The 115,343-nt window shown below is 69.6% G+C and carries 94 protein-coding genes, 2 pseudogenes and 1 riboswitch (2 of these 97 cut by a window edge); of the genes and pseudogenes, 41 read left to right on the top strand and 55 right to left on the bottom strand.

Translation table 11 applies throughout. The features are described 5' to 3' along the window. Positions 1-1,798: the beginning of a cobaltochelatase subunit CobN gene (cobN, locus tag ACTWQI_RS19675; RefSeq protein WP_443272154.1), read on the bottom strand. It extends 1,829 nt beyond the left edge of the window; only the first 1,798 of its 3,627 coding nucleotides appear in the window; it begins with the start codon at positions 1,796-1,798; the stop codon falls past the left edge of the window. Positions 1,799-1,909: 111 nt separating this feature from the next. Further along, positions 1,910-1,983, bottom strand: a riboswitch (cobalamin riboswitch). 125 nt (positions 1,984-2,108) lie between these two features. Between cobN and cobG the strand changes: the two genes are divergently transcribed. Genes cobG through ACTWQI_RS19660 form a run of 3 tightly spaced genes read left to right on the top strand, consistent with a single transcriptional unit; the run spans position 2,109 to position 5,658 of the window. Then, positions 2,109-3,485, top strand: a complete 1,377-nt coding sequence (gene cobG / locus ACTWQI_RS19670) for a precorrin-3B synthase (protein WP_443272152.1) — start codon at positions 2,109-2,111, stop codon at positions 3,483-3,485. A 5-nt stretch (positions 3,486-3,490) separates the two neighbouring features. Next, the gene (locus ACTWQI_RS19665; protein WP_443272202.1) at positions 3,491-4,132 is read left to right on the top strand and encodes a precorrin-8X methylmutase; all 642 of its coding nucleotides are present in this window, start codon (positions 3,491-3,493) and stop codon (positions 4,130-4,132) included. Beyond that, complete coding sequence (locus tag ACTWQI_RS19660) at positions 4,129-5,658, top strand: precorrin-2 C(20)-methyltransferase (protein ID WP_443272150.1); 1,530 nt, start codon at positions 4,129-4,131, stop codon at positions 5,656-5,658. Before ACTWQI_RS19665 ends, ACTWQI_RS19660 begins: the two co-directional genes overlap by 4 nt. A 7-nt stretch (positions 5,659-5,665) precedes the next feature. On the opposite strand, the gene ACTWQI_RS19655 is transcribed toward ACTWQI_RS19660, so the two are convergent. Next, the gene (locus ACTWQI_RS19655) at positions 5,666-6,427 is read right to left on the bottom strand and encodes a cobalt-precorrin-6A reductase (protein WP_443272149.1); all 762 of its coding nucleotides are present in this window, start codon (positions 6,425-6,427) and stop codon (positions 5,666-5,668) included. A 23-nt stretch (positions 6,428-6,450) separates the two neighbouring features. Here ACTWQI_RS19655 and ACTWQI_RS19650 point away from each other — a divergent pair, with 23 nt between their 5' ends. Further along, positions 6,451-7,587 carry a cobalt-precorrin-5B (C(1))-methyltransferase gene (locus ACTWQI_RS19650; protein WP_443272147.1) on the top strand — a complete coding sequence of 379 codons (1,137 nt, stop codon included), beginning with the start codon at positions 6,451-6,453 and terminating at the stop codon, positions 7,585-7,587. A gap of 296 nt (positions 7,588-7,883) precedes the next feature. Here the strand turns inward: ACTWQI_RS19650 and cobM are convergent, their stop codons facing one another. Together cobM and cbiE are read right to left on the bottom strand one after the other, a co-directional pair. Next, on the bottom strand, positions 7,884-8,660 hold the full coding sequence (gene cobM, locus ACTWQI_RS19645) for a precorrin-4 C(11)-methyltransferase (RefSeq protein ID WP_443272146.1): 777 nt from the start codon (positions 8,658-8,660) through the stop codon (positions 7,884-7,886). After that, complete coding sequence (cbiE, locus tag ACTWQI_RS19640) at positions 8,657-9,946, bottom strand: precorrin-6y C5,15-methyltransferase (decarboxylating) subunit CbiE (protein WP_443272200.1); 1,290 nt, start codon at positions 9,944-9,946, stop codon at positions 8,657-8,659. Before cbiE ends, cobM begins: the two co-directional genes overlap by 4 nt. 421 nt (positions 9,947-10,367) lie before the next feature. Between cbiE and ACTWQI_RS19635 the strand changes: the two genes are divergently transcribed. Continuing rightward, positions 10,368-11,279 (top strand): SAM-dependent methyltransferase, encoded by a 912-nt coding sequence (locus ACTWQI_RS19635; protein WP_443272144.1) that lies wholly within the window; start codon positions 10,368-10,370, stop codon positions 11,277-11,279. Positions 11,280-11,282: 3 nt separating this feature from the next. Next, positions 11,283-12,386: a terpene synthase family protein gene (locus ACTWQI_RS19630; RefSeq protein WP_443272142.1), complete on the top strand. Its 1,104-nt coding sequence runs from the start codon at positions 11,283-11,285 to the stop codon at positions 12,384-12,386. A gap of 102 nt (positions 12,387-12,488) precedes the next feature. Here ACTWQI_RS19630 and ACTWQI_RS19625 read toward each other — a convergent pair whose 3' ends face one another. The 13 genes from ACTWQI_RS19625 to amaB all read right to left on the bottom strand — a co-directional run bounded on the left by ACTWQI_RS19625 (position 12,489) and on the right by amaB (position 25,406). After that, positions 12,489-13,910 (bottom strand): cytochrome P450, encoded by a 1,422-nt coding sequence (locus ACTWQI_RS19625; RefSeq protein WP_443272140.1) that lies wholly within the window; start codon positions 13,908-13,910, stop codon positions 12,489-12,491. A 9-nt stretch (positions 13,911-13,919) separates the two neighbouring features. Continuing rightward, the gene (locus ACTWQI_RS19620; RefSeq protein ID WP_443272138.1) at positions 13,920-14,528 is read right to left on the bottom strand and encodes a GTP-binding protein; all 609 of its coding nucleotides are present in this window, start codon (positions 14,526-14,528) and stop codon (positions 13,920-13,922) included. Continuing rightward, a complete protein-coding gene (locus tag ACTWQI_RS19615) occupies positions 14,509-14,883 on the bottom strand; it encodes a DUF742 domain-containing protein (protein WP_443272136.1) in 375 nt (124 codons plus the stop codon). Before ACTWQI_RS19615 ends, ACTWQI_RS19620 begins: the two co-directional genes overlap by 20 nt. Continuing rightward, positions 14,880-15,287 (bottom strand): roadblock/LC7 domain-containing protein, encoded by a 408-nt coding sequence (locus tag ACTWQI_RS19610; protein WP_443272135.1) that lies wholly within the window; start codon positions 15,285-15,287, stop codon positions 14,880-14,882. The genes ACTWQI_RS19615 and ACTWQI_RS19610 overlap by 4 nt, the downstream gene beginning before the upstream one ends. Next, positions 15,284-16,891, bottom strand: a complete 1,608-nt coding sequence (locus ACTWQI_RS19605) for a sensor histidine kinase (protein WP_443272198.1) — start codon at positions 16,889-16,891, stop codon at positions 15,284-15,286. Before ACTWQI_RS19605 ends, ACTWQI_RS19610 begins: the two co-directional genes overlap by 4 nt. 415 nt (positions 16,892-17,306) lie before the next feature. Further along, on the bottom strand, positions 17,307-19,124 hold the full coding sequence (locus ACTWQI_RS19600; RefSeq protein ID WP_443272134.1) for a chitinase: 1,818 nt from the start codon (positions 19,122-19,124) through the stop codon (positions 17,307-17,309). A 228-nt stretch (positions 19,125-19,352) separates the two neighbouring features. After that, positions 19,353-20,030, bottom strand: coding sequence for a DUF429 domain-containing protein (locus ACTWQI_RS19595; RefSeq protein WP_443272132.1), 678 nt, complete (start codon positions 20,028-20,030; stop codon positions 19,353-19,355). Positions 20,031-20,093: 63 nt separating this feature from the next. Then, the gene (gene frdD / locus ACTWQI_RS19590; protein WP_443272131.1) at positions 20,094-20,444 is read right to left on the bottom strand and encodes a fumarate reductase subunit FrdD; all 351 of its coding nucleotides are present in this window, start codon (positions 20,442-20,444) and stop codon (positions 20,094-20,096) included. A 4-nt stretch (positions 20,445-20,448) separates the two neighbouring features. Continuing rightward, complete coding sequence (locus ACTWQI_RS19585) at positions 20,449-20,862, bottom strand: hypothetical protein (RefSeq protein ID WP_443272129.1); 414 nt, start codon at positions 20,860-20,862, stop codon at positions 20,449-20,451. After that, positions 20,859-21,602: a succinate dehydrogenase/fumarate reductase iron-sulfur subunit gene (locus ACTWQI_RS19580; RefSeq protein WP_443272127.1), complete on the bottom strand. Its 744-nt coding sequence runs from the start codon at positions 21,600-21,602 to the stop codon at positions 20,859-20,861. Before ACTWQI_RS19580 ends, ACTWQI_RS19585 begins: the two co-directional genes overlap by 4 nt. 5 nt (positions 21,603-21,607) lie before the next feature. After that, a complete protein-coding gene (gene frdA, locus ACTWQI_RS19575; RefSeq protein WP_443272125.1) occupies positions 21,608-23,413 on the bottom strand; it encodes a fumarate reductase (quinol) flavoprotein subunit in 1,806 nt (601 codons plus the stop codon). 29 nt (positions 23,414-23,442) lie between these two features. After that, a complete protein-coding gene (locus ACTWQI_RS19570; RefSeq protein ID WP_443272123.1) occupies positions 23,443-23,676 on the bottom strand; it encodes a hypothetical protein in 234 nt (77 codons plus the stop codon). A gap of 173 nt (positions 23,677-23,849) precedes the next feature. After that, positions 23,850-25,406 carry an L-piperidine-6-carboxylate dehydrogenase gene (amaB, locus tag ACTWQI_RS19565; RefSeq protein WP_443272122.1) on the bottom strand — a complete coding sequence of 519 codons (1,557 nt, stop codon included), beginning with the start codon at positions 25,404-25,406 and terminating at the stop codon, positions 23,850-23,852. Between the two features lie 213 nt (positions 25,407-25,619). On the opposite strand from amaB, the gene ACTWQI_RS19560 reads away from it, so the two are divergent. The 7 genes from ACTWQI_RS19560 (at position 25,620) to ACTWQI_RS19530 (ending at position 34,048) form a co-directional block, all read left to right on the top strand. After that, on the top strand, positions 25,620-27,878 hold the full coding sequence (locus ACTWQI_RS19560; RefSeq protein WP_443272121.1) for a thiamine pyrophosphate-dependent enzyme: 2,259 nt from the start codon (positions 25,620-25,622) through the stop codon (positions 27,876-27,878). A gap of 361 nt (positions 27,879-28,239) precedes the next feature. Further along, positions 28,240-30,495 carry a nitrate- and nitrite sensing domain-containing protein gene (locus ACTWQI_RS19555; RefSeq protein ID WP_443272119.1) on the top strand — a complete coding sequence of 752 codons (2,256 nt, stop codon included), beginning with the start codon at positions 28,240-28,242 and terminating at the stop codon, positions 30,493-30,495. Beyond that, positions 30,492-30,896, top strand: coding sequence for a roadblock/LC7 domain-containing protein (locus tag ACTWQI_RS19550; RefSeq protein WP_443272117.1), 405 nt, complete (start codon positions 30,492-30,494; stop codon positions 30,894-30,896). The genes ACTWQI_RS19555 and ACTWQI_RS19550 overlap by 4 nt, the downstream gene beginning before the upstream one ends. Next, complete coding sequence (locus ACTWQI_RS19545; protein ID WP_443272115.1) at positions 30,896-31,261, top strand: DUF742 domain-containing protein; 366 nt, start codon at positions 30,896-30,898, stop codon at positions 31,259-31,261. The genes ACTWQI_RS19550 and ACTWQI_RS19545 overlap by 1 nt, the downstream gene beginning before the upstream one ends. Next, positions 31,248-31,838, top strand: coding sequence for a GTP-binding protein (locus ACTWQI_RS19540; RefSeq protein WP_443272113.1), 591 nt, complete (start codon positions 31,248-31,250; stop codon positions 31,836-31,838). The genes ACTWQI_RS19545 and ACTWQI_RS19540 overlap by 14 nt, the downstream gene beginning before the upstream one ends. A 112-nt stretch (positions 31,839-31,950) precedes the next feature. Continuing rightward, positions 31,951-32,985, top strand: a complete 1,035-nt coding sequence (locus ACTWQI_RS19535; RefSeq protein WP_443272111.1) for an asparaginase domain-containing protein — start codon at positions 31,951-31,953, stop codon at positions 32,983-32,985. Between the two features lie 112 nt (positions 32,986-33,097). Further along, entirely contained in the window at positions 33,098-34,048 is a 951-nt protein-coding gene (locus ACTWQI_RS19530) for a LysR family transcriptional regulator (RefSeq protein ID WP_443272109.1), read from the top strand. Positions 34,049-34,069: 21 nt separating this feature from the next. On the opposite strand, the gene ACTWQI_RS19525 is transcribed toward ACTWQI_RS19530, so the two are convergent. The 11 genes from ACTWQI_RS19525 to ACTWQI_RS19475 all read right to left on the bottom strand — a co-directional run bounded on the left by ACTWQI_RS19525 (position 34,070) and on the right by ACTWQI_RS19475 (position 51,356). Continuing rightward, positions 34,070-37,198 (bottom strand): alpha-N-acetylglucosaminidase, encoded by a 3,129-nt coding sequence (locus ACTWQI_RS19525; protein ID WP_443272107.1) that lies wholly within the window; start codon positions 37,196-37,198, stop codon positions 34,070-34,072. A gap of 20 nt (positions 37,199-37,218) precedes the next feature. Further along, positions 37,219-38,124 carry a beta-glucosidase gene (locus tag ACTWQI_RS19520; RefSeq protein ID WP_443272105.1) on the bottom strand — a complete coding sequence of 302 codons (906 nt, stop codon included), beginning with the start codon at positions 38,122-38,124 and terminating at the stop codon, positions 37,219-37,221. After that, positions 38,124-39,560: an alpha-L-fucosidase gene (locus tag ACTWQI_RS19515; RefSeq protein ID WP_443272103.1), complete on the bottom strand. Its 1,437-nt coding sequence runs from the start codon at positions 39,558-39,560 to the stop codon at positions 38,124-38,126. The genes ACTWQI_RS19520 and ACTWQI_RS19515 overlap by 1 nt, the downstream gene beginning before the upstream one ends. Positions 39,561-39,615: 55 nt before the next feature. Then, positions 39,616-43,263: a beta-galactosidase gene (locus ACTWQI_RS19510; RefSeq protein ID WP_443272101.1), complete on the bottom strand. Its 3,648-nt coding sequence runs from the start codon at positions 43,261-43,263 to the stop codon at positions 39,616-39,618. A gap of 80 nt (positions 43,264-43,343) precedes the next feature. After that, complete coding sequence (locus tag ACTWQI_RS19505) at positions 43,344-45,443, bottom strand: TIM-barrel domain-containing protein (RefSeq protein ID WP_443272099.1); 2,100 nt, start codon at positions 45,441-45,443, stop codon at positions 43,344-43,346. A gap of 139 nt (positions 45,444-45,582) precedes the next feature. Further along, on the bottom strand, positions 45,583-46,371 hold the full coding sequence (locus ACTWQI_RS19500; protein WP_443272097.1) for a DeoR family transcriptional regulator: 789 nt from the start codon (positions 46,369-46,371) through the stop codon (positions 45,583-45,585). A gap of 230 nt (positions 46,372-46,601) precedes the next feature. After that, positions 46,602-47,528: a non-homologous end-joining DNA ligase gene (gene ligD, locus ACTWQI_RS19495; RefSeq protein WP_443272095.1), complete on the bottom strand. Its 927-nt coding sequence runs from the start codon at positions 47,526-47,528 to the stop codon at positions 46,602-46,604. Beyond that, a complete protein-coding gene (gene ligD, locus ACTWQI_RS19490; RefSeq protein WP_443272092.1) occupies positions 47,525-48,685 on the bottom strand; it encodes a non-homologous end-joining DNA ligase in 1,161 nt (386 codons plus the stop codon). The genes ligD (ACTWQI_RS19495) and ligD (ACTWQI_RS19490) overlap by 4 nt, the downstream gene beginning before the upstream one ends. A gap of 547 nt (positions 48,686-49,232) precedes the next feature. Then, positions 49,233-49,625 carry a DUF2267 domain-containing protein gene (locus ACTWQI_RS19485; protein ID WP_443272090.1) on the bottom strand — a complete coding sequence of 131 codons (393 nt, stop codon included), beginning with the start codon at positions 49,623-49,625 and terminating at the stop codon, positions 49,233-49,235. Positions 49,626-49,744: 119 nt separating this feature from the next. Then, on the bottom strand, positions 49,745-50,602 hold the full coding sequence (locus ACTWQI_RS19480) for a Rieske 2Fe-2S domain-containing protein (RefSeq protein WP_443272088.1): 858 nt from the start codon (positions 50,600-50,602) through the stop codon (positions 49,745-49,747). 91 nt (positions 50,603-50,693) lie between these two features. Next, positions 50,694-51,356: an MBL fold metallo-hydrolase gene (locus tag ACTWQI_RS19475; protein WP_443272196.1), complete on the bottom strand. Its 663-nt coding sequence runs from the start codon at positions 51,354-51,356 to the stop codon at positions 50,694-50,696. Between the two features lie 124 nt (positions 51,357-51,480). Here ACTWQI_RS19475 and ACTWQI_RS19470 point away from each other — a divergent pair, with 124 nt between their 5' ends. Both ACTWQI_RS19470 and ACTWQI_RS19465 read left to right on the top strand, forming a co-directional pair. Beyond that, positions 51,481-51,804 (top strand): plasmid stabilization protein, encoded by a 324-nt coding sequence (locus ACTWQI_RS19470; RefSeq protein WP_443272087.1) that lies wholly within the window; start codon positions 51,481-51,483, stop codon positions 51,802-51,804. A gap of 592 nt (positions 51,805-52,396) precedes the next feature. After that, positions 52,397-53,959 (top strand): cellulose binding domain-containing protein, encoded by a 1,563-nt coding sequence (locus tag ACTWQI_RS19465; RefSeq protein WP_443272085.1) that lies wholly within the window; start codon positions 52,397-52,399, stop codon positions 53,957-53,959. Between the two features lie 161 nt (positions 53,960-54,120). Here the strand turns inward: ACTWQI_RS19465 and ACTWQI_RS19460 are convergent, their stop codons facing one another. The 3 genes and pseudogenes from ACTWQI_RS19460 to ACTWQI_RS19450 all read right to left on the bottom strand — a co-directional run. After that, complete coding sequence (locus ACTWQI_RS19460; RefSeq protein WP_443272194.1) at positions 54,121-55,377, bottom strand: cellulase family glycosylhydrolase; 1,257 nt, start codon at positions 55,375-55,377, stop codon at positions 54,121-54,123. Positions 55,378-55,380: 3 nt separating this feature from the next. Further along, positions 55,381-55,635, bottom strand: a pseudogene (locus ACTWQI_RS19455) (carbohydrate-binding protein); the annotation flags it as partial. A 170-nt stretch (positions 55,636-55,805) separates the two neighbouring features. Continuing rightward, positions 55,806-56,684, bottom strand: a pseudogene (locus ACTWQI_RS19450) (chitinase); the annotation flags it as partial. A gap of 579 nt (positions 56,685-57,263) precedes the next feature. Here ACTWQI_RS19450 and ACTWQI_RS19445 point away from each other — a divergent pair. Next, positions 57,264-58,076, top strand: a complete 813-nt coding sequence (locus tag ACTWQI_RS19445) for a S1 family peptidase (RefSeq protein WP_443272083.1) — start codon at positions 57,264-57,266, stop codon at positions 58,074-58,076. Between the two features lie 155 nt (positions 58,077-58,231). Continuing rightward, complete coding sequence (locus ACTWQI_RS19440; RefSeq protein ID WP_443272080.1) at positions 58,232-60,655, top strand: endo-beta-N-acetylglucosaminidase; 2,424 nt, start codon at positions 58,232-58,234, stop codon at positions 60,653-60,655. Positions 60,656-60,713: 58 nt separating this feature from the next. On the opposite strand, the gene ACTWQI_RS19435 is transcribed toward ACTWQI_RS19440, so the two are convergent. The 9 genes from ACTWQI_RS19435 to ACTWQI_RS19395 are packed head-to-tail and all read right to left on the bottom strand — an operon-like array spanning position 60,714 to position 66,351. Then, positions 60,714-61,103 (bottom strand): holo-ACP synthase, encoded by a 390-nt coding sequence (locus ACTWQI_RS19435; protein ID WP_443272077.1) that lies wholly within the window; start codon positions 61,101-61,103, stop codon positions 60,714-60,716. Beyond that, positions 61,103-61,912, bottom strand: coding sequence for a hypothetical protein (locus ACTWQI_RS19430; protein WP_443272075.1), 810 nt, complete (start codon positions 61,910-61,912; stop codon positions 61,103-61,105). The genes ACTWQI_RS19435 and ACTWQI_RS19430 overlap by 1 nt, the downstream gene beginning before the upstream one ends. Beyond that, positions 61,909-62,178 (bottom strand): phosphopantetheine-binding protein, encoded by a 270-nt coding sequence (locus tag ACTWQI_RS19425; protein WP_443272073.1) that lies wholly within the window; start codon positions 62,176-62,178, stop codon positions 61,909-61,911. Before ACTWQI_RS19425 ends, ACTWQI_RS19430 begins: the two co-directional genes overlap by 4 nt. Then, complete coding sequence (locus ACTWQI_RS19420; protein ID WP_443272072.1) at positions 62,175-63,134, bottom strand: 3-oxoacyl-[acyl-carrier-protein] synthase III C-terminal domain-containing protein; 960 nt, start codon at positions 63,132-63,134, stop codon at positions 62,175-62,177. The genes ACTWQI_RS19425 and ACTWQI_RS19420 overlap by 4 nt, the downstream gene beginning before the upstream one ends. Next, positions 63,134-63,958 (bottom strand): class I SAM-dependent methyltransferase, encoded by an 825-nt coding sequence (locus tag ACTWQI_RS19415; protein WP_443272070.1) that lies wholly within the window; start codon positions 63,956-63,958, stop codon positions 63,134-63,136. The genes ACTWQI_RS19420 and ACTWQI_RS19415 overlap by 1 nt, the downstream gene beginning before the upstream one ends. A 19-nt stretch (positions 63,959-63,977) precedes the next feature. Next, on the bottom strand, positions 63,978-64,211 hold the full coding sequence (locus ACTWQI_RS19410) for an acyl carrier protein (RefSeq protein WP_443272068.1): 234 nt from the start codon (positions 64,209-64,211) through the stop codon (positions 63,978-63,980). A 10-nt stretch (positions 64,212-64,221) separates the two neighbouring features. Then, on the bottom strand, positions 64,222-64,647 hold the full coding sequence (locus ACTWQI_RS19405; protein ID WP_443272066.1) for a holo-ACP synthase: 426 nt from the start codon (positions 64,645-64,647) through the stop codon (positions 64,222-64,224). A 1-nt stretch (position 64,648) separates the two neighbouring features. Continuing rightward, a complete protein-coding gene (locus ACTWQI_RS19400; RefSeq protein WP_443272064.1) occupies positions 64,649-65,485 on the bottom strand; it encodes a hypothetical protein in 837 nt (278 codons plus the stop codon). Then, a complete protein-coding gene (locus ACTWQI_RS19395) occupies positions 65,482-66,351 on the bottom strand; it encodes a diiron oxygenase (protein WP_443272063.1) in 870 nt (289 codons plus the stop codon). The genes ACTWQI_RS19400 and ACTWQI_RS19395 overlap by 4 nt, the downstream gene beginning before the upstream one ends. Positions 66,352-67,530: 1,179 nt before the next feature. On the opposite strand from ACTWQI_RS19395, the gene ACTWQI_RS19390 reads away from it, so the two are divergent. From ACTWQI_RS19390 to ACTWQI_RS19365, 6 genes are all read left to right on the top strand, one after another. Next, on the top strand, positions 67,531-71,124 hold the full coding sequence (locus ACTWQI_RS19390) for a BTAD domain-containing putative transcriptional regulator (RefSeq protein WP_443272061.1): 3,594 nt from the start codon (positions 67,531-67,533) through the stop codon (positions 71,122-71,124). Positions 71,125-71,415: 291 nt separating this feature from the next. Continuing rightward, on the top strand, positions 71,416-72,147 hold the full coding sequence (locus tag ACTWQI_RS19385; protein ID WP_443272059.1) for a protein phosphatase 2C domain-containing protein: 732 nt from the start codon (positions 71,416-71,418) through the stop codon (positions 72,145-72,147). Between the two features lie 285 nt (positions 72,148-72,432). Next, the gene (locus ACTWQI_RS19380; protein ID WP_443272057.1) at positions 72,433-74,118 is read left to right on the top strand and encodes a condensation domain-containing protein; all 1,686 of its coding nucleotides are present in this window, start codon (positions 72,433-72,435) and stop codon (positions 74,116-74,118) included. Continuing rightward, on the top strand, positions 74,115-75,401 hold the full coding sequence (locus ACTWQI_RS19375) for an MFS transporter (protein WP_443272055.1): 1,287 nt from the start codon (positions 74,115-74,117) through the stop codon (positions 75,399-75,401). The genes ACTWQI_RS19380 and ACTWQI_RS19375 overlap by 4 nt, the downstream gene beginning before the upstream one ends. After that, positions 75,401-76,480, top strand: coding sequence for a LuxR family transcriptional regulator (locus ACTWQI_RS19370; protein WP_443272054.1), 1,080 nt, complete (start codon positions 75,401-75,403; stop codon positions 76,478-76,480). Before ACTWQI_RS19375 ends, ACTWQI_RS19370 begins: the two co-directional genes overlap by 1 nt. After that, the gene (locus ACTWQI_RS19365) at positions 76,477-77,109 is read left to right on the top strand and encodes a pyridoxamine 5'-phosphate oxidase family protein (RefSeq protein ID WP_443272052.1); all 633 of its coding nucleotides are present in this window, start codon (positions 76,477-76,479) and stop codon (positions 77,107-77,109) included. The genes ACTWQI_RS19370 and ACTWQI_RS19365 overlap by 4 nt, the downstream gene beginning before the upstream one ends. A 129-nt stretch (positions 77,110-77,238) precedes the next feature. Here the strand turns inward: ACTWQI_RS19365 and ACTWQI_RS19360 are convergent, their stop codons facing one another. Continuing rightward, complete coding sequence (locus ACTWQI_RS19360) at positions 77,239-77,901, bottom strand: dienelactone hydrolase family protein (protein WP_443272050.1); 663 nt, start codon at positions 77,899-77,901, stop codon at positions 77,239-77,241. 360 nt (positions 77,902-78,261) lie between these two features. Between ACTWQI_RS19360 and ACTWQI_RS19355 the strand changes: the two genes are divergently transcribed. The 4 genes from ACTWQI_RS19355 to ACTWQI_RS19340 all read left to right on the top strand — a co-directional run bounded on the left by ACTWQI_RS19355 (position 78,262) and on the right by ACTWQI_RS19340 (position 83,852). Next, on the top strand, positions 78,262-80,235 hold the full coding sequence (locus tag ACTWQI_RS19355) for a hypothetical protein (RefSeq protein ID WP_443272047.1): 1,974 nt from the start codon (positions 78,262-78,264) through the stop codon (positions 80,233-80,235). Between the two features lie 176 nt (positions 80,236-80,411). Next, positions 80,412-81,833: an N-acetylglucosamine/diacetylchitobiose ABC transporter substrate-binding protein gene (ngcE, locus tag ACTWQI_RS19350; protein ID WP_443272045.1), complete on the top strand. Its 1,422-nt coding sequence runs from the start codon at positions 80,412-80,414 to the stop codon at positions 81,831-81,833. 83 nt (positions 81,834-81,916) lie between these two features. Next, positions 81,917-82,894, top strand: coding sequence for a carbohydrate ABC transporter permease (locus ACTWQI_RS19345; protein WP_443272044.1), 978 nt, complete (start codon positions 81,917-81,919; stop codon positions 82,892-82,894). A gap of 34 nt (positions 82,895-82,928) precedes the next feature. Continuing rightward, complete coding sequence (locus tag ACTWQI_RS19340) at positions 82,929-83,852, top strand: carbohydrate ABC transporter permease (protein WP_443272192.1); 924 nt, start codon at positions 82,929-82,931, stop codon at positions 83,850-83,852. 22 nt (positions 83,853-83,874) lie between these two features. On the opposite strand, the gene ACTWQI_RS19335 is transcribed toward ACTWQI_RS19340, so the two are convergent. Genes ACTWQI_RS19335 through ACTWQI_RS19300 form a run of 8 tightly spaced genes read right to left on the bottom strand, consistent with a single transcriptional unit; the run spans position 83,875 to position 92,109 of the window. Further along, on the bottom strand, positions 83,875-85,008 hold the full coding sequence (locus tag ACTWQI_RS19335) for a lytic transglycosylase domain-containing protein (RefSeq protein ID WP_443272043.1): 1,134 nt from the start codon (positions 85,006-85,008) through the stop codon (positions 83,875-83,877). After that, complete coding sequence (locus tag ACTWQI_RS19330) at positions 85,005-86,414, bottom strand: ABC transporter substrate-binding protein (RefSeq protein ID WP_443272042.1); 1,410 nt, start codon at positions 86,412-86,414, stop codon at positions 85,005-85,007. Before ACTWQI_RS19330 ends, ACTWQI_RS19335 begins: the two co-directional genes overlap by 4 nt. A gap of 45 nt (positions 86,415-86,459) precedes the next feature. Then, positions 86,460-87,275: an ABC transporter ATP-binding protein gene (locus tag ACTWQI_RS19325; protein ID WP_443272040.1), complete on the bottom strand. Its 816-nt coding sequence runs from the start codon at positions 87,273-87,275 to the stop codon at positions 86,460-86,462. Next, entirely contained in the window at positions 87,272-88,084 is an 813-nt protein-coding gene (locus ACTWQI_RS19320; protein ID WP_443272038.1) for an ABC transporter ATP-binding protein, read from the bottom strand. Before ACTWQI_RS19320 ends, ACTWQI_RS19325 begins: the two co-directional genes overlap by 4 nt. Beyond that, positions 88,081-90,069, bottom strand: coding sequence for a branched-chain amino acid ABC transporter permease (locus tag ACTWQI_RS19315; RefSeq protein ID WP_443272037.1), 1,989 nt, complete (start codon positions 90,067-90,069; stop codon positions 88,081-88,083). Before ACTWQI_RS19315 ends, ACTWQI_RS19320 begins: the two co-directional genes overlap by 4 nt. Then, positions 90,066-90,515, bottom strand: a complete 450-nt coding sequence (locus tag ACTWQI_RS19310) for a hypothetical protein (RefSeq protein WP_443272036.1) — start codon at positions 90,513-90,515, stop codon at positions 90,066-90,068. Before ACTWQI_RS19310 ends, ACTWQI_RS19315 begins: the two co-directional genes overlap by 4 nt. After that, a complete protein-coding gene (locus tag ACTWQI_RS19305; protein ID WP_443272034.1) occupies positions 90,512-90,871 on the bottom strand; it encodes a hypothetical protein in 360 nt (119 codons plus the stop codon). Before ACTWQI_RS19305 ends, ACTWQI_RS19310 begins: the two co-directional genes overlap by 4 nt. Next, positions 90,859-92,109: a hypothetical protein gene (locus ACTWQI_RS19300; protein WP_443272033.1), complete on the bottom strand. Its 1,251-nt coding sequence runs from the start codon at positions 92,107-92,109 to the stop codon at positions 90,859-90,861. The genes ACTWQI_RS19305 and ACTWQI_RS19300 overlap by 13 nt, the downstream gene beginning before the upstream one ends. A 409-nt stretch (positions 92,110-92,518) precedes the next feature. Here ACTWQI_RS19300 and ACTWQI_RS19295 point away from each other — a divergent pair, with 409 nt between their 5' ends. From ACTWQI_RS19295 to ACTWQI_RS19285, 3 genes are all read left to right on the top strand, one after another. Then, positions 92,519-93,367 carry an IclR family transcriptional regulator gene (locus tag ACTWQI_RS19295; RefSeq protein ID WP_443272031.1) on the top strand — a complete coding sequence of 283 codons (849 nt, stop codon included), beginning with the start codon at positions 92,519-92,521 and terminating at the stop codon, positions 93,365-93,367. A 115-nt stretch (positions 93,368-93,482) separates the two neighbouring features. Continuing rightward, the gene (locus tag ACTWQI_RS19290; protein ID WP_443272029.1) at positions 93,483-93,791 is read left to right on the top strand and encodes a trypco2 family protein; all 309 of its coding nucleotides are present in this window, start codon (positions 93,483-93,485) and stop codon (positions 93,789-93,791) included. A 7-nt stretch (positions 93,792-93,798) separates the two neighbouring features. Next, positions 93,799-98,166, top strand: coding sequence for a trypsin-like peptidase domain-containing protein (locus ACTWQI_RS19285; protein WP_443272027.1), 4,368 nt, complete (start codon positions 93,799-93,801; stop codon positions 98,164-98,166). 69 nt (positions 98,167-98,235) lie between these two features. On the opposite strand, the gene ACTWQI_RS19280 is transcribed toward ACTWQI_RS19285, so the two are convergent. Then, positions 98,236-98,940 carry a hypothetical protein gene (locus tag ACTWQI_RS19280; protein ID WP_443272025.1) on the bottom strand — a complete coding sequence of 235 codons (705 nt, stop codon included), beginning with the start codon at positions 98,938-98,940 and terminating at the stop codon, positions 98,236-98,238. 603 nt (positions 98,941-99,543) lie between these two features. Between ACTWQI_RS19280 and ctaD the strand changes: the two genes are divergently transcribed. From ctaD to ACTWQI_RS19260, 4 genes are all read left to right on the top strand, one after another. Continuing rightward, positions 99,544-101,253 carry an aa3-type cytochrome oxidase subunit I gene (gene ctaD / locus ACTWQI_RS19275; RefSeq protein ID WP_443272022.1) on the top strand — a complete coding sequence of 570 codons (1,710 nt, stop codon included), beginning with the start codon at positions 99,544-99,546 and terminating at the stop codon, positions 101,251-101,253. Beyond that, complete coding sequence (ctaF, locus tag ACTWQI_RS19270; RefSeq protein WP_443272019.1) at positions 101,250-101,639, top strand: aa3-type cytochrome oxidase subunit IV; 390 nt, start codon at positions 101,250-101,252, stop codon at positions 101,637-101,639. Before ctaD ends, ctaF begins: the two co-directional genes overlap by 4 nt. 46 nt (positions 101,640-101,685) lie before the next feature. Further along, positions 101,686-103,371, top strand: a complete 1,686-nt coding sequence (gene qcrB, locus ACTWQI_RS19265) for a cytochrome bc1 complex cytochrome b subunit (RefSeq protein WP_443272017.1) — start codon at positions 101,686-101,688, stop codon at positions 103,369-103,371. 107 nt (positions 103,372-103,478) lie between these two features. Then, complete coding sequence (locus tag ACTWQI_RS19260; RefSeq protein WP_443272015.1) at positions 103,479-104,930, top strand: glycoside hydrolase family 76 protein; 1,452 nt, start codon at positions 103,479-103,481, stop codon at positions 104,928-104,930. A 12-nt stretch (positions 104,931-104,942) separates the two neighbouring features. Here the strand turns inward: ACTWQI_RS19260 and ACTWQI_RS19255 are convergent, their stop codons facing one another. Further along, positions 104,943-105,599 carry a hypothetical protein gene (locus tag ACTWQI_RS19255; RefSeq protein WP_443272013.1) on the bottom strand — a complete coding sequence of 219 codons (657 nt, stop codon included), beginning with the start codon at positions 105,597-105,599 and terminating at the stop codon, positions 104,943-104,945. 122 nt (positions 105,600-105,721) lie between these two features. Then, positions 105,722-106,402 carry a TetR/AcrR family transcriptional regulator gene (locus tag ACTWQI_RS19250; RefSeq protein WP_443272011.1) on the bottom strand — a complete coding sequence of 227 codons (681 nt, stop codon included), beginning with the start codon at positions 106,400-106,402 and terminating at the stop codon, positions 105,722-105,724. A gap of 260 nt (positions 106,403-106,662) precedes the next feature. Between ACTWQI_RS19250 and ACTWQI_RS19245 the strand changes: the two genes are divergently transcribed. The 6 genes from ACTWQI_RS19245 to ACTWQI_RS19220 all read left to right on the top strand — a co-directional run bounded on the left by ACTWQI_RS19245 (position 106,663) and on the right by ACTWQI_RS19220 (position 111,318). Next, positions 106,663-107,184, top strand: a complete 522-nt coding sequence (locus ACTWQI_RS19245; RefSeq protein ID WP_443272190.1) for a DUF6230 family protein — start codon at positions 106,663-106,665, stop codon at positions 107,182-107,184. Next, entirely contained in the window at positions 107,175-108,197 is a 1,023-nt protein-coding gene (locus ACTWQI_RS19240) for a DUF6114 domain-containing protein (RefSeq protein WP_443272009.1), read from the top strand. Before ACTWQI_RS19245 ends, ACTWQI_RS19240 begins: the two co-directional genes overlap by 10 nt. 167 nt (positions 108,198-108,364) lie before the next feature. Next, on the top strand, positions 108,365-109,228 hold the full coding sequence (locus ACTWQI_RS19235; protein ID WP_443272008.1) for a hypothetical protein: 864 nt from the start codon (positions 108,365-108,367) through the stop codon (positions 109,226-109,228). A gap of 280 nt (positions 109,229-109,508) precedes the next feature. Next, complete coding sequence (locus tag ACTWQI_RS19230) at positions 109,509-109,997, top strand: SPW repeat protein (RefSeq protein WP_443272006.1); 489 nt, start codon at positions 109,509-109,511, stop codon at positions 109,995-109,997. Between the two features lie 120 nt (positions 109,998-110,117). Next, entirely contained in the window at positions 110,118-110,345 is a 228-nt protein-coding gene (locus ACTWQI_RS19225; protein ID WP_443272004.1) for a hypothetical protein, read from the top strand. Continuing rightward, positions 110,335-111,318: an aldo/keto reductase gene (locus ACTWQI_RS19220; protein WP_443272002.1), complete on the top strand. Its 984-nt coding sequence runs from the start codon at positions 110,335-110,337 to the stop codon at positions 111,316-111,318. The genes ACTWQI_RS19225 and ACTWQI_RS19220 overlap by 11 nt, the downstream gene beginning before the upstream one ends. Positions 111,319-111,346: 28 nt before the next feature. On the opposite strand, the gene ACTWQI_RS19215 is transcribed toward ACTWQI_RS19220, so the two are convergent. The 3 genes from ACTWQI_RS19215 to ACTWQI_RS19205 form a co-directional block, all read right to left on the bottom strand. Continuing rightward, positions 111,347-112,492, bottom strand: a complete 1,146-nt coding sequence (locus ACTWQI_RS19215; RefSeq protein WP_443272000.1) for an FAD-dependent monooxygenase — start codon at positions 112,490-112,492, stop codon at positions 111,347-111,349. A 207-nt stretch (positions 112,493-112,699) separates the two neighbouring features. After that, positions 112,700-114,031, bottom strand: coding sequence for a PP2C family protein-serine/threonine phosphatase (locus ACTWQI_RS19210; protein ID WP_443271999.1), 1,332 nt, complete (start codon positions 114,029-114,031; stop codon positions 112,700-112,702). A gap of 102 nt (positions 114,032-114,133) precedes the next feature. Next, positions 114,134-114,892, bottom strand: a complete 759-nt coding sequence (locus ACTWQI_RS19205; RefSeq protein ID WP_443271998.1) for an IclR family transcriptional regulator — start codon at positions 114,890-114,892, stop codon at positions 114,134-114,136. Between the two features lie 266 nt (positions 114,893-115,158). Between ACTWQI_RS19205 and ACTWQI_RS19200 the strand changes: the two genes are divergently transcribed. Next, positions 115,159-115,343: the 5' end (the start) of a redoxin domain-containing protein gene (locus ACTWQI_RS19200; RefSeq protein WP_443271996.1), read on the top strand. 406 nt of this gene lie beyond the right edge of the window; only the first 185 of its 591 coding nucleotides appear in the window; it begins with the start codon at positions 115,159-115,161; the stop codon falls past the right edge of the window.

Genomic DNA, 115,343 nt, shown 5'->3' with positions numbered 1-115,343 from the left:
CCAGGCGCGCGATGTCGCCGTAGCTGTCGGCGCGGGCCATCGGCGGTACGAGGTGGTCGACGAGGGTGGCGTGGACCCGGCGCTTGGCCTGGGTGCCCTCGCCCGGGTCGTTGACGAGGAAGGGGTAGATCAGGGGCAGGTCGCCGAGGGCCGCGTCGGGTCCGCAGGCGGCGGACAGGCCGGCGTTCTTCCCCGGCAGCCACTCCAGGTTGCCGTGCTTGCCCAGGTGGATCATGGCGTCGGCGCCGAAGCCTCCGTCGTCCTGCGAGGCGGCGATCCAGCGGTACGCGGCCAGGTAGTGGTGCGAGGGCGGCAGGTCCGGGTCGTGATAGATGGCGATGGGGTTCTCGCCGAAGCCGCGCGGCGGCTGGATGAGGACGAGGAGGTTGCCGCGCCGCAGCGCGGCCAGCACGATCTCGCCGTCCGGGTCGCGGCTGGTGTCGACGAACATCCCGCCCGGCGGCGGCCCCCAGTGCTGCTCGACCGCGTCGCGCAGCTGCTGGGGCAACTGCTCGTACCAGCGCCGGTAGTCGGCGGCCGGGATGCGCACCGGGTTGCGGGTCAGCTGCTCCTCGGTGAGCCACTCCTGGTCGTGCCCGCCGGCCTCGATGAGGGCGTAGATCAGTTCGTCGCCGTCGCCGGAGGCGAGCCCGGGCAGCGCGTCGGCACCGTCCTCGGGGCCGAGGTCGAAGCCCTCGGAACGGAGCCGTCGCAGCAGGGCCACCGCACTGGCAGGGGTGTCGAGTCCGACCGCGTTGCCGATCCGCGCGTGCTTGGTGGGATAGGCGGAGAGCACCAAGGCCAACCGCTTCTCGGCTGCGGGGATGTGGCGCAGCCGGGCGTGGCGTACCGCGATTCCGGCGACACGGGCGGCGCGTTCGGGGTCGGCGACGTAGGTCGGCAGGCCGTCCTCGTCGACCTCCTTGAAGGAGAAGGGCACCGTGATCAGGCGGCCGTCGAACTCCGGGACGGCGACCTGGGTCGCGGCATCCAGGGGTGAGAGGCCTTCGTCGTTGTCCTCCCACGCGCTGCGCGGCCCGGTCAGGGAGAGCGCCTGCAGGATCGGCACATCGAGGGCGGCCAGCGCGCCGGCGTCCCAGGCCTCGTCGTCGCCCCCGGCGGAGGCCTCGGCGGGGCGGGTGCCACCGGCGGCGAGGACGGTGGTGACGACGGCGTCGGCCGCGCCGAGTGCCTCGACCAGTTCGGCCTCGGGTGCGCGGAGCGAGGCGACGAACAGCGGCATCGGCCGTCCGCCGGCGTCCTCGATCGCCGTGCAGAGGGCTTCCACGAAGGCGGTGTTGCCGCTCATGTGGTGAGCCCGGTAGTAGAGCACGGCGACGACTGGGCCATCGGCGCCCGTCCGCCCGGCGCGCTCCAGCGGCCCCCAGGTGGGCGCGGGCTCCGGCGGTTCGAAGCCGTGGCCGGTCAGCAGCACCGTGTCCGAGAGGAATCGGGCCAGCTGGTCGAGGTTGGCGGGGCCACCGTGCGCGAGGTAGGCGTGGGCCTCGGCGGCGATGCCCACCGGAACCGTGGATGCCGCCATCAGCTGGGCGTCGGGGGCCTGTTCACCGCTGAGGACGACCACGGGGCGGGGACCGGCGAGCAGCGCGTCGAGGCCGTCCTGCCAGGCCCGGATGCCGCCGAGGAGCCGTACCACGACGAGGTCCGTGCCCTCCAGCAGTCCGGGCAGGTCGTCGAGGGAGAGGCGGGCGGGGTTGGCAAGGCGGTACGGAACGGGGCCGTTGCTCGCCCGGGCGCTCAGCAGGTCGGTGTCGGAGGTCGACAGCAGCAGGATCACGCGGCGCTCCCCAGGGCATCGGTGGTGGCATCGGCGGTGCGGGGCGGGAATGCGCGCATGCGGCAACTGGCCTTCCTCGGGGTCCGCGCCCCGGGCGGTGGAGGACGGCGGGAGTTCCTGACTCACACGGCTGTGCTGCCGCGCTCACAGTGGCGGGACCGCGCCGGATTCGCACCGGCTTCCTCCCCAAGCGCCGTCGCTGGCGTCCGGCGGACCAGTCGGCCCGCCGGGAGCATAGTAAGGGCTGGCAGCCCTTACCCGAAGTTTGGCGGTACATACGCCCGGCCTGCCGGTCGGTATGCTCCCGGCCATGCCTCCCAGCCCCGCCACCAGCCCTGGAAGGGTGGATCCGCCCCGCCGCGAGGGCGGGGACGCCTGTCCCGGGGCGCTGCGTCTGCATGCGGCCGACGACGGTGCGCTGGCCCGTATCCGGCTGCCCGCAGGCTTGCTGACGGCCCATCAGGCCGAGTTGCTGGCCGGGATCGCCGAGGAGTTCGGTGACGGGCGTCTGGACATCACCTCCCGGGGGAACGTGCAAGTGCGCGGGCTGGACTCCGGCTGCGGCGGTGAGCTGGCACGACGCCTGCGCACGGCGGGACTTCTGCCCTCGGACCGACACGAACGGGCCCGGAACCTGATCGCCTCACCCCTGTCGGGACTCGACGGGAGTGGACATGCCGATGTCCAGGAGTGGGCCCGCCGCCTGGACGAAATCCTGTGCTCACACCCGGACATGGCCACCCTTTCCGGTCGTTTTCTGTTCGCGCTGGATGACGGGCGCGGGGACGTGGCCGCGCTGCGCGCCGATGTGACGTTGATCGCAGATGCGGACGGGACCGCGCTGCTGGAAGCCGGCGCGGCGGGTCCCGCACTGCGGGTACCCGCCGACGACGCCCCGCGCGCCGCGGTGCTGGCGGCGGAGGAGTTCCTGGCCGCCGCCGCGGCGAGCGGCACACCGGCCTGGCGCGTACGGGACCTCCCTCCCGGACACGGCCTGACGGCGGGCGCGTTGGGGCAACGGCTCCGGCGCGCGGGGATCCCCGTGGAGCACGCGGGCGACGCCGACCCTCCCCCAGCTACCTCCCCCAGCTACCGCTGGGGGTGCCCCCAAAGGTGCCCCCAGCCACGCGGCGCGCCGTCCGCGCCGGGCGTGGTCCAGGGAACGGACGGACGTTGCGCGCTGTCGGTGGTGGCTCCCCTCGGCCGGGTGACGGCCGGACAGTGGCGGTGGCTCGCCTCGACGGCCGCCCGGCACGGGTCCGGCGACCTGCGTGTGACACCCTGGCGCGGTGTCGTCCTCCCCGGGCTGACGCCGCGGGCCGCCGCCGAAGGACTCCAGGGCGCCGCCGACGCCGGTTTCGTCACGGATCCCGGCTCCCCCTGGCACGGGGTCGGCGCCTGCACGGGCCGTCCCGGATGCGCGAAGTCCCGCACCGATGTCCGCGCCGACGCCGTCGCGGCCATGGAGCGGAGCCCGTCGGGACAGCCGGATCTCCTGCCCGTGTACTGGTCGGGCTGTGAGCGCCGCTGCGGCCATCCGGGAGGCGGCAGCTGGGTCGATGTACTGGCCGCGGACGGCGGTTACCAGATCACGGTCCGGGGGGCAGGGAAGCCGGAGCGGACATCCGTGGCACGGACGGCACCCGAGACGGCCGACGCGGTGGCGGCGGCCCGCAGGACGACATGAACGAGATGAACGAGGCGACAGTGTTCGACTACGAGCGGGACGGGGCGGCCATCTACCGCCAGTCCTTTGCCACCATCCGTGCCGAGGCAGACCTCGCCGGACTCCCCCCGGACGTCAGCCAGGTCGCCGTGCGGATGATCCACGCCTGCGGCATGGTCGACCTCGTCCAGGACCTCGTGTTCACGCGAGGAGTGGTGTCCCGCGCCCGCGCGGCGCTGCGCGCCGGTGCGCCGATCCTCTGTGACGCCGCCATGGTGGCCAGCGGTGTCACCCGCAAGCGGCTCCCCGCCGGCAACGACGTCGTCTGCACCCTGTCCGACCCCGGTGTCCCCGAGCTCGCCGCCCGAATGGGCACCACGCGCAGCGCCGCCGCGCTCGAGCTGTGGCGCGAGCGGATGGCGGGCTCGGTGATAGCCGTCGGCAACGCCCCGACTGCGCTGTTCCGGCTGCTGGAGATGATCGAGGAGGGTGCCCCTCGCCCGGCGGCCGTCATCGGCGTACCGGTGGGCTTCGTGGGCGCCGCGGAGTCGAAGGACGCGCTGGCCGGACACCCGGCGGGGCTCGAGCACCTGGTCGTACGAGGGCGGCGGGGCGGCAGCGCCATGGCCGCGGCAGCGATCAACGCGATAGCGAGCGAGGCAGAGTGAGCGACCAGCAGATCGGGCGCACGGGCCGGCTCTACGGCGTGGGACTCGGCCCGGGGGATCCGTCCCTGATGACGGTACGGGCCGTGGAGGTCATCGCCGAGGCCGACGTCATCGCCTACCACTGCGCCCGGCACGGCCGGAGCATCGCGCGGTCCATCGCCGAACGGCAGCTGCGCGCCGACCACATCGAAGAGCGGCTGATGTACCCGCTCACCACGGAGACGACGGATCACCCCGGCGGCTACCAGGGCGCGATGGACGAGTTCTACGCCGAGGCCGCGGCCCGGCTGGCGGCCCATCTGGACGCGGGCCGGACGGTCGCGGTGCTCGCCGAGGGCGATCCGCTCTTCTACGGCTCGTACATGCACATGCACAAGCGGCTCGCCCACCGCTACCCGACCGAAGTCGTACCGGGGGTCACCTCGGTGAGCGCCGCGGCGGCCCGGCTGGGCACGCCGCTTGCGGAGGGCGAGGAGGTGTTGACCGTCCTCCCGGGCACCCTGCCCGAGGAGGAGCTAACCGCCCGGCTCGCGTCCACGGACGCGGCCGCCGTGATGAAGCTCGGCCGTACCTTCCCGACCGTTCGGCGCGCGCTGGAGCGGTCCGGCCGGCTGGCGCAGGCGCACTACGTGGAGCGGGCCACGATGAGCGCGGAGCGCACCGCGCCGTTCGCGGAGGTGGACCCGGAGTCCGTGCCGTACTTCTCGATGGCCGTGCTGCCGAGTCGGCGCGGCTCGACAGCTGGAGAGCCGGAACCGTCGTCCGAAGCGCGGCGGGGCGAGGTGGTCGTGGTGGGCCTCGGTCCGGCCGGGCCGATGTGGCTGACTCCTCAGGCCCGGGGCGAACTCGCCGCGGCCGAGGACCTGGTCGGCTACGCCACGTATCTGGACCGGGTACCGGTGCGGCCCGGCCAGCGGCGGCACGCCTCCGACAACAAGGTGGAGGCCGAGCGCGCGGAGTTCGCCCTCGATCTCGCCCGGCGGGGGCGGCGGGTCGCCGTCGTCTCCTCCGGCGACCCCGGGGTGTTCGCCATGGCGACCGCCGTACTGGAGGCGGCCTCCGAGGCCCCTTACGACCAGGTGCCCGTGCGGGTGCTTCCGGGCCTGACGGCGGCCCAGGCCGCAGCCGCGCGGGCGGGCGCACCGCTGGGCCACGACTACGCGGTCGTGTCGCTGTCCGACCGGCTCAAGCCGTGGGAGGTGATCGCCGAACGGCTGCGCGCGGCAGCCGCCGCCGATCTGGTCCTGGCCCTGTACAACCCGGGCTCCCGCAGCCGCCTCTGGCAGGTCGGCAAGGCCCGCGAACTGCTGCTGGAGCACCGCGCACCCGACACCCCCGTGGTGCTCGGCCGAGACGTCGGCGGTCCGCAGGAGCGGGTACGGATCGTACGGCTGGGGGATCTCGACCCGGATCAGGTCGACATGCGCACGATCCTGCTCGTCGGGTCCTCGCAGACGCGCGCGGTACGGCGCGGCGACGGCGAGGTGGTCGTGTGGACCCCGCGCCGCTATCCAGCGAATGATTGACGGGCCGTCAGCCGAGAGTGTTCAGGGTGTGCCGCAGCCATGCCACGGCCTCGGCCGGGTCGGCCGCGACCGGAACGCCCTCGGGCACGGCCGGCCGGCGCACTACCACGACCGGCAGTCCCGCCGCGCGTGCCGCGGTGAGCTTGGCAGCCGTGGCGGGCCCTCCGCTGTCCTTCGTCACGAGGACGTCGATGCGGTGGCGGTGGAGGAGCTCGGCCTCACCCTCGACGGTGAACGGCCCCCGGTCGAGCAGCACCTGCATCCGGGGCGGCTGTGGCGGCTCGGGCGGCTCCACGGAGCGGACCAGGAACCACAGGCCGGTCAGGTGGGCGAAGGTGGAGAGTCCCGTACGGCCCGTGGTCAGGAACACCCTCTCCCCCAGGGCGGGAAGGAGTTCCGCGGCCTCGTCCAGCGACGCGGCCGCGTGCCAGGTGTCGCCATCGCCGGCCACCCAGCCGGGACGCCGTAGGGCGAGCAGGGGAACATGGACGGCGGCGGCCGCCCGGGCCGCGTGGAAACTGATCGTGCCGGCGAAAGGATGGGTGGCGTCGATGAGCGCGTCCACCTGGTGCTCGCGCAGCCAGCGGGCCAGGCCTTCCGGGCCTCCGAACCCGCCGATCCGTACGTCCCCGGCGGGCAGCCGCGGCCGGGCGACCCGGCCCGCGAGGGAACTGGTGACCTTCAGCGCCGGGTCGTCGGTGAGTTCCGTGGCGAGGCGGCGGGCCTCGGTGGTGCCGCCCAGTACGAGCACATGCCGCGTCCCGCTCATCGGCCCCTCCTTCGGGGTGCGTGGTGGCTGAGACGAGGGCGACCGGCGGTCGCCGGGCACAGTTGGAGCGCACCGGGCTGCGGCACGGCTGGACCACCGGCGCGTGTGCGACGGCGGCGGCCACGGCCGCGTACACCGCGCTGCTCTCCGGCGAGTTCCCCGATCCGGTGACGATCACCCTGCCCAAGGGGCAGCGGCCCGACTTCGCCCTCGCCGCCGAGGAATTGGGGCCGGACCGCGCCATGGCGGGGGTGGTGAAGGACGCCGGGGACGACCCGGATGTGACACACGGCGCGCTGATCCGAGCCACGGTGCAGTCGCTTCCGCGCGGCGCCGGGGTGGTCTTCCGGGCCGGGCCCGGGGTGGGCACGGTCACCCGACCAGGGCTTCCCCTGCCCGTCGGAGAACCCGCCGTCAATCCGGTGCCCCGGCAGATGATGCGCGACCACATCGCCGAGGTCGCCTCCCGGTACGGCGGCTCCGGCGACGTGGAGATCGAGATATCCGTCGACGACGGCGAGGAGATCGCCCGAAGCACCTGGAATCCGCGGCTGGGCATTCTGGGCGGGCTGTCCATTCTGGGCACGACCGGCATCGTGGTGCCGTACTCGTGCTCCGCGTGGATCGACAGCATCCGGCGCGGCATCGACGTGGCCCATGCCGCCGGGCGCACCCATGTGGCGGGCTGCACCGGCGCCACGTCCGAGAAGGTGGCGGTCGCCGTGCACCGGCTGCCGGAGGACGCGTTGCTGGACATGGGCGACTTCGCGGGGGCCGTGCTCAGGTATCTGCGGCGACACCCCGTGCCCCGGCTGACCATCGCCGGCGGCTTCGCCAAGCTGTCCAAGCTCGCCGCGGGCCATCTCGACCTGCACTCCTCACGCTCTCAGGTGGACAAGGGGTTTCTGGCCGGGCTCGCCCGACGGGGCGGCGCCGACGAAGACCTGGCGGCGGCCGTGGCGGCGGCCAACACCGGTCTCGAGACCGTACAGCTGTGCGCGGCCCGGGGCGTCCCGCTGGGCGACCTCGTCGCCGAGGAGGCGCGTGCCACCGCGCTCGGCGAGCTGCGGGGCGAGCCGATCGCCGTCGATGTCATCTGCATCGACCGCTCCGGCACGATCGTCGGCCGGGCCACTCCCCTCGGCCCCCTGGGCCGGTAGCCCCCCGTCCCGCGGACCAACCGCGCGCCGCTCACCGCAGCCGCCGACCCGCCGAGCCCTCACGGCAGCAGCACCGAAATCCCGCCGCAGCGGCGCGAAACCACAACGACGAGAGTCCGGCGGGAGTACCCGTCGGCCGCAACCCGCGCCAGCACGCGCTGCCCGCGGACCAACCGCCCGACGTTCACGGCCGCCGATGCCGCCAAGCCCTCGCCGCGGCAAAAACATCCCGCCGCAACGGCGCGACCGCACAGTGGCGAGGGTCCGGCGGAATATTCGTCTGCCCGGGGCAAGGTCTAGTGCCCGGCTTCCCCGCCGGAGGCGGCATCGTGAGCGCGGTCCCGGTCCGCCGAGTAGAGGTGGCTGTCGCGGAACTGCTCCGCGCCGAGCGTCCGGCCCACCAGGATGACGGCGGTCCGCACCACGCCCGCCGCCTTCACCTGTCCGGCGATCTCGGCGAGCGTGCCGCGCAGCACCAGCTCGTCCGGGCGGCTGGCCATCGCCACCACGGCCGCCGGGCAGTCGGCGCCGTAGTGCGGCAGCAGCTCCGCCACGACCCGGTCCACGTAACGGGCGGCGAGATGCAGGACGATGAGGGCTCGGCTGCGCCCCAGGGTGGCCAGGTCCTCGCCTTCCGGCATCGGGGTCGCCCGGTTGGCCACCCGGGTGAGCACCACGGTCTGGCCCACCGTCGGCACGGTGAGCTCGCGCTTCAGTGCGGCAGCGGCGGCGGCGAAGGCCGGTACGCCCGGCACCACTTCGTACGGCACAGCGGCCGCGTCGAGCCGGCGCATCTGCTCGGCCACGGCCGAGAACACCGACGGGTCACCGGAGTGCAGCCGGGCCACGTCGTGCCCCTCCTCGTGCGCCCGCACCAGCTCGGCGGTGATCTGGTCGAGGTTCAGCTGCGCGGTGTCGATCAGCCGGGCGTCCGGCGGGCACTCGGCGAGGAGTTCGCGGGGCACCAGGCTGCCCGCGTACAGGCAGACCCGGCAGGCGGCCAGCGTGCGCTGACCGCGTACCGTGATCAGGTCGGCGGCGCCGGGCCCGGCGCCGATGAAGTACACCGTCATCGTTCTTCTCCTCCATCGGCCGCCCGTCCCTCCACAGCAGGTTTGACCGCGGCCCACTGTGTCACCGGCATCGCCTGCCGCCAGCCGGTGAAGCCGCCCACGGGCGCGGCGTGCGCCACCGCGATGCGCACGAGTTCGCCGCCGTGGCGCCGGTACCAGTCGGCCAGCAGTGCCTCGGACTCCAGGGTCACCGTGTTGACGACCAGTCGTCCCCCGGGCGGCAGCGCCGACCAGCACGTCTCCAGCAGTCCCGGCACGGTGGCGCCGCCGCCCACGAACACCGCGTCCGGCGCCGGGAGTCCGGCCAGGGCGGCGGGCGCGGCGCCCGGCACGACACGCAGCGCGGGGACCCCGAGCGCGGCGGCGTTGCGCTCGATGCGCCCGGCCCGTACGGGATCGCGTTCGACTGTCACGGCCCGGCAGGTGCGGTGGGCCCGCATCCACTCGATGGCGATACTTCCGGAGCCGCCGCCGACGTCCCACAGCAGCTCGCCCGGGGCGGGGGCGAGGGCGGCGAGCGTCACGGCCCGCACATGGCGCTTGGTGAGCTGGCCGTCGTGCTCGTACGCCTCGTCCGGAAGCCCGGGGACCACTGGAAGCCGCAGCGCCCCCGCGGCGCGGCGACACTCCACGGCGATCACATTGAGCGGATCTCCGGGCGGTCGCGACCAGGTGTCGGCGACGCCCTCGATACGGCGCTCGCCCGCCCCCCCGAGCTGTTCGAGCACCTGCAGGCGGCTCGGCCCGTACCCCCGGTCGCACAGCAGCGCGGCCACCTCGGCCGGGGTGTCCGCGCCGGCGCTGAGCACGAGCAGCCGCCGCCGCTCGTGCAGCGCAGCCGCCAGCGCGGCGGCGGGCCGGCCCACGAGGCTGACGACCTCCGTCTCCTCCAGCGGCCAGCCGAGCCGGGCACAGGCGTAGGAGATGGACGAGGGGTGCGGCAGGATGCGGAGCCGGTCTGCGCCGAGCAGCTCCACCAACGTGCGGCCGATGCCGAAGAACAGGGGATCGCCACTGGCGAGGACGGCGATGCGGCGGCCGGCGTGTGCGGCCAGCAGTCCGGGCACAGCCGGGCGCAGCGGGGACGGCCAGGGGATCCGCTCACCGGCGCAGTCCGAGGGCAGGAGTTCCAGCTGGCGGGGCCCACCGATCAGCACCTCGGCCGCGGTCAGGGCTTCCCGGGAGCCGGCGGCCAGCCCGTCCCAGCCGTCGGCCCCGATGCCCACGACGGTGACCGGCCGAGCCCCGCCGGGCGGTACGGAACGGACGGAGCTCACGGACGGGATACCTCTTGCCTCTTGCCTCGCAGGTCGGGGACGCGACCCGACTCTACTGACCCGACGGCGCCACGCCGCCGCCGGGGCGCCCCAGAAGAGGCACCCCACGGAGGCTATCCGGCCAAGGTATGCGTTCATGTCATACATGAGTAATGGCCACCTGTCCTCAAGGCAGGTTGGCAAGTGATCCAATACGGGAAGAGTCCGACCGTCGAAGGCTGGTCCAATCCAGGAGGGAATCAGTGCCACAGGTCTCGCTGCGCGCCGCTGCGTTGCCCCCACTTCACCGGGAGCACGCGTATCAGTCCGGTACCACCGTGTTCCGCTTAGGCGTCGTCGACACGTCCTCGTACTGACCGCCCACTCCCCCTACCCACGGCCGGCAGCCGCAGACCACGGCGAGTCGGCCGCCTTCACGACCGGAGATTCCATGAACAACCACGTCGTCATCGAGGCTGCCACCGGGGGCGGCACCACGTTCGACGAGAGCGAAGTGCCGCTGTACTACTCACGTAAGACGGCCGACATCCTCCACAAGTACGGGCCCGGGCCTCGCATCCACTTCCACATGGGGATGTTCGATCCGGGTGCCGCTCCGAACACCACGGTCGCCCAGCGCGTCATACAGCAGCGGATCCTCGACTCCCAGGAGGCCGTCCTCGAGCACGCGGCCGCGTCCTGGGGAGTGCCCACGAATCCGCCCGGCTCCCTCCTCGACATCGGTTGCGGCCTGGGGGGCGGGTCCATCTATTGGGCCCAGGAGTACGGCGCCGCCGTGACCGGACTGACGGTGACGGCCGAGCATATTCCGCTCATGGCCGGATTCGTCCGGCAAGCCGGGGTGGCGAACCTGGTGTCGCCCGTCCTGGGTGACGTACACGACCTGCGGGACGAGCGGACGTACGACGCCGCCGTTGCCATCGAGAGCACCGGATACATGGACCGCGAGCGGCTTTTCTCCGTCGTGGCCAGGGCTCTCAAGCCCGGTGGATGGTTCGGCGTCCAGGAGCACTTCGTGTGCCGCCCGGAGTGGACCGAGTTCATCGACGGCTACTACAAGACCCGGCTGGGAACGCTCACGGAATACATCTTCGCCGCACATGCGGCAGGCTTCGATCTCGAGCAGGACGAGGACATCACCGACCGCGTCGCCGAGTTCTGGATCCAGAGCATGGCCTGGACGACGGCGGAGCTGGACCAGGCGGAGCGCAGGGGCACGCCGTCACCGATCGCCCGCGACCGGCTGCTGGAATCGGCGCTTACCCACGGGAAGCTCTTCCGCGTCTGGCGCGATCACGCGATCGAGACCCGGCTGCTGCTGTTCCGGCTGAAGGGCCGCTGATCAATGATCGAAACCACTCACCGCCCTTCGGCCATCGGCTGGCGACTTCCGCCGTTCTACTGCCCGATCGCACGCGACGTGGACATCCATCCCGCGGCGGAGAGGATCGAGGAGCGAGCCGTCGCCTGGATCGATGCGTTCGGCATCTACCCTGACGCGACCGAACGCGCCTGGGGACTGGCCGGCAACGCCGCCGAGTACACCTGCCGCATGATCCCTCATGGCGACGAGGAACCGATCCTGCTGTTCGTCGAGTGGAACTACTGGGCGACCGCGCTCGACGACTGGCACGACTCCGGGGCCGACGGCATCACCACAGCGGACATCACCGATCACAGCGCCCGACTCGTCCGCTCCCTGGAGGCACCGGGCTCCGCCATGCTTCCCCCGAGCCCGCTCACCACGGCCCTCGACGATCTGGTGGTCCGCACCCGGGCCATGCTCACGCCCTTCCAGCTGCGGCGCTTCGCCGACGGGGCTCGAGACTGGCTGTTCGGTGCCGGCTGGCAGACCGCGAACAGCGAACGCCGCGTCATGCCCGCGCTCAACGACTTCGCCGCCATGCGGGGCTCGATGAACGGCACCAGATTCTCCGTCACCTTCATCGAGGTCGCGAACGACATCCGGTTGCCGCCCGACGTGCTGTACTCGCCGCCCGTACAGGCCCTGACCGAGACCGCGGGCTTCATCGTCGGCTGCGACAACGATCTGTTCTCGTATGCCAAAGAGGACCATCTCGATCCCCCCGATCAGAACCTCGTCAATGTGCTCGCCCACCGGGACGGCTGCTCGCCCGCGGTAGCCCTGCCCGCCGCCGTGGCCATCCGGGACCGGGCCATGACCCTCTTCCTGACCCTGCGGCAGCAGCTGGCTCGCGGCGCCGACGACGAACTGCGGCGCTATCTCGAGTCACTCGGCCACTACATCTCCGGCTTCATCCACGGGGAGAGCACCGCTGGACGCTACGCCAGCCCGCGCAACCGGAACGCCCTTCCGGTGCCGGGAGCGAGATACGGCATCCGCTGGAGCACGAAGCCCAGCGATCCCAGCACCGAGCCCCTTCCCATCCCGGCACTGGCCTGGTGGTGGGACCAGCTCGAGGACTGACGGCGTCGAGGCGGGTCGGCGCGCTACTGCATGAGAACGGCCTGCGTCCGGTGTGGACCGGACGCAGGCCATTCGGCCGTACGGGCCCGCGGCAGTTCGCGCTCAGCGGCTGAACAGACGGGACCACCAAGACGTCTTGCGCGCCCGAGGCTCCTCGGCTCGCGGTGTTGCCACAGGTGCCGGCACCACCTCCGGAAGGGGAACGGACTGGCGCCGTGCCGGCAAGACGCCGACCCCCGTACTGCCCTCGGTCGGCGCAGGCGTCCCCGAGGATGGCGCGAACGTCACCGGCAGAGCGGTCAGATGACGCGACATCAGTGACGAGACGTAGTGCAACTGCGCTTCTTTCACCGCAAGCTGAATGTCCGGAAGCCGCGTCAGCAGGGTGTCGATGCCGGTGTCGGCGATGGCCCTGCCGAGGTCCTGCCCCGGGCACTCGTGCGGACCGCCGCTGAAGGCCAGGTGCGAACGGTTGCCGTGGACCGGCTGGGACAGGTCCGGGCGGATCTCCGGGTCGACGTTGCCGGCCGCGAGGCCCAGCAGCAGCATGTCGCCCGCCTTGATCCACTGCCCGCCGAGCTCGGTGTCGCCGGTGGACCAACGGCCGAGAATCGTGGTGAACGGCGGTGCGTCCCACATGACCTGTTCCAGGGCGTCGGGCAGCGTCATATGGCCACCCGACAGGTGCGCCCGGAAACGGTGATCGGTCAGCACAACTTTCAGCGTGTTCGTGATGAGGTTGGCCGTGCTCTCGAACGCGGCGATCAGGACCAGCCGCAGATGCTCGACTGTCTCATCGGCGGTGAGCCGGGCGGGATGGTCGATCAACCAGGACGCGAAGTCATGGCCGGGGTTGCCGGTTCTGCGCTCCACGAGCTGCTGCAGCACCGTGGTGACGTAGTCGTTGCTGGCGACGGCCGTCTCCGTGCCCTTGATCATGTCACGCGCGGCGTCCACCAGCTTCGGCCCGTACGACTCGGGCATCCCGAGGACCTGCGTCATCACCAGCATCGGCAGATGCTCGGCGAACTCGGTCACGAGATCGGCCTGTCCGGCCGCGGCGAACCGGTCGATCAGCTGGTTCGCGAAGCGGGTGACATAGCGGCGGATGCCGCGCCGGTCGCACCGGGCGAGGGAGTCGGTCACCGCTCCGCGCAGCCGCCGGTGTTCCTCGCCGTCGACGAAGTGGCAGACCGGCTGCCACGCGGTCATCGGCGTGAGCGGATGGTCCGCGGGGACCTTCCCCTCCTGCATGTCACGCCAGCGGCGGGGGTCCCGGGAGAAGCGGGAGGGGGTACGCGCGACATCGAGGTTCTCCCGGTGGCCCAGGACCAGCCAGGCCGGGAGATCGCCGTGGACCAACACCGGGGCCACCGTGCCGTGTTCGGCGCGCAGCTTCTCGTACAGCCCCATCGGGTCGGCCTCGGCTTCGGGGCCGTAGAGCTGGCGCTGACCGCTGGGGCCGGAGGCGGAGCCGGTGCCGTGTGCCGGGCACTGCGGGGGCGGGGTGGGGGTGGTGCTCACGATGACTCCTTACGTCGCGGCGAGAGACTGCAGATGGCGCATCAGCGTCAGCAGGACGTCGCGGCTGGAGGAGCGCTGGCGGGCGTCACAGGTGACGATCGGGACGCTGTCGGGCAGATCCAGGGCGGCACGCAGCTCTTCGATGGGGTACGTCGGTGCCTCCGGGAAGGTGTTGATCGCCACCACGAAGGGCATGCCCTGCTCCTCCAGTCGGCCGATCACATCGAAACTCACCTCCAGCCGACGGGTGTCGACCAGCACCACCGCACCCAGCGCACCGTCGAAGAGTCCGTTCCACAGGAACCAGAAGCGCTGCTGGCCGGGGGTGCCGAAGAGGTACAGCACCAGCTCGTCGTTGAGGCTGATCCGACCGAAGTCCATCGCCACGGTGGTCGAGGTCTTGCGCTCCACGCCCACGGTGTCGTCCACGCCGACACCGGCCTGGGTCATGGTTTCCTCGGTCGTCAAGGGCCGGATCTCGCTCACCGAACCGACCAGAGTCGTCTTGCCGACCCCGAATCCGCCCACGATCACCACCTTGACCGCGGCGGTCGCCGTGGCCGGGAGCATGTCCTCGCTCCGCGGCCCCAGTGCCGTGTCAGAGCCGCTGTAGTCCATGGATCACCGCCTCGATCAGCGAACGTTCGGGGAGTTCGGCCTGGGCCACCGGCGGGCGCGCCAGCACGCGGTCCTCGGCCAGCAGGTCACTGAGCAGGACGGTGACCACGCTGACCGGCAGGGTGAGATACGCGGAGATCTCGGCCACGGAGAGCGGGGAGTGGCACAGCTGCACGATGGCGGCGTGCTCGGGCTGCATACCCGGCTTCGGCCCCGACTTGGACACGATCAGCGTGACCAGGTCGAGTGCCGCGCTCTCGCATGAGCCGCTGCGTCCGCCCGTGATCACATAGAGCCGCTCCGGGCTCCCCTCCTCCCATGTCACCGCTCGTGCTTCGCCCTCTCCTTCGCTCATGCGGACTGCCCGTCGTGGCGCGGCGGGCTGCTCAGATGCTCACCGATACGGGCCACCAGGTCCCGCATCCGCTGCCCCATCAGTCCGGCATCCACTCCCTCGTCGGCAAGCACCGCCAAGTACGCCCCTGCGCCCGCCGCCATCAGGTAGAAGAAGCCGACGTCCAGCTCGATCACGACCATGCGCATCCGCCCGTCGCTGTGCGGGAACTCCGCGGAGACCGCTGCCGCGAGGCTCTGCAGACCGGCGCAGGCCGCTGCCAGCCGGTCCGCGGAGTCCGTGTCGGCTCCGTACTGGGCCATGCGCAAACCGTCGGAGGACAGCACCACCACGTGACGGGTCTGCGGAACGCTCTCCGCCAGGTCCTTGAGCATCCAGTCCATATCGGCCCGGTGCTGAATCATGACCTCACACTCTCTTCCGACGACTCGTCACTCTTCGGTCGGTCAGCCCCGGCGGCCTCGCTCTCGCCGGACAGACCGCTCTGGAACGCGGCCAGCCACATACCGGGCTGCTGCGCGGCCTGGGCACCCTCCTGCTCCGGGGCGCGCGGCGCCGGAACGGAAGCGGTGGTGGACGCGGTGGTCGGGGCGCCCCGGGTCCTGCGGCGTCGCTGCGGCAGACCGCTGGCGGTCCGTTCGGTCACGACCGGGGCCTCTTCCTCCGATGCCGGCGCGGGTGCAGGTGCTGACGCGGACGCAGGTGCCGGTACGGACGCAGGTGCCGGTACGGACGCGGGTGCGGATACGGGTCCGGGTACGGGTACGGCTGGCGGGGCGGCGTCCGCCGACGGCACGGAGCCCGTGACGGGACGAGGCGCCGCGGCCGACGCAGGGCCCGGGGACGCGCCGATGCCGTGCGCCTTGGCCGTCGTGGGGACCGTAGTGATCAGTTCCTGTGGCACGGCCAGCACGGCGCGGACGCCGCCGTACGCCGAAGGCCGCAACGAGACCTGGAAGTTGTACGCCTGCGCCAGCCGACCGACCACGGCCAGCCCCAGTCGTGGCGTCTCGCCCAGGTCGTTCAGGTCGATTCCCTCCTGGGCCTGCCGCAGCATCCGCTCAGCCCGCTTCCGGGCCTCCTCGCTCATGCCGACGCCACCGTCCTCGATCTCGATGGCGATGCCCGACTGCACCTCGACCGCGGTCAAGTGCACCCGGGTCTGCGGCGGCGAGTAGCGGGTGGCGTTGTCCAGCAGCTCGGCCAGTGCATGGATCAGCGGCTCCACCGCAGGGCCGACGACGGCGACCTCCGAGACGGAGTGCGGCTCCACCCGCTGGTAGTCGATGATCCGCGACATGGCGCCGCGCAACACGCTGAACAGAGGGACCGCCTTGCTCCACTGGCGGCCGGGCCGGGCGCCGCCGAGCACCGCGATGCTGTCGGCGAGCCGGCCGATCAGTGCCGCGCCGTGGTCCAGGCGCAGCAGGTCGCCGAAGACCTCCGGCGACTGTCCGTGCCGGTCTTCCATCTGCCGTAGTTCCTGGGCCTGGCGGTGCACGATGGCCTGGACGCGCCTGGAGATGTTCACGAAGGCGCGCTGCGCGGACTCGCGCATGTTCTCCTCGGCGACCACGGCCTCCAGCACCGAACGCAGCACTGCCTGGTGGGCAGCCCGGAACTCGGGGGTGAGCCGCGATTCGTACGTGGACACCGACGCGAGCACGTCCTCGGGGAAGTGACCTTGCCGGAGCCGGTACACGACCTCGGGGAGCAGCACGTCGGCGAGCCGTACGGTCTCGGCCTCCTGCTGAGCCAGAGCGGCCTCCCGCGCCGCGCAGCGCTCGCGCAGCACGGCGAGGGCGCGGCCCCGACGTGCCGTCTCGGCCGCGAGGACGGCCACCGCCAGGGTCGCCGCGGCGCCGATCCAGGCGACCGGCACCCGGGCCTGGGAGGGGACCAGTGCCGCGGTGACGATCGCAGCCGCCGCCGTCACAGCAGAAGGCAGTATCCATACAGCAACCGAGGCAGAACGCGATCCCCCGGCTGACGACCGCTCTCGAACCATCAGCACCCTCAAACCGTCGAAACATCATTGGGATGACAAACGGGACACAACGCCGGACGACAGGCCGTCACAGAGGTCACCTGCGGTAACTGCCGTAATACGTTGAACCCGAAGCAGCATAACCAGATGTGATCGAGTGTCGGCGTGGGGGTTCGCCCACCTCCACGGTGGGCTCCCCGAAGCTTCAGGACCTCGTAACCCGGACGACGCACGCGGTCGGCGGACCTTGGCGCCTGCGGCGGGCTCTCCCCTGACCCGCCCTGCGGCGGCCGGGGGTGGCGGCACGCGCGGCGCTCCCGCCGCGTCGGCCCACGGCGGGAGCGCCGTACAACGCGTTCGGGGCCGGGTGCCCCGCGAGCGGCGCACCCGGCCCCGAACGACGAACTACGCGGCTGTCACGGCCGCTTACTGCTCCTCAGCCACCGAAGTAGCTGTCGAAGTTCTTCGAGAACTCCCAGTTGCTGTAGCGGTCCCAGTTGATGGACCAGGTCATCAGCCCACGCATCGCGGGCCAGGTCCCGTGTGTCTGGTAGGAGCCGCAGTTGGTGCCCTTGGTCAGACAGTCCAGCGCCTTGTTGACCTCGGCGGGCCCGATGTGGCCGTTGCCCGCGTTCTGCGAGGCGGGCAGGCCGATCGCGACCTGGTCGGGGCGCAGCGGCGCGAAGACCTTGGACTGGTCGCCGGCGACCGGGAAGCCGGTCAGGAGCATGTCCTGCATCGCGATGGGGAAGTCGGCGCTGCCCATGGTGTGGTGCTGATTGTCCAGACCCAAGATCGGGCCCGAGTTGTAGTTCTGCACGTGGAGCAGGGTCAGGGCGTCGCGCATCGCGTGGATGACCGGGAGGTACACGCCGCAGCGCGAGTCCTGGCCGCCGTGCGGTCCCGAGCCGTAGTACTGGTAGCCGAGCTGCACGAAGAAGGTCTCGGGCGCCATGGTCAGGACGAACTTCTCGCCGTACTTCGCCTTCAGGGACTTCAGCGCCGAGATCAGGTTGACGACGACCGGGGTCGTCGGGTTCCTGAAGTCGGTGTCGCCCGTGTTCAGCGACAGCGAGTGCCCCTCGAAGTCGATGTCGAGACCGTCGAGTCCGTACTCATCGATGATCTTGCTCACCGAGGAGACGAAGGCGTCGCGTGCGGCGGTGCTGGACAGCTGGACCTGTCCGTTCTGGCCTCCGATGGAGATCAGCACCTTCTTGCCGGCCGCCTGCTTGGCCTTGATCGCCGCCTTGAAGTCCGCTTCGGACTCCACGTTCGGGCACTCCGACTGCGGGCAGAGCTTGAAGCGGATGTCGCCCGAGGATACGGAGGTCGGCTCACCGAAGGCCAGGTTGATGATGTCCCAGGAAGCGGGCACGTCGGCCATGCGCGTGTAGCCGGAGCCGTTGGCGAAGCTGGCGTGGAGATAGCCGACAAGGGCGTGCGTCGGAAGATCCCCGCTGCCTCCTCCGCCGCCGGTGGTCGTCGCGGTGACGGACTCCGACTTGGCGGACTCGCCGTTCGCATTGGTGGCGGTGACTTGGAAGGTGTACGAGGTGGCGGATGCGAGCCCGGTGACGGTGGCCGACGTGCCCGTGACGGCACGGACCTTGGCCCCGTTCTGGTAGATGTTGTAGCCGGTGGCGCCGCTGACCTGGTCCCAGCTCAGATCGACGGTGCTCGAGGTGACCGTACCGGCGGTGAGGCCGCCGGGCACGGCAGGCGGCTGGGATTCACCGGGGTCGCCGCCGGGGCCGGTCAACGAGATGTCGTCCGCGTAATAGGCGGCGGTGCCGTACCAGCCGTGGTGGTAGATGGTCACCGAGGTGGTGTTGGAGCCCGTCTTGAAGGTCGTCGACAACTGCTGCCAGCTGCTCGCCGAGGGGGTCCACGTCGACACATCGGTGGTCCCGGTGCCGCTCGCGCCCAGATAGACATAACTGCCCTGGACCCAACTGCTCAGCGTGTACTGGGAGTCGGGTTTCACGGTGACGGTCTGCGAACACTTGGCGTTGTCATTGCCCGCGGGGGTCGCCTTCAGCGCGGAGGTGCCGCTGTGCACCGGGCTGGCGACGGTCGAACCGCTGTCGGCCGTGCAGGTCCAGCTGTCGAGGCCGGTTTCGAAACCGCCGTTGCGGGCGAGCTCGACGTCGGCGGCTTGGGCCGGGTGCCCCGCGGCGGCGAGCCCGCTGCCGAGGAGGACCGCGGCGCAGAGCGAGGCCAGCAGTCGGGAGCGTGTTCTTCGGCGAGGCACTGCCGGAAGTCTGGTTCGGTCCACGGCTTCCTCCGGGGAGGTGGGGAATGGGTGGTGAAGCCTGGCCAGAATTTGGTCCAGACCAATCCCGTTGTCAAGACATCCGGCATTGACTCGACCTGGACTCTCGCGAATGGCTGGGGCATCGCCTCGCCGCCTCAAGGCGCTCAGCGCACGCCGCGGCGCGTCCACCGCGCGTTCATGGCCGTCCCCCGGCGGTGATCCCGATCAGTACCAGATGGCGACAGGAGGTCCGGTGCTCGTCGTCTCCGGTGGATCGGGAAGTGTCCCGGCTGTGCCCAGCGCGATGCGCCGGGCGGTCCAGGCCGCCGCGGCGGCGTCCAGCAGGTCGTCGGAGGGAACCCGGCCGGCCGCGCCGAGATCGTCGGGCAGCGTGATGCCCTGGTCGCCCAGGAGGCGTCGGCGCAAGGACTGTCCGTTCCAGCTCTTCTTGCCCCAGGCCACGGGCGTGCCGTCGTTCATGGTGGCGAAGGAGACCTCGGGGTGGACTTCGTGGAGGCGGTGGTCGCCGCCGTCGCGGCGTTCGTTGGCCTCGCGCAGTTTCGCCGCGAGCCCCCAGGACTGGCGGCTCAGCCCGGAGCCGGTGAGCTGACGGCTGCGCAGATTCGCGGCAGCGTAGTCGGGTTCTTGCCAGACCGCCCGCGGTGGCACCGGGAAGACCCGGGAACGGTGGGGTGCCAGCATGGCCACCGCCAGGACGTCGGCGCGGCGCCGCCCCGTCTCCAGGAGCCCCAGCGGCATGTCGATCCCCACCAGGACCGCGGTCGGCACGTCGGCCAGAAGCTCGGTCAGACCTGACGCCACGTGTGCGTCGGCGAACCTGCCGTCCTCCAGGGTCACGCCGACCCATCCGGTCGGGCAGGCGTCCACTCCCACAACGTTCATGTCCTCATCCCTGAGAAAAGACGGAAAGCAGGATGCATCACACCCGTCAGTGACACCCGTTGGTCACACCCGGAAGACAAGGAAGCCGGCCGCGACCGACCCCGCCACCGCACCGCCGTAACAGAACAGACCGATGGCGCGGCGCAGTCGTGCGAGGCGCAGACCGTCGTACAGGGTGTAGCGGAAACGATGGGCCCAGTGAAACAGCCACAGGACGCACAGCGCGAACAGGATCGCCTTGGTGAGGGGGTGGCGCAGCACCGCGAGCAGATGGGCGTGGTCGGGGAACGACAGCCATCCCAGGGGGAAGGCGATGCCGAACAGGAACAGCAGGACGGGGACGAGCAGAGCGGCCGCCAGGCCACCGGCGCTGAACAGCAGCCAGAGCAAGGGTTCCGGGGACTTCCTGGCCATGGCACTACCCACCCAGGATCAGCCACGCCACGGCCGCCGACAGCAGCGCCCACAGCACGTAGTGCGCTGCCAGGACCGGACCGGGCCGGACGCGTCGTCCGCGCACATGGAGGACGATGGCTCGCGGCGCGACGTTGAACCAGGTGACGGCGTGCAGAAGGACGAAGAGCAGGCCGATCGCGTTGAGCAGCACCACCCACCAGTTGGCGCTCCAGTCCTGGAACCGCTCGTACTCCGCGCCGCCCTCGCCGATCGCCTCGACCAACAGCAGCAGGAACACCACGAACCAGGCGACGAAGACGGCGCTGAGCTCGCGTAGCACGAAGAGCAGATACGACGGACGCTGCAGCCACCAGAAGGTCGAGACCGGCTTCCGGTACGGCGCCGTACGGGGTGGCGGGGACGGTGTCCGGCTCATCGCGCCCCCCGCGGCCAGAGGAGCTCTTTGAGCGATTGCGTGGCCGCCGTGAGCTTGTAGCGCTGGATCGCGCCCGCCGGGTCGACGTCCTTCGGGCAGGCCGTGCTGCACTCGCCGACGAGGGTGCAGGCCCAGACCCCCTCGGCGGCGGAGAGGACATCCCGCCGGTCCGCGGCTCCCTCGTCACGTGAGTCGAGGTTGTAGCGCTGGGCCAGCGCGATGGCCGCCGGGCCGACGAACTCGGGGTCGAGCGCGTAGACCGGGCAGGCCGCGTAGCACAGCATGCAGTTGATGCACATGCTGTACTGCCGGTACTCGTCCATCTCGGCCGGTGTCTGCAGGTACTCCCCCTCCTCCAGCGGCTGTTCCTCCTCGCGCACGATCCAGGGCTTGACCTGCGGCAGCTTGTTCATGAAGTCGCCGATGTCGACGACCAGATCGCGGATCACCGGGAAGTTCTCCAGCGGTTCCACCCGGACCGGGCCGGGCGCGGAGTCGGTCAGGAAGGCGGAGCAGGTCAATTGGGGATCGCCGTTGACGGTCATCCCGCAGCTGCCGCAGATGCCCATGCGGCAGGACCAGCGGTAGGAGAGCGTTCCGTCCAGATGGTCCTTGATGTAGTTGAGGCCGTCGAGCACCGTCCACTCCTTGCGCAGCGGGACCTCGTACGACTGCCAGGACGGTGTGGTCTCCTCTTCCGGCCGGTACCGTGCGACCTGCAGGGTGATGCGGTCTGCCACGGCGATCACCTCCCGTACACCCGTTCCCCGGGCGACCAGCGCGTGACGGTCACCGGTCGGTACTCGACCTGGAGGGTGCCGTCGGGCTCACGGCGGATCAGCGAGTGGGCCAGGAACCGCTGGTCGTTCCTCGCGGGGAAGTCGGTGCGTTGATGCGCGCCCCGCGACTCCTCGCGCCGCAGTGCGCAGTGCACGACGGTCTCGGCCACGTCCAGCATGAAGGACAGTTCGAGCAGGGCGACCACATCGGTGTTGAACGTCCGGCTGTGATCGTCCATCGCCACCAGGCCGAAGCGCTCGCGGAGTTCGAGCAGCGTGTCCGCCGCCTTCGCCAAGGAGACGCCGTCGCGGTAGATCCCCGCGCCGTTCTCCATGACGTCCTGCATCTCCGCGCGGATGTCGGCGATGTGCTCCCGTCCTCCTGCGGCGTGTCGTGCGAGTTCCCGCTCCAGCCGCCGCTGCTCGTCTCGGCCCTGCGCCAGCACGGCGGCGCTGGGGGCGGTGGCCGGTGAGGCGCCGGCGAACCGGGCGGCGGCCCGGCCAGCGCGGGCACCGAAGACCAGGCACTCCGGGAGGGAGTTGGAACCCAGCCGGTTGGCGCCGTTGATACTGACGCACGCGGCCTCACCGGCGGCGTACAGGCCGGCGAGTCCCGTGGCGCCGTCGATGTCGGTGTCGACCCCGCCCATCATGTAGTGGACCACCGGACGTACCGGGATGAGCTCCCGGACCGGGTCGATGTTCTGGTAACGCAGGCACAGTTCCCGGACGAAGGGGAGCTTGCCGTCGATGACCTCAGCACCCAGGTGCCGCAGGTCCAGGTTGACCACCGGCCCGTGCGGTGTGTCGATGGTCCTGCCCTGGTCGAGCTCGTGCACGAAGGCCTGCGACAGCCGGTCACGTGGTCCCAGCTCCATACTGCGCAGCACCGGCTTGGGGTCGGGTGTGCCGAGGTCGTAGTCCTGCAGGTAGCGGTAGCCGTCCTTGTTGAGCAGCCAGCCGCCCTCGGCGCGTGCGGCCTCCGTGATCAGGATTCCGGTGAAGGGCAGGCCGGTGGGGTGGTACTGGACGAACTCCATGTCCTTCAGCGGGGCGCCGGCCCGGTGGGCCAGCGCCATTCCGTCGCCGGTCTTGATGGTGGCGTTGGTGGTGAAGGGGTAGATCCGGCCGCACCCGCCCGTGCAGACGATGACGGCGCTCGCGGCGATGGTCTCCACCCGGCCGGTGGCCAGCTCGATCGCCACCACGCCGCGCACCCGCCCGTCGTCGATCAGCAGTGAGCTGACGAACCACTCGTCGTACCGCACGACGTCCGGGTAGGACAGCGCGGTCTGGAACAGCGTGTGCAGCAGGTGAAAGCCGGTCTTGTCGGCGGCGAACCAGGTACGCCGCTTCTTCATGCCGCCGAAGGCCCGCACCGCGATGTGCCCGTCGGGCTGCCGGCTCCACGGACAGCCCCAGTGCTCCAGCCGGAGGAGCTCGCCCGGAGCCTCGGCGACGAAGGCCTCGACGGCGTCCTGGTCGCACAGCCAGTCCCCGCCGGAGACGGTGTCGTGGGCGTGCTCGTCGAGACTGTCGTCGGCACCGACGACGGCGGCGGCTCCGCCCTCGGCGGAGACCGTGTGACTGCGCATCGGATAGACCTTGGAGATGATCGCCACGCTGAGCCGCGGGTCGGTTTCCGCGACCGCGACGGCGGCACGCAGTCCCGCGCCCCCGCCGCCTATCACCACGACGTCGTGACTGGGGGTACTCCCCCTGGCTTTGCCGGGGGCACCCCCACCCAGGCGAAGCTCTGGAGGAGCGGTCATGGCTGGCACCACCTCGGTGTCCGCTGCCGTCAGGCCTCGTGCTCCGCGCTGTGCTCGTCCTGCAGGACCTTCCCGTCGTGGCGGACGATCCTGACCCGGACGCTGCCGTCGTGGAACTCGTGGCGGGCCTGGTGGCAGCCGCACGCGTACGTCACCTTGTCGATGACCAGGCCCGCGGCGTCGTCCTCCTGGTACCGGAACCCGTCGACGACCCGGCCACAGGGGGCTCGCACATCGGTGAAGTGAGCGGTGTCGCCGACCATCGCCCACCTCCTCGACGACGTGGGCTCTCCATCACGGCGCGTGGCCACACGTGCACCATCGGCATCGACAGCCTCGGGATCACGCCCATAGCGAGCGTAACGCCGGGGGCACGCTCCCGCAGGCCGAGGCCCGGCGGCTGGTCGCCGGGCCTCTCCCCGCGAGCATCGTGGGCCTACAGGAAGTTCACGCCCTGGGCGAGGGGCAGGTCGTCGGAGTAGTTCACGGTGTTCGTGGCACGGCGCATATAGGCGCGCCAGGCGTCCGAGCCGGATTCACGGCCTCCGCCGGTCTCCTTCTCCCCGCCGAACGCCCCGCCGATCTCGGCACCGGACGTGCCGATGTTGACATTGGCGATACCGCAGTCGGAGCCGTCGGGGGCCAGGAAGCGCTCGGCCTCGCGCTGGTCCCGAGTGAAGATGCTGGAGGACAGGCCCTGCGGGACACCGTTGTGCAGCGCGAGGGCATCCTCGAAGCTGCGGTAGGTGAGCACGTAGAGGATGGGGGCGAACGTCTCTTCGCGGACGATGTCGGTCTGTGCGGGCATGCGGACGACCGCCGGCCGCACGTAGGCGGCTTCCGAGGCCTCCTCCTGGAGCCGGCGTTCGCCACCCGACAGCACCTTGCCGCCGTCGGCCTGGGCCGCCTCGATCGCCCGGGACATCGCCGTGTGGGCCGACGTGTGGACGAGGGGGCCGACGAGCGTGTCCGCCGCGAAGGGGTTGCCCACGGTCAGCTGGTCGTAGGCATGAACGATCTTCTCCAGGAGGCGGTCCGCGACGTCCTCGTGGACGATCAGCCGGCGGAGGGTGGTGCAGCGCTGGCCGGCCGTACCGGCGGCGGCGAAGACGATGCCGCGTACCGCGAGGTCGAGGTCGGCCGAGGGGGTCACGATCGCGGCGTTGTTGCCGCCGAGTTCCAGGAGACAGCGACCGAAACGCGCCGCCACACGGGGTCCGACCGCCCGCCCCATGCGGACCGATCCGGTGGCGCTGACGAGCGCCACCCGCGCGTCGTCGACCAGGCGCTCACCGGTCTCCCGGTGACCGAGGACCAGCCGGTGCACATCGGTCGGCGCGCCGACGTCGGCAGCCGCACGCGTGAGGAGTGCGTCGCAGGCGAGCGCGGTGAGCGGGGTCAGTTCCGAGGGCTTCCAGACGACGGCGTCCCCGCAGACCAGCGCTACGGCGGTGTTCCAGGCCCATACGGCGACGGGGAAGTTGAAGGCGGAGATGACACCGACGACCCCCAGCGGGTGCCAGGTCTCCGAGAGGCGGTGGCCGGGACGCTCCGAGGCCATCGTGCGCCCGTAGAGCTGACGCGAGAGCCCGACGCCGTAGTCGCAGATGTCGATCATCTCCTGCACTTCGCCGAGTGCCTCGGAGCGGATCTTGCCCACCTCAAGGGTGACCAGGTCGGCCAGGTCCTGCTGATGCTCGATGAGGAGTTCGCCGAGCCGCTTGACGAGCGCACCGCGCTGGGGCGCGGGAACGGTGCGCCACTCCTGGAAGGCCGCGTGCGCGGCGCCGATGGCCTCGTCGACCTGCTCGCGGTCCGAGGAGGGGAGGTGGAAGAGCGTGCCGCCGGTGAGGGGGGTGCGGGAGACGAGGTCACCGCCGTCGGCGGTCGGTTCCACGCCACAGCGCCGCAGGCTCTCCACGGCGCGGGCACGCAGGGAGTCGGTGTCGGGGAGACGGCTGCTGATCTCGGTCACGGGAGCTCCTCTGGTCATCGCGTACACCTCTGACCCTATCCGTCCACTGATCCACCTCCAGGCTGCCATGTGCGCCCCTCGCCGCGGCCAACCGCAGCGCACGGGTTCGGAAACGGCGGCGGCTGCACGGCGGGGCCGGGGTCGCTGCGGCAGCGGTACGGGCGCGATACTGATCGTCGGCGCCCAGCAGTCGGCAGATGCCCAGCAGTCGGCAGACCTTCAGGAGTCGAGATGAGCGAACCGGGCCAGGTCGTCGAGGAGCACTTCCGGTCGGCGGTGGCGCGGTCCACGCCCGTGGGGCGGCGGCCCGCCGAGGCGCCGATCCTGCCCGGCAGCCCGTTCACCGGCGCGCAGTGCCTGGAGCTCTTCGATGCCCAGGCGGGGAGCAGACACCTGGACCTGGCGGCACGGCGGCTGGGCAAGAGCGGACGCGGCTACTACAGCATCGGTTCGTCCGGGCATGAGGGGAACGCCGCCGTGGCGGCGGCCCTGCGGCCCACCGATCCGGCCCTGCTGCACTACCGGTCCGGCGCGTTCTTCCTGCACCGGGCACGGCAGGCCGACCAGTCGCGGCCGCCGCGCGACGCGCTGCGCGACGGCATGCGCGATGTCCTGCGCGGCATCGTCGCCGCCGCCACGGAACCGATCTCCGGCGGCCGGCACAAGGTGTACGGCAGCAAGGCCGCGGCGGTCATCCCGCAGACGTCGACCATCGCATCGCACCTGCCGCGCGCCGTGGGGCTGGCCTTCGGCATCCCGCGCGCGGCGGCGCTCGGGGTGAGCGGCGGATGGCCGGCCGACGCCGTCGTGCTGTGCGGCATGGGTGACGCCTCGGCCAACCACTCCACGGCCGCCGGTGCCATCAACGCCGCGCTGCACTGCGCCTACCAACGCGTGCCGATGCCGGTCCTGTTCGTCTGCGAGGACAACGGCATCGGCATCAGCGTGCCCACGCCCGGGGGATGGATCGAGCACGCCTACGGCCACCGGCCCGGGCTGCGCTACTTCGCCGCGGACGGCTGCGAGCTGCTCGACTCGCTGACGGTGTCGGCCGAAGCCGTGCGATGGGTCCGGACCCATCGGGCGCCGGCGTTCCTGCACCTGCGCATGGTCCGGCTGATGGGTCACGCCGGTTCCGATGTCGAGTCCGCCTACCGCGGTCAGGCGGAGATCACCGCCGACCTGAGTCGTGACCCGGTCCTCGCCACCGCCCGGTTGCTGATCTCCTCCGGCGTGGCCGCACCGGAGGAGATCCTGGACCGCTACGACCGCATCGGCCGGGAGGTGGCCGCGCTCGCCGAGGAGGTGTGCGGGGAGCCGAAGCTCGGCACTGCCACCGAGATCGCGGCCCCGCTGGCGCCCTCGGAGCCGCACCGGGTCCGGGCCGACGCGGCGAGGGCGGTCGATCCCGAGCTCCGCCGCCGCCGTTTCGCCGGCCAACTGCCGGATCGAGCAGGTCCGCTGACACTGGCTCAAGGCATCAACCGAACGCTCGCCGACCTGCTGTGCCGCGATCAGGACGTGCTGGTGTTCGGTGAGGACGTCGCGCGCAAGGGCGGTGTCTACGGGGTCACCAAGGGGCTGCGGAGAATGTTCGGCGGGCGCAGGGTGTTCGACACGCTGCTGGATGAACAGAGCGTCCTGGGCACCGCGTTGGGCGCCGCACTGGCCGGTTTCGTACCCGTACCGGAGATCCAGTACCTTGCCTATCTCCACAACGCCGCGGACCAGATCCGCGGCGAGGCGGCGACGCTGTCGTTCTTCTCAGCCGGCCAGTACCGCAACCCGATGGTGGTGCGCATCGCCGGCTACGCCTACCAGAAGGGATTCGGGGGCCACTTCCACAACGACAACTCCGTCGCCGCGCTGCGCGACATCCCGGGTCTGGTGATCGCTTCACCGGCCCGCGCCGACGACGCCGCGGCGATGCTGCGCACTTGCGTGTCGGCCGCTCGCGTGGACGGCCGGGTGTGCGCGTTCCTGGAGCCCATCGCGCTGTACCACACCCGGGACCTCCACTCCCCCGGCGACGGCGGCTGGCTGGCCGGGTACCCCGAGCCGGAGCAGTGGGCGGAGAGCCATGTGCCGCTGGGGCGCGCCCGCACCTACGGCGAGGGAACCGACCTGACACTGGTCGGCTTCGCCAACGGAGTTCCGATGAGCCTGCGGGTCGCCGGCCGCCTCGCCCGACGCGGCGTCCACGCACGGGTGCTGGACCTGCGGTGGCTCGCCCCCCTTCCCGTCGAGGACCTCCTGCGTGCGGCGCGAGCCACCGGCCGCGTGCTGGTGGTCGACGAGACCCGCCGCAGCGGAGGGGTCTCCGAGGCGGTGTGCACCGCGCTCGTCGACGCCGGCTACGACGGCGGGCTCGCCCGGGTCACCAGCGAGGACAGCTTCATTCCGCTGGGCGCCGCCGCCGAAGCCGTGTTGCTGAGTGAGGACCAGATCTACGCGGAGGCCGAAAAGCTCCTTGCCTCGGGACGTCCGTGACGAGCCGCTTGTTTCCTCCTCATGCCCGGAAAAAGGGGCAGTCGGCGCGCGGGACCGAGGGCGGCTTGACCCTCGACTGACCGCTTGACGGTGCTCGTCACCTCGAGGACGCAGATCGCCGCGTCGCCTCTACCATGACTCACCTCACTCCAACAACCCCTCTTTTTTTCCATCGTGGCTGGTTATCATCGGGCCTCCACAGGTACACACTGCAGCCGGACCGACCATCCGCCGCTCGCCTCGGGCGGAATGTCGGGCCGGCTGTTGTTTTGCCCCGCACCCATTCGCTCACCGAGGACTGATGACTCCCACAGAACCCGAAGGCCAAGACGAGCCGACGAGACGTCGACCACGGCGTGTGGTGCGCCTGCGCACCTTGCTCATCTGGCTGGCGGTGGTGCCCACCGTGGCGATGGGCACCCAGGTCGTCGTCACCGCGGACCGGTTGCTGGAGCAGTCGGCGCACCTGCGGGCCGACGTGGCGCAGGGCGAGCGGACCGGCATACCCCTGTACCGACTCATGGTCGAAATGCAGGAAGAGCGCTCGCTGACCGCCGCCCGGTGGGCAGGCTCGTCCGTATCCCGGTCCCAACTGCGCAATCAGCGCGAGGCCACGGACCGGGCAGAAGAAGCGTTCCGCCGGTCGATCGATGGCGGTCCGGCGCATTCGGAGGGGGCGAACCGCTACCTCCTCGAAGTCACGAACCGGCTCGACGATCTTGACTCCCAGCGGGACCGCGCGGAGGCCCAGATGGGCACCGTGGACCAGGTCATCGGCTACTTCACCGGCGTGATCAGCCAAATGATCTACGTCTATCAGGAGTTCGGCTCCATGGACGACGCCGAGCTCACGCGGGAGAGCCAGCCGGTGGTGGCGCTGTTCTCGGCGGCGGAGATGCTGGCGCGCGAAGACACGATGCTCGCGTCGGCCGGCCCGTCCAAAGAGCTGACCTCCTACCGGTTCGCCGACTTCTCCAACGCCGTCGGGTCGCACCGATACCTCTACAGCACGTGGATCGTCCCCTATCTGCCCGACGAGGACAGGAAGGCTTACGAGCGGATCGTCGCCTCGGACGCGTGGCGCACCAAGGACCGTGTCGAGAACGCGGTCATGTCCCACCACGAGGACCGGGACACCGGCATCGCGCTGCCGCGGGACGTCAGCAGCTGGCCGGCTGCGCAGGACAGATTCTCCGAGGAGTTGGCGGCCCTCAACGTCGACCGGGCACGGGGCGTACTCGCGCACGCCGACGCGAAGGCCGGAGAGCTCGAGGCCGAGGTCGCCTGGCTGATCGCGGGAAGCATCGCCGCACTCCTGGCCGCGGGAGCCGTCGTCGTGTTCACCACGCGCTCGGTCCTCCGCCGGATGCACCGACTGCACGAACGCACGGTCACCGTCGCCGAGGAGACTCTGCCGGACGTCGTGGCCCGCCTGCAGCGCGGGCAGCGCGTCGAGGACGACGTGCTGCCGAAGCCCCGCGGGGATCAGGACGAGGTCGGACGCATCAGCGACGCGTTCGCCCGGGTCGTCGCCGTATCCGTCGAGGGGCACCGGCAGCTCGCCGACGAGCGGCACGGCTTCGGAATGTTCGCGACCGGCATCGCCTCCCGCACCGGAAACCTGGTCAGCCGCCAGCTGAGCCTCACCGAGGACCTTCAGGACACCTTCGGCCACGACGAGACGCTCCTCGCCCAGCTGATGAGATCCGACCAGCTGACGGTGGGCATGCGGCGGCAGATCGAGAACCTGCTCGTCCTGGCGGGCGGTGAGATCCCCGATCCGCACACCGAGCCCATGCGCGCGGCCGATCTGCTGCGCGAGGCCGCCTCGGAGGTCGAGGACTTCCGGCGGATCGAGCGGCAGGCGCTGGACGAGATCAGCGTGGAGCCGCGGGCGATCAGCCAGATCAGCCACCTCCTGGCGGAGCTGCTGGACAACGCCGCGCGGTTCTCGCCGCCGACGTCCAAGGTGGTCATCCGGTCCGAGCTGGTGACCGACGGGCTGTCGGTGGAGATCGAGGACCGCGGTCCCCGGGTGGCCCCCGAGCGCTACGAGGAGATGAACGGGCGGCTGCACTCGGCCCCGCCGTACTCGGTGCTGGCACAGAACGCCCACCGGCTCGGCCTCTTCGTGGTCGGCCACCTCGCCGACCGGCTGGGGGTCCGCGTCACCTTGCGCCGCTCGGCGTTCGGCGGGACATCAGCCGTCGTGGTCATTCCCCGGGACCACCTGGTGGAGACCGAGCGGACACCGGCGCCCGAGTCGCTACCGGCCGCCCCGGCACCGCGGCCGGTCGACGCACGCAAGCCCGAGCTCGTTCTGCATGTGCACTCCGGTCCCGCGGCCGATCCCCTTCCCCCTCGGCCCGAGCCGCCGCGTCGTGCGGAGAGCCCTCCGGCGCAAGCGGTTCGGACCCTGGAGCGGGACCCCGCCGCCGTGCCGGCCCTCCCCGAGCGCGTGCCGCAGACCCACATGGTCGAGCAACTCCGCCAGCCGCGCGCACCCGAACCGGCAGGCCAAGACGTCGCGACGCCCGAAGAGGTGGCCGACGCCTGGGCGGACTACGAGCACAGCACCCGGACCGTGGAAGAAGAGCTCCGACAGGATCAGCCATGACGACGAGCCCGAACGACGTGATCTACAGCATCCTGGACAACAACCTGAGCAGGATCGCCGGAATCGAAGGAGCCGTGCTCCTGTCCAACGACGGGATCAGGCTCAGTGCCTATCTGCTGGAACGGGACCAGGCGGAGCGGATAGCCGCGGCGTCCTCTGGCATCGCGGCCACGATGAAGGCGATATCCAGGGACATCGACGGCGGGCGGGTGATCCGCCAGCTGGTGGAGCTGGACGACAAGTATCTCTGCATCGTCGGGTGCGGGGAGGGCAGCACGCTGATCGTCGTGACCTCCCGCAAGGCACGGCTCGGGGAGTTGGGCGGCGAGACGGTACGGGCCGCGCAGGCGCTCGGTGAGTGGCTGGGCACCCCCCACCGCGCACAGATGCCCGGGTCGTAATGGACGGCGGTCCGCAGCATCGAAGGCGCCGCCACACGCGGCTGTACGCCCTGACCGACGGTCGTACCGCCGTCCCCGGCGCCGCCTTGACCATGGACACGATGATCACAGCTGTGGTCGGCGCGGATGCGCCCAGTGGCCTGCCCACGGAGTGGCAGGCCATCCTCGCCCTCTGCCGACCGCCGAACGGGCTGGCGGTCGCCGAGATCGCCGCCCGGATGCGGATGCGTCTCACCCCGATGACGGTCCTCCTCGGCGAACTCGCGGACCGCGGCCTGATCCACCACCGGCCGCCACTGCAGGCGGCCGAGACTGCCAATATCCATCTCCTCACACGAATCAGGGACAGCCTTGCCCGAATATGACACCGCTGCCCAGGGCGAATCCCCGGTCAAGATCCTGATCGCGGGGGGATTCGGCGTCGGAAAGACGACCCTGGTCGAAGCGATCTCCGAGATCGAACCACTGCGCACCGAGGAAAGGCTGACGTCCGCGGGCGTCGGCGTGGACGACCTCGACGGCATCGAGGCCAAGGCGGCGACCACCGTCGCGATGGATTTCGGTCGGATCACCCTCGCCGACGCAGGGGTCGTCCTCTATCTGTTCGGCACACCGGGCCAGGAGCGTTTCTGGTTCATGTGGGAGGCCCTGCTGCGCGGGGCTCTCGGGGCGATCGTCCTGGTCGACACCCGGCGCCTGGATCGCAGCTTCGCTGCGGTCGACTTCTTCGAGAGCCGCGAGCTGCCGTTCGTCGTCGGCGCGAACTGTTTCAACGGCGAGCAGCCGTACACCACCGACGAGATCAGGTCGGCTTTGCATCTCAGCGACCCGAACACGCCCATCCTCATGCTCGACGCCCGTTCGCGCGAGGACGTCCGCGGCGCTCTGATCTCGCTCGTGGACCTGCTCGTCACCAATGCGCGGACCGCAACTCCCGTCTGACGAGGTGCACGGCCCCCGCAGTCGATCCGGGCGGCGCGTACGGCTTCCCGGCAACCCGCATGGGCGCCTCCTTGCCGCGAGCGGCCAGCGGACATTCCATACAGTGCATGGCATGGTGCACACACCCCAGAACGAGTCCGAGCGGCCGCTGGTCGCAGTCGCCTCCCTCGGCGGCACCATTGCGATGACGACTAGCGGCGAGGGCCCGGGCGTTCGTCCGAAGCTCGCCGCCGAGGACCTCCTCGGCGGGCTGACCGAGCAGCTGAACCTCGAGGTGCGCGCCGCGACCCTGGCCACCGTCCCGGGTGCCTCCGTCGGCTTCGACACGCTCGGCCGGTGCTACGACTGGGCCGCCGGGCAGGTGGCGGCAGGCGCAGCCGGAGTGGTCGTCGTGCAGGGCACGGACACCCTGGAGGAAGCCGGCTACTTCTTCGAGACCGTATGGCCGTATCAGGAACCGGTGGTCGTCACCGGTGCCATGCGTCATCCCGGCGCGCCCGGTGCGGACGGACCGGCCAACCTCGTCGCCGCACTGACCGTCGCGGCGGCTCCGGCGAGCCGCGCCCGCGGCTGCATGCTGGCGATGGGCGACGAAGTACATCTGGCGCGATGGGTGCGAAAGGCGAACTCCAGCCGTCCGGATGCCTTTTCCTCCGCCCCCGCGGGCCCGATCGGCGCCGTCGTCGAGGGTGCGGTGCACTTCTTCCACCCGGCGGGCATCCGTCCCCCCGCGATCGAGCTGCCCCTCGGCGCATCCGATGCCGCCGCTGCTGCGGACGTCCCGATGCTGGAGGCCACGTTGGACGGCTCCGGGCAGCTGCTCGACGCCGCCGTGGCGGCCGGTGCGCCGGGTGTGGTGATCGCTGCCTGCGGCGTCGGACATGTCTCCGAAGCCATGGCCGACGCCATCGAGCGGGCACTGCCTCACGTCCCTGTCGTGGTGGCCTCCCGCACCGGTTCCGGCACGACCTTCCGCCGGACCTACGGGTTCCGCGGCTCGGAGGCCGACCTCGTGGCGATGGGGGTGACGATGGCCGGGTGGCTGTGTCCCCGCAAGGCCCGGATCCTGCTGCGGACGCTGCTCGCCGCAGGTGCGGAGCGGAGCCGGACCGAGGAAGAGTTCCGCCGTCGCGGCGATCTCGGTTAGGCGACCGGGACGGGTTGCCGCCCTTGGGCCCGCAACAGATCATGGCTCATTCCGGAATTCCCAGTCAATCGTCGGATTTCCTCGCAGCCACCCAAGCTCTAGCTTTGATGCCGTGACTCTCGACGACCTCCGCATCTTCGCAGCGGTGTGCGAAGCCGGCAGCCTCAGCGCCGTCGCCCGTGATCTGTCCTGCACCCAGTCGGCAGTGAGCCAGCACATCAGACGCATCGAACGGGAACTCGGCCTCACCCTGCTGGAACGCCGGCCTCGGGGTGTCATACCCACCTACGCCGGGCGCATCCTCCAGACGGCGGTCGCCGACGGCATCGGTGGCATCGACCTCGCTCTGAGCCGACTCCGCGACCTCCTGCACGGAAGCGGCGGCTCGGTACGGATCACCACGGGTGCGACGACGGTCCGGCACTTCATGTCCGAGGCGGTGGTCACCTTCAGACAGCAATTCCCCCAGGTGAACCTGGAGTTCCAGACGGAGAACTCCAGCCGCGGCTGCTTCGCCGCACTCGCGTCGAACGACGCCGATCTCGCCTGGATCACCATCGGCACACCCGTGCGCGGCATCGAGCAACGACCGGTCATCGACCTGCCCTGGGTACTGGCGGTCCGGACCGACGACCCGCTGGCGTCCAAAGACGGCATCGACCCAGCGGACCTGACGGAGATTCACCACATCAGGCTTCCCGAGAACTCCACATCGAGGTCACGCCTGGACGCCCAACTCGACCGGCTCGGCGTCCGTTTGAACTCCACGACCGGCGTCGCGGACTGGGACACCGCCATCCTCCTGGCCGAACTGGGGCTCGGCCACGCCATCGTGCCGGCGCTGCCCGGGTGGCAGCAGACCGATCACCGCGGCGTCCGGCTCATTCCCGTGCCCGGGCTCCGCCCGCTGTCCGTCGGATGGGCGGTCCGCCACTGGGGGGCGCTGAGCCCGTCCGCCCGGTCCTTCGCGGAGACCGTGACGCGCAGCATGACTCGAGGGACGTCCGACCCTCCGCGCTCGGTCGGCCACACCACCGTTCCGCACGACACCGGCCCGGCGTGAGGCCGGCCGGTGGGACGGCGGTCAGGCGACCGCGAAGTCCTGGAATGCGGCGATCCCTCGAGTACTGGTCTCGCCGGTCGCCGCCGTCATGAAGACACCGACGTCCTGGATGTCGGCCACGCCGCCCGGGGTCGCCGTGCCGACCGTGGTCCAGGTCGTGCCGTCGGTGCTGCACTCCGCGGTGTACGTGCCGCCCGCGCGGCTCAGCCGCAGGTGCACCGGGGCGGTGAACGAGCCGGCGAGCCTGATCGAGTCGATCGTCCCGTCCCCGCCGGAGTCCCAGGACAGCACGCATCCGTGGGACGGGGTCGCCGCCAGATTGACGTATCCACCGACTCCGTTTTCGGTCAGATCGTTGCGGACGATGAGCCCGGCTCGGGCCCAGGGGCCGGTGCGGTCTTGCGCGGTGACCGTGACCCTGGCGGTGGAGGCGGTGCCGAACGCACCGGCACGGTAGATCGCGCCGAACTCGTTGGTGCCGCCCCACAGATCGGCGCCCGCGCCCTCGATGGCGAGGTCGGCACCGCACTGGCCGAAGACCGCGTCGTTGAAGGAAGCGGTGCGATACGGCTCCCGCACGCCGGTGCCGGCCATCAGGCGCGCGCCCCCGACCGCCTTCCCACGCACACCGCAGACGCCGAGCGACACTGCGGTCGGCACCCGGGCGACCAGGGTTCGCACGGGCCCGGCGAGGCTGATGGTGAACCTCGCGGCGAAGGTCTCGCCCGGGGCGAGCCACACGGCAGTCACCGGGTCGAGGGCCTTGGCGCTCATGCCGTCCGGCGGGTCGATGGACAGCCGCACGTCCCTGGCCCGGGCGAAGCCGTTGCGGTTGGTGGACGACACGGTGACGGTGACCGGCCGGCCCTCCACCACGGCCTTGTGGTCCGCCGAGGCGGTCAGCGCGATCTGGTGCGGGTCGGTGGCGAGGGTGTCCCGCACCTGCCGGGCCAGCGTGTGGATGTCACCGCTGGTCCGCGTCGGGTACGTGTCGTGCCGGTGCGCCCAGCGGTCCTCCAACTCGAACCAGTCGATGTCCGCGGGCTGCCGGCCTTCCTCGAGCGCGGTGGACAGCTCGCTGAAGTACCGCTCCCAACGGGTGCGGTAGAGCCCGCCGACCAGCCCTGACCACTCCCGGTTCGCGTAGTCGTGCAGCCCCTCCTCGCTGCTCGCCCGGCCGCCCCACGTGGTGATGATCGACCGGGCGTCGTACTCCAGCTGGTCCTTCTCCGCCGGGGTGCCGCCCCATGCCCTGGCGTCGGCCAGCCATCTCCCCAGCAAATGCAGGCCTGAGGTGGCCAGCACGGTGTCCATCAGCGTCATCCAGTTCAGCCACGCCCTGGTGAGCTCCGCGAACAGACCGCGGTCCGCCGCCTCGTAGGCCTCCTTGATCTGCGGCAGCAGGATCCGGCTGCGGTTGGAGAGCACCTGACGGGTCACGTCCACCAGGTCGTAGCGGTAGGCCGAGTTGTCGCGCAGCCCGCGCGGGACCTGGAGCAGCTCGGTCAGCGCCGCGTCGAAGGCCGTGGTGTCGTAGCGGTCGGCCTCGGGCCCCCACGCCGCGGCCTTGTTCGCGCTCAGGTCGGGCCTGGCGCCGAACAGGCCGTCGGGCGCCTCACTCCAGGAGTCCGCCCGCGTCATGTTGTACGCGGTGGCACGGATCGCCTGCCACGCGGCGATCGCGTGGGGGTCGGGTCCGCCGTAGCGGGAGGTGGCGTATGCAGTGAACCAGTCGTCCAGATCGATGGCGGCGGGTGTCCACGCCAGCTCGGTGAACAGCGCCATGGCGGCGGGGTTGTTGTCGGCGGCCTCAGGCATCATCGCAATGCCGGCGAGCGCGCTGCCCTGCTTGTCCCGCCACTGCGGGTACACGCTCACCCAGTCGGGGGCGTTGGCACCGATCGCGGTGTGGCCGCCGAAGTTCCAGATGCTGCCGAACGCATACGGGGTCCCTCCCCAGTCGCGCTCCCGGTCGGTGACGGTGGTGTAGCGGTCGGACAGGCCGTCGACGACCAGCATCCGGCTCCTGTCGACGGCCTCGAGGATCTCGGGGCGCGGGTTGCTCTGCCACCCCAGGATCATCCAGATCGCGCCGGGGTGCGCGGCCTGCAGGGCCGTCTCGACGGCCTTGGCGGCCTCGCCGACCGGCACGTCCCCGGCCTGTCCGCCCTCGTGCAGCAGGTCCATCTTGTACATCGTGCTGTCACCGAAGCGTTCGCGCTGGTGCCGGTAGAACGCGGCGGCGACCTCGGTGAAAGCGACGGTGCGCGGGTCGAGCCAGTCGGGGCGTTTGAAGGCGCCCCAGATGCCCTGCACGACCACTCGCGCTCCGGGGTTCCTGGCGGCGAACTCGTCCGGCACGGTGCCGTAGTAGCCGGGCAGCATGGGGGTCATCCCGAGCTCCCGGATCCGGTTGATGATTTTCTCGGCGAGAGCTGCGCGCCGGTCGAGCAGCCGCCGGGATACGGGCCCGCCGAACCCTGACATGTTCTGCAAGAGCCACCAGGGCTGGTGGGCAGGAGCGGGGATCCACGCCCGCAACTCGGCGTCGGAGTAGCCGAACTCACGGAAGGTGGCGTCGTACACGGTGTCGGCGCCGATGTAGACCAGGACGGCGTTGATGCCGTGCAGGGCGAGCAGGTCCAGCTCGCGCTGCCAGGCGTCCCAGCCACGGTAGGGCCCGGTGTAGCCCTCGTTGGTGTCGTTGAAGGCGAACCGGTACGGGACGTTCGCGGATCCGGTGATGGCGGCGGTGGGGGCGGGCAGCAGCCGGGGCAGGTTCAGCTGCTCGCCGTTCCAGGAGATGTCCGCCCGGGCGACCTGCGCGAGATAGGCGTTGACGCCGGTGAGCAGGACGGCGGGGCTGGTGCCCTCGACCGTGATCCGCCCCTGCTGCCCGGTGATCCGGAAGTGGTCGCGACCCACGACCGCGTGCAGGGTGATCTGCTGGTGGTGGGAAGGCAGCAGCCTGCGGAGGGCCGCGGCGGCGGAGGCGGTGTCGAACATCCCGGCCGGCCGGATGGTCGCGTCCTCGGTCCCGATCGCGCCGGCCTGGTGCGACGGGACCAGCAGCACCGTGCCGCCCAGGGCCGCGGCGCCGGTCAGCACGCGTCTGCGGGTGACCCCTTCCTTGCCGTTCCGGGCGTTCATGGGCTTCCCTTCCTCACCGGTCAGGCAACGGCCATCGCGAAGATGTGCAGAGCTGGGACACCCGCCTGCAGGCCGTCGCCGACCTTCGGCAGTACGACGGAGTGCAGCGGCTTGCCCTGCAGCCGCACGTCGAACACGAAGAGACTGACCGGGGTTTCGTCCCGGCCGGTGACGATGTTGCGGTACGGCACCACCACCGCGGCGGAACCACTCCTTCCGTACCAATCGGGGACGGCGACCGGGAATCTCTGCTTGCTGCCGTCGGCGTAGACGACAGCACCCTCCCCCTTGCCCTCTCCCCACGTGCTGGTGCCGAGGAAGGCCAGTCGGGAGCCCGAGCCGGACAACAGCACGGTCTGCCCGGACGAGACAGCGTTGTCCTTGTCCCCCGGTTCGGTGGCCGGCCACGTGAAAGGCACCCCGTCGTACGTCACCACCGCTCCCGGGCTCAGCCCGACCGAGGCCAATGCCTGCGCGGACAGGCTGGACCGCGACCCGTCGATGTCGGCGGCCGTGACCGCGTCGTCGGAAGCGATGCCGACGTTGTCGAAGGCGCCGACGAGCGACTGGTGGGGCAGACGCACCGAGGTGGTGGCGCGGGCGCAGTCGGAACCGTGCCGATGGACGTCGAAGATGGCGTGGGCGGTGAAGGTGATCTTTCCCTCGACGTTGGGCGGAAGCATGGTCCGCCAGCTGCGGGTCGCCGTGGTTCCAGGCGCCAGGTTCCCCAGGCCGCATCGCCACCCGGAACCGTTCACGGCGAGATGGAGCACCGTCCCGCGCAGAGCGATCCGGGTCGTGTTGGTGAGCGTGGCGGTCAGCGTCACTGGGGAGCCGGCCTGCGGGTCGGCAGGAGACAGCGTGAGCGAGACAGGGGGCCCAAGGAAGTCCTCCTCGGGTCGGTAAGGCCGGTTGATGCCGGTCATCAGGCCCGCCTCCGCTCCCAGTCGACGGTGAAGGTGTTGGCGAAGTCGCTGGGCAGCCTCGAGGGGACGGCGATGTGGATCCTGCCGTCCTCGCGGGTCCAGGTCAGCGTCCCGCCGCGGCCGAGCAGCCGGACCCGTGACGTGGCGCTGATGGGGATGTCCCCGGGCAGCGACAGCGTGCCGCCGGGAGCACCCAGCACGATGACGTTGAAAGCGCCGGGGGTGACGGTGTAGCGGATGCCGGGTTGTGCACCCTCTTCCTCAGCCCGCACCCATGGCGTCGACCCGTATATCGCGGGGCCGTTGACGTCGAGCCAGGCGCCGATGTCGCGCAGCCGCTCCTGCATGATGCCGGGGATGGTGCCATCCGGCCTGGGACCGATGTTGAGCAGCAGGTTGCCGTTCTTGCTGACCACGTCCGCGAGCAGGTGGATCAGGAACTTCGACGTCTTGTAGTCCTCGTCGGTCTCCCACTTGTTGTAGCCCCAGGAGTAGCCCATGGTGATGCAGCACTCCCATTTCCGCGGGTCCATCTGCGGGTTGGTGCGCTGCTCGTACGTCGCGAAGTCGTAGTGGGTGTCGAAGCGGTCGTTGACCACGACGCCTTTGGGCCTTCTGCGGTTCTTGGCCTGGTTGTAGTAGTGGGCCATGGGTTCTTCGCTGCGCCATGGTGGGTCACCGGTCGGCCGGAACCACTGCCCATCCGCCCACAGCAGCTCCGGGTCGTACCGGTCGATGACCTCGTACAGCTGCTTGAGCTCGTAGTCGCCGATGTAGTCCTCGACCGGCTTGTAGCCGACGAGCGGAATCTCCTCGTCCGTGTAGAAGTTGCGCATCGGCCGTCCGATCGCCGGGTTGAAGAACTCGCCGAGCGAGTAGTACAGCCCCGGCCGCACGGTGCAACGCTTGCGGGCCGCGGCGAACAGCTCACCCACGAGGTCGCGGCCCGGGCCGTACGCCACCGAGTGCCGGTCGGTGACCTTGCTGGGGAACAGGGCGAATCCGTCGTGGTGTTTGCCGGTCAGGACGAAGTACTCGGCGCCCGCCTGCTCGAAGAGCCGCACCCAGGAGTCCGGATCGTAGTTCTCCGCCGTGAACCGAGGGATGAAGTCGTCGTAGACGAAGTCTTCACCATAGGTGTCACGGTGATACTTCCACTGGTCGGTGCCCCGGTAGCTCTGGTACCACAGGTACCACTCGGAGGCGATGTGCCGTCCTGAGCCCGCGGGTACCGAGTAGACGCCCCAGTGGATGAAGACGCCGAACTTGGCGTCCTTGTACCAACGCGCCACCGGGTGGGTGTCGAGGGACTCCCGGGTCGGCTCGTAGTCGGGGATGCTGCCGGTGATCGCGTGGGCGGCACCTGGTGAGGCGAGCAGCACGGCACCGCCGAGCGCGGTCGCCGTACCGAGGAACTGTCTGCGGCTTACTGCCATGGAACGGCCTCTCGATGAGGGCTCGGCCGATTGCGGAAGTCGACGGGTGCTCGGTTCACGACGGACCTCCGGCGCAGGTCAGCTTCGCGGCGGCCCAGTCCGCGTGGTCCGTGGAGATGTCGCCGCCGCCGTCGACGGTGAGGTCGAGCCAGCGGGTGCCGGTGACGTCCACGTCGACGGGCATGCCGTCGTCCGGGCCGTACCGGACGGGGCTGGTGTGGAGGTCGCGACGGTCGGCCGTGACCTTGAAGGTGACGCTGCCGCCGGTGCCGACCTCGTCGTCCACTCCGACGACGGCCGTGAAGCGGGTGCACGCACCGCCGAGGTAAACCCGGACCCGGCTGTCGGCGTGCACGCCGAGGCCCTTGGTGTACGTGGTGCCGCCGATGGTGATGGGGCGTCCATCACCGGTCGCGTTCTCGCCGTTGGAGGCGTCCTTCTCGACCGGGCCCCAGCCGTTCACGGCCCGGACGAGGGGGAGATCGCTGACGTACCTGTCGCCGGAGGGCGCGGGCGGCGGGACCTGCACGGCACGCGCGCCGCTGATCTCCTGCGTGCGGCCGCTGTGCCGGTACGACGCCGTCGCGGCCAGGACCGCGTACGGGACCGAATCGCCGGGTGGGGTGACGGTGTACTCGGCGGTGACCGTGTCTCCGGATGCGACCCGCGTGAAGTGCGTCGGGTCGTCCGTCGTCAGGGTCCAGCCGTCGGGGGCCTTCAGCGAGAGGTCCACGTCGCGGGCGGCCTTCACGGTCTTCTCGGCGACCTGGAAGGAGACGGTCGCCGTGCCCGTCCCGCCCGCGCTCAGGAAGGGGTCGGCGTCCACGGTGATACGGGCCCCCGCGGGCACGTCCGGGTACGTCTTCGCGTCGTACGACGGTGCCGGCACCGTTGCGATGTCGATGCCGCCGACGCTCGCACCCGGGTCGACGAGGCGAGCGGAGCCGAGGCCCGCGCCTTCCCGGGTGGACCAGACGGCGAGGGCGATGGTGTTGGTCCCGTGCTCGTTCAGCAGCCCACGCGGGATGACGAATCGGGACTGCGGTCCGGTGTCGGCGAGGTAGCGGCCGATGAGCCAGCCGTTGACGAAGATCTGGGCGCGGTAGTCCTTTCCTCCTGCGCCGTCGGTGAGTTGGATCGCGAGGGGGTTGTCCTGGCCGCGCGGCAGGTCGAGGCGGACCGTGGTGCGGTACCAGCGCACGCCCGGTCCGGACTTCGCCGACTGCGCGGCGACGGTCGTACGGGTCCAGGACGCGTCCGGGTAGCCGGGCAGTGACCAGCCCGAACGCTCCCCGTACAGGCCGCCGTTGTTGTACGCGCCGCGTGCCGTGTCGATGGGCCGTTGGCCGCCCCGGTTGCCCTGGATCTTCCAGGTGATCGTGGAGTCGGCGCCGAGCAGGTCGGCGGACAGCAGCCCGCGCGGCTCCTTGGAGTAGTCGTGGCCCCATTCCTCGTTGTGGCCCATGTTCTCGACGAGGACGGACAGCACGTTGTCGTCCTTGAGGGCGCCGTCAGGGATGTCGAAGGTGCGGGAGCCGTCGCCGCTGCCCAGGTAGCGGCCGTTGAGCCAGGCCCCGTAGCGGCCGTGCGGGCCGGTGTTGGCGTCCAGCGTCAGCGCGGTCACGGCCCCGGTCGTCTTGAACCGGCCGCGGTACCACACATCGCCGTGGTGGAAGCCGTACTCGTCCATGGCGAGGACGGGCAGCGACCCGGAAAGGTCAGGGTTGTTGGCGCTCAGGTTGGCGGCGGTGGTCCAGGTGGAGTCGTCAAAGCCTGGGGCCGCCTCCGGCGCCTCCTCCTGGTATCTCCAGGTCGTCAGCTCCGGCAGCTCGACCGGGCGGGGCACCTCGGTGACCTGAGTCCTGCGGCCGTTCCAGGTGACCCTTGCGGCGTCCGCGATGACCTCGATCCGCGCGGCCTTGGTCGAGTCGCCGGTCAGGTTCAGCGTGCCGCCGACCGCCTTGGCCGTACGGACCAGCGACGGGCCCCGCACCAAGACCGGCCCGGCGGCGGTGTCGTGCCGCCACCAGTGGGCGGTCTCGGCGACATCGGCGATCAGCAGTTCAAGGTCGCCCACCTTCACCCGGGCCAGGCCCTTGTGGGTGTAGTTCAGCCGCAGGTCGCCGCGGGAGGGGTCCCACGTCGTGGTGACATCGCCGTCGAGGACGGTGACCTCGGGCTTCTCGGCGTACCGCAGGACGGTCTCGCCACCCTCGCCGGCCCGCCCGTACAGCAGCGCCACGCCCCGGTCGCCGATTCGGGCGTGCGTCATGATCTCCGAGGTGGAGTAGACGAGGCGCTGGCGGCCGAGGTCGTAGCCCGCGACGAGGAGTTTGGCATCCCGACCGTCGACGGCGATCGTGCCCTGCTGCGGCACCCTCGGGTAGTCGCCGTCTTCCCCGGACAGGGAGAGCGTCGTCTCGTGCTTGTCCTTCACCCGGGTGTCGTCGTGCCGGACGGTGAAGAACTGGGTGCCGCTGTCCGGGTTGACCCGGCGGTCGATGCGCAGGGCCTCGTCGGAGGGCGTGGGCGAGGTGGCTGTGTCGGTCCGCGCCAGGGCGGGTACGGCGCCCACCAGGTAGCCCATGCGCTTGAACTCGTGGTACTTGTCGGTGAGCTGCCGCGACTCGTTGATCGGGGCGCCGTAGTCGTACGAGGTGTAGCCGGCGTTGGGGTCGGCGAGCCAGCCCCAGTTGGTGCCTCCGTAGGTCATGTAGAACGACTGGCCGCTCACCCCCGCCGCGATGTTCATCTTGCTGAACACGCGGGTGAAGTCGGTGCCGGTGAGCTTGCGGCAGTCGTCGTAGCCGGTGCCGCCCCACGGGTCGAACGCGCCGCCCTGCGCCTCGGGGATGATCAGCGGTGACTCGGGCTTCCACTCGCCCACGTAGGAGTAGTCGGGCAGGTTGCGCCAGCCGTCGGGGGCGGAGCAGTCGAAGCCCTGCGGGTAGGCGTCGAAGCCGTAGATGTCGGGGGCGCCCCTGCCGCTCACCCAGTTCTTGTTGGGCCCACCGTCGTTGACGAACGTCGGTACATCGATGCCGTCCTCGCGCGCCCAGTCGATGAGCGCCTGCATATAGTCGCGGTCGTTGCGGCCGCCCTGGTACTCGTTCTCGACCTGGTACAGGATCACCGTGCCGGTGCCGCGGGTGAGTTGGTGCCGGGCGATGACCGGGTTGATCCGGCTCATCCACTCCCTGGCGTCCTTCATGAACTCCGGCTCGGACGTGCGGTTGACGCCCGCGTGGGTCTTACGCCAGGCCGGGAAGCCGCCACCGGAGACCTCGGCGTTGATGTACGGGCCCGGTCGGGCGATCACGTACAGGCCGGCCCGCTCGGCCTCCTCCAGCAGCCGCTCCACGTCGCGGATGCCGGTGAAGTCGTAGGAGCCGGGCTTCGTCGAGTGGTAGGCCCAGTCGAAGTACAGCGAGACGGAGTTGAACCCCGCCGCCTTGACCTTCTGCAGCACGTCCCGCCATGCGTCGGGGCTGGGCAGCCGGAAGTAGTGGAACTCGGCGCCCCAGAGGTACAACGGCTGACCGTCGATCCTCACCGAGTACGGGTCATAGGTGACGGTGTGCGCCTCGGCTTGCGGTCCGGCCTCGGCCTGCGATCCGGCGTGGGCCGGGGTGGCGGCCAGGCAGGTCGCGGCCAGCAACGCGGCGAGCCCGGCACTCAGCAGGGATCTCCCATGCCTTCTCATCGTGTGAGCTCCTTGACGACGCCGCCGCGCCGAGGCCGCGACGAGTGAGAACCTGCGTGCCACCGCGTGCGTTCTCGCTCTCACGAGGTGGCGGAGAGGGCCTTGACGACCTTGCCCGCGCCCTTCGCCTTGAGGTTGACGAAAGCCGGAGTGACGCCGAGCGGCACTTGGTATCCCTCGAGGTTCGCGGGTCCGTGGATCGTCGTGCCGCGGTTGACGTCGTACCAAATGCCGGGTGGCAGGTGAATGTCGCGGGTGGTGCCTGGGCCGAGCATGGGGGCGGCCAGGACTGCCGGGCCGAGCATCCACGCGTCGGTGACGGTGTAGCTGCGCTCGTCCTTCGGGAAGTCGAAGAACAGCGGCCGCATGATCGGGTCACCGGTCCTCAGCGTCTCCTGAACCTGGTCCCAGATGTAGGGGGCCAGCCGCTTGTGCCTCTCGATCGCATCGCGGTAGAGGTCGATCGTCTCCTGGTCGTAGACGACCTTCTTCCCGGTCGTGACGTCGTTGGTGTCCACTGGAGACGTCGAGGAGTACATCAGCGGCATAAGCGAGGCGGATTGCGCCCACCGCACCAGCACGTGCTTCGACGGCGGGGGCTGGCCGCCGGAGCCGCCGATCATGTCGGACTCGATGAACGGGTAGCCGATGGTGGAGATCGCCAGGTTCTGGGTCACCGACGCCCGCAGGGACTCCCACCCTGTGCCCTTGTCCACTTGCCGGGTGACGAAGCCGGCCTCGTGGGCCGTACGGTCCCAGTGGACCCGGATGCCGGCGCCCTGCAGGTCGAACTCGTCGGCGAGCTGCGCGCCGAGCCTCTGGTAGTCGGTCGGCTGGTGGCCGCTGCGCGGGGCGCACTTCTCGTCGAAGAACCGGGTGTCGAACTTCAGCCCATCGACGTCGTAGTCGCGCATCAGCTTCTTCAGGTTGCCCACGTACCAGGCCTTGGCGTCCGGGTTCGCCAGGTCGATGATTCCCGCGGTGCCGTTCCACCAGGTCACCCTGCACGGCGTGGTCGGGTCCGCGGCATCCATGAGGAGATAGCCGTGGTCGACGGCGTACTGGTAGTTGTCGGAGTCCAGGTTGATCCACAGGGTGACCCAGAGGCCGAAGTCGAACCCCAACTCATGGATCTTCTGGCTCAGGCCCTTGGGATCAGGGAAAGTCGTGGGGTCGAAGGTCAGGTTGCCATAGCGGGACTCCCACTTGTCGTCGAGCTGGATGGTGTGCCCGTCCAGGCCGGCTGCATGGAGGTCGGCGGCGTAGTCCAGCATCTTGTCCTGGTCGATCTTCGTGTAGAACTGCGCCCACGAGTTCCACAGCGGCCTGGCGTACTGCTCGTACGTGGCGTCGCTCTGCCCCGGCTTGCCGACGATGCCGATGTAGTCGCGGTAGACGTCAAGAGGCGTCGACTCGACGAACACCGTCGCCTGGTACGTGTCCGGCGACTCCACCGTGAACCGGCCGAGTCCGTCGTCCCGTTCGTTGATGGCCACGTCCATCGTGGTGCCGGTGTCGACCCAGAGGCCGGTGGCGCGGGAGGTGTACCAGAACGGGTCGATCATGTGGTACGAGGCGGGGCCGAACGTGCGGTGTCCGACGTGGCCGCTGGACAGCGGCCAGGGCTGGTCGGTGTACGGGCCGCCTCGCGGGGTCTCGGCCTCGCCGTGGCCGTACCAGTGGCCGGCCGACTCGAGGTCGTAGGCCAGCCCCAGCCGTTCCGGGCTGCCGCCCCTGACGTCCCAGCTGAGGTGGTATCGGTCCGCCGTGGGCGTCAGCCGCGCCTCGACGGTGGCGCCGGCGAGCGTGGTGTCGGCGGTGAGGTTGAGAACACCGTCCTGCCAGGACCAGTCGGTGACCTCGGTGGCGTGCTGCCACCGACCTCCGGATTCGAACCTCAAGCTCCCGGTGTCACCGCGGGCGGTGCCGAGTACGGTCCTCCCGGCGCGTGTGGTGGTGAAGGCCAGCTCGTCGGTGGCCACATGGACGCGATAACCGGGCGACGTGCCTGTGGCCGGCACGGACACCGTGACCCGGTCGTTCTTCCACGTCGCCCTCGGCCGGCCGGAAGCATCGGTCTGAGCCGATGAGGCGAAGGGTGCGGTGGCGGGTGAGAAGAGCGTCAGGGTCAGTGCTGCGACAGCCAGGAACGCGCCGCCTCTGGATAGTTGTGAGCGCACTCTCGGCCTCCTGCGTGACAGGCACGTGACTTCCCGGAGTACTCCTGCAAGGTTCTGCTCATTTCTGTGCATGTTCCGGCGAGAAACGTCACCTGTCAACACTCGTCTCACGGCCTCAGAGGGCAAATGTGACGTGCTGTCAGGCCGGGACGATCTCCACACCGGCGGCGACGAACGGTCCGGTGAGCTCCGCGGGGGCGTCCTGGTTGGTCACCAGCACATTAATGTCCTCCACCGGGCAGATCCGGGCGAAGGCCCGCTTGCCCAGTTTGGAGAAGTCGGCGACGACGATGACCTGTTGGGCGCGCCGGGTCAGCGCCCGGTTGATGCTGGCCTCGCCCTCGTGGTGGGCGGTCGCACCATGCGCGACATCGATCGCATCGACGCCGATGAAGACATGATCGAGCGTGATCTCCGCAAGCAGCTCGGTGGCCAGCGGTCCGATCAGTTCGTAGGACGCCGGTCGCGCAACACCTCCGGTGACGACGAGCTTCACATGACGGCGTATGACCAGCTCGTTGGCGATGTTCAGCGCGTTGGTGACCACGGTCAGCGAGGTCTCGGTGCCGTGCGACCTCAAATCGGCCCGAGTGGCCAGCGCCCGAGCGACCTCCGTGGTGGTGGTGCCGCCGTTGAGGCCCACTACGGCGCCGGCCTTCACCAGGCCCGCCGCGGCATGAGCGATGCGCTTCTTCTCCGGGGCGTTGCGCGCGACCTTGTAGCGCAGCGGCAAGTCGTAAGCGATCGCATTGATCGTGGCGCCGCCGTGCGTGCGGGTGACCAGCTGCTGGCGGGCGAGCTCATCGAGATCGCGTCGGATCGTGGCGGCGGAGACGTGCAGTGCGGCCGCGGCGGCCTCGACCTCGACCCGCCCCTCGCTCGTCAACATCTCCAGGAGCGCGTTCCATCGCGACTGCGGTGCCGCCATCTCTTCGCCCCCTGTCGTGGTGTGCGCGCTCCCCCACGCAGTCATGAAACCACACAGTGGGGCCCGAACTACCTGGAAGACCGTGCACGTTTGAACCAGGAAGGAGCAGTTCCCTGCACGCCCACGCATGAATGTCGGCACCCCGGTGTGGCGAGCGCGCAGGACAGGTCGCCACCGGCCCCTGGAGGGCGGGACCGGGGAATCGTTCCGCGGCACGGGCCGCGCTCGTCTCACGCTGCGCCGCGTCGGACGAGGCCGTCCAGACGGCGTCTGACCGGTCCCAGCGCCCGTCCGCTGCGGCCCAGTCCCTTCCACGGGTCGCCGTGGTCGGCGAGGCGGTCCGGGATGGTGCGCAGCGTCCAGTGCCGCGGGCCCACGCCGGGGTCGTCGAGCTCGTCCCACGCCAGCGGCGTCGCCACGGGGGCGTGCGGCCGGGCGCGGACCGCGTACGGCGCCACCGAGGTCTGTGCGTACGCGTTGCGCTGGGTGTCCAGGTACAGCCGGCCGCGACGCTTGTCCTTGCGCGCCTCGGTCGTCAGCCTGTCCGGATGCCGCTCTGCCAGGACATCGGCCACGTCACGGGCGAAGGAGCGCACGGTGTCGAAGTCGGTGCGCCGGTCGAGCGGGAGCAGCAGATGCAGGCCGCGCGACCCTGTCGTCATCACCGCCGGGTGCAGGCCGAGTTCGTCGAGGAGGTCCTTGAGCCGGAAGGCGGCCCAGCGGACGATCTCGAAGTCGTCGCCGGGTGGGTCCAGATCGAAGATGAGCCGGTCCGGGCAGTCGAGGCGGCCGACCCGGCTCAGCCAGGGGTGCGGGGTGATGCAGGCCTGGTTCGCCAGATACGCGAGGGTGGCGGCATCGTCGCACACCACCATGGTGACGGTCCCGTCCTCTTTGGGGACCTCCTCGCGATGGATCCAGTCCGGGAAGTAGTCGGGTACGTCCTTGTGGAAGAACGACTTGCCCCGGTACCCGTCGGGGTGGCGTTCCATGGCCAGCGGGCGGTCGCGCAGGTGGGTCAGCATGGGCCGGGCGACCGTGCGGTAGTAGTCGATCAGTTCGGCCTTGGTGATCCCGTCGTCGGGGAAGAGCTCCTTGTCCGGGTTGGAGACCGGAACGGTGCGGTTCCCGATGCGGATCTCCTCTTTGGTGCTCACCGTTCCTCCTTCGGCCGCTCCCGGACCACGTCGGTGGCGGGCTTGTCGGTGCGCAGGCCCACGAAGCGCGGATGGCGCAACTTGCCGTCACCCGTCCACTCGGTGAAGGCGATCTCGGCGACCAGCTCGGGCCGGACCCAGTGGGCTCCGCGTTCGCGGACCCTGCCTCCGGTGAACGGCTGCTGGTCGCAGGCCAGCGCGTCCAGGCGCTCGCGCAACGCGGTGAGGGTGCGGCGGTCGTAGCCGGTGCCGACCTTGCCCGCGTACCGCAGTCGGCCCTGCTCGTAGTAGCCCACCAGGAGCGCCCCGAAGCCGGTGCGGCTGCCCGCCGGTTCGGTGAAGCCACCGATCACCAGCTCCTGTCGCTGGCCGCACTTGAACTTCAGCCAGTCCGTCGACCGGCGCGCCACGTACCGGCTGTCCGCCCGCTGGGGGTCCCTCCCACGCCGAAGGCTGTGGGGGAGATCAGCCTCCCAGCCCCGTCCGCAGGCCTGGCGCAGATACGCCTCCCCGCGGGCGTTCCGGTGGGCGGTGAAACGCAGGGGCGGGGTGAAGGTCAGCGCGCGGCGCAGCAGTGCCTTGCGGGTGCGCAGCGGGAGCTTGGTGACGTCGTGGCCGTCCAGGTGCAGCAGGTCGAAGATGTAGTACACGACGGCGACCCTGCTGGCCCGGGCCACGCGTGGGTCCTGGATGCCGAGGCGCTGCTGCAGCCGGGCGAAGCTGGTGCGCCGGCCCTCGAAGGCGACGACCTCCCCGTCCACGATGAAATCCCGGCAGTCCTGCCGGGTCAGTGCCTCGGCCACCTCCGGGTACGTGTCCTGGAGCTGCCGGCCACTGCGGGAGGCCAGACGGGTGCGGTCACCGTCCCGGAAGCCGAGGCAGCGCTCCCCGTCCAGTTTCCGCTCAAAGAGCCATGCCGGGTCCGAGAAGTACTTCTGGGTCAGGGTCGCCAGCATCGGTCGGGCACTGTTCGGCTGGGCGGAGGTGCGCAACGCCTCGCGCTCCTCCGCGGACAGGCGGTCCAGGAGGCTCTCACCCACGGCACAGCGGGTGCCCGGGAGGACGGCGACGAAACGGCTCCGCCGTCCGACGACCGCCCGGCGCCCCGGCGTGCCGAGGCCCACTCCGGGATGTGTGATCCGGATCTGCCGGGACACCCGGACCGAGAACGTACGGCTGCTACCCGAACGCGGCTCGGAGGAACGATGGCACGGCTGGTGGTCAACGGCGACCGGCTCGTGGTCCGCCTGTCCTGGTCGGAGAAGGCGGCGGCGCGCCATGGCAATGTGCGGGTCCCGGTTGCGGCGGTACGTCATGTGGGGGTCGAGTACGACTGGTGGCGGGCCTTGCGCGGAGTGCGGCGTCGCGGAGTCTGGATTCCCGGTGCGGCGTGCATCGGGACGCGTCGGCATCACGGCGGGCAGGACTTCGTGGCGTTCCGGCCCGGCGAACCCGTGTTGTGTGTCGAGCTGTGGCCCACGACGGCGCCGTTCAGCCTGCTCGCCCTGTCAGTACCTGATCCCGAGGCCACCGCCGCGTCGTTGCGCCGTCTCGCTCCGCGCATCGACGCAACCGCTCGACAGCGCCAGGCGATCCCTGTCCCTGAGGAAGTCCCAGAGAGCGGCCGCGCGGCCGAGGCCGCCGGGTCCCGGAAACACGCGAAGGGGTTCGGCCGGAGAGCGATAGGCCGCGCCGTGCGCCGGTTCAGGTCGACTCCCGGCCGCCATCGAAGAGTCCGGCGTAATCGTCCGGGAGGCGGCTCAGTACGGACGCCAGCTGCTCGCCGGTGAGGACGTCCGAGACGGCGCTCAGTACGGCCTCGGCGTCCATGGCGGCCTCCTGCTCCAGTGTGCCCGCGCTCACCGACACATGCGTGACGAACTCCCCCATGCTCCAGGACGGCGCGGATTCCGCGGCGGCGGAGACGAGCATCTCTCCGGCCTGGGCGGGCAGCTGGGCGGCAAGCTCGTGCGCGGCATCGGTTCCGAGCCGACGCCCCAGAACGCCCAGCACGATGCGGACGGCGTCCTCCGCGTCGGCGCGGTCGGCGAAACCGCCGCGCTCGCGCACATCCGCGAGGAAGATCGCATAGTCCATCAGCCCATCGGACTCCCCTGGCTCCGTCTCCGCTGCGGCACTCCGACGGCCTGCGCGGCGAGCGTCTGGTACCGACGTCATGACTCCGCGGTGCCACGGTGTCCCGACGTGTGCACCGGTCAGTGCGCGTCCGGCAGCCTGACCTCGACCAGGCCGTCGTTCAGCCGGACCTCGAAGGCGGGCTGCGACGCGGTGGCCGGTCCGGACACGCAGGCCCCGTCCGCGAGCCGGAAGGTGCTGCCGTGCCAGGGACAGACCACGCAGCCGTCGACGAGCTCGCCCTCGGAGAGGTCCCCGGCCTGATGGCAGCAACGGTCGGCCAGCGCGTAGACCGCGCCCGTCCCGTTGGAGTCGCGCAGCAGCAGCACCGGGACGTCGCCGACCGTACGGCGCACCATCTCACCGGGCGGGAACTCCTCGGGGCCGCCGACCGCATGCCACCCGGGGTCGACCAGGTAGGGCACGTCCTCGCCGTGGTTCACCCCGGCGCCCTGCCGGTGGGCCAGGTGACCGCCCAGGATGCCGCCGAACGTCACCGCGGTGAGCCCCGCGAAGCCGAGCAGCCGACCGCCCCGGCCGGCGTTCCGGGCGGCGAGGGAGGCCCCGTACAAGGCAAGGGCCGCGACATTCGCCGAGGCGTGCACCACGCCCACCCGCTCCTGCTCCACGCGCTGGTCGGCGAAGTCCACGGCGCCGGCCAGGGCTGCCGGAACCGCTGTCGTCAGCCCGACGGCGACCAGCAACCGAGCTGACCTGTCGTGTCCGCCGCGCAGGTCGAGCAGTGCGGCGGAGGTCCAACTGCCGATCGGCAGCTGCACGAGGGCCGGGTGCATCGGGTGGCCCAGCCACCGGCCCCGTAGGACATCCCGGACCCGTCCGAGCGGGAGGGCCCGGATTCCGGTGCGCAGCGGAGCCGCCATCCGGCCCAGCGGCTCGGCCCGCTCCAGCACCTCGATCTTCGAGAAGGGATTGCGCATGGCCGCCGGGTTGCCCCTAGCGTCCGCATGAAACCCGCACGCGAAAGCCACCGCGCTGCGCATCCGGGCCCGCGGCGGACGCGTCGGCGCGTCATGGCACGCGCAGGGTGTAGGTACGGCCCTCCACGCCCCACTCCCCCGACATGGGCTTGTGGCCCGCGTCCATCGCCCGGATGGTGGGGCGACCGATGTGTGCGTACACCAGCCGGCGGACTCCGTGCCGCACCGCCGCGTCGGCGACCTGCTGGACGCTCGCGTGCCCGCCGACGCCCCCGCGGAAGCGGATCGGGCGATTCCAAGCCGCGGCCTCGGCGAACATCAGGTCCGCATCGGCGGCCCAGGCCGGAAACTCCCAGAACTCCGGCGCCCAGACCGCCAGCCTGTCGCCGAACCGGATCGTGTAACCGCAGGTGGGATGTGAGGTGTGGGCGACGGGGTGCGGCTCGACGCGCAGGGCGTCGTTCGGGTGCGAGGCCATGACCGGGGCCACCCCGCGCGCCTCGGCGAGTCGGCGCAGCTCCCGGCGCAGTTCCGCGTGCTCGTCGGTGACCAGCCAGGCGTCCAGCCGTTCGGGGGGTTCGGCGCCGGGCCCGCCGTCGATGGCCAGGCGCAGCCGGCCGTGGCGCACCAGAAGGCCCGCCGGTGCGTACCGCGGGGAGTTCATGGCGCCGACCCCCAGCAGGGTCAGGCGCAGCGAACCGGTCATGAGCGGCCTTCCCGGCACCTCCCGGCCAATATCGACCACGGTGTTCACCTTGATCAAGGGCAGGATAACCGCGGCATCCGGCCTCGCTCTCCGTTCCCCGGCATCGGCTTCGCATGGGGTGACGCGGCAGGGGTACTCGCGGGACGGAACTCGGGAGGAAGGTGCGTCAACCATGCCCAGAGGATCCAGCGCGAAGCGCGAACGCCAGTACGAACACATCAAGGAGAGCGCGAAGGAGCGCGGCGAGAGCACGAGGCGAGCCGAGGAGATCGCCGCTCGTACGGTGAGCAAGGAGCGAGCCCGCACAGGCGAGTCGAAGACGGCCAGCCGCGTCTCCACTCAGGACATCTCCTCCTCACGGCGAGGCGGCAAGCGGTCGCACACCGGCGCTCAGGGGCCGACCAGGGACCAGCTGTACGAGGAGGCGAAGAAGAAGAACGTCGAGGGCCGGTCGAACATGACCAAGGAACAGCTGAAGAAGGCCCTGGGGCGCTGATCCCCGCCCCAGGCTCGGCCCGGCGGTCCGCCGGCAGGCGCGTCCTCCCGGTCACGGCAGTCGTGACGCCGAGGAACCGCTGGGCCACACCGACCGCGCCAGTTCCGGGTGGAACTCGCGCGGTCGGCCTGTGGCGTCCTTGAGAACCGCCTTCGCGGCGCGGGGAGTGACCCGCCGCTGCCGGTCCCCAACGCCTCCTTCAGGAGCGCCTGTCGGGCAACGGCCGATTGAGACGGTCATCGGGAACGAGCCGGCCCGCCACCGCTCCACCTCGGAACGAGGCTTACTCCGAGCCGCGCATGTCACAGGCGTCCCGACCCCTTGACGCGGCGTCGCCGGATGGGTAGACCACACTCAGCGCTTTGGTATAGACCAAAGCCTCCCATCGCGAGCCCATGGCCGGAGGTTCACGTGGCCCGTGCACCGCCGGAGGGCGACTCCCCGTGGGAGCGCGGGCAGAGCTCCCGTACGACCACCACCCTCTCCCTCTCGACCGCACCCCGCCGGAGTCTCCGGACAGGGAGTTTGCGGGACCGTTCCACGCCGGGCCGACGGGACCGCCCGTCCGCCCCCCACCTTCGTGGAGACGCACATGCGAAGATTGCTCGCCCTGGTGATCGCAGTCACCGGGGCACTCGTCCTGCTCGCCCCACCAGCCGCCGCGGCCACCGCGACCGCGGCGTTCGCCAAGACGTCCACCTGGGACACCGGCTACCAGGGCCAGTACACGATCACCAATTCCGGCAGCACACAACTGGACAGCTGGACGGTGGAGTTCGACCTGCCCGACGGCACATCGGTCGGCTCGTACTGGGACGCGCTGCTCACCAAGAGCGGCAACCACTACACGTTCAAGAACCGCGACTACAACGGGTCGTTGGCACCCGGCGCGTCCACGACCTTCGGCTGGGTGTCCACGGGCACGGGAACGCCCCAGACGTGCATGCTGAACAGCGCCTCCTGCGACGGCGGAGGCACCGAGGACACGACGCCGCCCAGTGTCCCCGGCGGCGTCACCGTGGACTCGGCCACCGCCTCCTCACTGACGGTGCGCTGGTCGGCGTCCAAGGACGACTCCGGGACGATCTCCGGCTACGAGGTCTCCCGTGACGGCGGCGCGCCCGTCGCCGTGGTCGGCACCTCGTACACGGCGACCGGGCTGCAGGCGGACACCAGCTACAGCTTCCGGGTACGGGCCAAGGACGCCGCCGGCAACGTGTCCGCGTACAGCACGGCAGCCACCGGCACCACGAGCACCGGCGGTGACACAAAGCCGGCCGGACCCGTGAGCACGGCCCCCTACGTCGACATGGGCGCGTGGCCGACACCGAGCATGCCGGACATGTCGTCGGCGAGCGGGGTGAAGAGCTACACCATGGCCTTCATCACCGCATCCGGCTGCAAGGCGATGTGGTTCAACGCCTATGATCCGCGCGAGAAATGGGCCAAGGACCAGATCGACGGCATCCGCGCAGGCGGCGGCGATGTGAAGGTCTCCTTCGGCGGCGCGAGCGGCATCGAGCTGGCGCAGGCGTGCGACTCCGTCGACTCGCTGTTCGCCGAGTACAACGCGGTGGTGAACGCCTATGACCTGAAGTACGTCGACTTCGACATCGAAGGGTCGGCAACCGCCGAACCCGCCTCCGTCAGCCGCCGCTCCCAGGCGCTGGCCAAACTCCAGCAGGCTCACCCCGGGTTGCGGATCTCGCTGACCCTGCCGGTGCTGCCCGAAGGGCTGACCGCCGACGGGCTGAACGTCGTGAAGTCGGCACGGGACGCCGGCGTCGACCTGGACGTGGTGAACGTGATGGCCATGGACTACTACCGCGACGTCGACTACGGGGACGCCGCGGTACAGGCCGCGCAGAGCACGTTCTCCCAGTTGCAGTCGCTGTACCCGGCCAAGAGCGACGCCCAGGTGTGGGCCATGGTCGGAGTGACCCCGATGCTCGGTCAGAACGACGACGGGCGCATCTACAACCAGGACGACGCACGGCAGTTGGTCCGTTACGCCCAGGACAAGCACCTCGGGGTGCTCGCATTCTGGGAGACGACCCGGGACCGCAACGCCTGCACGGGCGCCCTGTACAAGTGCACCAACATCCCGCAGTCGCCGTACGAGTTCTCGAAGATCTTCGCGGCGTACACCGGATGACTCCGGTGCCCCGGCTGCCGCCGGCACACGGCGGCAGCCCATCGCTCCCTGACCGTCTCACCGTTCCCCCTCCGAACGCCGAGGCCGGGCGGTCCGGAAACCATCCCCTGGATGTTCCGGACCGCCCGGCCTCCGCCATGCGGAAGACGTTCCCGAGCCCGTCAGCCGCTGGGGAATGCGTCGGGAGTTCTGATCCGGTCGCGGATCCACACCCCTGCGGCCTTGAGCCGCGTGGTTCCGGCGAACGGACCGCCCGGGCAGGTTCCACCGGTGAAGACGGCCCCTGAGCGGGAGTCGTCGGAGAAGTTCCAGTTCACCCAGCTGATCTTCTTGTCCGCCATCAGGTCGAGATACTGCTGCGACCTTCCGAAGTCGTTGCCGCCGTCCCCCGAAAAGGTCTGCGTGCCGAACTCGGAGACGAACACCGGGATGCGGTCGGCGGCACGGGACAGGGTGTTGAGGTACTCGGCGCCGTGCGAGGCCGCGTAGAAGTGGAAGGTGTACATGATGTTGGCCGCGTCGACCGGGTTGCTGACGATCTCGGACTCGTCCGACCCGTCGGAGACGCCCAGGGAGGACCAGGCGCGGGTGCCGATCAGGATCGGGGTGTCGGCGTCGTGGGCGCGGATCACCGGGATGAGCTGGTGGGCGTAGTTCCGGATGGCGGACCAGGAGACGCCGTTGGGCTCGTTGGCGATCTCGTAGAGCAGGTTGTTCTTGTCCCGGTGGCGCTGGGCGATCTCGGTGAAGAACGTCTTGGCCCGGTCCAGGTTGTGGTTCGGATCGCCGGGGGTGAGCATGTGCCAGTCGACGATGGCGTACATCCCGCGTGCCGTGGCCTGCTCGATCAGGTGGTGCACCCGGTCGGTGAACTGTCGGGGGTTGGTTTCGTAACCGCCCTCCTGGATGTACATCGAGATCCGGAACACATCGGCGTTCCAGTCGGTGGCCAACGCGTCCAGGGACGCGGTGTTCAGGCACTGGTAGTACCACTGGAGGCCATGGCTGCTCATGCCGCGCAGTTGAATGGGGTTGCCGTGCTGGTTGCAGAGCTTGGTGCCGCACACCCTGAGTTGGCCGTTGACGTCGACCGGAGTCCCGCCTCCGGGGTCCGACGCAGCGGTGGTCGCGCTGACCTGGTTGCTCGCCGCCGAGCGGTTCCCGGCCGCGTCCTTCGCCCGGACCGTGTACGTGTACGTGGTGCTCGGCGCACGTCCACCGTCGGTGTACGAGGTGCCGGTTACCGTGGTCACCAACGAGCCGTCCCGGTACACCTCGTAGCCGGTCACGGCGACATCGTCGGTGGCGGCGCCCCACGCCAGGGAGATGCTGCTGGACGTGGTCCCGGTGGCGCGGAGATCACCCGGAACGCTCGGCGACGTGGTGTCGTCGCCACCGCCGCCGACGGCCTTCCACAGGGCCGGGACGTTCGGGGGTTCCCATCCGGGCTGAGAGGTATGGCTCTGCAGGCACTCGTAGTCGGTGCCGTTGTAGGTGACGCGCGCGCCGACGGTGTATGCCGTCCGCGCCTCCCAGGCCGGGTAGGCGGCGATGTCGGCCGAGACCGCGGCGGGTCTGTGCGACGGGGAGGGGCCCGACGCCGTGGCGGGGGCGGTCGTCAGCCCGAGGCCGGCGAGCAGAACACCGACCAGGACGGTTCTCAGAAGTGTGCGCATGGCTCTCCTGACTGGGGGATGGGCTGGTCAAGAGCTCTTCGGGGCTGAGGGGCGAGCTGCGCACGTACAGTCTGGCCGTCGAGGCCGGGGAGTCCGCCGGCTCCTCCCGCGTCCGGGTGGCCCTCGCTCAGGAGGTCGCCACCCGGACGGATGGGGGGTGCCGGTGGTCGTCAGCCGGTGAAGCCGGCGGTGATCTTGGTGAACTCCCAGTTGCTCTGGCTGATGCCGGAGCAGTGGCTGGTGACCCCGCCGCCCGGGCATGGACGGTCACGGTTGACGGCCCAGAAGGCGAGGCGGGCGATGTGGTTCGAGTTCGCCCAGTCACGGATCTTGGTCCAGGTCTCCGGGCTGGTCAGCTCCTGCTGATCGCTCAGACCGTTCATCCCCGAGATGCCGATGTGGGAGTACGCCGTGGCGTCCGACCAGCCGAAGGTGCTCTTCAGCTTGGCCTTCAGCCCTTCCGTGGCCTTGATGGTGTTGCCGTACATGTCCGCACCACCACCGAAGTCGAACGGCATGATCGTGAAGACATCGATGTCCGCATTGAGCGCCTTGGCCTGCTCGATGAGCCGGTTGCCCCACCAGTTCGGCCCGCTGGTGGTGGTGCCGAAGGTGAGGACCGTCGCGATGCCCGGATTCTTCTGCTTGACGATCTTCAGGGCGTTGAGAATCCGGTCCTGGACCGTCGCATTCTCGAACTCGTCGGTGTTCTCGATGTCGACGTCGATCGCCTTGAGGTTGTAGGCGTCGATCACCTTCTGGTAGGCACCGGCCAGCGCCTCAGGGGTGGGGCAGTTCGGGCCGAGCTTGTTGCCGCTCCAGCCACCGATCGACGGAACGATGTCCCCGCCCGCGCCACGGATCGCGTTGATGGTGCTCTGGTCGTTGCCGCCGGTGAGCGCACGCTGTCCGTCCCAGGCCGGGTTGCAGCCTCCCGAGGAGAGGATGAAGGCCATGGTGAACCACTTGATGCCGGTGGCGCTCATGACCGAGGTGGCGCTCGGCGGATCGCCCCAGCCGAGGAAGAGATACGGAGCGGCCTGCTTGACAGCCGCGGCACGGCTGTCCGTGCTCGAGTCTGAGCGCGGGTCGGCGCCATGGGCCGTACCGGCGAGGACGGCGGCAGCGGTCAGTGCCAGTGTGCCAACGCCGGCCAGCAGACGACTTCGGGTGCGCATATGACCTCCCAGTGGGGGGACGGGTGGGTGGCATTTGCTGATGTGAGGTGGCGTGGGGAGCCATCCGGGCCGGGTCTCCCTGCTGATGGTGTGTCACCGCGGTCTCGTCTCACCGGAGACAGGGAGAGCCCCGGACGATTGGTCTGGACCTATAGGGCGGATTGAAGCGAAGTGACGTGCACCCGTCAAGCCTCCGCGGACGGACCCAGGGCGCGCCGTCTCCTCGCCGCAGACGGGTGTCTGTCGGCTTTCCGACAAAGTGTTACTGGATTCTTACGAGCGGCACCGCGCCATGGCTCCCGGCGCTATACCAGTGCAAGGTCTAGACAACCGCCGGGCGGCATAACGGAGTTGATGGCCGCGGGACAGCCCGCATCCACGACCCGGAGTTCATGGGCGGTTCCCTGACCCCCACGGTGGCGGCGCATCCGCCACCTCAAGGAGGCGCGTGTGAACCTCAGATGGCGAAAGTTCCTTGTTGTCGCCGCGGCGCTCGCCGCTTCGCTGTTCGCGGCGTCACCGGCGCCCGCGACCGCGTCCGCGTCCGCGTCCCAGTCCGCCTCAGGTGTTCAGTCGCAGGCCGTCGACCCGGGCCGTCCGGCCTCGGAGGCGTACCCCTGGATGGCGCGCATCGAGACTGACTACGAGAACAGGTGGTGCAGCGGCGCGCTGATCTCCCCGCGCTGGGTCCTCACCACGGCGAGTTGCATCCACTGGCATGAGGCCCTGGACGTCCACATCGGCAGCAAGGACCTCTACGGTGGCGGCACCGTGGTGCAGGGGTACTGGGAGCTCAAGCACGAGAGTTTCACTGACCCCAGGTTCCACATCGGCGACGACATCGCGCTGGTGAGCCTGGCCAAGCCCGTGTCGGAGAAACCGATCAAGATCGCCGACAGTGCCATGGTCGGTGACATGGTCCGTCGGCTGGGCGCCGTGCACTGTTCCGGCTGTACGGGGAGAGAACTGCGCGAGGTCGACACCAAGCTGCTCGACATCAGCCGGTGCAACAACATCGAACCCGGTGAGGAGCTGTGCTCGACCCTCCCGAGGGACGGGGCCGGGTTCTGCCCCCGTGAATCCGGTGGGCCGCTGGTGGCCAAGGTCGGCACCGAGTGGCGGCTCGTCGGGCTGGCCGCCCGCTACTCCGCGATCAACGGCGACTCATCGGTCTGCGGCGACATCTCGACCAATGTGCCCTACTACCGGGCCTGGGCCGAGGACAAGATGCAGAAGTTCGATGACGCCCATCCCGGCGGTTGACACCGCTGATCCATCAAGGGCGGGGCGGTGCACTCTCGGCGCGGATCGGGAGCGCACCGCCCTCCCCCATTCCTCATTCGTCAGCCGCCCAACCGTGGAAGGTCCGGATGTTGCGAAGGTTCTCCCCCACACTCCGCCTGGCGATGGTGATCGCCATGGTAGGCGCGTTGGCCGCCCTGGCCGCCGTACCTCTGGTCCCCGCTGAGGCGGCGCCCGCCAAGCCGAACGGTGCGAAGGCCGCGGGCGCCGGCGATCAGCCGTACGCGTCGGCCTGGCACCCCAACACGCTGCTGTCCTGGACGCCCGACGGCGACCCGGATTCCCGATTCAACCGCTCCCGGGTGCCCTTGCGGCCGCGGACGGTCGACGCGGGGTTGAAGGCAAACGCGAACGCCCGCGCCGGCGAGGGCCGCGTCGCGTCGCTGGCCGCGTTCGCGCCCACGTCCAAGAATCCGTCCCAGGGTTCGCAGACCGCGGACTACTACGCCTTCGGCTACTGGCAGTACCTGGACACGCTGGTGTTCTGGGGCGGCTCAGCCAGTGAGGGTCTGATCCTCGCCCCGAACCCGACCGTGATCGACGCCGCGCACCGCAACGGCGTGAAGGTCTACGGGACGGTGTTCTTCCCGCCCAACACCTACGGCGGACAGATCAGCTGGGTCCGCGATTTCCTGCAGAAGTCCGGATCGACCTTCCCGGTGGCGGACAAGCTGGTCGACGTGGCCAAGCACTACGGGTTCGACGGGTGGTTCATCAACCAGGAAACAGAGGGCGGCACCACCACGGACGCCACCCGGATGCGCGAGCTCATCAAGTACGCCCGCGGCAAGGGCTCCGTCGATTTCATGTGGTACGACTCGATGACCGAGGACGGCTCGATCCGCTGGCAGCGTGAGCTCAACGCGAAGAACGACGCGTTCCTGGAAGACGGCGGCCGGGTCTCGGACTCCATGTTCCTGGACTTCGATTCTGACGCGGCCCAGCTGGACGCCTCGCGGACGTACGCCCGCTCCATCGGCCGCAGTGAATACGAGCTGTTCGCGGGAGAGAACGTCGGCTACAACTGCGAGGAGGAGGTACCCGACTGGGAGTTCTACTTCCCTGCCGGCAAGCCGCATGTCACGTCGCTGGGCTTCTACCGCCCGGAGTGCACCTGGTCCTTCGCCAAGGGCAACCGAGACCAGTTCTACGCCAGCGACTCCACGTTCTGGGTCGGTCAGAACGGAGACCCGTCCAACACCACCACCACCAAGAAGTGGAAGGGCCTGGCCCAGTACATCGCGGAGGCCACCCCGATCACCGCCAAGCCGTTCGTCACGAGCTTCAACACCGGACACGGCGACGCGTACTACTCGGCCGGCAAGCGGGTGGCGACCGGCGGTTGGAACAACCTGTCCCTGCAGGACGTGCCGCCCACGTACCGGTGGATCGTGCAGTCCTCCGGCAGCAAGCTCAAACCGGCGATGGACTTCTCCGACGCCTACGAAGGCGGCAGCTCGCTGCGTCTGTCCGGCAAGCTGGACGCGACGAACACCGTGCGGCTGTACCAGACCCGGCTACCGGTCACCTCCGATACCCGCCTGTCCGTGGCCGTCAAGACCCAGGCCGCCGGGGCGACCCACCTCAAAGCCGCCGTCGCCTTCACCGACGCGCCGACCACCTTCGTCGAACTGGACCTCGGCTCGACGAGCGGCACCGGCTGGGAGAACAAGACCCTGGACCTGTCCCAGTACGCCGGGAAGACCATCGCCCAGGTCGGGCTGCGTGCCTCGGCGCCTTCCGCCATCCCCTCGTACTCGGTCAACGTCGGCAAGCTCGCGGTGTACGACGGCCAGATCGACGCACCCGGGGCGGCATCCGGCGCGACGGTCCTCGGCGCCACCGATGTCTCGTCCTCGCGCAAGTCGCTGCGTCTGTCGTGGACGGCCCCCTCGGGCCCGGTGCACCACTACGACATCCTCCGGGTCAACCCCGACGGCACCCGCACCTACCTGGGCGGGACGCCCAACGACGCCTACTTCGTGCCGCAACTGGACCGGGTGGGCGACGAAACGACGACGACTCTCGAGGTCGTCGCGGTGTCCCCGGAAGGGGGCAGGGCGTCCGCGGCGACGACGACCGTCTCCTGGACGGGTGCGAGCGAACCTGATGCGCAGTCCAACCTCGCGCTCAAGAAGTCCGCGACCGGGAGCACCGCGTGCAACTCCGCGGAGGAGCCGGAGAAGGCCGTCAACGGTAGCGTCTCGGGCGGCAACAGCGACAAGTGGTGCTCGCTCGCCTCGTCCCAGTGGCTGGAGGTCGACCTGGGATCGGCGCGCTCGCTGACGAAGTTCGTCGTCAAGCACGCGGGCGCGGGCGGTGAATCGACGTCGTGGAACACCCGCGACTTCACCATCCAGGTGCGGTCCTCGGCCTCGGCAGACTGGCAGACCGTGGCCACCGTCACGGGCAACACGGCGTCGGAGACGTCCCACCCGGTGACCGCGGACGCCCGCTACGTCCGGCTCGCGATCACGAAGCCGACCCAGACGACCGACCCGGCGGCCCGTATCTACGAACTCGAGGCCTGGGGCAGGTAACCCGCGGCGTTGGCCGCGGGTCTCGATCAGCCGTCTCGCGGCGACCAGGCGCCCGCCGTCACGCTCGGCCTGCCCCCCGTGACAGGCCGAGCGCGACGGCGACGACCAGGTCGCGCTTGTGGCTGATCGAGACCCGTACCTCGGCCATCCCGAGGTCGGCGGCCCGGTCGGCGGCCACACCCGTGAGCCGGACGACCGGGGCACCCCCGTCCGATCGCAGGATGGCGATCTGACGAGGCCTGACTCCGCACGCCATGCCGGTGCCGAGCGCCTTCAGCACCGCCTCCTTGCCGGCGAAGCGTCCGGCCAGGAACTCCCGGGCACGTTCCGGGCCGAGCCCGTCCGCGGTGGCCAGCTCGGCCTCGTCGTAGGCGAAGGCACGGAACCACGCCCGGTCGAGCAGCCGGTCCAGCTCACCCAGGTAAACGAGGTCGACCCCGATCCACATCAGCGCCCGGCCGCGGCGGTGAACACGGCGAGGTGGCTGCGCCCGGTTCGCGGGTCGCTGTCGCAGAGCACGACCTTCCGGTACGTCCGCTGCCACTCCTGCCAGTTCTCGGACAGCTCCAGCCAGACGCCCGTGCAGTAGCTGCCCGGCGCCGCCCGGTGCACATCCGGACCGTTCGGTACGGCTTCCGACACCCATGAGCCGAGCACGAACAGCGTCCCCTCCTCGTCGGCCTCCCGCCGGAGCGCGGCGGCCGCCGAGGCGTCCGACGTGACCCGGCCCAGCCGCAGCCCCTCCGCTGACGGCGGCTCCGGCCCGAGAACCAGCGCCGCGGCCGAATCGACCAGGGGCGTGTCCTGCACGAGTGGGAAAGGGGTGGGCAGCGTGGTCTGCTCCAGTACGGCCAGCACCACCTCGGTGGCCCGCGACGCACGCCGGTACGCGGCGGCGATCCGCAGGGCGGTGAACGGGCCGGCCAGGCCCTGCTGTCCGATGGCGAAGCTGGTCGCCGCACCACCGAGGCGTGCGGTGAGATACGGGGCCACGGCGGTGAACGGCACCACGTCAGGCAGCGCGTGGGTCACGATCAGCAGCTGTGGCCGGCTCTCCCGGACACCGTCCGCCGCGGCGAGCAGGTCGACCAGCTCGCGGTGGTGGACATGGGCGCCGCGCCGCAGCAGCTCCTCGTCCGGCTTGGCTCCGAACGGACCGAGCAGGTCCTGGAAATAGCCCAGCGCGAGGTCGTCGGCCGGCCCCGTGCCCTTCGGCGAGCGGACCGCGGTGGCGGCCCTCAGTGCGAGCCCGGTCATGCGCCGTCCCCTCCCCTGGCCAGCAGCCCTTCGACGTAGTCGGCGAAGGACCGCACCGTACGCAGGTATTCGATGTCGAGGTCCTCGGGATCGACGGCGATGCCGGTGGTGTCCTCGACCAGCAGCAGCAGTTCGAGAACGGAGGAGGAATCGAGCCGCAGGTCGTCGAAGAGCCTGGTGTCCTCCGTCAACTCGGTGATCTCACGCTCCAGTACCTCGCCGAGCGCCTTCTCGATGGCCGTCAGCACTCCCTCGCGATCCGTCATGAGCCTGTCCTCTTCCGGTGGGTGATGACCATCGCTCCGAAGGTCGCGCCGAGCCCCACCGACACCATCACGTAGTGGGCACCGTCCACCAGGCAGCCCTCGTCGCGCAGGGTCGTGTAGTTGACGAACACGTCCGAGGCGAAGGTGTGGCTGTAGCGTGGCACGTTGTCCAGGAACACCTTCTCCGGCGACACCTCCAGTTCCTTGATGGTCTGCCGCCACGCCAGCATGTTGACGTTGTGCGGGATCACCAGCTCGATGTCGTCGAAGGTCAGTCCGGCCTCGTCGACCGCCTGATGGATGACCTCGGCGATCCGCGAGCCGTACTGCTGCCCGAACTCCGTGCTCTGCTCCGAGGTCAGCTCCAGCCACTGCGCATACTCGCCGAGGGTGCGGGTGACGAAGGAGCGCACCCGGTCTCCGGCCCCATCCAGGGTGACCAGGCACGCCGCTGAGGCGTCGGCCATGATCGCGGTATTGGGCACATGCTGCACGATCGGTGAGTACGCCCGTTCGCCCGTGACCATCAGGGCGTACGCGCCCTCGTCCCCCTCCGCACGCAGCAGCTCACCGACCACGTCGATACCGCCGAGACTGCTCACACACGCCTGCTGGCTGAGGCCGAACGCCTCCGTGCCGGCCAGCCCCAGGTCGTCCCGGACCACCTGGGCGACGTCCACGTCGGCCGGTGCCACCGCCTGGGTGGTGTGGGCATAGACCAGATAGGCCACCCGACCGCCTTCCGGCAGGGCCGACAGCGCGCGCCGAGCAGCGGGCCGCAGCAGGTCGAACAGCCCGAGGTCGGGGTCGAACCGCAGGGTGTCCAGGCCGTAGAACTTACGGAAGACACCCAGTTCGGCGCGGCGCAGACCCAGGTGCTCGCCGAGCTCCTCGATCCGAATGCTGCGCTCGGGCAGGTACGACTCGATCCGCTCGAGTGTGGTGTGGCCGCCCATCAGATGGCAGCGATCTCGGCTCGGATCAGCCAGAGCCGGTTGGCTCCGCGCCGTTCCCTCGGCTGTACCTCGTACGGCCAGCGGCCCTCGCCCGCGCCCGGCTCGCCGGGTTCCTTCAGGCCGGTGACCTTCCAGCTATTGGCCGACAGGAACTCCTCCGGCTCGTCGGTACCGAAGATCCACGGCGTGCCATCGGCCGCGAGGGTTTCCAGGAACGGCTTGGAGAAGGGGCTGCGCAGCAGGGCGCGGCCGAGGATGTCGAGGGCCAGCCGGCTGCCGGGGGCCGAGGCCGAGGCCAGCAGGCGGAGCAACCCCGCGGCCTGTTCCTCGGTGAGGAAGAAGGTCAGCGCTTCGGCCACCCACAGCGTCGGGCGGCTGGGGTCGAATCCGGCCCGCTCCAGGTCGGGAAACCACTCCCCGGTGAGGTCCGCGGAGACCTCGCGCCGGTCGGTGCGCGGTTCGGCGCCAAGGGCGTCGAGCCGACGGCGCTTCTCCTCGATCAGCGGACCGTGGTCCACCTCGTACACCTCGACGCCATCCGGCCAGTCCAGCCGGAAGGCTCGGGTGTCCATGCCGGCCGCGATCAGCACGACCTGCTGGATCTCGCCTTCGGCGAGCACGTCCTGGATGGTGTCGTCGAGGAACTTGGTCCGGATGGAGATGAACGGCAGCAGGCCGCCGCCTTCGTAACGGTCGATCAGGTCGAAGCCCTTGGGCGCCGCCAGATCACGGGCCAGCGGGTCGATATAGAGCGCGTCCTCCCGCTCGGACTCCAGAGCCCGGGCGGCGGCCATCCATTGGGCCGTGTAGGAGACTGCGTGCATGGTCGGGCCCCTTAGGGTCTCAGGCGAAGAACGCTTTTTCGATGGTCGCGAGAGACTGGAAGTCCTCGATGTCGATGGAGTCGAAGTCGATCTCGGTGCCACTGGCGTCCTCGATCGCGTAGACCAGTTCGACGAAGGAGAGCGAGTCGACCAGCCGGCTCTCGATGATGTTGACGTCGGGAGCGAGCTCGGTGCGGTCCGGGTGGCGTCCGAGGATCCAATCCCGGACCTTCTCGATACCTATGGAGTTCATGGGAGTCCCTTCAGGCTTGGTGTTCGGGAGCGTGCGCGGCGGCGGCCGCCACGGCGATGGCGAAACCGCCGTCGTGGCTGATGCTGACGTCGATCGGGCCGAGTCCGGCGCGCTCGGCCAGGTCGGCGGCGCGGCCGCACAGGCGGACCTCGGGCCGGCCTCCGGGGCCGCGCAGGATCTCGGTGCTCAGCCAGGGCAGGGGCTGGCCGGTGGCGGCGAACAGTTTGAAGACCGCTTCCTTGGCGGCGAGCCGTCCGGCGATGCCGGCTGCGTCGGGCGCACCGTCCGCGGTCCGGCAGAGGCTCAGCTCCCGGGCGGTGAGCATCCGGTGCAGGGCGGGGCCGGATTCCGGGACCAGCAGCGCCGGCACCCGGGCGATCGGTACCAGGTCGACGCCGATCCGAGGCGTCGGCGGGGCCGGGCTCGGCTGCGTCATGTCACCGCGTACCGGCGGCGGCGCGGACGGCGGCGAGCGCGGCGGGCAGGTCCCCCTCGTGCTGCTCGGTCAGTACCGCGAGCCAGCGTTCCAGACCGAAGGCCACGCAGGAGGTGAAGGCGTGGGCACCGTCGCCGAGCCGGATGCTGCAGCGCTCGCCGAAGAAGTTGCGGTGCGTATTGACCGAGGCGATGGCCAGATCGCCGTACTGGAACTCGTACTTGACCGGGCTGAGCTTCTGCATCAACGCGCGGGCACCGTCGTTCTGGAAGAACGGGTCGGAGGCCGGGGCTTTGGTGAGGTTCAGTCCGAGCGCCTCGGCGAAGCTCTGGATGCGCCCGGTGAAGTCGGCGAGGACCTGCTGGGTGTGCTCGTAGGTGCCCAGCGCGACGATCTCGCGCATCTGGAAGCTGGCCAGCCGGCGCAACCCGTCGTAGCGGTCCTCGTTGCGGAAGCAGCGATTGACCAGAGTCACCAGGGTGTCGTCAGCGACCTGGCCGCCCTCGTGGTAGAGGTAGGCGCCGTAGCACGTGGCGTGCGGCAGCCCGTAGCGGGCCTCCTTGATCTCGGCCGGGCCGAACCTGGCGTCCACCGGCTTGATCTGCCCGGCGGACAGGTCGAGGGAGCCGGCCACCCAGGCCAGATGGGGGAAGTTGGTGTAGACGTCGAACTTCTCCAGGTCGGCCACCGGATAGAGCGGGGGCGGGCTGATCTCCTCGGCACCGGACGCCAGACCCCATGCCGTGAAGAGCTGGTCCAGCTCCTTGAGCAACCGGGTCGTGTCCGGACCCAGGATGGCCAGCGCGGGCGCACCCTCGCTCCCGGTCAGGCGATTCATCGAATGATCCCCGTCTTCTTCAGAAACCTGGTGGTCTTGCGGAAGGTCCGTTCTTCGGCCTTGGCCCTGGCAGGCGACTCCAGCAGCGACCGGCGCACCTGGTGCGGGCGCTCCAGTCCGGCGTCGCGGTAGACCTGGGGGTGGTAGAGCGACTCGAAGCTGTGGGTCATGTAACGCCGCAGGTACGTGGAGATCTCCGCCAGTTCCTCCGCCGTCGCGGTGCGCTTGACCTCCTCGTAGAGCAGCTGCACCAGTTCGCGGCCGAAGGCGATGTGCCGGGACTCGTCCTGGTGGTGGATGCGGTTGATCGCCCGGATCGTCTCGTTCAGCCGCTCGTCCGCGGCCATCGTGGAGTTGTAGTGGTCGACCAGTTCCTCGAAGATCATGATCCGCGCGAACACCAGCAGGCTCTCCACCTTCGACGACGGGGCGACTGCTTCGGCGCCGGTCGGCTGACGGTAGATCTTCCCGCCGTATCGCAGGCAGAACTCGGCGAAGAACCACATGTGTTCGTTCTCCTCACCGATGAAGTGGTGGAAGAACTGGGACGGTGTCTCGAAGCCCGCGGTGTGAATCCGGTTGACCACTTCGATGAGCAGCTCGCGGATGCCGTGCACATTGAGACTGTAGAAATTGATGCTCTCGTACCGTGACAGCGCGTAGAGCTGTTCCTGGGTGAGTGTGTCGGCCAGTTCCGTGCCGTGGGTGGTGGTGAGTTCAGGGCTCATCCACCACATCTCCTCGGGAAGCCGCTCGGGCCATTCGAAGAGCCGGTACGGGTTGTAGTAGTCCTCAATCGACATCGTGGTGAGGCGGCCCAGTATCCCCTGGAACCGCTCATTGCGGTCAATCACATCGCTGACCATCGAGCGACGCCCTCCGTTCGCTTCAGGGGGTTCCGTCTAACGTGAACATAGAGTGGCGCCGAGCGGGCTCTCAATGCCCGAAAGCGGCCTGGCCGCGACCGGACAGCACCCGAGCCGCGGCTGTCCAGGAGCCCGAATCGGCCGCCTCGCCGGGCCGTCACCGTCGCGATGTGGCGTACTCCACCGCCTGTCTGTGCAGCTCAGCAGGGGAGATGCCGGGACCGGGCGACACCCGTGCCAGCCGAGCAACGACCGGCGGTCCCGTGCCCGCCTGGTCCTTCCAGGGCATGGAATCGGCCAACAAAGACGACTGCGGAGCGAGGCATTCCGGAGGCCGCAGAAGTGGACCAGTGGTGCGCGGGCAGCTCCGAGCGGCAGCGGGATCCCGGCAGCGGCCGAGCCCGTCGCCGCTGCTTTCCCTTGACGGCGCGGCCTCCTTTCCAGGGGCCGCGGATCGGGGTTGCGCGGGACGTGAGTCAGCGGGTCTCCCCTCCCATCTCACGCGCCATCGACCACCGTTCCGGAAATGACGTACCGCCATTCGATTCACCATACAGGCGGTCTTCACCGAGTATCCATGATGGCGCCCGAGACAAGGACGTCTTCAACCGGCACCGAGGAGCTGGAACACGCGACTGCAGCGCGGGATGGACATCACGACCCATCGGCCATGGCGGTGCGGCTCCCATGAATTCGGGCCGGCGCCACGTACCGTATGGGCCGAGGAATCCGGTGCACCATCCAGGGCCGGGGCGGACAGCCATCTGCCGCGTGTGGCACGGAGGATGACGCCAGGGCGCGTCACGCGTCGAATGCCGACCACGCCGATGCCGGCGAGCGCCGTCGACTCGGCCACGACCGGCCCCGGGTCCGGCGAGGCCGGGAAAGATCAGAGTCAGTTCCCAAACCCCTCACCATCCGCTACGGTCGGTGCCGTTAAAGCGCTTACGGGGAGGCGACTTGCGATATTGCAGGCACCGATGGGCAAAGTCGTTGAGGATTCACACAAGACTCCGACGGCCGGTGTCATGAACCCGGGTCGGGTCGCCGCCCCCGCGATCCCCACGGCCGCCCTTTATGCAACGTTGTTGCAATCTGACGGCTCGCCCGATTCCCGCCCGAATCGCCTCGACCACCGCTCGACCATGCGGTAGCCACCTCTGATTGGGGAAGCATCCCATGCCAGAAAACCCTTCAGCGGACATGCCGCCTCCGCACGGCAGCACGGAGAGTGCAACAGCAGCCCTGGGGCGGCAGATTCAGTCGTTACGCAAGCGGGCCCACATGAGCCAGCAGGAGCTCGCGGCGAAGTCAGGCCTGAGCACCAGGGCGCTGCGGGACATCGAGCGGGGCCGGGTGCAACGGCCGCAGTTGCGCACGCTCCAGCGCCTGACGGGGGCTCTTGATTTGGCCGATGCCGAAGTGAGCGAAATCCACGCCGCCGCGCGCGAGAGCGCGCGCGAGAAATCGGTCAGAAGCATCAGCAAACCGCAGTTCCTCATTCTCGGCACGCTCTCGGTACAGCGCGGAGAGCATCCCGTACCCATCACCAGGCCCATGCTGCGTCGATTACTCGCGCTGCTGGCGCTCAAACACCCGGGCCCCGCCACGCATCAGGAGATCGTGGACACGCTATGGCCGTCAGGACCGCCCAAATCGTATGCCAGCCTGATTCACACCTATGTCAGTCAGTTGCGTCAGCTGCTCGAATCCGAGCAGGCCCAGGGGAACTCCACACCCAGTGTGGAGCTCATCCCCAGCGGATATCTGCTGCGGGCCGACAGAAATCAGACCGACCTGGGGCGCTTCGACGAATTGGTGGCCCGAGCGAAAAGGGCGCACAGTTCATCCGATCCGGAGACCGCGTACGAATCGCTGACCCGTGCACTGCGGTACTGGCGTGGACCGGTTCTCGCCGATGTCGACCCCATGCTGCGACAGCATCCGACAGCTGTCGCCGCTGCCGAACGACGGGTCGAAGCGGCACTGCTGCACGCCGATCTCGCTCTGCAATTGGGGCGGCCGGAACAGGCGGTGCGGGTGCTGTGGGGCATGGCCAGCGACGAGCCGTTACATGAAGGGGTCCATGCTCGTCTCATCCTCACCCTGGCCAGTTGTGGAGAGCAGGCCGCGGCCCTGAACGTCTTCAGCAGCTTCCGGGAGAGGCTCGACGAACAGTTGGGCATCGCGCCGAGCGAGGAGATTCGCGAGGCCCATATCCGCGTCCTACGGCAGGAGATACCCCGCCCCGAGCGGACCGGCTTCGAACCGCCCGTGCATATCGTGGCCAGGCCCGCGCAGCTGCCGTCCGACACCTCGGCGTACGTGGGGCGCAGTCTGCAGCTCCAGGAGTTGGACAGCCTGTTGTCCCCCGATCGAACCGAGCAGACTCCGGTCGTGACGATCGTCGGTCCGCCCGGTGTCGGCAAGACCGCCTTCGCGCTCCACTGGGCGCACGCCCAACGACACCACTTCGACGACGGCCAGCTGTTCGTGAATCTCCGCGGCCATTCGCCGCAACCGGCGCTCCGCCCACTCGATGTCCTGGCGCGTTTTCTGCGCGCACTCGGAGCTCCGCCCGATCAAGTGCCGTCCAGCGAGGAGGAAGCGGCCGCCATGTTCCGCACGCTCCTCGCCGACAAGCGCATGCTGATCGTGCTGGACAACGCGAGCGATGTCGATCAGGTCCGGCCCCTGATTCCGGGTCACGGGAACAGCTGTGTCGTCATCACCAGCCGGATCAGGCTCTCCGGACTCGTTGCCAGCGATGGCGCTTACCATCTCGGTCTCGATGTGCTCAGCCCGCATGAGGCCCATGCGCTGCTGAGCCGCATCGTCGACGACGACCGGGTCACGGCGGAGCCGGATGCCGTGGTCACACTGGCACGACTCTGCGGGTGGCTGCCACTTGCGATTCGGATCGCCGCGGCCAACCTGATCGCGCACCGGAACACCACCATCGCGGAGTACTGCGCCGAGTTGGTCGGGGACAACCTGCTCAGTGGGCTGCAGGTGGAAGGGGACGAACGCTCGACGATCCGGGCGGCCTTCGAACTGTCCTATCTCGCCCTGCCGGAGTCGGCGCGGCGCATGTTCCGGCTCCTCAGCCTGATGCCCGGGGCGGACATCACAGCTCAGGGAGCGGCGGCGCTCATCGGTGCGACCTCCTTCGAGGCGAGCAGGCTGCTGCGGCGGCTGGCCGATGCCCATCTGATCCAGGAACAGGCACCCGGGCGCTTCGCCATGCACGATCTACTGCGCTCCTATGCCCGGGAGCTGGTCGACGGTGAAGAGGTGGAGTCGGCACGGGGCAGGCTTCTCGCCTGGTACGTGCGCAACACGGAGTCCGCGGCACGACTGCTGTATCCCGAAGAGCTGTCTCTCCAGTCCGGGTCGTACCCCGAAGAATCGGACCGGCCGAGCGTCGCGGACAGCGCCCAGGCGTCGGACTGGCTCGAGAGCGAACGGGAGAATCTGGTCAGTACCGTCATGTACGCATCGAAGACCGGGGCTCACCAGGTCGCTTGGCGACTGGCCGAAGCGCTGCACGGCTTCCTCTCGTTGGGCATGTACACCGCGGACTGCCTCTCCGTCGCAAGCACGGGACTGTCCGCCGCGAGGGCGGACGGCGATCTGCGCGCCCAGTCCGCCGCGCAGTTGAGGCGGGCCGACTGTCACTGGGTCCAGGGATTCAACATGCACGCCCAGGAACTGTTCGCCGACGCCCTGGCGCTGGCCAAGAAGGCCAACTGGCTCAATGGCCAGGCCATGGCCCTGCGCAGAATCGGCGCGGCACACCAGGAGAACGGCGCCATGCGGAAGGCCTCCGACTTCCTCTCGCAGGCCCGCGACCTCACCAAGCAGGCCAAGGGGGCGGGCGCAGCTGACGACGTCATGAACCTCGGGCTGATCTGCTGGAAGCTCGGCCGACTGCACGAGGCCGTCGGTCACTACTCCCACGCGGCCCGTCTCTTCCAGAGCATGGGGTCGCCCGGTGGTGAAGCCATCTCGCAAACCAATCTGGGGATCGTCTATCGCGCCCTGGGGCGCCCCCGGGAGGCGATCCAGGTGATGAGCGAATCCCTGCGGGTCCACGCGCGGAACGGCAACAAGACGAGCGAAACCGTGGCCCTGAGCTGTCTGTCCTCGGCCCACTCGGACCGCGGCGATCACACCTCGGGACTGCGCCTCGCCCGGGCCGCCCTCGATGCCGCTCAGGCGCTGCGGAACCGAAGGCTCGAAGCGAACGCCTTCTTCTCGATGGGGGCCGCACAGGAGAGAGCGGCCGAACTCAGCAGCGCCGCCGACAGCTACAAGCGTGCACTCCATCTCGCGGAGGTGGTGAACGACCGCTATCCGCAGGTCTACGCGCTCATCGGACTCGCCACGATGCAGCTGCGCCTCGGCGATCCCCAGAAGGCTCTCGCCACCGTGAACCGTGCCATCACCATCGCCCGTGCAGCCGAGTTCCGGGTGCTCGAGGCCTCCGCGTTGAACGTGCTCGCCTGTGTGCAGGTGCAGCTCGGTGAGGAACGACTCGCGATGGACGACGCGTTGAAGGCACTGAACCGGCACCGCGAGACCGGCCACCGGCCCGGTGAGGCGAGAAGCCATCTGGTGCTCGGCCGTGCGCACGCGGCGACGGGCGCGGAGATCGCGGCCTTCGGGCACTGGCGCAAGGCGTTGCTGCTCTTCCGCGACATGGGCATGCCCGGGTTCGACGACATCCGACCGCGCCGGGCCCTCGCTGCTCCCGGGGGAGGTGCTTCCTGACCCTCACGACTTCCGGAGGAGAGATTGCGCTTTCTGCCGCCTGCGTCCGGCGGTCGTCGGGCGACGTGACATCGTGGCAGGTCAGCGGGTTTCGCGAGCGGCAGTCCCAGCGTGAAAGCAGTTCTCGCGCCTATGGTCCGGCTGTAGCGTCGCGGCTACCTCGCCGCCGTATCGTGCTCTACGAAAGGTACGGACCGCAGAAGCGTGTAGCGCCTCCCAGCACGTACACCAGCTTGCGCACCACCTTAGGGGGAAAACGTGGAGATCACTTGCGCCACCCGACCAGGAGACATGGTCAATGAGGACTTCGTCGCCGCAGGGGGGCACTTCGCTGTGGTGCTGGACGGGGCGACGCCCGAACCCGACGTGGACAACGGTTGTGGCCACAGTGTGCGTTGGCTGGTCAAGACCCTCGGCAGTCATCTGGTCGCCGGCCTGATCGAGCACGAGGACGCGCCACTGCCCGACGTGCTCCACACGGCCATCAGCACGGTGATCGCCGCGCACGCCGACGAGTGCGACCTCGACAACCCCAGGAGCCCGTCGGCGACCGTCGCCGTACTCCGGGAACGCGGCGACTACGTGGACCACCTTGTCCTGGGGGACTCGGCGGTGGTCATTCAGTTCTCCGACGGGACCGTCCATGTCGTCATGGACAACCGCATCCATGGGTTCCCCGACAGGTCATGGGCGGACCTCCGGCATCTGCGCAACGTCGACGGGGGCTTCTGGGTCGCGGGAAACAGTCCGGCGGCAGCCGGCAACGCGCTCACCGGTACCTGCCTCGCCAAGGACGTCATCCAGGCGTGCCTGATGACTGACGGCGCCTACCGGCTGGTGGAGCGGTACGACTGGAGCTGGCAGGAACTGCTGGACTGTCTCGGCAGCGACGGGGCGGAGGCCCTCATCGCGAAGACCCGCACTGCCGAGTCCGGTACGCGGGCCGGAACATTCTCCGGGAAGCACCACGATGACGCGTCCGTCGCTCTGTGCGTGCTCACCGGCACGAGTACGCCGAACTGACGTAGGCGGCTCCAGGGCCCTCCACCTCCCCGGTGGAGCGGTCCCGTCCACCCTCCGCAGCTTCGGCGAAGACTTCCGCGGACGAGCACGGCCGGACGTCCCACTCCACTCCCACGCCCCTCCCGCCGCACGACCTCGGCCCCTGACGCGACACCGCGACACCGCCCAGAGGCCGGCCCCATTGAACCCACCACTTCTCGAGGTGACCCATTGCCACAGCTCACGGTGCCCTTCTCCGGCAAAGTCAGCCGTTCAGGGCCGCTCTCCTTCGGTCATGCCAATATCGTGCGCTCCATCAGCGTCGACGAGGACCCGACCCGGCTCAACCTGGCCATGGTCTTCGACGCTCCGGCGGACGGCGGTCTCGACCGCATCGCGGAGCAGCTGCGCGGTCTGTTGGAGCGCCATGAGGCGCTCCGCACCACCTATCGCCTCACCACTCCCCCGACCCAGCAGGTCGCAGCCGAGGGCGAACTCGTCGTCGAGGTGATCGAGTCGGCGGAGGACCCGCTGGAGACCGCCGAGCGCACCGCCCGCCGGCTGCGGTCCCTGGTCTTCGACTTGGAGTCCCAACTCCCGCTCCGCGTCGCGGTGGTGACCTCTGACGGCGTCCCCCGCCATCTGGTCTGGGTGGTCACCCACGCCGCGATGGACGTGGCTGCCTGCGAGCTTCTGCACACCGAGTGGGCCGCCCTGTCAGCCGGCCGCCCGCTGCCGCCGCCCGCCGCGCTGGAACCCATCGACGTGGTCGATCTGGAGCAGACCTCCTCCGTCAAACGGCTCGGGGAGAGCGCCGTCCGCTACTGGGAGTCCCAGCTGCGCCGCGTACCGCAGGCCATGTTCACCCCCTCGGCCCGCTCCACTCCCGCCAAGTCCGACTGGCTCCATGCCGGACTGAACATCCGGTCCCGCACCGCGCCCGCCCACCTGGAGACGATCGCCGAGCGGACCGGGGCGAGCGCCTCGGCCGTCGCACTCGCCGCGCTGACCGTGCTGGTCGGCCACCGTACGGGCCACCGCACCGTGGTCACCACATCGCTTTCCGGCAACCGCGTGCTACGCAAACTCCGGGACTTCTTCGGCTCGTTGGCCCAGGACGCGCTGCTCCCGGTGGAACTCGCCGAGCTGTCCGGGTTCGACGACGCGGTGCGCCAGGTCCGCTCCGCCGGCTTGCCCGCCTACCGGCACAGCTGGTTCGACCCCACCGCCATCTGGCAGGTCATCAACGGCGTGAGTGCCCAACGCGGCATCTCCTTCGCCCGCGACCTGGTCTTCAACGACATGAGCACGCTCGCCACCGCCGTCGGCTCCCCCGACCAGTCCGCCCGGAGCCGACTGCCCGCTGTGTGGATCCCCGGCCATCAGTCCGCCCCGGTGGAGGACCCGGAGTTCGGCGGCAGCATCACCTGGCTGCCGGCCGAGGACATCCCGTGCCGGTTCTTCGCCTGCCTCTACCGGCTGGAGGAGGAGTTCGAGCTGACCCTCTGGGTCGACCCGCAGATCCTGCCCAGGGACGAGGCGGAGAAGTTCGGCCGGGCCATGCTCCGCCTGCTGCGCGCCGCCGCCGAGGCCGACCTGCCGCTCAAGGATCTGACCTCGCTGACCACCCTGCCTCCGGTCGCCCGGGGCGACGGCTGGTACTTCAGTGACAACTCCTGGGTGGAACTCGACGCCGTACGTGACCTGCTGGACGACATCCTCGGCGGGGTTCCCCAGCTGGTCACCGCCGTCCCGGACGAAGACCTCGGCCACCGCCTGGTCTGCCACCTGGCTGCACCGGCCGACCCCGAGAAAGTCCACGAGCGCGCCCTGGCGGCCCTCCCCGGGCAGGTCACCGCCATCGCCCCGCACACCTATCTGGTCCACGACGCGCCACCGGACGGCGACGGCGTCGCGGACCCGGACGCCTGGGCCGCCCGCCCGGTCCTCGCCGAATCCACCGGACGCCCCCAAGGACGTGACGACGCGTGAGCTCCGACACCGATCTTCGTACCGACGATTCCCCGGCCGAGGAGTCCACCCCGTCGGCACCGCTGTGGACCGTCAACTTCCGCCTGTACTTCGGTGCCCGGACCGGGTCGCTGCTGGGCGACGCGATGCTGCCCGTCGCCCTGTCCGTCGGTGTCCTCGACGCCGGATACGGCACCGCGGGAGTCGGCTACGCGCTCGGCGCCTGGATGGCCGCGCTCGCGCTGTGCATGCTGTTCGGCGGGGTGCTCGCCGACCGGTTCACGCCCCGGCGCATGATGGTGCTGGCGGACCTCCTCCGCCTCCTCATCCAGGGCGTCATGGCCGTCGCGTTCGCTCTCGGCGCGCCTCCCCTCTGGGGAATCGTCGCGCTGCAGTTCATCAGCGGTATGGCCACGGCCATGTTCCAGCCCGGGGTGGCGAGTCTGGTGCCCCAGGTCGCGAAGGACGTGCAGCGGGCCAACGGGGTCCTGCGGATGGCGGAGTCGGTGGCCGGCGTGCTGGGCCCGGCTCTGGCCGGTCTCCTGGTCAGCGTCTCCGGGGCGAGCACTGTGTTCGCCATCTACGCCGCGACGTACGCGATCAGCGCCGGCTGCCTGTTCGGCCTGCGGCTGTCCACGACGGAGAAGTCCGGTGATGGCGAGTCCTTCCTGCGCCAACTCCTGGGCGGTTGGCAGGAGTTCCGTTCCCGGACCTGGCTGTGGGGCGTGATCTCGGTCTTCCTGCTGTACGGCTGCTTCGTGGCCGGTGTCAGCCTCCCGGTCGGGGCCGACCTCGTCGTCGGCGACCTCGGATCCACCGCGTATGGCATCGGCATGGCGGCCTTCGGCGGCGGCGGCGTGATCGGTGGTGCCCTGGCCATCCGGGTCCGCCGGAGCCGACCGCTCGCCGTCGGCTCCATCGGCTGGGCGCTGTTCGCGCTGTACCCGATCGTCCCGGCCCTGCGGCCGAACGTCGTTCTCCTCGCGATCGGCTGGGGCGTGGCCGGCATCGGCCTCGCCTTCTGGGCTGTCATCTGGGCGACCACTGTGCAGACCCAGATCCCCGCGGAACTGCTGAACCGGGTGTACGCCTATGACGTCGCCGGCTCGTTGCTCTCCATGGCCCTGGGCCGCTCACTGGCCGGCCCACTGGCCTCGTTGACCGGGCAGCGACCGCTGATGGTACTCGCCACCGTGCTTGGACTCTGCTGCAGCGGACTACTGCTGGCTGTGCCCGCCATCAGGCGGCTGCGCGCCGTGACGACCGATGGGAAGAGCGCCGAGGCCGAACAGAGGAGCGGATGATGGATACCGTGACCCAGACCAAGCTGCCGGAGCTGCCCCGCACCGGCGAGGTGGACGAGTTCGTCGTCCAGGTCTATGAACGCACACTCGGCGGCCGTGGCGGCACGCCGTCCGCGATCGCTCGTGAGCTCGGCGTGCCCCTGCAACGCGCCGAGGAGGCACTCGGTGTGCTCCGCGACCTCCGGCTGGTCAAGGACGCGGCGGGCAGCCGAGGCGAGTTGGTCGCCGTCAGCCCCGAGGCGGCCCAGATGGAGCTGCTCGTCCCGTTGGAGCGGGCGATCCACGACAACCACCGCCGACTCGCCGGCGTCAAGGGTCAGTTGCTGTCCTTCATGGACACCTTCAACAACACCCGGCGGGCCCGGCCCGGCCGCGAGGCCATCGTGGTCACCGACGACCAGAGCGAGATCCACTTACGGATCATGGAGGCGGCGCAGCACTGCACCACCGAGGTACTGGTCATGCAGCCCTGCGTGGCCCAGGAGTCTCCCGAACTGCGGCACGCCCGCCCGCTCGTGGTGGAGGCCCTGCAGCGCGGCGCCCGCGCCCGCGTCCTCTATCCGCACACCGGCCGCGGCGACGCCAACACTCGCTCCCACGTCCGTGATCTCACCGACGCGGGCGGGCAGGTGCGCACCTCCCGGGAGATTCACGCCCGCTTCCTCGTCTTCGACCGTGAGGTCGCCTTCGTCCCGACGGGTGACGGCACCGAGGACGAGGCCGGCGTCGCCGTCGTGTACGAGCCTGCTCTGGCGGGCTTTCTCGCGAGCATCCACGACCGGGTCTGGCAGTCCGCGTTCAACTTCGAGCCGGGTACGGCCGGATACGCCGACGCCTTGGACGACCTGAAGTCCACCATCCTGGAACTGCTCGCCTCCGGCATCAAGGATGAGGTGATCGCCCGCCGGGTCGGCATGTCCGAGCGTTCCTTCCGCCGCCACATCGCGGCGATCATGCAGGACCTCGCCGCCGACAGCCGATTCCAGGCCGGTGTCCTGGCCGCTCAGAGTGGACTGATTCGTTCCGCCCACGCCCTCGCCTCCGACGGCGGTCCGCACAGCGACGGGAGGCCCACATGAGCCGATACGCGCACCTCGCCTACACCCCGAATGTCCGCGAGGTACAGCACGAGATGGGCAGCGGCGCCGTGGCCGGCCGCCGTCTCGCCCACCCGGCTGACCACGCGGAACCGCTCACCGCCGTCGAGGCCGCGTTCATTCGCGGCCTCGACGGCTTTCTGATCGCCACGGTCGGCGAGACCGGCTGGCCGTACATCCAGTTCCGTGGCGGGCCGCCCGGTTTCGTCCATGTCCTCGACGAGTGGACGCTGGCGTACGCCGACGTCCGGGGGAACCGGCAGTACATCACCATGGGCAATCTGCGCGGTGACGACCGGGTCGCCCTCTTCTTCCTCGACCAGGCCCGGCAGTCCCGCCTCAAGCTCTACGGTCACGCCGAGTCCATCCCCGCCGCCGAGGCACCCGAACTCGCCGAGCGTCTCTCCCCCTCACGTACCGGGGGCAGGGTCGAGCGCCTGGTGACCATCCGGGTCGAGGCATTCGACTGGAACTGCCACCGGCACATCACGCCGCGCTTCAGCGAGCCGGAGCTCGCCGAGGCACTCGCTCCCCTCCGTGACCGCCTCGCCCGCCTGGAGAAGGAGAATGCGGCCCTCCGCGCACAACTCGATGGTTTACGGGGCGCCTGACCGCCCGTCGACCGCCGCACTCCACCTCTGCTTCGGAACGCGGCGGAGAACTCTTGCCCCGAACAACCCAAAGAACAGACGAAACGGCCCGACGGAAGAACCGCCGGGCCGTTGTTTCATGGCCGGAAATCAGCCCGCCCGACGGTGGGAGAGCAGCCAGTCGTAGACCTCCGGATTGTCGTAGGTCCGGGTCCACGAATCGTGTCCGACGCCGGGATAGCGGGTGAATCGCACCGAGCCGCCGGCTTCCTTCAGTGCGGCCTCCATCTGCTCGGTGTGCTTGATGGAAATGTTGCTGTCCTCCTCCCCGTGGAATGTCCACACGGGGACTGTGCCGATACGCGGGGCGGCCTCGGGCATCCATGCGCCACAGATGGGAACGATGGCTGCGAAACGACCCGGATATCGTGCGGAAATCGCCCAGGTCCCGGCACCGCCCATGCTGAGCCCCGTGACGTAAACCCGGTCTTCGTCGATCCGGTGTTTCCCGGTCACCTCGTCGAGCAGTTCCGACACTCCGGTGAGCTCACATGCCCAGGTGCTGTAGGACGGACATTGCGGAGCCAACATGACGAACGGTAGTTCCGCTCCGTCCGCAACCTGCTTGACCGGACCGTGGGCGGTGAGCACAGAAGGGTCTTCGCCACGCTCCGACGCGCCGTGCAGAAACAGCATCAGCGGCCACTTCTTCGCTTCATCGGCCTGGTATTCACTCGGCAGATAAAGAACGTAGGGCAGGTTGTTTCCCGCGCTGTCGACCCTGAACGTATGCGTCTGCAGAGTGGTGGACACGAAGCACCTGCCTCGGATAGGGGAGAATTTTTCGAGTCCTCAGCATCCCGTTCACAGCTGGCGTTGTCAATGGAGCCAAGACCGACCGCTGGTGACGCCCTATGAGAACTTCCGCGGGAGAGGTTACGAAAACTGCCGGTTGCTTCGGCAGGGAAGTCTGGACAGCCGCATTCGCACAGCTCACAGGCGGTTTACCGGGCTCCGCCGGACGTACTGAAGTCATCATGCGGCTATAGCCAGTTTATGGAACAGAATCAACCGCGGCTGACTACTGTTCCCGGCATGAGCACGTGCCCGCCGGGGGCCACTCGCCATACGTGATTCGATGCATTCAGCTGCCACGGGGAGCGGTGATGGTTCATGCCAGAATTGGACTCAAGGCCAATCGGCAGCAACCTGGATCAGGTCAGGATCAGCGGTGCCGTCATGGGCCACCCACGACGGCAGGAGTCGGCGAAGGCCCTCATCGCACAGGCGCCTGACGGGCTGCTGCAGCTCGCCCTCGACCCAGATCCCGACGGCCCGCCGACTGCCCTGCGCAGTGCGATGACGGCCTGGTCGGCGGTGACTTCCGAGGCGACGCATCATCTTGTGCTCCAGGACGACGCCGTGCCGTGCGCGGGGTTCTTCGATCGGGTGCACGAGATCGTCCGCGCGGCGCCGGATGCGGCCCTCGCGTTCTTCACGTCCTGGAACTCCCGGAATGGCGCCGCCGTGCGCATGGGGGCGCTGCTCGGCGCGCGGTGGGTCGAGGCGACGCGTGAGTACACGCCGACCGTGGCACTGGTGCTGCCCGCGAGACTGGCGAGTGGATTCGCCGACTACGCCCGCCGGCATGCCGACGGCTGGCCCGACGACGTGGTCATGCAGCGCTATCTGAGGGCGCATCGGGTGCCGACCTACCTCACCGTGCCGAATCTCGTCGAGCACGACGACTTCCCTAGTGTGGCGGGGAACGATCACCACGGTCTCAGGCGTGCCGCCTGTTACGGGGAAGCGCCGCGCGGCGCCGATTGGCGGCTCAGCAGCGGCCTGGCGGACATCGACACCGTCCCCTTCTTCAAGCACGGCATGGCGCAGTGCGCGCTCCGCTACGGCGACGACGGCCGGTGGACGACGGTGGACAGCGAACGATACTGCGGCCGCCTGAACTTCGACCTCGACAGATTTCGGAAGCAGTTGCACTACACGGCCAGTGAGTCGGCCACGCTGATGGCGAAGCTCGCGCCCCTCCGCCCCAAGGCGCTGGAGGCGCTCTGGATCACGGCCGGCCTCACCGGCTTTCTCGCCCAGCGCGCCGGAGGGGAGCCGGGCCACGGAAGCGTCGGCGAACACGACCGCCTCACCGACGCGGCGATCGGCACCATCGGCCCGGGCGGACTGTGCGGAGAGGTGGGCGCGATCAGTCTCTCCCGGTTCCACGACGCGCTCGCCGAGCTCACCCGTACGGGTGTGGAACTAGGCGCCGCCGCCCATCATGACGCATCCGCCCACGCGACGAACTCTGCGCCCGCCATCGCCCAGGAGAGGAAGCGTGGCGCCAAGGGCCGCCTGGTGATCACCGGGGTGAAAGGAGGCCTGGCCCGCTATGTGGCGCAAGACCTCGCCCATCAGGACTACGACGTCGCCCTGCTCACGGGCGACCGGGAAGGCCTGCCCGGTGTCACCCTCCCTGCTTCGACGCTGCGCTCGGCGGCGGAACTCAGGCAGGCACTGCGCAGCGCGGAATCGATCATCCATATCGGAGCGATGGCTGACGCGCGGCACGTCCTGGCGTTGGCGGAACGGGACATCGGCCACCTGGTGTGTGTCGAGACCGGTGACGACGGCACGGACGAGCCTGCGCCGACCCGCCCCGGAAGCCCGACCCGCCCCGGAACGCAGCCGGCGACGACCGTGCTACGGACCGGTGTGCCCTACGGACCTGGCATTCTCCATGGCAACTCCTTGATGACCACCTTTGTCGAGAACGCGCTCTTACGACGACCCATCAGACTCGAGTCCCCTGCTCCCGATCCCCTTCAGTACATCCACGCGAGCGACATCTGCCGGGCGATCGAGCGAGTGCTGCTCCTCAGGAGATCCGGTCTCTTTGAGATCTGCAATGCGGATGTCATGAGCGCACGCGACCTCGCCGAAGCGGTCTGCGAAGCGGTGCGGCCCGTTCCGGTCGACGTGGCCGACCAGCCGACGACACGCGATGCCCGCCGGGCGCGGATGACGGCAGACAAGGCCAGGGCCGAACTCGGCTGGCAGCCGGTCGTCACGTTCCATGAAGGCTTGTGGTCCTTCGCCCAGTGGCTGGCCTACGAGGCGGATCCGTACGCCTTGTGAAGGACTGGGCAGTGGACAGATCTTGTGACTTCCTCCCCAATTGGACTATACCTATCAGGCGCCTCGGCCATCCGGAGCCCGGCCGAGAGCGCGGGACGGTCCGGCTTCAATGTGACCGCGGTGGACCGGCGGAGCCCGGGAAACCGCATGAGCCCGCAGAAGGCGAGAACGTAAGCATGGGATCCGCTTCAGACGTCACCCGCCGTGATGCGATCAGGCGCGCCCTGGCCGCCGGACTGATCGCCGCCCCCGCGGCGACGTTCCTCAGTTCCTGCGCCGTGGCAAGCAGCGGCCAGCGCAAAGTCGAGAAGGGCGAGAAGAGTGAAAGGAACCCGTTCGGCGTGAATGGATCGGCAGACCTGGAAGTCGTCCTGTTCGACGGCGGTCTTGGTGTCCAGTACGTCAAGGACGCCGCGGCCGAGTATCGGAAGAGCTTTCCCAAGGCGAAGGTCGAACACACCGTTACGCAGGACATCCAGTCGCTGCTGCAGCCGCGGTTCGTCGGCGGCAATCCGCCGGATCTGATCGACAACACCGGTGCCAAGTCCCTCGCGACGGCGACGCTGGCGAGCAAGGGCCAGTTGACGGACTTAAGGGCGCTCCTGGACGCGCCGTCCTATGACGATCCGGGGAAGTCCGTCGCTGACACCCTGATACCCGGCGTCGTGGCAAAGGGGAAGTACGGCGGTAAGGAGGTCTGGGCGCTGAACTACGCCTACACCGCCTTCGGCGTCTGGTACTCCAAGTCCACGCTGGAGAAGCACGGTTGGCAGTACCCCAAGACCTGGGACGAGATGCTCGGGCTCTGCGCCGAAGCGAAGAAGAAGGGCATCGCGGGCTGGACCTACGCGGGCAAGTACCCGTACTACCTCCAGTGGACGCTGTACCCGTTCATGACCAAGATCGGTGGCGCCGACGTCATCAAGGCGATCGACAACCTCGAACCGAACGCGTGGCACCACGACGCGGTGAAGAAGGCGTTCGAGGCGTACTACGAGCTGGTCGCCAAGGGCTATGTCCTCAAGGGCACCCCGGGCCTCGATCACACCCAGTCGCAGACCGAGTGGACCAAAGGCAAGGCGCTGTTCGTGCCCAACGGCACCTGGGTGGAGAACGAGACCAAGGACACCACGCCGCCCGGCTTCGAGATGACCGTCGCCCCGCCATCCGGTCTGGACAGCTCGGACGCGATGCCTTTCGAGACCATCTGGGCCCAGGCCGGCGAGGCATTCGTCGTCCCCAAGGACGCCAAGAACCCGCAAGGCGGTATGGAGTTGCTGCGCATCATGCTCAGCAAGAAGTCGGCACAGAACTTCGCCAGGCTCACGTCCTCGCTGACCACGGTGAAGGATGCCGTGGAAGGGATGAAACTGCCGTCCGGACTCGCCTCGGCCAGTGCGATGGTCACCGCGGCGGGGAAGCACATCATCGCCCCCCGCACGGACTGGTACCAGACGCTGAACCGGGAAGAGATCGCCGGACACATCGGCGAGATGATGGCGGGCCGGATCAAGCCGGCCGAGGCGATCGCGAAGATCCAGAAAGCCGCCGACGCAACGGCGAAGGATGACTCGATCAAGAAGTACCGGCATCCGTGACCCTGGTCATCAGCGCGACAACGTAGCGGAACGGAGCAGGCGGGATGACGGACGACTCTCCGGCGGCTGGGGGGAAGCGAGCCATGAGCGTCGCACGGCACAGGGGCAGCGCGGGATTCACGTCGTCCAGGCACTACCGGACGTTTCTCAAGTACCGAGCCATCGTGGGATTCCTCGCGCTGCCGCTCGCCCTGTACGCGGTCTTCGTCATCTCGCCCTATCTCCAGGCGTTCTCCTACTCCTTCACGGACTGGTCCGGGCTCAGCTCGGACATGAATGTCATCGGTCTCCGTAACTACCAGCGGTTACTGGACGATCCGTTGTTCTGGACGGCCCTGTGGCACAACGTCATTCTGCTGCTGGCCCTGCCCGTTCTGGTCCTGGGGCTGGGACTCTTCTTCGCCTTCATGCTCAATGTCGGCGGCCGCGGCACCGGGACGGACGCAGTCGGCGGAGTGCGCGGGGCGCACGTCTTCAAGGTGATCTACTTCTTTCCCCAGGTGCTGTCCGTCGCGATCATCGCGGTGTTGTGGCAGTACGTCTACGCGCCCCGGGGAGGACTGCTCAACGGGGTCCTGGATGCGGTCGGCCTGGCCTCCTGGGAGCAGGACTGGCTCGGCGATCCGCGCCTCGCCCTCATCTGCGTGATCGGCGTGATGACCTGGACGAGCGTCGGATTCTTCGTCGTTCTCTTCTCCGCCGCCATGGCCTCGATCCCGGGCGAGATCTACGAGGCCGCGCTGCTGGACGGCGCGAACCGGATGGCGACCTTCTTCCGGATCACGCTCCCCCTGCTGTGGGACACCGTCCGCACCGGATGGATCTACATGGGCATCATCGCGCTGGACGGATCGTTCGCGGTCGTCCACATCATGACGGTCAATCAGGGTGGACCCGACCACTCCACCCTCGTACTGACGGTGTACCTGTACAACAAGGCGTTCCGCGACGGGCAGGCCGGATACGCTGCGGGCGTCGGTGTCGCCCTCCTGATCGTCACTCTGGTCTTCGCAGCGGTCGTCATGCGACTCGGTCGGCGCGAGCGGCTCGAGTTCGCATGAGGGCCCGGAAGGAACGCAGGTCATGAGCGCTCAGATGCAGCTCACCGATTCCGCTGTCGACGCGCCCAGGGACGAGACGCCGGTGCGCCGCCGGTCTCCGAACGGCACACCGGGGCGCGCCGGGTCAGGTGAGGGCGGCAGGTTCTTCAACGCCTTCTCCCACGGCTTTCTCATCCTGTGGAGCATCATGGCTGCGGGCCCGCTGCTCTGGGCGGCCATGACCTCACTGAAAAAATCCGGGGACATCCTCGAGAGCCCCTGGTCCTTGCCGCTCTCGCCGCATCTGCCGAACTTCGTCGACGCCTGGACCACGGCCCACATCGGCCAGTACTTCCTCAACACCCTGATCATCGTGGGCGGCTCGCTGACGGGCACCATGCTGCTGTCGTCGATGGCCGCCTATGCACTGGCCCGGTTCGAGTTCCCGGGCAACCGGTTCATCTACTTCCTGTTCATCGCCGGGATGTGCTGTCCCGTGGTGCTGGCCCTGGTGCCGCTCTTCTTCGTGCTGAAGAACATGATGCTGCTCAACACCTTCCACGGCCTCATCCTGGTCTACATCGCCTACTCGCTGCCGTTCTCGGTCTTCTTCTTGACGTCGTTCTTCCGGTCGCTGCCGTCCTCGGTGGCCGAGGCGGCGATGATCGACGGGGCCTCGCACCTGCGTATCCTCTTCCAGGTGATGCTGCCCATGGCCAAGCCGGGTTTGATCAGCATCGGTATGTTCAACTTCCTCGGCCAGTGGAACCAGTATCTGATCCCGCAGGTGCTCAACCCGGACCAGGAGAGGTTCGTCCTGCCCCAGGGCCTGGCAATGCTCGCGGTGAACCAGGGGTACAAAGGGGATTGGGGCGCGCTGTTCGCGGGCCTGATCCTCGCGACGATCCCCCTTCTGGTCTTCTATCTCCTCTTTCAGAAGCAGGTGCAAGCCGGTCTTACGGCCGGTGCCCTGAAGTAGGCGCGGACCACAGGGCCCGCGCTCAGCGGCGTTTCTCCCCCGTCGACAGGGGTGCCTTCGAGGTGACGTCGGTGGGCAGCCTGTCGAGGTCGGAATCCCGCAGCGGATCGATCGGGCCCAGCTCATCGGGCAGTTGTTCCCTCGGCGGGAGGTCGGGCCGTATCGGTCGGGACGGATCCTGGTCGGCCGGCGGACGCTCCGGCGTCGGGCGTGCCGGTGAGGGGCTGGGCTCCCGGGGCGGCCGGCGCTGCGGAGACCGCTCCTTGTCGGGCGGCGGCGACTCCCCCTTGTCCGGCCGAGGGCTCGCCGCGGTCTCCGGCGCGGCGGCGCTGGGGACGATGTGCGCCCGGTAGACGCGCATCCAGCCCACCACCAGCCGCAGATAGTCCTCGGAGTGGTTGTAGGCCAGCACCGCTCGCCGTAGGCCCTCGGCTCGCCGCAGGTCACCGCCTGCCGTGCAGAGGTAGCGCCCGGCGGCCAGCCATGCGTCGTCGACCTGGTGCGGGTCGGCCGTCCCGTCGCGGTTGCCGTCCGATCCCCAGCGACGCCAGGTGGAAGGGATGAACTGCGCGGGGCCGACGGCTCGGTCCCATTCGGAATCGCCGTCATGGGCTCCGCCGTCGGTGTCGCGGATGGCCATGACGCCGGGGCTGCCGTCCAGCCGGGGGCCGAGAATCGGGAACCGGGTCCGGCCGCCGGCGTCGAGGTCACCACCACGGGCGTGACCGGACTCGACCCGGCCGATCGCCGCCAGCAGCGGAACCTCCAGTCCACACCCGGGCTGAGACCTGGCGAGCGCGTTCGCCGTCTCCCGGTACGCGGCCAGCACCCGGGCCGGGATCCCGTACGCGGCCGGCAGCAGCGGCGGCCTGCCCGCCTCGGCCTCGCCGCCCGCGCCCTTGTCCCCGATGTCCCATGGCACCGGACGCGTTGCGGGGAGGTCCAGGATGACCGGTGGCGGCTCGGGGTACAGCGGCGGAGTGCCGCCTCCTCTGTTCCACCGCGCCGACGGGGCGGATGCGGCCACCGCCGGGGACTCTCCGACCAGCTGCATGACGGTGGCGGTCGCCATGCCACCCGTCGCGCCCACGGCCACCAGTCCGGCTATCGCCTGCGGCCACAGCACCGACCAGCGCCCACTCACCGGGCGGCTCACCAGCACACCGTCCGGTTGCCCGCCGGAGCCGTCCACCTGCCGCCCGCTCCCCGCATGTAGAAGGTGCACCGCGTGTCGGCGGTTCCCTTCCCGGCGACGTAGGTCAGCGGAACGGTCAGCCCGCCGAAGCGCTCCCCGCGGAACGTGTACAGCTTCTTGACCAGTCCGGCCCTGCTGACGTCGCCCGCGGCGCGCGCCGCCTTCTCGAACACCTTCGCCGACGCCCACCCCTGCGCGGCCGCCGGGCCGGGCGCCCGTCCGCCGCCGTACTTCTTCCAGGCGCTGCTGAACTCACCGAACGCCGGTGTTCCGAGACCGGTGAAGGGGAACACGGCCATCGTGGCCAGCACATTCGACAGACCGGGCTTGCCCGCGGTGTCGGCCGCAACCGTGGCGGAGGGCTGCAGGAACTGGGGGTTGAAGTTCTGCCGACGGCACGACGAGGCGACCCTGGCCACGGTGTTCGGGTCCCCCGTGACCAGCATCAACTGCACGCCCGCGTTGCGCGCCTGGATGCATTCGGCGGTGTAGTCGGGCTGGGTCAGCGAGATCTTCGCACGGTAGCTCGGCTCCAGGCCGAAGCGCTTGGCCGCCTTGCCGCTGCCGAACATGCGGTTCTCGGCATGCGTACACGCGTCGCTTTCGGTGCAGAACAGACCGCCGAGCTTCGTGCCCTTCCCGTACTTCGCGCCCACGTTCGCCAGCCCGTCCATCTGAGAGTTGGTGTGGGGGCACTGGCTGAACAGCATCGGGCTTTCGCTCCACAGGGTGGTCGAGCAGTCGCCGCCGACGACCGGAACCTTCTTCTTCTCGACGTAGCCCTTCCAGGCGGCAAGGGTATGGGTGGTGGTCATCGCGGCGACGATGGCGACCACCTTGTGCTTCTCGACCAGTTCCTGCACTTGGCTACGGCCCTTGGCGGCATCGGCCCCGTCATCCATGACGATCACCCGGACCTGGCGGCCCTTGATGCCGCCGGCTGCGTTGGTGGCCGCCGCCCATGCCTGCAGGGCGCGCGGCCCCTGCGCGAAGGCGACACCCCCGGGTCCCGAGAGAGTGCCGACGCTGCCGATAACGATGGGGGGACCGCCCCGGCCCGACCCGCCGTTCCCGCCCGAGCCCTTCTCGCCCGGGCCGCCGCTGTCGCCGCCCTGGCCCGGTTGGTCTCCCCCGGCTCCGGCCTCCCCTGGCGCGCCGGACCCGCCGGCCGCGTCGTCGCCGGCCGCGCCTTCACCCGCCCCGTCCGCTCCCGGCAGGCTCCCGTCGCCGCCGGCGCCGGCCTGCCCACTGCCGGCGGCGGCGCGGACGATGGTGTCGTGGTCGAGGCGGGTGCCGCAAGCGGTGAGCGCCAGGCTCAACACCGCCACGGCCGCGAGCGTACGGCGGCGGGTACGGGGTGTGGTCATGGTCTCCTCCACGGTGCGGGGTCGGTGGTACGCGTGCAGGGCGCCTCACGTGTGCGCGCCCAAGTACTGCTCCATGAGCTGGGCGCTGTCGAGCTCCCCGGGTTCTCCCGCGAAGTCGATGCGCCCTCGGTTCATGAGGTAGACGTAGTCGGCCAACTCGAGCGCGCGGGTGACGTACTGCTCCACCAGCAGCAGCGCGCACCCGGAGGTGGCGAGCTTGCCGAGAAACTCGAAGATCTCGTCCACGACCACCGGAGCCAGCCCCATGGACACCTCGTCGAGCAGGACGTAGGTGGGGTCGGTGACATAGGCGTGGGCGAGAGCCAGCATCTGCTGCTGACCCCCGCTCAGCGCTCCGGCACGCTGGCGGAGCTTCTCTCCCAGGACCGGAAACGCGGAGACCGCTCTGTCGATCGCCTCGTCGACTTCGGTGCCGCCGGCCTGGATGAGGATGTTGTCCCGCACCGTCAGGTTCGGGAACACCCCGCGGCCCTCGGGCACGTGGCAGACGCCATGCCGGGCGAGGGTGTGCGGCGGCTTGCCGGTCAGGTCGTGGCCGTCCAGGTGGAGCCGCCCGGAGCTGGGCGTGAGGAGCCCGGAGGCGACCCGCAGCAACGTGGTCTTGCCCGCGCCGTTGGTGCCCAGCAGCGCCACGACCGACTTCCGGGGCACCCACAGCGACACCTCGCGCAGCACGCGCGTGTCGCCGTAGCCGGCACTGACGCCCTGCAACTCCAACATGCTGCCCCCATCGTTCTCCCCCAGCTGCCGCTGGGAGGTGCCCCCATCTCCGCCCGCGCGGCGCAGAGGTGCGGGCATCGTGCATGTCTGCGGCCCGGCGGCCGCGCGTGCGCCGCTCACGCCGCCTCCGATCCCAGGTACGCCGCGCGCACCTGCTCGCTGGCGCGAACCTCGTCCGGGGTGCCCTGGTAGATCATTTCGCCGAAGTCGAGGACGTAGAGGTAGTCGCAGATGGACATGACCAGCGCCATATCGTGCTCGACCAGCAGCACCCCGCAGCCCCGTTCGGCCACGACCTGGGTCACGATCTGGCCGAACCGTTCGGTCTCCGCGGTGTCCAGACCGGACGACGGCTCGTCGAGGAGCAAGAGCGAGAACCCGCCGGCCAGCACCCGGCCGAGGTCCACCAGGCGGCGCTGCCCGGTGGACAGCGAGCCCACCATCTCCGCCCGGAGGTCCCCCAGCCGACACAGGGCCAGCACCTCTTCAGTGGCCTTCCGCACCGCCTTCCGTTCCGCAGGCGGGCAGAGCAGCTGCTTGACGGGATGGCTTCGCGCCAGGCGCGCTTCCCGCCCGAGGGCGATGTTCTCCTCCACGGTCAGCGAGTCGAACAGATCCATCCGTTGAAAGGTCCGGCCCAGGCCGAGCTGCGCGCGCGCCGACGGCAGGTGGCCGGTGATGTCCTTCCCGAAGAGGTGGATCGAACCGTCCGAGGGCCGCAGCAGTCCGGAGCAGGCATTGAACGTGGTGGTCTTGCCTGCCCCGTTGGGCCCGATCAGCCCGGTGATCCGCCCGAGCGGCGCGTCGAAGGTCGCCGCGTTCACCGCGGTGTTCCCGCCGAACCGGATCGTCAGCCCCTCAACCCGCAGGCCCGTGGTGTCGCCGGGCTCGACGTGCTCGCCGTCCTCGGAGTGCTCGCGGCGCCTCATCGCGATGCTCCCTTCGTCAGGCCCGTCGACAAGCCGGCGCCGAGCTGGACCCGCGCCGGCCCGGGCTCGGTGCGGGACGCCGTCCTGGCAGCGGCGAGTTGCAGTCGCTCGGCGGCTGGGTCCGCCGAACCGAGGCGCTCGGCGGACCGTGACGCCGTCTCCACGGCGACCTGCCCTGCGCTGCGACGTGCGGCGGCGCCGGCTTCGTGGATGGCGACGATCAGGGCGCCGAGCCCGAAGAGCACGGGAAGCCATTCGACGAAGGTCTCGTTCGTGATGTACGCCGGGACGATCACCATCTGCGCCGCCGCGGCCACCGGAGCGGCCGAGCGCAGCCCGGCGCAGAGGACCAGGAGTGCCAGCCAGGTCAGTGACGCGTACGAGACGAAGGGCACTCCGGTCGCGGACTGCCCTTGGGAGGCGTAGAGCGCACCGGCGACCCCGGCGATGAACGCGGAAATGGCGAAGACGGTGACCCTGGTGACGTTCACCCCGAGTCCGAGCGTGGACAGCGTGGTCGGTGAGTCGGCCATGGCGCGCAGCAGCCGCCCGAGCCTGCTCCGCCCGAGCCCGGCGATCAGCAGCGACCCGGCGACGGCGAAGGCCAGCAGCACGTAGTAGAACGCGGTGTCCCCCTCGAACAGCGCGGGTCGCGTCGCGGGCAGCGTGCTGGTCGCCCCGAACATCCACACCGAGCCGTAGACGACCCGCTCGAGCAACAGCCCCAACCCGAAGGTGGCCAGCGCCAGATACAGCCCCGAGAGCCGGATCGCCGGAATGGCCACCAGCGCGCCGACCGGCACCGCGACCGCACCCGCCAGCAGCACCGCGAACAGCCACGGCAGCCCGGCCCCGACCGCGAGGTGCGAGAACGTCGAGGCGCCCACCGCGACCAGGGCGGCGTGTGCCAAGGACACCTGACCGGAGGTCCGTACCAGCAGGTGCAGCGAGGAGAAGATCAATACGAAGACCAGCGCGGTGGAGTACACCGGCAGCTTGGAGCCCACCACGAACGGGACCACCGCGGCCACGGCGACGGCGGCGACCGCCAGCGTTCGCGCCGCGGCGCGGCTCATCAGCGGCCGGGACGGCGGTGCCGGGCGGTGCCCGCCGACCTCCACGAGCTTCTTCCGGCCCGCGAGCAACAGGACGGCGAACAGCACCAGGAACGGCAGCGCGGGCGGCAGGCCGGAGAGCACCTCCGACCGGGAGACCGCCTTGGTGGCCAGTGCGGCCAGTACGCCGATGAGCAGCCCGCCGGCGTACGTCAGCGGCAGGCTGGAGAACAGCCCCACCGCCGCCGCTCCATAGGCCTGAACCACCAACAGCGTCAGCAGCAGTGCGTCCAGTCCGATCTGAGGGGCCAGCAGGACGCCGGAGACCGCGGCGAACCAGCATCCGATCAGCCACGCCCAGCTCCGCACCACGAACGCGCTGGTGCCGGCCAGCGCCAACAGCGAAGGGTCGTCCACGACGGCCCGCATCTTCACGCCCATCGGGGAGAGCCGGAAGAACACGAAGAACCCCAGCGCGCCCGCCGCAGCCACGATCGCGGAGATCAATTGGTCGATGCCGACGTTGACGCCGATCAGCTCGACGGAGTCGGTCGGCAGAAAGTCGGGGAAGTCCATGCCCGCGCCGCCGTAGTGTGCGACCAGAGCCATGGTGATGGCCAGTTGCAGGCCCACGGTGGCGACGATCTTCGTGGTCGGAGTGCCTCCCGCCAGGCCCCGGGTGATGCGTTCCATGACCAGTGCAATGATCGGCGGCACCACGACCACGGCGACGGCCAGCGCCACCGGCCAGGGAAGCCCGCGCACGACGCGCAGCTCGTAGTACGCGAAGGCGGCCAGCGCTGCGATGGCACCGTGCGCGAAGTTGAAGATGCCCGAGGTCTTGTACGTGAGGACCAGACCCATCGCGGCCAGCCCGTACACCGAGCCGGTGGTGATCCCGACGACGACGAAGGGCAGCAGATCGTTCACGCCGCACACACCCCGCACGGGTCGCCGTCGTCGAGACCGGCCGGCGTCACGTCCTTGCCGGCCACCAGCGGGCAGTCGCGGCGGTGCAGCCTGTCCATCCCGGCTGCCCGCACCAGCTGCGAGGAGACCGTCGCGGCCGAGGCCTGAGGACGACGTGGCAGTCGCGCCGGAGCCGGTTCCTCCTGCGGCGCGAGGGAGATCAACGCAACTCGGCGCTCGCCGACCGCACGGCGCAGCCGCAGCAACCACAGGCACAAGCCGCCGGCCGAGACCGCGAACCCCGCCACCGCGAGGTTCAGCCACGCCGCCTGCCGCGCCGCCGACGCCGTTCCGCTGGCGCCGAACCATGCGCCCACGATCAGGGCGACCTCGACCAGGGTGGTGACAGCGACCGTTAGGACGTCGCCGTCCCGCCACGGTTCCGTACGCCGGTCAGCACCGTTCATCGCACACCCTCGGCCGGCGGAAGCACACGGGTGCGGTCGAGCTCGGCGGCCGGCGCCCGTTCGACCCGGTCAGGCTCGAACGCCCCGGCTCCGTCGGCGGCCCGGATCGCCTGCTCGATACGGTCGAGCTTGCGCCACTCGTCGCGCAGGTCGGCCGACAGCCACAGGGCGGTCGAGATTCCGAGCAGGAACAATCCGCCGAGGCCGGCGCTGACGACGTAGGGCAACTGTTCGGCCGCGTAGGCGGTGCCGCTCACCCCGTACCAGCCGATGATCAGTACCACGGCACCGGCGATGGCGGTCGCCACCGCCGTCAGGCGATCCCACTGGCTGCGTATTCGGGTCACGATGTCCATCGAGTCCTCACTCCCAACAGGCGCAGCAGGGTTCCAAAGGCGAAGGTGGCGACGGCGCCGAAGGCGAGCACCAGGTAGAGACCGGTCACGCCCATGTCGATGGGGTTTCCGATCAGGCGGGCGGGCGGCGCGTCGTCCGGTGCGGGTGCGGCGGAGTCGGGGCCGGGCGCGCCAGGTGAGTCCGCCGGCGGTTCCTCCGCGGGCGCCTCCGGTGCCGGTTCGGCGGGAGCGCCGCCGTCGCCGCCGCTCGTGGCCGGGAGTTCCGCGGGTGGCGGTGGTCCCCCGCCGCCGGGCACGCGCTCGACCCGGTCCGCGGCGGCGAACGCGCGACCGAAGACGTACTGCACGGTGTAGACCGCCCCCGACTTCGGGTCCTGTTGCCGGGCGAGAACCTCGATGCCGGCCGACATGACGCCCTGTTCGGTGGACTTCGCCCGCAGATAGCGGACCCGCACCCCGGCGGCCGCGAGCGCCTTGGCCGGATCGGCCTTCGGAAGGGGCAACGTCTTGCCTACAGCCTTCACACCGTCCGGAGTGATCTCCACGACCTGGCCGGCGACCTCGGTACGGCCGATCTGCAGCCGCGAGCTGCGCACCACCTTGCCGTCCTTGCCGGTCGTGGCCTTCGCGACGCTGCGCATCTGGCCCAGCCGCAGCACGCCGTTGACGGTCCATGGCTGGGTGTCGGAGGTGGCCGATGCCCTACCTACCTGTCGAGCCGGATCCACCACCGCCTCCGCGAGCGCGGTGGTCTCCCCCGACGCCTTGTCCTGCCCCAGTCGGGTCCCAGCCCGGGCGCGTGTGGAGGTCTGCGTGCTGTGCGAGCTCAGCGAGTGGCCGTGCTGCTCGCTCTCGGACTTCTCTTCGGACGGGTACCGCGAGGACGCGTACGCCGGGTACCCGGGGATCGGCTGTCCGGTCTGGCCGCGGAGCAAGGCGGGCGCCGAGACGACCGTCTCGCCGGGGTACGGGCTGCTGGCGAACCCGGTCGATTCCTCGACGCCGTAGTTGACGCAGGCCTGTGCAACCGGGATCCCCACACCCGACGGCGCCTGCAGGAACAGATTGTCACTGGCGCTCACCATCACTTGGACGCCCTGGGCGGTCGCCACCACCGGGCAGTCCTCCTCGCCCTGCTCAGCGGCGATGGCGGCTCCGGGCAGGCAGGCGAGCAGCACGACGGTGCCCATCCCCACGATCGCGTGGGCGCGTGGACGGGACAGGAGGATCGCTCTCACGGACATCAACGTCCTCCGCAGGATCGACGGGGGCACCGGATGGTTCCGTTCCGACTCTCTTCTGACGCTTCGTCAGGCGAAAGATGTGATCGGGCCCGGTCCCGTTCAGCGACCGCCTCGCTCCCACTCACCGGGACGCGCTCTCACCGTCCGCGGTGCCGAGCGCTACATTGAAGTCTTTTGCGGCCATGGCGCTGTCGACCGGGTGTTCGGCCCGGGCGAGCTCCTGGAGATACGTCGTGACCACCGGAGTCGTCCCGATGCGACAGCGGGCCGGCCCGCGGCATGCCAGGCACGAGATCGTACGGAACGGCTGCCGACCTCGTCCGAACCCTTCCCGTCTTCGCTGAAACCTGCCATACCGGCTAGGCGTACCTTTCAGCTTCTACCGCCAAGCGGAGGTGGGAACGTGACGGTCCCGGTGCCAGCCGACGCGCATGCGGGCGGCTCTCCTGCCGGACAGGACACCCGCTCGTCCGCCACGGCCCCGGCGCGGCTACGGCCCGCGGCGCCGAACTCCATGATCGAGCGGATGACGCTCATCCTCGACGCGTTCGACGCCGCCACGCCCACGCTGTCCCTGCTGGAACTGGCCGAGCGCACCGGTCTGCCGCGCTCCACGCTCCATCGCATCCTCGACCAGATGATCCGGCTGCGCTGGCTGGCGCACTCCGCCGGCGGCTACCGCCTGGGCATGCGCCCCCTGGAACTGGGCGGGCTCGCCGCCGGCCACAGCGAGTTCCGGGACGTCGTCAACCCACTCCTGCACGAGCTGTGCCAGCGAACCGGGTTCGTCAGCCACCTCGCCGTGCTGGACGGGCGCGAAGTGGTCTATCTGGACAAGGTGGGCGGGCGGTTCGCGGCCAACCTGCCCACCCGGCTCGGCGGGCGGCTGCCGGCGCACACCACTGCGGCGGGCAAGGCCATCCTCGCGTCGCTCGATCCGCAGCACGTCGACGCCACCTTCCGGGCCCGGCTGCCGGTCCGTACGCCGCGCACCATCCGCAGCATCGCCGACCTGCACAACGAACTGGGGCAGGTCCGCCTGCGGCATGGTGTCGCCATGGACAACGAGGAATCCATGACGGGGATCTCCTGTGTCGCAGCCCCACTGCGTGGCGGCGGCCCGGCCAACGCCGCGCTCTCGCTCTGCGGCGACACCCGGGCGATGAACTTCAGACTGCTGGCACCCATGGTGCTCGAGGTCGCCCGCGAGGCGAGTAGCACCCTGTTCCCCCGTCAGCGCCGCTGGCAGTGACTCCACCTGACACCTCCCCAGTCTGCGGAGGCGTTGTCGCCGGCCGTCGGGGGCCTGCACCGAGTTCGGCACGGAGGCTGCTTGTACGATTCCGGTGAGGCGACGAGGGGGACTCGTGATCGAACTGTCGGAGCTGATCCGCGACCTGCGGAAGGAACTGAGCGCCGCGCTCGCGGATGGGACCGACGAGACGCTGCGGTTCGAACTCGGTCCGGTCGAGCTCGAGGCGACCATGGCCGTGGACCGGGATGCGAGGGCCGACGGGAAGATCCGGTTCTGGGTCGTCGACGCGAGTGCCGGCGGGAGGCTGGCCCAGTCCCGGACACAGCGAATCACGCTCACCCTGCAACCGAAGACGGTCGGCTCGGACGGAATCCCCCGCTCCGCGCTGATCGCGGGCGAAGAGGCCGACAGGGAGCGGTGAACGGGGCGTGTGGGGCGTTCGGGGCCGCACCGGCGGGCTGTGGATCAAGCGCGTCGCCGAGGTCATCGTCCGGTTTCCGGACGGCCGCGGACGGCGCGGCTCGGGATATCTGGCGGCCACCGGGACCGTGCTCACCGCAGCACATGTGGTCGAGGGCGCGGCCGCAGTGCACGTACGGTTCGACGCCGACCGGCCGGGAGAGCGTACGGCCGAGGCGGCGGTCGAGTGGGCGGACGCGGGCATCGACCTGGCCGTCCTCACTGTGCCGGGCTTGGACGAGTCGGTGGAGCCCGCGCTCCTGGGTCGGGTCAGCGAGCAGGAAGCCGTGCTGCGGTGCAGCGCTGTCGGGTTCCCGTTGTTCAAGCTTCGCACGGACGACACGGACAGCTCGCGTTACCGCGACTCGGCACACGTGCACGCGACATGCGCGGTGCTCGCCAACCGGCGGGAAGGCACGCTGGACCTCAGCGTCGCCGCTCCCGCCGAGATGGCGGATCGCCGGGAGTCTCCCTGGCAGGGGATGTCGGGAGCGGCGGTGTTCAGCGGCGGTCTGCTCGTCGGCATCGTCGCCGAGCACCACCTCGCCGACGGCCTCGGACGCCTGGCCGCGCGCCGGGTGGACCGCTGGGCCGAAGGGCTCGGCGACGAGGGCCGCCGCCGACTGGAACAGCTGCTCGGCTGCGAGCTGCGTCCCGACGCCCTGCCGGATGCGGTGCCGCCCTCCGGACTCGACCTCATCGAGACCGCTTACCAGGCGCTACTCGCGGACATCGCGCCCGAGGTGCTGGAGGACCGCGGGCGGGAGTGTCAGCGGCTGGTCGCATTCTGCGCGGGGACGGAGAGCTACCTCTGGCTCCAAGGGCCGCCCTGGGTGGGCAAGACCGCGCTGGTCTCCTGGTTCGCACTGCATCCGCCACGCGGGGTCGTGCCCGTGTGGTTCTTCATCACCAACAGGCTCGCCGAACAGGCCGACAGCGCTGCGTACACCGAGGCGGTGGTACACCAACTCGCCACCATCGTCGGACGCCTGCCCGCAGGACACACCTCGCGAGCCGCCCGCGACGGCGAGCGCAGGCAGTTGCTCGCCGAGGCCGCGGAGAAGGCGGCCCGCAGACATGCCACGCTGCTGCTCGTTGTGGACGGCCTGGACGAGGACCAGTCGTCCCAGCAGTCCGGTGCCGGTCCCGCCGGCCCCAGCATCGCCGCCCTGCTGCCGGAACGGCTGCCGGAGAACGTACGGGTGCTGGTCACCAGCAGACCGGGCCCCGGCCTGCCACCAGACGTCAAGGGCGACCATCCGCTGCGGCACTGCCCAGTGGAGCAGGTGCGCCCTGTGGCCGCCGCACGTCACACCGAGTACGAAGCCCGGTTCGACCTGTCCGCCGCGCTCTCCGGCGACAGGCTCGGACGGGACCTGGTCGGCCTGCTGGCCGCGGCCCGGGGCAGTCTGACCGCCGAGGATCTACGGGAGCTCACCGACGCCGGGTGGTACGACCTGCAGCAGCGCCTGGGCAGCGCCTTCGGACGCATTCTTCGGGTGGGAGGTGACGACTCCGGCGGCGCCCTGTACGACTCCGAAGGCCGCCGGGGTTATCTGTTCGCACACGAGACACTGTTCGCCACGGCGATCGACGCACTCGGCCCGGATGTCGAGCCGTACCGCGAGCGCGTCCACACATGGGCGGAGCAGTACGCCGCCCGCGGCTGGCCACCGGGGACTCCCGCATATCTGCTGCACGCGTACGGACGCGTGGTCACCACCCTCGGGGACGTCGGCCGAGCAACCGCCTTGGCCTCCGACGCCGCACGGCACAACCGGCTGCGGGAGATCACCGGCAGCGACGCCGCCGCGCTTGCGGAGATCGACGCGGTACAGCAGCTCGTACGGGCGAAGGCCCCCGAGGATCTGACCCCTCCGGCGGCCCTCGCGGCCGCCCGGGACCTGGTCGCCCGACGCAACGCCACACTGCACCCGGCCATCCCGGTGGCGCTGGCCCGGTTGGGGCACACCCGGCGCGCGATCGGGCTCGCCCAGAGCGTCTTCCAGGCGAAGGACCGCGCCTTGACGCTCGCCCGGACCGCACGGGCTCTGGCGGAGACCCACGACCGCCGACACGCCCCAGGTGTGGCGCGCGAGGCAGTGCTGCTGTCGGATGCGATCTGGGACGAGGCAGCGGCCCAATTCCCTCGGTGGTGGGACGACATGGTCGAGTACGAGCTGCGTGCGGCAGCGAACTTCTTCGACGAGGTGCTGCGCACGGCCGCCGTGGCTCTCATGGCCGCTGGCGAGGAGAGCGAAGCCCTGACGCTGATGCACCGGCTCGACCCGGCCGCAGAACACGAAGCGGACTCCGATGCCACCTTCGCTCAGATCCGCGGGCTGCAGGGGATAGGGCGTCAATCCTGGGTCCGCGCACTGGCCGAGGTCTCGGCAGTCGCACGCGCCCGGGGCTCCGCACGTGGCGTACGGCTGCTGAAGAAGGCAGAGAAGGAAACCGCACGGCTGCCCCCCGCAGACGCGATCCGCGCCTGGGCCGAACTGGCCTGGACATGTGGGGACGACGACGCGGAGCACGCGACACGCCTGCACGGCCGTATCCAACGGTGCGCCGCGGCGCACCAGGACGACCCGGGTGTCCGCGCCGTCGCTGCTGCAGCCCTTCCCATGGGCCGTCCCCGGACGGCCCGGATGGCAACGAGCTTCGCCCTCCAGGCAGCCCGCGAGGCGGAGGCCGCACTCCGGGAACCCCGGCAGATCTTCGGCTCCTCGACGGTCGTGACCGGCGCTGTCGAGGCCCTTGCCCACACCGGTGACGTCGACGCCGCAGAGGATCTGCTGCTACGGACCGAGGAACTCCTGCGCTCCCATGGCGGCTACAGCCTGCTCACCGAGCAGGGCTGGGACACCCTCGCATCGGCCCATGCCCGCCAAGGCCGCATGGCCAAGGCGTGGGAAGCCGTCACCCGGGTGTGGGAGTCCCAGGAGAAAAAGCCGGGCTACTGTCTTCCCCGCAGCAGGTTCGTCACGCCTGTCGTCGACGCCCCGGGAGCCGTCACCGGGGTGGAGGAGCTGCGGTCGGCCATCGTCGCGACGGCCGACTCACAGCCCTGGCTTGCGGCCGAGGGGCTGGCCACGCTCGCGGAGCGCCTCGCGGAAAACGACCCCAACCTGGCGACGGACCTGGTGGCAGAGGCCGAGCAGGTCGCTGCACGGACCAGGCACGGGCGCCCGACCCACGATCAGGATCTGTGCCTCGCGGATCTCGCGGGTGCTCTTGCCGTCGCCGGCCGTCTCGCCGACGCCGAGCAGCTCCTCGGACTCATCGGAAATCGCCGGATCCGCACCATGGCCGCCACCGATGTCGCCGCGACTGTCGCGCCGGAGCAGCCCGCGCGCGCGTTGGCACTGGTCGAAGTCGCCATTGGTGGGGCGTCGGTGTGTGACGACCCGCTGCGGTTCTCCTCGGTCGTGGCGGAGGCGGATCGGCTCCAACCACCGTTCCGCGGTGAAGAACGGTTCTCCCACCTGGCGGCGGAGGCGCTGGCCCAGGTCGGGGCGGTGCAACAGGCGCAAGCGCTCCTCGAACGATGCCCCCTGGACAGGAATGCGTGGTCCCCGCTGCTCCGCCTGGACGGGCAGATGATGGCGGCGATCGCCGCCGCACTGTGGAGACACGATCCGCTCGCGGCCCTGGCGGTGGCCGACACCGTGGAGGGGCAATTCCTCACCGTCAATCCCAAGGACGACGGATGGGCGTTCGACGCCATCTGCCGCGCCGGTGTCCTCACAGCAGCGGGACACCAGAATCCGCGCCGGATCGAAGAGCTCACCGGCCTCCTGCACCGCGGAACCTCCAAGGACTCCGTGGACCTCAAGCCGCAGGAGCAGCTGCTCATCAACCTGCTGACCCGCGGCTCCGATCCGACCGACGCACCGCGGTGGCTCGAGAGGCTGGAAGCCCTCCGGCAGAACTCCAACGAGGAACCGGACATCAACACGGAGGGCTCCTTCGCCCTCGCTCACGCAGCCCTCGGCCGGTACGAGGCAGCCGTACACATCGCCACGTCCCTCCCCGATGCGTCGGAGCGGGCGCAGACACTCGCACTCCTGGCGGGATATCTCGCCGGAGCACCACGGCACTCCGTGGCCACGCGGACGCGGGTGTTCATCCCGGCCGTCCTACCAGTCGTCGGCAGGCTCACGGCCCGCACCCCGCCCTCCGACACGCCCACAGCCCATGACGTGGCGCGCCGCGTGCTGAGTGACGTCCTCGCCACGGCCGACTGGCACTGCGGCCTCCCAGCCCTCGCAGTACTCGCCCCGGGCGACGTGCACCGCGTACGGGATGTCGTCTTCGCCCACCTCGGGCTGTAGGTCCGACCGTCACCGCGCAGACACCCCGTTCCGGGAGCAGGCTGGACCGGGCCACCAGCGGCCCAGGGCCTATTTCGGATTGGCTTCGGCGAAGGTCGTGGCGACGGTCGGCTTCTTGATGTCGTGGATCTGGGTGCCGTTGATGCGCGCCGTCCGGTAAATACCCCAGTGCATGTTGTTGTTCGCACCGTCCCAGGTCTGTCCGAAGTGAGTCTTCGAGCCATTGCCGAAGGTCTGCTGCGTGCCGTTGAACCACAGCTGGACCGATCCCTTGGCTCGATCCTCGGAATAGACGACCCGAAGGAGGATGGAGAACCACTGGTTCTGCGGGAGGTTGGTCTGCCAGACCTGGCGGCCCTTGGTCTGCCCGTTGATGTCCTCGAAGTTCCATAAGGTGAGTTTGCCCCCGTTGACGCTCCACACCAGCGGGTAGTTGGCGACGTGGGTGCCGTGACACTTGAGCTGGAACATGTTGTTCCAGTCGTTCGAGGATGGAACCGCCGTCAGCTTGGACTTCCACCCGATATAGATGGTCTGGCCGTTGCTCACCTGACCTTGCGGCGTCGCGAACTCACAGCGTTCCTTTCCCGAGCTCTCCTGGATCTGGGTGCGAATGACCCGTCCCTCTTGCGCATCGTTGTGCCAGCTGATCGTGCCATTGGGGCAGGTCTTGGTGCCGGGTAGCTCAGTGCCGGGGTAGATCACCTTTCCGTGAGCGGTGGGTGCGACCACCAGCGTCGTGAACAGCCCCGCGGCAGCGGCCGCTGCCAGCATGACGACAGGCCGGACTCGGGGCTTCCAGGGCAGGGACATGAGAATCCTCTCCGGGCAGGGTGCGGAGGACAGGCTGGTTATGAGGAGCGCCCGCGTTCTTCGTGACGCTGGATTCTTGGTCTGGCCTGACCAGCGCAGACCGCCCGCACGGACCCGACGGCCCGCGTCACCACGCCGGTGTGAGTAACACTGACCGGCAGCTGCTGAACAGCAGCCACCTGATAGCGATGCTCTTGACCGGCCAACGGCACGTCAACCCGGGTGGCGGATGCCCACCGTGTCACTGACGGGAATCCGACACGCACCCCTGGACACACCCACGGTCGCCAGCACCTGCGCCGGACCCCGCTGGTCCGCCGGGGACCGGCTCGTGGGTCCCGCTTCTCCGGCGAGCTGACGCATCGCCACGGAACTGGGCTGAGAAGCCGAATGTCGGCGTGGCGGCGTCTCGGCCGCTTACGGCTTCGACAGGATGGAATGCCCGAGGCGGGCGGAATTGAGCGATGTTTCCGCGTTCGTGGACGGGTCCCGGCCCGGCCCGTATTCGTATACCCCTCGCATGACTGTCCATCGCCGGGGTGGTCGGCGTGGCGTGGAGGACCGATGGATTCAGTGGAGGAGAAATCGGCGGCACCCACGTCGCCGACCGAGCGGCGGCTCCGGCTCGGCAAGACGTTGCTCGGGTGGCTGACGACGACCGATCACAAGGTGATCGGGAACCTGTATCTCGTCACCTCCTTCGGCTTCTTTCTGGTGGCCGGCCTGATGGCGATGCTGATGCGGGCCGAGCTCGCCCGTCCCGGCCTGCAATTGATGAACAACGACCAGTACGACCAGCTGTTCACCATTCATGGCACGATCATGATGCTGCTGTTCGCGACGCCGACCTTCACCGGCTTCGCCAATGCCATCATGCCGCTGCAGATCGGCTCGCCGGATGTGGCCTTCCCCCGCCTCAACGCCTTCACCTACTGGGTGTTTCTGTTCGGCGGTCTGATGGTGCTCGCCGGGTTCCTCACCGAGAACGGTGCCGCTCCGTTCGGCTGGTTCGCCTATGCGCCGCTGAACGGCGCGGTGTACAGCCCCGGCACGGGCGGCGATCTGTGGACGATGGGGCTGGCGGTGGCAGGTCTGAGCACGATCCTCGGCTCGGTCAACTTCATCACCACCATCATCTGTCTTCGTGCCCCCGGGATGACGCTCTTCCGGATGCCGCTGTTCACCTGGAACGTCCTGTTCACCTCGATCCTGGCCCTCCTCGCGTTCCCCGTGCTCACCGCGGTCCTCCTCGCCCTGGAGGCCGACCGGAAATTCGGGTCCCATGTCTTCGACGCGGCCAACGGCGGAGCGCTGCTGTGGCAGCACCTGTTCTGGTTCTTCGCCCATCCCGAGGTCTACATCGTGGCGTTGCCGTTCTTCGGCATCATCTCCGAGATCATCCCGGTCTTCAGCCGTAAACCGCTCTTCGGTTATGTGGGGATGGTCAGCGCCACGGCGGTCATCACGGGGCTGTCGGCGACGGTGTGGGCGCATCACATGTTCGCGACCGGCGCGGTGCTGCTGCCCTTCTTCTCGCTGATGTCGTTCCTCATCGCCGTGCCCACCGGCGTGAAGTTCTTCAACTGGATCGGCACGATGCGGTACGGATCACTGTCCTTCGAGACCCCGATGCTGTGGGCCATCGGCTTTCTGGTGACCTTCCTGCTCGGCGGGCTGTCCGGGGTGCTGATCGCCTCGCCTCCGCTGGACTTCCACCTGACCGACACCTACTTCATCGTCGCCCATCTGCATTACGTGCTGTTCGGCACGATCGTGTTCGCCACCTTCGGCGGCTTCTATTTCTGGTGGCCCAAACTGACCGGACGGATGCTCGACGAGCGGCTCGGAAAGATCCATTTCTGGACGCTCTTCGCCGGGTTCCAGGGCACGTTCCTCGTCCATCACTGGCTCGGCGAGATCGGCATGCCGCGCCGGTACCCGGATTACCTCGCGGCCGACGGGTTCACCACGCTCAACACCATCTCCTCGATCAGCGCGTTCCTCGTGGGCCTGTCCACGCTGCCGTTCCTCTACAACGTATGGAAGACGACCCACTACGGGTCCATGGTGAACCGGGACGACCCGTGGGGGTGGGGCCGGTCCCTGGAGTGGGCGACCAGCTGCCCACCGCCACGGCACAACTTCCATGCGCTGCCGAGGATCCGGTCCGATTCCCCGGCCTTCGACCTGCATCACGCAGAGGTGGCGGAGAGCCTGCATCGTGGCGGCCCGCCACTTCCGGGATCACCGATGTCCCCTGGAGCAGCACAGTGAAAGCGGAAGCCTTGGTCTTTGCCGCAGTGGCGGTCTTCTTCGCGATCACCACCACGGTGTACGCCTGGTTCTCACTCGAACCGGCGGGAAGCGCCGCCCTCCTGGTCTCCTTTCTGATGTCCGCGCTCATCTCGTTCTTCTGCTGGACCCAGTACGTGCGGCGGGGCCGGCGTCCACAGGACCGGAGCGACGCCGCGATCCACGAGGGCGCAGGCCCTCTCGAATTCTTCTCCCCCCGCAGCTACTACCCCGTTCTGACCGCTCTGGGCACCGCAGTGATCGGACTCGGAGTCACCTACGGCCTCTGGCTGTTCATCCTCGGCGTGGGCGTCCTGGCACCCGGCATCGCCGGGTTCGTCTTCCAGCACCACGACCGCGGAACGTGAGAAGTCTGCTCGCCCGCAGCCGATCGAGTGGAAGGGAAAGTGGCGGATGGTGTTCTCACGGAGAAGGGCGCGACTGACGTCGAAGGCCGGTCAGGCGGCCAAGAGCGGCTTCCATGCGCTGGACAGCCGACTGCCCGTCGCCGAGCCGGGGCGACAGCTGCTCAGAAAGGCATTCCCGGACCACTGGTCGTTCCTGCTCGGCGAAATCGCGCTGTACAGCCTGGTGGTCCTCGTTCTGACCGGGATCTATCTCGCCTTCTTCTTCAATCCCAGCATGTCCCATGTGCTCTACGACGGTTCGTACGGCCGGCTGCGGGGCGTGCGGATGTCGGAGGCGTACGCATCGACGTTGCGCATCACCTTCGACGTCCGCGGCGGTCTCCTCATCCGGCAGATCCATCACTGGGGGGCCGTGGTGTTCGTCGCCGCCATCGGCGCGCACATGCTGCGCATCTTCTTCACCGGAGCCTTCCGCAGACCTCGGGAGCTCAACTGGATGCTCGGCGTGACGCTGTTCATGCTGGCCTTGGTCGAAGGGTTCTGCGGCTACTCCCTGCCGGACGACCTGCTCTCCGGAACCGGTCTGCGCATCGCGCAGGGCATCCTGCTGTCGATTCCGGTCATCGGCACGTATGCGAGTTTCTTCGCGTTCGGTGGCGAGTATCCGGGAAGCGAGATCATTCCGCGGCTGTATGTGACGCATATCCTGCTGGTCCCCGGGATTCTGCTCGCCCTCGTCGTCCTTCATCTGATCCTGATCGTGCAACTCAAACACACCCAGTGGAGCGGCCCTCGTAAGACGAACCGGAACGCGGTCGGTCAGCCGGCGTTTCCGCAGTTCACCACCAAGACGACCGGCTTCTTTCTGATGATCTTCGGGGTCCTGACGCTGCTCGCCGGACTGGCGCAGATCAACCCGGTGCACGACTACGGGCCCTACCGCTCGGACCAGGTCAGCACGGGATCCCAGCCGGACTGGTACGTGGGGTTCCTTGAAGGGGCACTGCGGCTGATCCCGCCCTTCGAAACCATGGTGTGGGGTCACACCCTCATGTGGAACGTGCTCGTCCCTGCGGTGATTCTCCCAGGGCTGCTCTTTCTCGGCCTGTACCTGTATCCATTCTTCGAACGGTGGGTCACCGGTGATTCCGGTGAGCATCATCTGTGCGACCGACCGCGGAACCGCCCCACCCGGACCGGCCTCGGCACAGCCGGCGTCACCTTCTACGCGGTACTCCTGATGGCCGGTGGCAACGACGTGCTCGCCTACCTTCTGGACGTGTCGCTCAACGCCTTGACGTGGAGCCTCAGGGTGTCCCTGGTGGTGCTGCCCGTTGCCGCCTTCATGGCGACCAAGCGCCTGTGCCTGGCACTTCAGGCACACGACCGGGAACGTCTGACCAAGGGCGAGGAAAGCGGAAAAGTGCGCCAACTCATCGAAGGCGGAATGGCAGAGGAGCACATTCCGCTGTCGCCGGAGGAGCAGCACACCATCCTGGTACGCGAGATGCCGCCACCACTGCAGCTCACGGCACTGCCCGAAGGGAAGCGCCCCTCGCGAAGGCAGCGCCTGCGGGTGGCGCTCAGCGCGTGGTACTACGAGGACCGGGTGGACATGCCTGCGTCCGCGGAGCAGCGCCGAGCCATCGCCGCCAGGATCGCCGCGCCCGGCGAGGTGGCCGCGCCCGGCCCGGAGGAGCGGAGCGCGACGGAACACCGCGGCCCCGGGTAGACACCTGCCCCTGCATGCTGTCGGGATCCCGCCATGTCGTTGACCCTTGGCGCCGTTTCGCGCTTCATTGGCCAGACCGACCGCCGGTCGCCACCTGGAGGTCCGCCATGCCCGACGCCGCTCTCCGATCAGTTGTCCGCGTCCTCACCGTACTGACCCTGGTCGCGGGAATCCTCGCCGGTGAGACGATTGCAGCCGCCCAGACCACCGTCTGCGGCGCGCACTACTGCGATGGCCGCGACCCCGGGCTCGCGCGGGGCGAGCGGTTCCCGGTCGGCGAGGTGACGATCTTCGGCAGGGGCATCCGGCTGCACATGTCCGACGCGGACAACATGGGCTGGGCGTCGATCCGCAACGGCAGCCCGAACGACGAGGTCTGGCTGGACCGGTCCTGGGACGGCGGCAAGTCCTGGAGCCAGGGCAGCAAACTGGGCTACACCAAGATCCCCGCCGGACGCTCCGACTGGCGCACCCTCATGTACAACGTCGACGATCCGAATGCCAAGCAGGTCGGCGCGCTGCGCGCCTGCGGCAAGGCGGGCGACCGGGGCGAGATCGTCTGCACCTCGTGGGCGCGGTCGACGGTGAACGCGGGCACCCGGATCGACGCGGCGGCAACGGCGCTGATGGGCCTCTACGACTACGGCACCGGTTGGGTGCCGAGCACCGGCTGGTGGAACACGGCCAATGCGATCACCGCGATCGTCGACCACTCCGCACTCACCGGCTCCACCGCCTACCGGTACGCGATCGCCAACACCTACGACCGCAACCGCAATGCTCACCTCGGCGAGTTCCGCAACGACTATGTCGACGACACCGGCTGGTGGGGACTGGCCTGGCTGCGCGCCTACGACCTGACCGGCGACCAGCGGTACCTGAACACCGCGAAGATCGACGCCGACTACATGTACTCCTTCTGGGACGACACCTGCGGCGGCGGGCTGTGGTGGTCCACGGCCCGCAACTACAAGAACGCGGTGACCAACGAGCTGTTCATCAAGCTGGCCGCGGCGCTGCACAACCGGATCCCCGGCGACACCACCTACCTGGACCGCGCCAAGCGGACCTGGACCTGGTTCCGGAACAGCGGCATGATCAACGGCGACAACCTGGTCAACGACGGCCTCAACACGTCCACCTGCAAGAACAACGGCGACACCACCTGGACCTACAACCAGGGCACTGTCCTCGGCGGGCTGTTGGAACTCCACCGGGCCACCGGCGACGCCGAACTGATCCAGCAGGCACGGCGGATCGCCGACGCCGCCACCACCCGCCTGGTGAACAACGGGATTCTCACCGATCCGTGCGAGTACGAATGCGGCGGCGAAAGCCTGGCCTCCTTCAAGGGTGTCTTCGTTCGCAACCTCGGTGAGCTCGACCGCTCGCTGTCCGAGCGGCCCTACCGGTCATTCCTCACCCGGCAGACCGACACGATGTACGCCGCCAACCGGACCAGCCTCGACCAGTACGGGCTGCACTGGGCCGGCCCGGCGGACGCCGTCGACGGCGCCCGCCAGCACAGCGCCCTCGACGCCTTCAACGCCACCCAGTGACCCCGCGGACGGTCAGGCTTCCCCGGCTCGAGGGTCGCCTCGGCCGGGCGCGGGAGGGCGTTCCCGCTCGCGTGGACCACGGGACCCGGTGACCAGCAGGGCGAAACCGAGTGCGAACGCCAGCATCGTCACCACACCGCGGGGCCAGAAGATGTGGCTGTCGGTGAAGGACCAGCAGGCGATGAGGAGCACCACCGCGCCGGGCAGGACGCGCGCCCCCTGTCGCAGGAACAGGGCCACGGACGCGGCGAGCACGGCGATGCCGAGGGCGTAGACCCCGGCCTGGCCGAGCGCGTCGCCGGTACGGAACAGAGCGTGCACGCCGGTGTCGGCGTGCGCACCCTCGTGGTGGCGGACCAATCCGGCGGCGATCCCGGCCACAGCATCGAGCCCGGTGTAGAAGACCGCGTAGCCGAAGGCACCGGCCCAGGCCACGAGGGTGGCGGCACCGGCGGCATCACGGCCCGGCCGCTCCCGTAGCGGTACCAGCACGCCCAGCGCCAGCAGCGGGAACAGGGGCAGCAGCCAGATGTGCAGGCCGGCCCAGTGGCCGGCGGTGGACCGGGTGAGTGCGTGCGGATGCACCAGTCCGACCGCGGCCAGCAACAGGGGAACGGCGCTGACGAGGGCGATGTCGCGCAGGGCGGGCCGCAGGCCGCGGGTGAACATGCCTGCGAGCATAGGAGGAGCGGTGCGGCCCGGCAGGCGGAACGAGCCGCGTAAGCGATCCGTAAGACCGGGGCGAGTGGGCGACCGGCGGATTCCCAGCCGTCCGGGTCCGTGGGACAGGTTCAGGCCTTCGGGGCCGGGCAGCTCGGATCGAAATCCTCCACCGCCCGCAGCGTGTCCGCCAGAGTCCGTACGAGCAGGTCCCTGACCGTGACCCGCTCCAGCTCCTGGTGGTTCAACCAGTCCAGCGTCACGCCCTCGACGTACGACATCCAGCCGACGAGCGCGGTGCGGGCGATCAGGGGGATGTCCTCGCGGCCGTACGCGCCTCGGGCGATGGCGGCCAGCAGCTTCTCCCGGACACCGTCGCGCAGCGCGTGCACCTCGGCGTCGAAGCCCACGCCGCCGGTCACGATCGCCCGGTAGGCGGCCTGGTGTGTCTGGGCGTAGCGGAGATAGCCCTCGATGGTGCGCTGCACCCGCTCGGCACGCGGAAGTTCCCGACCGCTGCTCGCGCGCACCACCAGTTCGGCCACGGAGTCCTCGATGATCGCGAGGTAGTAGCCGCGCTTGTTCTTGAAGTAGTAGTAGATCAGCCCTTTCGCGACTCCGGCCTGCCGCGCGATGTCGTCGATGGACAGCGCGTCGTACGAGGTGTCGGCGAACAACTTCCGGCCGATGGCGATGAGTTCGGCCCTGCGCGCCACGGAGCGCTCGGTGCCCCGGGGGCCGCGCACGCCCTTGGTGGCGCCGGGGGCCGGATTCGTCTGCGGGTCCGGTCCGGACTGTTGACTATTATTCAATTTCCGGCCTAGTCTCCAACTGTTCTACCGACGGGATCCGCAGTATGGCAGCCGCTGCCGACTTGCGACGTCGTCCCGGAGGACGCTCCACCAGGGACCTTGCATCTGCACTCGTCCGCGGCTGCGCCCGCAGCCCCGGTCCGTCCGCTGCTCCTGGGGAGGACACGGTGAGCTCAGAGACTCGACACGTGCCGCACGGCAGAACCGCCTGGAGGAAGACGGCCGTCGTGGCCGTGCCCGCACTGCTGGCCGTCGGTGCGATGGCCACCGTGATGGCACAGGGGGCGCTGGCCACCTCCTTCGCGGTGTCCGGCACCAACTTCCAGGTGGGCTCGGGCAAGCTGACCAGCCAGGGGCTGTCGTCGTTCGTCCAGACCGACCGGTCCGTGGACGGCAAGGGCCACCCGGTCGCCCTGCTGGGCATCGGCGATGCAACGCTCGCGGACATCTGCCAAGCCGCCGAGGTCAAGACCCCGTTGGGCAGGGTTGTCTTCAAGCTGACGGCCGGCGGCGAGGCAGGGGACGTCACGGCGCGCAAGCTCGTGATCGACGGCGAGGATCTCGTCGGCGACGCCCGATTCGGCACCGCGCAGATCGGCCGGGACGCTTCCACCTTGACCCAGGTGCCCGGAATCAAGGGCGAGGCCGGGAAGTTCGGGCTGCAGGCCGGTGACATCTCAGTGGCCGGCGTACGGTCCCACGCCTGGTCGGCCACCGGCGGAAACTTCCGGCTGAAGGGCCTGAAGGTGCAGGTCAACCTGGATGGCAGGAAGTGTTTCTGATACTGCGGCAGGCGCTCCGGCTGTCGAGGCGGGCCCGGCGACTGCTGCGGCTGCTCCCCCGGCCGCTTCCGGAGGGACGGCGCGCGGCGTTCCGCAGCTGGCGGCGGACGAGGCCGTTCTGGGGTGGGCTGCTGCTGATGCTGGGCGGCGCCGAGCTGATTCTCGTCCCGATGTCGCCCCTGACGGTGCTGGTGAGCCTGGGGCTCGGCGGGCTGGCCGCGATCGGAATCGGGCTGGCCCTCGTCGTCGCCGGGTTGTTCCTGTGGTTCCTGCCGCACACCCGGCACTACGTCAGCATCCATGCGCTGATCCTGTCGGTGCTGTCGTTCGCCGCGACCAACCTCGGTGGCTTCCTGATCGGGATGCTGCTCGGGATCCTGGGCAGTGCCATGGGCTTCGGCTGGACACCGGTGACCGAACAGGATCACGTGACCGAGCGGTTCCCCTCGGACCTGGAGGAGTCCGCCGAGGCCGCACAGCCGTCGCCCCTACGGGATCGGGCCGGGCCACGAGCGCTCGCCGTCGTACTGCCTCTGGTTCTGCTGGCAGCCACCGCCGGTCCGGCCGGGGCGCCGGTCCGCGCGCCCGCCGCGCGCTCCATTCCGGTGGCGAGCACCCCGCCGATCGTCAGCACCACCAGGTTCGCGCCCGAGGGCCTCACCCTGGCAGGAGTCAGCGAAGTCCCCACCAGGAAGGGCCCGCTGAAGGTCATGGTGCTCAAGATGCGTGCGGCCTCGCTCACCGACTACCGGCTCAGGACCCGTGACGGCGGCGACGAGCTCTCTCTCGGCGCCGACACCCTTGACCTGAGCGGCGACGTCACGCTGTATCTCACCCGGATCAGCGGGTGCCTCCAGGGCGTGGTCTGCCTGACCTTCACCCCTGACACGCTCCCCGTACCGCCGGTCGTCCCGCCCTTCGTCTACATGACGGACGTCCACGCCGAGCAAGCCCTGGTCACCTCCGACCTCATCGCAGCCGACGGACTGACGCTGCGTACCGCAGCCTCCTGACGGCTGCATCGGTGCACGCCAGTCCGCGGATCCGTGGGCCCCACGCTTCGCGCCGGGCAACCTGCCCGTCATCCTCGATTCAACGAATTGGTCTGTACATGGCCAGCTTCCCTGGCCAGACTGTGGGCGCACCCCCACACGCTCCATGCAGCCGAAGGAGTCGGCACATGCGAACCTGGCAACGTTGTCAGACCATCCTCACCACCGCGGTCGTCGCAGCCGTGGCCGCGGCCCTGTGCACGGCGCCGGCATCGGCAGCGGACACCTGGACGGAGGTGGGCTCGGACCGCGCCGATCCGCTGACCGAGAGTCAAGGTCTGACCTCCGTCGAGGAACCCCCGGGCAGTCCGAACCGCTACACGGGAGTCGGCACCATCCCGTCCGATGTCAGCAACCGGGGCTGGAACCACGTCGGCGACCCGGACGCCTCCTACAACGGCTACTACATCGAGCCGTACCAGCGGGACTCCGGCGACGCCAAGATGTTCCGCGTGCAGGCACCGAACGGCGATTGGTCGGAGTACGTCCACAAACTCAAGTCCGGCGAGGCGCTGAACAACTCGTTCGCCACGATCACACCGAACGGACAGTGGATGGTCGCCGGTGAATGGGGCACCATGGACCGGCTCCTGGTCTTCCCCACCCCCGGAGTCAACTCGAGCACCTCGCCCTCAGCGGACCTGCCCCACGCCTTCTCCATCAAGCTGGACCACGCCGTGCGCGATGTGCAGGGCTGCGACTTCTCCAGCGCGACCACGCTGCTGTGCTCCTCCGACGACCCGGCGGGCACGCTCTTCGGCATCACCAAGCCCCTCCTCCAAGTGGACCTCTCCAGCGAGCTGTCCGGCTCGGACGTCACCGGGCATGTGACCGCACTGCGCCAACTCCCCCTGCGGAGCGCCTGTTCGGGCAGCTTCGAAGCCGAGGGCATCGACTACGACCGCCGCAGCGGCACCTTGCGGGTCATCGTCCTCTCTCCCGGCTTCTGCGTGGCCACCGACAGCAAGACCTGGCGCCTCACCAAGAGCTGAGCCCCTCACGGGGCGGGCAACGCCCTCCGATCGACTGATTCGAAATCCGTCGAAGTAATCGAGCTCGACCGCACCCCCGGGGGCACCCGGGTCACCAGGGTGGACCGGACGACGCGTCGACATCCACCGTGACCGATCAACTACGGCCCGCATCCGAGGGAGATGAAGAATGCCATAGTTTGCGGCGATAAAGGAACCTTTGCGGACTATTCGAGGTAGATGCGCTTTGATGGGGTACATGCAGATATAGAACTTGACGCCCACCGAGGAGGTGGTCTTGGTGACCGCTCCTACCAGCCCGACGGGCATAGAACGTCATCCGGACCTCGTCGAGCTGCGCGCACGTTCCGAACGTGTCGCATCCTCGTTCCCCGCCCAGGCCGCCGAGGCACTGGCCGTCGTCACCGGCCTCTACCTGACGATCTCGCCGTGGGTGGTGGGGTTCAATGACCTGCAGCCACTGGCCGTCAACAACCTCATCACCGGTATCGCGTACACCCTCTGCGTGGCGTGGTTCGGGGCTTACGAGCGCACCCACGCCATGAGCTGGGCTGCCGCCGGTATCGGTGTGTGGACGATCATCAGCCCGTGGGCCATGGCAGGCGATGTCGACATCACCCGCACGATCATCAACAACACCGTCGCCGGATCGATCGCGCTGCTCCTGGCCCTGGCGATCAGCAGCCTGGCAGCCGCGGCACGGTTGCGTGAGGCGATGGGTGGTGCGTACGGTCCCGGCGCACGGACACGCGGGGCGCCCGGGGCATGAATGGGTAATCCGTCCTCGTCACGTGCGGTCGCCGGAGCGGCCGCACGTTCACGTCCCGACGGCGACAGCCGGACGCTGCCGCGCCTCCTCCACGGCCGGCAATCCCCTTCGCCTCGGGGCATGGACCGGCGCGACCCGGCCGCCACCCCCGCCATGGCCGCGCACGCCGCGGTACTCGACGCCATCGCCCAGATCGTCACCGCGGCACACCGGCACGGCCGCCAGGTCTCCGTCTCGTCCGGCATCATTGCTCGCCTTCACTGTGATGACGCGAATCGCGCCATCCTTTGCCCGAGCGCCGCGGGCCACGCTGATCGGATCCTGGAGGACACCCCGTATGTCCCTTGAACGCCTGAACCCCGCCGCCTCATCAATCCGACGCTTCGGTCTGGGGCTGGCCGCGGTCGGGCGCCCCGGCTACATCAATCTGGGCCGGGATGCGGACCTGCCCGCCGACCGCTCGGTCGACGTGCTCCGGACCCGTACCCACAAGGTGCTGGACGCCGCCTACGACCGGGGCATGCGGTACGTCGACTCCGCCCGCTCCTACGGCCGGGCCGAGGAGTTCCTCGCCGACTGGCTGCGGACACGCCCCGACGCACAGCATGTGGTGATCGGTAGCAAGTGGGGCTACACCTACACCGCCGACTGGCGCACCGACGCCGAGGTGCACGAGGTCAAGGACCACAGCGCCGCCACCTACGAACGCCAGCTCGCCGAGACGCGTGCACTGCTCAGCACCCGGCTCGACCTTTACCAGATCCACTCGGTCACCCCAGGCAGTCCAGCGCTGACCGACCCCGCGTTGCACAAGCGGCTGGCCGCGCTCGCCGCCGAGGGCGTGACGATCGGACTGTCGACCAGCGGGCCGACCCAAGCGGAAGCCATTCGCGCGGCGCTGACGATCACGGTCGACGGCGAACCGCTCTTCTCCAGCGTCCAGGCCACCTACAACCTGCTCGAACCGTCAGCGGGCGAAGCCCTCGCCGAGGCGCACGCCGCCGGGCGCACGGTGCTGGTCAAGGAGGCGATGGCCAACGGCCGCCTGGCCGATCGCCACGCCACGGGGCCGGACACCGCGGCGCTGCGCGAGATCGCGCAGGAGGCAGGAGCCTCATGCGATGCCGTGGCGCTCGCTGCGGTCGCCGCGCGGCCCTGGGCGGACGTGGTGCTCTCGGGAGCGGCCACGGTCGAGCAACTCACCAGCAACCTCGCGGCGGCCGACCTGCGGCTCGAGCCCGATCAGCTCGAACTGCTGGCCACGCTGACCGAGCCCGCCGAGGCATACTGGGCACAAAGATCACGGCTGGCCTGGACGTAACGGCCGTCATGTGCACCGAGATCCGGGCTCACGGAGCGCTGTTGAGTGTGCTCTCGATCTCCGCCAGCCGGTCGGGCAGCATCTCCCGCAGGTAGTCGGCAGCCAGCGGGAGCGTCTCGGCAGTGATCGCCATCTCCCCGGCCAGCGCCGCGTGGGAGACCTCCTGGACGAACTTGACCCGTTCATAGCGGCGTTGCATGAACGCGTCCAGAGCCTCCTCGACGGAGCGGTTCCCGGCGAGCAGCTCCGCGAGCACGCCGCCGTCCTCCAGGGCCATGGCAGCGCCTTGGGTCAGATGCGGAGTACAGGCGTGCGCAGCGTCGCCGAGCACCACCACGCGCCCCCGGTACCAGGGCGAGGGCAGCAGCACCTCGCTCAATGGGCTGTAGATGATGGCCTCCGGCCCGCCGATGCTGTCCCGCAGCTCGCCGACGAGCCCCTCGTAACCGGCCAGCCGGTCCTTGAGCAGTACGTCGAATCGCGCCGGATCATGATGCGGATTCCCTGGTTCCGGAGTCACATGGAACAGATACATGGTCTTCTCGGACAGCGGGATGACCCCGGCCTTGGTCCCATCACCCTGGAACAGCCGGGTGTTCACGACATCGGCCGGACGCGGTACGGTGACGCGCCACACTCCGAAGCCGGTGTAGACCGGCTTGCAGTCCGGTCCGAACAAGCGCGTCCGCAGCGAAGACTTGACGCCGTCGAAAGCGGCCACGAGATCGTACGATTCGGCTCGCTGTCCGGTGAGAACCACGTCCACCCGGTCACCGGAGTCCTCGAGATCCTGCACCGTGACCCCGAAGGAGATCCGCGCTCCGGCCGCGTCGACCGCAGCGCGGAGGATGCGGTGCAGATCCAGCCGGGAGAGCGCGTTGTTGGCGGGCAGTCCGTCCCCGCCAAGGCGTGAGGGGACTTCGGCGATGAGGTTGCCCCGGTAGTCGTAGAACTCGTAGGCGGAGTACTGGAAGCCGACTGCCAGGCACTCCTCGAGGACGCCGAGCGAGCGCAGCATGCGGAGCGAGTTCGCGGGTTGGTTGATGCCGACGCCGTCTCCGCTCGTTTCGGGCCGGATCTCCACCACATCCACGTCCGCTCCGCGCTGCGCCAGCGCGGCTGCCGCGCCCAGTCCGCCGATGCCGGCGCCCACCACCAGAACCCGTGTCCGCATCGGCTCGCCCTTCATCCGTAGGGTGACCTCGCCCGGCCGCCGGAGCACTGCTCTCTCTCGGCGACGGGCCGGGCGATGCCCGCATCACACGGCTGAGCGGCGGGAACGACCGGATCCCCCGAAGCGGTCCGTGGGACCGACCACTTCTTCGCGGAATCACGCGCCCCACAAGCAGGAATTCCAGCGTAAAAGGGCGCAGCGGGCAGATCAAACGCGGCGCGTGATCGGCTCGGGGGCGCCTTTGGCCAGCTCCCCCACGCCACCCACGAAGCCGTCATCGCCTGGTTGTCTCTCCGCCGGGATCACGCGCGATCTGCCGACCGAAGTCTGGCAATCGTCGGCGGGCCCGGACTCGGCAACGGTCGGTCTCCGCAGCAGCAGCAGCGCCGCGTCGTCGTGCAGCCGACCGCCCACGTGCGCCAGCAGCTCGTCGTGGAGCGCATCGAGCGTACGGGACACGTCGTCCGACACATGCCCGGCCACCCGCTCGACGAGCGGGTAGAACTCACGACCGTGGTTGCGGGCCTCGGTGACCCCGTCGGTGTAGAGCAGCAGCTGGTCGCCGTCGGCGAAGGACCACACCTGGAGGCTCGGGGTCTCGCCGGTGAGGGCACGCAGCCCCAGAGGCGGAGCGGGATGGGTCGGCTCGACAGCCATGACGCCATCGGATTCGCGCACCAGCAGTGGCGGGGCGTGACCGCAGTTGACCACTTCCATGCGCCGGGCACACGGGAACCCGACGACCACGGCGGTGACGAAGTCGTCGGGGGCGAGGTTGCGCGACAGGCTCCGCTCGATCCGGTCGACGACGTCCAGGAGGTCCGGCTCGTCATACGCAGCTTCGCGGAACACGCCGAGCACCAGAGCGGCCGTGCTGACCGCCGGCAGGCCTTTGCCGCGAACATCGCCGACGATCAACCTGACCCCGTACGGGGTGGACACCAGCGCGTAGAGGTCCCCGCCGATGCGGGCCTCCGCGGCAGCGGCGCTGTAGCGGACAGCCACCTCGAACTCACCGACCGTCGCGGGCACGGGCTTGAGGAGCGCATGCTGGGCGGTCTCGGCAACCGAGCGTACGGCTGCCAGTACCCGTTCCCGACGCCGGCGCAGCGCGCCGGCCAGGCTGCTCGCCGACGTCACGGCCACCAGCGCGGACAGTACGATCGCCTGCTCACTGCCCGGCGCACCACCATGGGCGCCGAGCGCGACACCCAGCGCCACGGCGAGGAAGCCCACGAGCAGGACCCCCCAGGGGCCGCTGGTGGCGGAGGCCAGCGCGGGCCCGACGGCGAGCAGCGACAACCAGTGCATCCCGGCGCCGCTGAGGAGGGCGACGAGCGCAACGCAGGAGACGATCAGTACGGGCACCGCGGCGGCGAGATGCGTGGCGCGTGGCAGGGCCGACGCCGAGGTCGAGGACGTCGCAGCCGGCCCTGAGCGGTCATTCGCCCGGGCCGGCTCGACGCGTGAGCCGAAGCTCCGCTTTCTGAACTGCCATGTCGGCTGGCGGTGGCGCTGACGGTCTCGGGCCTGACTCATGTCCTAGCTCGCAGCTCTCTCCTGATCTCGGCGCGTATGCACCTGAACGTCTGTTTCGTTCAGGGAACACGTACCCGCCAGGGGGCCGCAAGGACAGGATTTTCAGATAGTGAGCGAAAGGCCCCTGGTCACGCGGCTCGCTGTCGGAATCAGCCGCGATCGGATCTGATCGAGACGGGAGCGCTGATCCGCCCGGAGCGAGACGCCGAGGGCGCCGAGCTTGTTCCCGCTGTACACGGGCACCGCGACACAGACCGTACCGAGGGCGTACTCCTCCAGGTCCAGGACGGCCGGGGTGGCGGGCGAGGTGTCGAGTCGTCGCAGCAGCTCGGCACGCCGGGTGATGGTGCGGGGTGTGAGGTCGGCGAGCGAGTGCCGGGAGAGGTAGTCGTTGCGGGCCTCGTCGTCCAGCTCGCGCAACACGCATTTGCCCAGCGCGGTGGCGTGCCCGGCGTCCTCGAATCCCACCCAGACGTCGACGCGTGGTGCCCGGGGACCGTCGACGATCTCGGCGACCCGCACCTCACCCTCCTCGTAGAAGGTCAGATAGGCAGCGGCCGACAGTTCGTCCCGCAGGGCGGCGAGCGTGGGACGGATCCGGGTGAGCAGCTGCTGCTCGCGGCTTCCGGCGTGCAGCATGTCCAGCCGGTCGCCGATCACAAACACGCCGTCGTCCAGCTTGCGTACGTATCCGTCGTGCACCAGCGTCCGCAGCAGGTGATAGGTGGTGGCCAGGGGCAGCCCCGTCTCGCGTGCCAGCTGTTTCGCCGGCGCACCGCACTCGTGTGCACCCACGGCTTCCATCAGGCGGAAGGCTCGCTGCACGGAGGTGATGAGGGTCGGGCCCTGCTGAGCACCCATACGTCAAGCTTGCGCCCGGCGCACCGCCCAGGCAACGTCCGGCAGCCGTCACCAGGCGAAACCGAGGGTCCGGCCGGCCCCGTCGTGTCGCTCCGCTTCCGTCCGGTACACGGTCGGTGACCGTCCAGGGATTCCGAACGAGTCGAGGACGGGGCGGGCGAGGACGAGGCGGACCGACGTCACCGATCCGTAAGGCCGGGTGCACTGCCCTGACGGGGGCCTGCCGTTCTAGAGTCGGGCCGATCCCCCGAACATCAGGAGACTCCATGCGTCGCCGCCTGCTCCTCCCGGCCGTCGTGGCCGCCGCACTGCTCACCGTCGCCGGATGCGGAAACGGCGGCGGAACCGATGAAACAGGCGGCACCGACGGCGGCGGGCCCACCGCCACCGCGAGCCCGGAGGCGACGCCGTCCGACAGTGAGACAGCTGACGCGCCGGGCTCCGCGAACGT

Origin of the sequence: Streptomyces sp. KR80 (assembly GCF_052245555.1) — a bacterium.
Lineage (GTDB): Bacteria > Actinomycetota > Actinomycetes > Streptomycetales > Streptomycetaceae > Streptomyces.
Note: the sequence above shows the minus strand (reverse complement) of the source record. Positions and strands in the feature narration are given on the sequence as shown.

Bases quoted from the DNA above. Each gene is read 5' to 3' on its own strand.
- ACTWQI_RS19410 (WP_443272068.1), bottom strand. From the start codon at position 64,211: ATGAACTCCATAGGTATCGAGAAGGTCCGGGATTGGATCCTCGGACGC.
- ACTWQI_RS19345 (WP_443272044.1), top strand. From the start codon at position 81,917: ATGAGCGTCGCACGGCACAGGGGCAGCGCGGGATTCACGTCGTCCAGG.
- ACTWQI_RS19415 (WP_443272070.1), bottom strand. From the start codon at position 63,958: ATGCACGCAGTCTCCTACACGGCCCAATGGATGGCCGCCGCCCGGGCT.
- ACTWQI_RS19440 (WP_443272080.1), top strand. From the start codon at position 58,232: ATGGTAGGCGCGTTGGCCGCCCTGGCCGCCGTACCTCTGGTCCCCGCT.
- ACTWQI_RS19225 (WP_443272004.1), top strand. From the start codon at position 110,118: ATGGACCGGCGCGACCCGGCCGCCACCCCCGCCATGGCCGCGCACGCC.
- ACTWQI_RS19570 (WP_443272123.1), bottom strand. From the start codon at position 23,676: ATGGTCGGCGACACCGCTCACTTCACCGATGTGCGAGCCCCCTGTGGC.
- ACTWQI_RS19245 (WP_443272190.1), top strand. From the start codon at position 106,663: ATGGCCACCGTGATGGCACAGGGGGCGCTGGCCACCTCCTTCGCGGTG.
- ACTWQI_RS19235 (WP_443272008.1), top strand. From the start codon at position 108,365: ATGCGAACCTGGCAACGTTGTCAGACCATCCTCACCACCGCGGTCGTC.
- ACTWQI_RS19470 (WP_443272087.1), top strand. From the start codon at position 51,481: ATGCCCAGAGGATCCAGCGCGAAGCGCGAACGCCAGTACGAACACATC.
- ACTWQI_RS19595 (WP_443272132.1), bottom strand. From the start codon at position 20,030: ATGAACGTTGTGGGAGTGGACGCCTGCCCGACCGGATGGGTCGGCGTG.
- ACTWQI_RS19330 (WP_443272042.1), bottom strand. From the start codon at position 86,414: ATGACCACACCCCGTACCCGCCGCCGTACGCTCGCGGCCGTGGCGGTG.
- amaB (WP_443272122.1), bottom strand. From the start codon at position 25,406: ATGACCAGAGGAGCTCCCGTGACCGAGATCAGCAGCCGTCTCCCCGAC.
- ACTWQI_RS19320 (WP_443272038.1), bottom strand. From the start codon at position 88,084: ATGAGGCGCCGCGAGCACTCCGAGGACGGCGAGCACGTCGAGCCCGGC.
- cobG (WP_443272152.1), top strand. From the start codon at position 2,109: ATGCCTCCCAGCCCCGCCACCAGCCCTGGAAGGGTGGATCCGCCCCGC.
- ACTWQI_RS19560 (WP_443272121.1), top strand. From the start codon at position 25,620: ATGAGCGAACCGGGCCAGGTCGTCGAGGAGCACTTCCGGTCGGCGGTG.
- ACTWQI_RS19485 (WP_443272090.1), bottom strand. From the start codon at position 49,625: ATGGACTATGCGATCTTCCTCGCGGATGTGCGCGAGCGCGGCGGTTTC.
- ACTWQI_RS19390 (WP_443272061.1), top strand. From the start codon at position 67,531: ATGCCAGAAAACCCTTCAGCGGACATGCCGCCTCCGCACGGCAGCACG.
- ACTWQI_RS19480 (WP_443272088.1), bottom strand. From the start codon at position 50,602: ATGCGCAATCCCTTCTCGAAGATCGAGGTGCTGGAGCGGGCCGAGCCG.
- ACTWQI_RS19515 (WP_443272103.1), bottom strand. From the start codon at position 39,560: ATGGCAGTAAGCCGCAGACAGTTCCTCGGTACGGCGACCGCGCTCGGC.
- ACTWQI_RS19260 (WP_443272015.1), top strand. From the start codon at position 103,479: ATGCCCGACGCCGCTCTCCGATCAGTTGTCCGCGTCCTCACCGTACTG.
- ACTWQI_RS19620 (WP_443272138.1), bottom strand. From the start codon at position 14,528: ATGGACTACAGCGGCTCTGACACGGCACTGGGGCCGCGGAGCGAGGAC.
- ngcE (WP_443272045.1), top strand. From the start codon at position 80,412: ATGGGATCCGCTTCAGACGTCACCCGCCGTGATGCGATCAGGCGCGCC.
- ACTWQI_RS19370 (WP_443272054.1), top strand. From the start codon at position 75,401: ATGGATACCGTGACCCAGACCAAGCTGCCGGAGCTGCCCCGCACCGGC.
- ACTWQI_RS19615 (WP_443272136.1), bottom strand. From the start codon at position 14,883: ATGAGCGAAGGAGAGGGCGAAGCACGAGCGGTGACATGGGAGGAGGGG.
- ACTWQI_RS19665 (WP_443272202.1), top strand. From the start codon at position 3,491: ATGAACGAGGCGACAGTGTTCGACTACGAGCGGGACGGGGCGGCCATC.
- ACTWQI_RS19355 (WP_443272047.1), top strand. From the start codon at position 78,262: ATGCCAGAATTGGACTCAAGGCCAATCGGCAGCAACCTGGATCAGGTC.
- ACTWQI_RS19605 (WP_443272198.1), bottom strand. From the start codon at position 16,891: ATGGTTCGAGAGCGGTCGTCAGCCGGGGGATCGCGTTCTGCCTCGGTT.
- ACTWQI_RS19510 (WP_443272101.1), bottom strand. From the start codon at position 43,263: ATGAGAAGGCATGGGAGATCCCTGCTGAGTGCCGGGCTCGCCGCGTTG.
- ACTWQI_RS19425 (WP_443272073.1), bottom strand. From the start codon at position 62,178: ATGACGGATCGCGAGGGAGTGCTGACGGCCATCGAGAAGGCGCTCGGC.
- ACTWQI_RS19500 (WP_443272097.1), bottom strand. From the start codon at position 46,371: ATGGCGGCACCGCAGTCGCGATGGAACGCGCTCCTGGAGATGTTGACG.
- frdD (WP_443272131.1), bottom strand. From the start codon at position 20,444: ATGGCCAGGAAGTCCCCGGAACCCTTGCTCTGGCTGCTGTTCAGCGCC.
- ACTWQI_RS19215 (WP_443272000.1), bottom strand. From the start codon at position 112,492: ATGCGGACACGGGTTCTGGTGGTGGGCGCCGGCATCGGCGGACTGGGC.
- ACTWQI_RS19520 (WP_443272105.1), bottom strand. From the start codon at position 38,124: ATGACCGGCATCAACCGGCCTTACCGACCCGAGGAGGACTTCCTTGGG.
- ACTWQI_RS19635 (WP_443272144.1), top strand. From the start codon at position 10,368: ATGAACAACCACGTCGTCATCGAGGCTGCCACCGGGGGCGGCACCACG.
- ACTWQI_RS19365 (WP_443272052.1), top strand. From the start codon at position 76,477: ATGAGCCGATACGCGCACCTCGCCTACACCCCGAATGTCCGCGAGGTA.
- cobM (WP_443272146.1), bottom strand. From the start codon at position 8,660: ATGACGGTGTACTTCATCGGCGCCGGGCCCGGCGCCGCCGACCTGATC.
- ctaD (WP_443272022.1), top strand. From the start codon at position 99,544: ATGGATTCAGTGGAGGAGAAATCGGCGGCACCCACGTCGCCGACCGAG.
- ACTWQI_RS19305 (WP_443272034.1), bottom strand. From the start codon at position 90,871: ATGGACATCGTGACCCGAATACGCAGCCAGTGGGATCGCCTGACGGCG.
- ACTWQI_RS19465 (WP_443272085.1), top strand. From the start codon at position 52,397: ATGCGAAGATTGCTCGCCCTGGTGATCGCAGTCACCGGGGCACTCGTC.
- ACTWQI_RS19400 (WP_443272064.1), bottom strand. From the start codon at position 65,485: ATGAATCGCCTGACCGGGAGCGAGGGTGCGCCCGCGCTGGCCATCCTG.
- ACTWQI_RS19385 (WP_443272059.1), top strand. From the start codon at position 71,416: ATGGTCAATGAGGACTTCGTCGCCGCAGGGGGGCACTTCGCTGTGGTG.
- ACTWQI_RS19220 (WP_443272002.1), top strand. From the start codon at position 110,335: ATGTCCCTTGAACGCCTGAACCCCGCCGCCTCATCAATCCGACGCTTC.
- ACTWQI_RS19430 (WP_443272075.1), bottom strand. From the start codon at position 61,912: ATGACCGGGCTCGCACTGAGGGCCGCCACCGCGGTCCGCTCGCCGAAG.
- ACTWQI_RS19210 (WP_443271999.1), bottom strand. From the start codon at position 114,031: ATGAGTCAGGCCCGAGACCGTCAGCGCCACCGCCAGCCGACATGGCAG.
- ACTWQI_RS19535 (WP_443272111.1), top strand. From the start codon at position 31,951: ATGGTGCACACACCCCAGAACGAGTCCGAGCGGCCGCTGGTCGCAGTC.
- ACTWQI_RS19310 (WP_443272036.1), bottom strand. From the start codon at position 90,515: ATGAACGGTGCTGACCGGCGTACGGAACCGTGGCGGGACGGCGACGTC.
- ACTWQI_RS19655 (WP_443272149.1), bottom strand. From the start codon at position 6,427: ATGAGCGGGACGCGGCATGTGCTCGTACTGGGCGGCACCACCGAGGCC.
- ACTWQI_RS19280 (WP_443272025.1), bottom strand. From the start codon at position 98,940: ATGCTGGCAGCGGCCGCTGCCGCGGGGCTGTTCACGACGCTGGTGGTC.
- ACTWQI_RS19205 (WP_443271998.1), bottom strand. From the start codon at position 114,892: ATGGGTGCTCAGCAGGGCCCGACCCTCATCACCTCCGTGCAGCGAGCC.
- ACTWQI_RS19420 (WP_443272072.1), bottom strand. From the start codon at position 63,134: ATGGGCGGCCACACCACACTCGAGCGGATCGAGTCGTACCTGCCCGAG.
- ACTWQI_RS19255 (WP_443272013.1), bottom strand. From the start codon at position 105,599: ATGTTCACCCGCGGCCTGCGGCCCGCCCTGCGCGACATCGCCCTCGTC.
- ACTWQI_RS19340 (WP_443272192.1), top strand. From the start codon at position 82,929: ATGCAGCTCACCGATTCCGCTGTCGACGCGCCCAGGGACGAGACGCCG.
- ACTWQI_RS19630 (WP_443272142.1), top strand. From the start codon at position 11,283: ATGATCGAAACCACTCACCGCCCTTCGGCCATCGGCTGGCGACTTCCG.
- ACTWQI_RS19405 (WP_443272066.1), bottom strand. From the start codon at position 64,647: ATGACGCAGCCGAGCCCGGCCCCGCCGACGCCTCGGATCGGCGTCGAC.
- ACTWQI_RS19525 (WP_443272107.1), bottom strand. From the start codon at position 37,198: ATGAACGCCCGGAACGGCAAGGAAGGGGTCACCCGCAGACGCGTGCTG.
- ACTWQI_RS19550 (WP_443272117.1), top strand. From the start codon at position 30,492: ATGACGACGAGCCCGAACGACGTGATCTACAGCATCCTGGACAACAAC.
- ACTWQI_RS19610 (WP_443272135.1), bottom strand. From the start codon at position 15,287: ATGATTCAGCACCGGGCCGATATGGACTGGATGCTCAAGGACCTGGCG.
- qcrB (WP_443272017.1), top strand. From the start codon at position 101,686: ATGGTGTTCTCACGGAGAAGGGCGCGACTGACGTCGAAGGCCGGTCAG.
- ACTWQI_RS19435 (WP_443272077.1), bottom strand. From the start codon at position 61,103: ATGTGGATCGGGGTCGACCTCGTTTACCTGGGTGAGCTGGACCGGCTG.
- ACTWQI_RS19585 (WP_443272129.1), bottom strand. From the start codon at position 20,862: ATGAGCCGGACACCGTCCCCGCCACCCCGTACGGCGCCGTACCGGAAG.
- ACTWQI_RS19545 (WP_443272115.1), top strand. From the start codon at position 30,896: ATGGACGGCGGTCCGCAGCATCGAAGGCGCCGCCACACGCGGCTGTAC.
- frdA (WP_443272125.1), bottom strand. From the start codon at position 23,413: ATGACCGCTCCTCCAGAGCTTCGCCTGGGTGGGGGTGCCCCCGGCAAA.
- ACTWQI_RS19395 (WP_443272063.1), bottom strand. From the start codon at position 66,351: ATGGTCAGCGATGTGATTGACCGCAATGAGCGGTTCCAGGGGATACTG.